This window comes from Corynebacterium sp. MSK047 (assembly GCF_030232285.1).
Taxonomy (GTDB): Bacteria; Actinomycetota; Actinomycetes; order Mycobacteriales; family Mycobacteriaceae; genus Corynebacterium; species Corynebacterium jeikeium_D.
Window position 1 is genome coordinate 1 of sequence record NZ_JASPJI010000012.1, and the last position, 84,228, is coordinate 84,228.

At 61.4% G+C, this 84,228-nt stretch carries 70 protein-coding genes, 2 tRNA genes, 3 pseudogenes and 1 riboswitch; of the genes and pseudogenes, 41 read left to right on the forward strand and 34 right to left on the reverse strand.

All coding sequences use genetic code 11. The features are described from left to right. Positions 1–563: 563 nt before the first annotated feature. From QP981_RS06115 to QP981_RS06125, 3 genes and pseudogenes are all read right to left on the reverse strand, one after another. Positions 564–905 (reverse strand): annotated as a pseudogene (locus QP981_RS06115) (sodium:glutamate symporter); the annotation flags it as partial. Between the two features lie 34 nt (positions 906–939). Then, the gene (locus tag QP981_RS06120) at positions 940–2,013 is read right to left on the reverse strand and encodes a trypsin-like serine protease (RefSeq protein ID WP_224433566.1); all 1,074 of its coding nucleotides are present in this window, start codon (positions 2,011–2,013) and stop codon (positions 940–942) included. Between the two features lie 2 nt (positions 2,014–2,015). After that, positions 2,016–2,972 (reverse strand): DUF418 domain-containing protein, encoded by a 957-nt coding sequence (locus QP981_RS06125; protein ID WP_284857644.1) that lies wholly within the window; start codon positions 2,970–2,972, stop codon positions 2,016–2,018. Between the two features lie 211 nt (positions 2,973–3,183). On the opposite strand from QP981_RS06125, the gene QP981_RS06130 reads away from it, so the two are divergent. Further along, the gene (locus tag QP981_RS06130; RefSeq protein WP_284857645.1) at positions 3,184–3,690 is read left to right on the forward strand and encodes a hypothetical protein; all 507 of its coding nucleotides are present in this window, start codon (positions 3,184–3,186) and stop codon (positions 3,688–3,690) included. On the opposite strand, the gene QP981_RS06135 is transcribed toward QP981_RS06130, so the two are convergent. Both QP981_RS06135 and arsB read right to left on the reverse strand, forming a co-directional pair. Then, the gene (locus tag QP981_RS06135) at positions 3,687–4,115 is read right to left on the reverse strand and encodes an arsenate-mycothiol transferase ArsC (RefSeq protein ID WP_284857646.1); all 429 of its coding nucleotides are present in this window, start codon (positions 4,113–4,115) and stop codon (positions 3,687–3,689) included. The two genes, QP981_RS06130 and QP981_RS06135, sit on opposite strands and share 4 nt — an antisense overlap. 15 nt (positions 4,116–4,130) lie before the next feature. Then, positions 4,131–5,198 (reverse strand): ACR3 family arsenite efflux transporter, encoded by a 1,068-nt coding sequence (gene arsB, locus QP981_RS06140; RefSeq protein ID WP_049172185.1) that lies wholly within the window; start codon positions 5,196–5,198, stop codon positions 4,131–4,133. 72 nt (positions 5,199–5,270) lie between these two features. Here arsB and QP981_RS06145 point away from each other — a divergent pair, with 72 nt between their 5' ends. Continuing rightward, positions 5,271–5,609, forward strand: coding sequence for an ArsR/SmtB family transcription factor (locus tag QP981_RS06145; RefSeq protein ID WP_016423238.1), 339 nt, complete (start codon positions 5,271–5,273; stop codon positions 5,607–5,609). 42 nt (positions 5,610–5,651) lie between these two features. Here QP981_RS06145 and hisN read toward each other — a convergent pair whose 3' ends face one another. After that, positions 5,652–6,452, reverse strand: a complete 801-nt coding sequence (gene hisN, locus QP981_RS06150) for a histidinol-phosphatase (RefSeq protein ID WP_070642152.1) — start codon at positions 6,450–6,452, stop codon at positions 5,652–5,654. 10 nt (positions 6,453–6,462) lie between these two features. Beyond that, positions 6,463–7,323, reverse strand: coding sequence for an inositol monophosphatase family protein (locus tag QP981_RS06155; protein WP_284857647.1), 861 nt, complete (start codon positions 7,321–7,323; stop codon positions 6,463–6,465). Positions 7,324–7,370: 47 nt separating this feature from the next. Between QP981_RS06155 and prfB the strand changes: the two genes are divergently transcribed. Next, positions 7,371–8,489, forward strand: coding sequence for a peptide chain release factor 2 (prfB, locus tag QP981_RS06160; RefSeq protein WP_049189559.1), 1,119 nt, complete (start codon positions 7,371–7,373; stop codon positions 8,487–8,489). Here the strand turns inward: prfB and QP981_RS06165 are convergent. Then, on the reverse strand, positions 8,486–9,868 hold the full coding sequence (locus tag QP981_RS06165; protein ID WP_284857648.1) for an HNH endonuclease signature motif containing protein: 1,383 nt from the start codon (positions 9,866–9,868) through the stop codon (positions 8,486–8,488). The genes prfB and QP981_RS06165 overlap by 4 nt on opposite strands. A gap of 423 nt (positions 9,869–10,291) precedes the next feature. Here QP981_RS06165 and ftsE point away from each other — a divergent pair, with 423 nt between their 5' ends. The 4 genes from ftsE to QP981_RS06185 all read left to right on the forward strand — a co-directional run bounded on the left by ftsE (position 10,292) and on the right by QP981_RS06185 (position 14,135). After that, complete coding sequence (gene ftsE, locus QP981_RS06170; RefSeq protein WP_016423233.1) at positions 10,292–10,981, forward strand: cell division ATP-binding protein FtsE; 690 nt, start codon at positions 10,292–10,294, stop codon at positions 10,979–10,981. Positions 10,982–11,029: 48 nt separating this feature from the next. Then, a complete protein-coding gene (gene ftsX / locus QP981_RS06175) occupies positions 11,030–11,932 on the forward strand; it encodes a permease-like cell division protein FtsX (RefSeq protein ID WP_070642144.1) in 903 nt (300 codons plus the stop codon). Between the two features lie 83 nt (positions 11,933–12,015). Continuing rightward, positions 12,016–12,921 (forward strand): polyphosphate kinase 2, encoded by a 906-nt coding sequence (gene ppk2 / locus QP981_RS06180; protein WP_048733906.1) that lies wholly within the window; start codon positions 12,016–12,018, stop codon positions 12,919–12,921. Positions 12,922–13,007: 86 nt separating this feature from the next. After that, entirely contained in the window at positions 13,008–14,135 is a 1,128-nt protein-coding gene (locus QP981_RS06185) for a 3-hydroxyisobutyryl-CoA hydrolase (protein WP_284857649.1), read from the forward strand. Here QP981_RS06185 and QP981_RS06190 read toward each other — a convergent pair. Beyond that, on the reverse strand, positions 14,132–15,088 hold the full coding sequence (locus tag QP981_RS06190) for a MinD/ParA family ATP-binding protein (RefSeq protein ID WP_016423229.1): 957 nt from the start codon (positions 15,086–15,088) through the stop codon (positions 14,132–14,134). The two genes, QP981_RS06185 and QP981_RS06190, sit on opposite strands and share 4 nt — an antisense overlap. A gap of 51 nt (positions 15,089–15,139) precedes the next feature. Beyond that, positions 15,140–15,934 carry a YwiC-like family protein gene (locus tag QP981_RS06195; protein ID WP_350309470.1) on the reverse strand — a complete coding sequence of 265 codons (795 nt, stop codon included), beginning with the start codon at positions 15,932–15,934 and terminating at the stop codon, positions 15,140–15,142. Between the two features lie 109 nt (positions 15,935–16,043). Then, positions 16,044–16,213, forward strand: a riboswitch (FMN riboswitch). A 10-nt stretch (positions 16,214–16,223) separates the two neighbouring features. Here QP981_RS06195 and pnuC point away from each other — a divergent pair. Then, positions 16,224–16,943 (forward strand): nicotinamide riboside transporter PnuC, encoded by a 720-nt coding sequence (gene pnuC, locus QP981_RS06200; RefSeq protein ID WP_070767202.1) that lies wholly within the window; start codon positions 16,224–16,226, stop codon positions 16,941–16,943. A gap of 10 nt (positions 16,944–16,953) precedes the next feature. Next, positions 16,954–17,613, forward strand: coding sequence for a hypothetical protein (locus tag QP981_RS06205; RefSeq protein WP_016423226.1), 660 nt, complete (start codon positions 16,954–16,956; stop codon positions 17,611–17,613). Here the strand turns inward: QP981_RS06205 and QP981_RS06210 are convergent. From QP981_RS06210 to QP981_RS06220, 3 genes are all read right to left on the reverse strand, one after another. Further along, entirely contained in the window at positions 17,610–19,310 is a 1,701-nt protein-coding gene (locus QP981_RS06210; RefSeq protein WP_284857651.1) for an FUSC family protein, read from the reverse strand. The two genes, QP981_RS06205 and QP981_RS06210, sit on opposite strands and share 4 nt — an antisense overlap. A 24-nt stretch (positions 19,311–19,334) precedes the next feature. Then, positions 19,335–20,981 carry a peptide chain release factor 3 gene (locus tag QP981_RS06215; RefSeq protein ID WP_284857652.1) on the reverse strand — a complete coding sequence of 549 codons (1,647 nt, stop codon included), beginning with the start codon at positions 20,979–20,981 and terminating at the stop codon, positions 19,335–19,337. 98 nt (positions 20,982–21,079) lie between these two features. After that, positions 21,080–21,973 (reverse strand): Cof-type HAD-IIB family hydrolase, encoded by an 894-nt coding sequence (locus tag QP981_RS06220; RefSeq protein ID WP_284857653.1) that lies wholly within the window; start codon positions 21,971–21,973, stop codon positions 21,080–21,082. Between the two features lie 183 nt (positions 21,974–22,156). On the opposite strand from QP981_RS06220, the gene QP981_RS06225 reads away from it, so the two are divergent. Both QP981_RS06225 and QP981_RS06230 read left to right on the forward strand, forming a co-directional pair. Next, entirely contained in the window at positions 22,157–23,608 is a 1,452-nt protein-coding gene (locus QP981_RS06225; protein WP_049172209.1) for a glyceraldehyde-3-phosphate dehydrogenase, read from the forward strand. A gap of 75 nt (positions 23,609–23,683) precedes the next feature. Further along, entirely contained in the window at positions 23,684–23,932 is a 249-nt protein-coding gene (locus QP981_RS06230; protein WP_016423221.1) for a hypothetical protein, read from the forward strand. Between the two features lie 185 nt (positions 23,933–24,117). Here the strand turns inward: QP981_RS06230 and QP981_RS06235 are convergent. Continuing rightward, positions 24,118–24,885 (reverse strand): annotated as a pseudogene (locus QP981_RS06235) (IS110 family transposase); the annotation flags it as partial. Between the two features lie 183 nt (positions 24,886–25,068). Here QP981_RS06235 and QP981_RS06240 point away from each other — a divergent pair. From QP981_RS06240 to QP981_RS06290, 11 genes are all read left to right on the forward strand, one after another. Next, entirely contained in the window at positions 25,069–25,650 is a 582-nt protein-coding gene (locus QP981_RS06240; RefSeq protein ID WP_187400548.1) for an ECF transporter S component, read from the forward strand. 107 nt (positions 25,651–25,757) lie between these two features. Further along, the gene (locus QP981_RS06245) at positions 25,758–27,959 is read left to right on the forward strand and encodes an ATP-binding cassette domain-containing protein (RefSeq protein ID WP_284857654.1); all 2,202 of its coding nucleotides are present in this window, start codon (positions 25,758–25,760) and stop codon (positions 27,957–27,959) included. Positions 27,960–28,122: 163 nt separating this feature from the next. Continuing rightward, positions 28,123–29,895, forward strand: coding sequence for an AMP-binding protein (locus QP981_RS06250; protein WP_016423217.1), 1,773 nt, complete (start codon positions 28,123–28,125; stop codon positions 29,893–29,895). Between the two features lie 10 nt (positions 29,896–29,905). After that, complete coding sequence (locus QP981_RS06255; protein WP_224433555.1) at positions 29,906–36,238, forward strand: non-ribosomal peptide synthetase; 6,333 nt, start codon at positions 29,906–29,908, stop codon at positions 36,236–36,238. Then, on the forward strand, positions 36,231–37,409 hold the full coding sequence (locus QP981_RS06260; protein WP_246815103.1) for a saccharopine dehydrogenase family protein: 1,179 nt from the start codon (positions 36,231–36,233) through the stop codon (positions 37,407–37,409). The genes QP981_RS06255 and QP981_RS06260 overlap by 8 nt, the downstream gene beginning before the upstream one ends. Further along, the gene (locus tag QP981_RS06265) at positions 37,406–38,449 is read left to right on the forward strand and encodes an ABC transporter ATP-binding protein (protein WP_284857656.1); all 1,044 of its coding nucleotides are present in this window, start codon (positions 37,406–37,408) and stop codon (positions 38,447–38,449) included. The genes QP981_RS06260 and QP981_RS06265 overlap by 4 nt, the downstream gene beginning before the upstream one ends. Beyond that, positions 38,446–39,198, forward strand: coding sequence for an ABC transporter permease (locus tag QP981_RS06270; RefSeq protein ID WP_284857657.1), 753 nt, complete (start codon positions 38,446–38,448; stop codon positions 39,196–39,198). Before QP981_RS06265 ends, QP981_RS06270 begins: the two co-directional genes overlap by 4 nt. Next, entirely contained in the window at positions 39,195–39,932 is a 738-nt protein-coding gene (locus QP981_RS06275; RefSeq protein WP_070602850.1) for an ABC transporter permease, read from the forward strand. Before QP981_RS06270 ends, QP981_RS06275 begins: the two co-directional genes overlap by 4 nt. A 106-nt stretch (positions 39,933–40,038) precedes the next feature. Beyond that, positions 40,039–40,722 (forward strand): class I SAM-dependent methyltransferase, encoded by a 684-nt coding sequence (locus tag QP981_RS06280; RefSeq protein WP_070602852.1) that lies wholly within the window; start codon positions 40,039–40,041, stop codon positions 40,720–40,722. Further along, the gene (locus QP981_RS06285) at positions 40,719–42,497 is read left to right on the forward strand and encodes an ABC transporter ATP-binding protein (RefSeq protein WP_284857658.1); all 1,779 of its coding nucleotides are present in this window, start codon (positions 40,719–40,721) and stop codon (positions 42,495–42,497) included. The genes QP981_RS06280 and QP981_RS06285 overlap by 4 nt, the downstream gene beginning before the upstream one ends. After that, entirely contained in the window at positions 42,494–44,227 is a 1,734-nt protein-coding gene (locus tag QP981_RS06290) for an ABC transporter ATP-binding protein (RefSeq protein ID WP_284857659.1), read from the forward strand. The genes QP981_RS06285 and QP981_RS06290 overlap by 4 nt, the downstream gene beginning before the upstream one ends. A 178-nt stretch (positions 44,228–44,405) precedes the next feature. On the opposite strand, the gene pth is transcribed toward QP981_RS06290, so the two are convergent. The 5 genes from pth to QP981_RS06315 all read right to left on the reverse strand — a co-directional run bounded on the left by pth (position 44,406) and on the right by QP981_RS06315 (position 48,687). Continuing rightward, positions 44,406–45,014 (reverse strand): aminoacyl-tRNA hydrolase, encoded by a 609-nt coding sequence (pth, locus tag QP981_RS06295; RefSeq protein WP_049172234.1) that lies wholly within the window; start codon positions 45,012–45,014, stop codon positions 44,406–44,408. A gap of 147 nt (positions 45,015–45,161) precedes the next feature. Next, on the reverse strand, positions 45,162–45,803 hold the full coding sequence (locus QP981_RS06300; protein WP_016423207.1) for a 50S ribosomal protein L25/general stress protein Ctc: 642 nt from the start codon (positions 45,801–45,803) through the stop codon (positions 45,162–45,164). Between the two features lie 250 nt (positions 45,804–46,053). Beyond that, complete coding sequence (locus QP981_RS06305; protein ID WP_016423206.1) at positions 46,054–47,031, reverse strand: ribose-phosphate diphosphokinase; 978 nt, start codon at positions 47,029–47,031, stop codon at positions 46,054–46,056. Positions 47,032–47,038: 7 nt separating this feature from the next. Next, positions 47,039–48,529, reverse strand: coding sequence for a bifunctional UDP-N-acetylglucosamine diphosphorylase/glucosamine-1-phosphate N-acetyltransferase GlmU (gene glmU, locus QP981_RS06310; protein WP_284857660.1), 1,491 nt, complete (start codon positions 48,527–48,529; stop codon positions 47,039–47,041). 87 nt (positions 48,530–48,616) lie between these two features. Further along, positions 48,617–48,687 (reverse strand) — tRNA-Gln (locus QP981_RS06315). Between the two features lie 110 nt (positions 48,688–48,797). Here QP981_RS06315 and QP981_RS06320 point away from each other — a divergent pair. The 5 genes from QP981_RS06320 (at position 48,798) to eno (ending at position 56,489) form a co-directional block, all read left to right on the forward strand. Next, positions 48,798–49,490, forward strand: coding sequence for a TetR/AcrR family transcriptional regulator (locus tag QP981_RS06320; RefSeq protein WP_141744756.1), 693 nt, complete (start codon positions 48,798–48,800; stop codon positions 49,488–49,490). Between the two features lie 44 nt (positions 49,491–49,534). Beyond that, a complete protein-coding gene (mfd, locus tag QP981_RS06325; RefSeq protein WP_284857661.1) occupies positions 49,535–53,161 on the forward strand; it encodes a transcription-repair coupling factor in 3,627 nt (1,208 codons plus the stop codon). Between the two features lie 7 nt (positions 53,162–53,168). Beyond that, on the forward strand, positions 53,169–54,197 hold the full coding sequence (locus tag QP981_RS06330) for a MazG nucleotide pyrophosphohydrolase domain-containing protein (RefSeq protein ID WP_284857662.1): 1,029 nt from the start codon (positions 53,169–53,171) through the stop codon (positions 54,195–54,197). 71 nt (positions 54,198–54,268) lie between these two features. Continuing rightward, positions 54,269–55,129, forward strand: coding sequence for a lytic transglycosylase domain-containing protein (locus QP981_RS06335; protein ID WP_284857663.1), 861 nt, complete (start codon positions 54,269–54,271; stop codon positions 55,127–55,129). Between the two features lie 85 nt (positions 55,130–55,214). Continuing rightward, positions 55,215–56,489: a phosphopyruvate hydratase gene (gene eno, locus QP981_RS06340; RefSeq protein WP_048733955.1), complete on the forward strand. Its 1,275-nt coding sequence runs from the start codon at positions 55,215–55,217 to the stop codon at positions 56,487–56,489. 110 nt (positions 56,490–56,599) lie between these two features. Here the strand turns inward: eno and QP981_RS06345 are convergent, their stop codons facing one another. Continuing rightward, entirely contained in the window at positions 56,600–57,778 is a 1,179-nt protein-coding gene (locus QP981_RS06345) for an IS256-like element ISCre1 family transposase (RefSeq protein ID WP_284857664.1), read from the reverse strand. Positions 57,779–57,939: 161 nt separating this feature from the next. Here QP981_RS06345 and QP981_RS06350 point away from each other — a divergent pair. Beyond that, positions 57,940–59,010: pseudogene (locus QP981_RS06350) on the forward strand (IS110 family RNA-guided transposase); the annotation flags it as partial. 162 nt (positions 59,011–59,172) lie between these two features. On the opposite strand, the gene QP981_RS06355 reads toward QP981_RS06350, so the two are convergent. Together QP981_RS06355 and QP981_RS06360 are read right to left on the reverse strand one after the other, a co-directional pair. Further along, complete coding sequence (locus QP981_RS06355; RefSeq protein WP_049147424.1) at positions 59,173–60,024, reverse strand: trypsin-like serine protease; 852 nt, start codon at positions 60,022–60,024, stop codon at positions 59,173–59,175. Then, the gene (locus QP981_RS06360) at positions 60,005–60,844 is read right to left on the reverse strand and encodes an acetyltransferase domain-containing protein (protein ID WP_049147422.1); all 840 of its coding nucleotides are present in this window, start codon (positions 60,842–60,844) and stop codon (positions 60,005–60,007) included. Before QP981_RS06360 ends, QP981_RS06355 begins: the two co-directional genes overlap by 20 nt. A 77-nt stretch (positions 60,845–60,921) precedes the next feature. Between QP981_RS06360 and QP981_RS06365 the strand changes: the two genes are divergently transcribed. After that, complete coding sequence (locus QP981_RS06365) at positions 60,922–61,596, forward strand: response regulator transcription factor (protein WP_049147420.1); 675 nt, start codon at positions 60,922–60,924, stop codon at positions 61,594–61,596. Then, on the forward strand, positions 61,593–62,624 hold the full coding sequence (locus QP981_RS06370) for a sensor histidine kinase (RefSeq protein ID WP_046095285.1): 1,032 nt from the start codon (positions 61,593–61,595) through the stop codon (positions 62,622–62,624). The genes QP981_RS06365 and QP981_RS06370 overlap by 4 nt, the downstream gene beginning before the upstream one ends. On the opposite strand, the gene aac(3)-XI is transcribed toward QP981_RS06370, so the two are convergent. Then, on the reverse strand, positions 62,621–63,067 hold the full coding sequence (aac(3)-XI, locus tag QP981_RS06375) for an aminoglycoside N-acetyltransferase AAC(3)-XI (protein ID WP_046095284.1): 447 nt from the start codon (positions 63,065–63,067) through the stop codon (positions 62,621–62,623). The genes QP981_RS06370 and aac(3)-XI overlap by 4 nt on opposite strands. Positions 63,068–63,128: 61 nt before the next feature. Then, entirely contained in the window at positions 63,129–64,307 is a 1,179-nt protein-coding gene (locus QP981_RS06380) for an IS256-like element ISCre1 family transposase (RefSeq protein ID WP_284857664.1), read from the reverse strand. Positions 64,308–64,523: 216 nt separating this feature from the next. On the opposite strand from QP981_RS06380, the gene QP981_RS06385 reads away from it, so the two are divergent. The 4 genes from QP981_RS06385 (at position 64,524) to QP981_RS06400 (ending at position 66,815) form a co-directional block, all read left to right on the forward strand. Continuing rightward, on the forward strand, positions 64,524–65,060 hold the full coding sequence (locus tag QP981_RS06385; RefSeq protein ID WP_048733957.1) for an FtsB family cell division protein: 537 nt from the start codon (positions 64,524–64,526) through the stop codon (positions 65,058–65,060). A gap of 139 nt (positions 65,061–65,199) precedes the next feature. Next, entirely contained in the window at positions 65,200–65,736 is a 537-nt protein-coding gene (locus tag QP981_RS06390) for a DUF501 domain-containing protein (RefSeq protein WP_049182367.1), read from the forward strand. Beyond that, a complete protein-coding gene (locus QP981_RS06395) occupies positions 65,737–66,726 on the forward strand; it encodes a Ppx/GppA phosphatase family protein (protein ID WP_284857665.1) in 990 nt (329 codons plus the stop codon). It abuts the gene before it with no gap. A 12-nt stretch (positions 66,727–66,738) separates the two neighbouring features. Further along, positions 66,739–66,815, forward strand: a tRNA-Leu gene (locus QP981_RS06400). A 62-nt stretch (positions 66,816–66,877) separates the two neighbouring features. On the opposite strand, the gene QP981_RS06405 is transcribed toward QP981_RS06400, so the two are convergent. Both QP981_RS06405 and QP981_RS06410 read right to left on the reverse strand, forming a co-directional pair. After that, a complete protein-coding gene (locus QP981_RS06405; protein WP_048733962.1) occupies positions 66,878–68,461 on the reverse strand; it encodes a succinic semialdehyde dehydrogenase in 1,584 nt (527 codons plus the stop codon). A gap of 71 nt (positions 68,462–68,532) precedes the next feature. Further along, positions 68,533–68,865 (reverse strand): hypothetical protein, encoded by a 333-nt coding sequence (locus QP981_RS06410; RefSeq protein WP_048733964.1) that lies wholly within the window; start codon positions 68,863–68,865, stop codon positions 68,533–68,535. Between the two features lie 235 nt (positions 68,866–69,100). Between QP981_RS06410 and QP981_RS06415 the strand changes: the two genes are divergently transcribed. Continuing rightward, positions 69,101–69,928 carry a Bax inhibitor-1/YccA family protein gene (locus tag QP981_RS06415; protein ID WP_048733966.1) on the forward strand — a complete coding sequence of 276 codons (828 nt, stop codon included), beginning with the start codon at positions 69,101–69,103 and terminating at the stop codon, positions 69,926–69,928. A 248-nt stretch (positions 69,929–70,176) separates the two neighbouring features. Here the strand turns inward: QP981_RS06415 and greA are convergent, their stop codons facing one another. Further along, positions 70,177–70,689 carry a transcription elongation factor GreA gene (gene greA / locus QP981_RS06420; protein WP_048733968.1) on the reverse strand — a complete coding sequence of 171 codons (513 nt, stop codon included), beginning with the start codon at positions 70,687–70,689 and terminating at the stop codon, positions 70,177–70,179. A gap of 174 nt (positions 70,690–70,863) precedes the next feature. Further along, complete coding sequence (locus QP981_RS06425) at positions 70,864–71,331, reverse strand: DUF4307 domain-containing protein (protein ID WP_048733970.1); 468 nt, start codon at positions 71,329–71,331, stop codon at positions 70,864–70,866. A gap of 261 nt (positions 71,332–71,592) precedes the next feature. On the opposite strand from QP981_RS06425, the gene mca reads away from it, so the two are divergent. The 4 genes from mca to QP981_RS06445 all read left to right on the forward strand — a co-directional run bounded on the left by mca (position 71,593) and on the right by QP981_RS06445 (position 74,987). Further along, complete coding sequence (gene mca, locus QP981_RS06430) at positions 71,593–72,447, forward strand: mycothiol conjugate amidase Mca (RefSeq protein WP_049190700.1); 855 nt, start codon at positions 71,593–71,595, stop codon at positions 72,445–72,447. Positions 72,448–72,474: 27 nt separating this feature from the next. Beyond that, positions 72,475–72,759 (forward strand): hypothetical protein, encoded by a 285-nt coding sequence (locus QP981_RS06435; RefSeq protein ID WP_048733974.1) that lies wholly within the window; start codon positions 72,475–72,477, stop codon positions 72,757–72,759. Positions 72,760–73,071: 312 nt separating this feature from the next. Next, positions 73,072–74,163, forward strand: a complete 1,092-nt coding sequence (locus QP981_RS06440; protein WP_101687446.1) for a 3-deoxy-7-phosphoheptulonate synthase — start codon at positions 73,072–73,074, stop codon at positions 74,161–74,163. Between the two features lie 38 nt (positions 74,164–74,201). Beyond that, positions 74,202–74,987: an isoprenyl transferase gene (locus tag QP981_RS06445; RefSeq protein ID WP_016423188.1), complete on the forward strand. Its 786-nt coding sequence runs from the start codon at positions 74,202–74,204 to the stop codon at positions 74,985–74,987. A gap of 30 nt (positions 74,988–75,017) precedes the next feature. Here the strand turns inward: QP981_RS06445 and coaA are convergent, their stop codons facing one another. After that, entirely contained in the window at positions 75,018–75,953 is a 936-nt protein-coding gene (gene coaA, locus QP981_RS06450; protein WP_042388837.1) for a type I pantothenate kinase, read from the reverse strand. 150 nt (positions 75,954–76,103) lie between these two features. Between coaA and glyA the strand changes: the two genes are divergently transcribed. After that, positions 76,104–77,405, forward strand: coding sequence for a serine hydroxymethyltransferase (glyA, locus tag QP981_RS06455; RefSeq protein WP_005510713.1), 1,302 nt, complete (start codon positions 76,104–76,106; stop codon positions 77,403–77,405). Positions 77,406–77,476: 71 nt separating this feature from the next. Here the strand turns inward: glyA and QP981_RS06460 are convergent, their stop codons facing one another. After that, a complete protein-coding gene (locus QP981_RS06460) occupies positions 77,477–78,694 on the reverse strand; it encodes an HNH endonuclease signature motif containing protein (protein WP_284857666.1) in 1,218 nt (405 codons plus the stop codon). A gap of 159 nt (positions 78,695–78,853) precedes the next feature. Then, positions 78,854–79,381 carry a GNAT family N-acetyltransferase gene (locus QP981_RS06465; protein WP_070859151.1) on the reverse strand — a complete coding sequence of 176 codons (528 nt, stop codon included), beginning with the start codon at positions 79,379–79,381 and terminating at the stop codon, positions 78,854–78,856. 80 nt (positions 79,382–79,461) lie between these two features. Between QP981_RS06465 and QP981_RS06470 the strand changes: the two genes are divergently transcribed. Continuing rightward, positions 79,462–80,220: an enoyl-CoA hydratase/isomerase family protein gene (locus tag QP981_RS06470; RefSeq protein WP_284857667.1), complete on the forward strand. Its 759-nt coding sequence runs from the start codon at positions 79,462–79,464 to the stop codon at positions 80,218–80,220. A gap of 42 nt (positions 80,221–80,262) precedes the next feature. Here the strand turns inward: QP981_RS06470 and metS are convergent, their stop codons facing one another. The 3 genes from metS to QP981_RS06485 form a co-directional block, all read right to left on the reverse strand. Then, the gene (gene metS, locus QP981_RS06475) at positions 80,263–80,430 is read right to left on the reverse strand and encodes a methionine/alanine import NSS transporter subunit MetS (RefSeq protein WP_048733989.1); all 168 of its coding nucleotides are present in this window, start codon (positions 80,428–80,430) and stop codon (positions 80,263–80,265) included. A 5-nt stretch (positions 80,431–80,435) separates the two neighbouring features. After that, positions 80,436–82,046, reverse strand: a complete 1,611-nt coding sequence (locus QP981_RS06480; RefSeq protein WP_284857668.1) for a sodium-dependent transporter — start codon at positions 82,044–82,046, stop codon at positions 80,436–80,438. Between the two features lie 296 nt (positions 82,047–82,342). Continuing rightward, on the reverse strand, positions 82,343–83,515 hold the full coding sequence (locus QP981_RS06485; protein WP_048759734.1) for an acyl-CoA dehydrogenase family protein: 1,173 nt from the start codon (positions 83,513–83,515) through the stop codon (positions 82,343–82,345). Positions 83,516–84,228: the final 713 nt, after the last annotated feature.

The following is an 84,228-nucleotide window of genomic DNA, read 5'->3' on the forward strand; positions in this document are numbered from 1 at the left end:
TGCTTATATCCGCCCGATTTACCCAGCCTAATCAGCAGTAATGCTGAAAGTCAGACACACTTTTTGCTACTTAACCCGTTTTTCACCGTTTTTTTGGGGGTAAGTCGTTGGGTAGCCGTTGGGTCTGACGAACTCGCGCACTGCACAACCGGGCATTAAAGGGGCGGTCATCAGAAATGCAGTGTGAGGCGCTGCTCGATTAGTCGGCCTGAAGGTACTTAGCTTGAGGGGGTGCTGGGTTGATTCCGGTCGATTCGCCTCAGCTCATGTACGCGCTGCTGGCTTTCGGTTTCACATATCGATGAGTTATTCACTTATGGATACGCTGGAGCGCATCGATAGGTGAATCATGCATCGATAGGTGAGCGCAGCGCTAGAAAATAGCTGGCAGACGGGCCTGGTCAGTCCACGGTGGGGTCGCAACAGTAGAGGGCGGGAGAAAACTTTTCCTGTCCCCGCCCTCTATAAAGAACTCTACGAAGCCCTGGCCTTCGATTTCTTCAGCATGATCATCGGCGGAATCAACAGGGCTAGCCCACCGATAAGCGCGACTCCACCGAATAGCCACACCAGTCCGGCGTATTGAACAGTGGGGCGAAAATTATCACGCCGAGTAGCGCGAAGAATCCCCACTGCGCCAGGTACATGCCTACGGAATAGGACCACATCGTTCGCGCGCGCTGGCGCACCTTGGCATCGAAATCCATTGTGAATGGCAGGGCACCGAAGACTGCCGCGATGAGAATGGTCGCGTAGTCGCCGAAATGCTCGCTGAACTGGATTATTCCCAAAGCGTTGGGGCCTAGCAGCAAGCCGAGCAAGCCCGCAGTAATCGGTGCGGGGATGAGAAGCTTTTGGAACCAGGGGATGAACCGTCGCATCAAAAAACCACCTACCCAGTTCATTCTGGGAGGTGGTTTTGGTTGAGGTCAGACGGTTTTACTGTCGCCCATTCCTAATGCGCGACCAAGCCGCCGCGATAACCACGCCAGCGCATGCGATGGCGAGGTAGGCCCACACGTGATCACCGCTGGTCTGAATGGTCTTTGGCGGAGCAGGAGTGTTCTCCGCAGTCAGCACACTTTCTGTGTCACGGCCGGAGGTGATGTCATCGATCCAGTCAGCAGTGCCAGCGAGGGTGGTGATAGCCGCGCTGGGGGAGGGCAGGTCAGGGTCGCCATTGGAGGTTCCGGCGGTAGCGAGACCAGCGAGCTTTCCGTCGACGAAGAATGGGCCGCCGGAGTCGCCTCCCTGCATACCCGCGCCAGAAACGGAATGTGCGTCCAGGATGGCGCTTTGAATCATTGGCATCATGGCAGCGTCGGCTGGGATACTTTCTGTCCCTGCCGGGATCGACTCGGTTTTGGAGTCATCTGGCATGGCAGCTCCTGGCTGCATCTCCATTGATTCCATAGCGTCACCCGGAACAGCGCCGCCCGGAATAGCCTCACCCGGAACAGCTTCGCCTGGAGTAGCGTCACCCGGAACAGCACCACCAGGCGCAGCCTCACCTGGAGTTCCTTCAGTCGGCCCGCCGCCCAGCAGCTCATTGACGACCATCTTGGTCATCGGAAGCTGCCCGGATCGTGCCATGGACGAGCTGCTGCTCCAGCCGTAGAGAGTTCCCGTCTGTCCAGGTGTGGGGATATCGCGGGAGACCTTCGCCGGGGTTGCGTCGGTGACCTTTTGGGTCAGGTGAAGCAATCCCGCATCAGACATTGGAGAAAGCGCCCAAGAATCGGCATCGTAGACCTTCCCGCCGATCCGGGCCTGGGTCCCTTCGTTGTTCACAGACTCCAGGCAGTGGCGTGCGGTGAGCACCCACTGATCGGCAACCAGCGTGCCGGTGCAGTCACCGAAATTACCGATTTTGCCAATCTTCAGCGCGGCCACAGAACTGCTTTCAGCATTGGCGGGCGCGGGTTCGCCGTTTTCCAATGCAATAGCTGGAGTCGCAGATAGAAGCAGGGTGCTGCTAACAATTGCTGCGATGGAAAAAGATGTTTTCTTCACGGTTATTTCCCTTTCCCAGAAGGAACAATGGCCTTGATTGCGGTGGCAACGAGTTTTTCGGCAGGGCCCTGTCCGACAAATTTCTTCCAGAGGCTAGCGATGACGAGGAAGAATACGATGAAACCTGCTGCAGACAATGTGGAATGCAATGCAACATTCTGCTGCCAATAAAATGCGGTGAGAACGTGCAGGATGTAGATGGTCAGCGACATTGTTCCCATAGCCGCGAATGGGTAAACCACAGCTGGGAAGCGATCGCCTACGAAAAGGCACAAGTGCAGCACAATGGCGGCAACTGCGACGGAGAGAATGATTTCTCCGAAGACGCCAGTGTGTCCGGTAAAACGGAGCCAGCCAGCAATCTCGGGATCAAATCGGAAGTACATGCCGACGGCCGTGATGACAGCACTGACAGCGGTGACAATCCAGCTCAACCGAGCATTAGCGCTGGTCTCGGAGGTGGAAGTGTCTTGCAGGCGACTGCGTAGGTAGACGTCGTAAAGCAGCATGCCGCCGATGAAATATGCGATCCACGCGAGTAGTGGATAGATCTGCGGCAGCGTCATAGGCGCGTACTTGATTGTGGCGGCGATGGTTGCGGCGATGAAGAAGCCGACTCGCCACCAGGTTCCGAGCGCTGGCATCCAGGAAACCAGCATCATGACCAGGCCCATGATGACGAGGACCACCTGAATTTCTCCACCCACCGGCAATAGCGCCAGGCCGATGAGAATGATCAGGGCACCGCGAGTGATCAGGCGCAAGAAGGTAGTGCTGCTGTAATTGCGGCCGATAATCATCATTGTGGCGCCGGCGATAATGGCGAACAGTGATGAGGGTAGGCCAGAGAGCACAACCTTTGTGCTCCAAAGTAGTGAGGCCATATGGACAATGATCATGCCGATGATGGCGAGTGAGCGCGCTATATCGAGCCCCACAATTCGGGTAGGTTTATTCACCCCGGATTTCTCCTTTACTACAACTTATAGGGAGGTGCTCTTTGGTAAAAAGCACTCTCTACAAACGGCGTATTGAAAACGACTTTCTAGTTGTAGCAACCGAACCTGACAATACATTAAGTGATTATGTGTAAATCATAGTGGTTCGTCTGTGTTTTTACTGGGAAACTAGCGCGCTCAAAAAGCTAAGAGGCAGGCGTAGCCTGGTGGCATGACATCGATGCTGACGAGCTTCACCTGGGCTGAGGTGCCAGGCGTCTTCCTCGCGTACCTAGTAATCATTGCCATCCCCACTGCCCTCGCATGGGTGGGCGCCGCGTGGTTGGCCAAAAAATACGGCGAGCGTATCGCATTTGGGCACACGATTTTCGTCTTTGTCGCAGCATTCCTAATCTGCTTTTGTACGCTCGCGTGGACACTTGAGGGCGAATACGACTACTCGCCGTGGCAGGTTTTCTGCAGCGGCTTTGCGATGGTCATCCTCACTGCCTCTGCCATGATGCGAGTGCCCGCCCCAACTCTGAACCTGCTGCCCACCTGGTGGGCTGCCGTCGCCGGCTACGCCCTGTGCTGGAGCATCATTGCCGGCACCGACGACACCACCGGGCTCTGGGCAGTCGGCCTGATGTTCCTGCTCCTCGGTCTCATCGCAGGCGTCGGCGCAGTCGTGTGGCTTACGCTGGCGAAAAGGCGGCTTTTGTTGGATTCTGCCGCTTAGGGATTCTTAGTGTAACGGAGTTCGACAGCTAACTCGTCGATACGGCGCTCGAGGTCATCGCGAATCAGGTCCATGCGTTCTTTTCCGTCGATGCCTCGTTTTGAGGGCTCGTCAGTAAGCCAACGCTCGAGTGAGCCTTGAGCGTCCGAGGGGAGCTCTACATGAGCGGCATCGCCGATGATGACAACATGATCTGCAGTCCGGAGAATCGTGGGGGCAATGGGCTTTGGTGATGCACTGTCCATAGAGGCGCCGATATCTGCAACTGATTTGGCTGCAAGCGCATTGGTAGTAGTTTTGGGGTTCGTTCCTGCTGAAAGGGCGATGAACTGCGTGGCATATTTTGCACGCGCAATGGCCTCGGCCATCTGGGATTTACCGGCATTTGCCACGCAGATGAAAAGTACCTTCGGGATTTCCTTCATTTCAGAATCCTTTTTCTATAGTTTGTCCGGTACGGAAAGGTCATTAGGGAAAAGGCGCGGCCCGAGCCAGCGGGTGACGTAGACAAGTGCAACGAGTACGGGTACTTCAATAAGTGGTCCAATCGTTCCCGCAAGTGCTTGCTGGGACAATGGGCCGAAGGTGCCAATCGCAACCGCAATTGCCAACTCGAAGTTATTTCCGGCGGCCGTAAAGGCAATCGATGCGGAGGTTGCGTAGTTCATGCCCGCGGCCTTGGCCGAAGTGAGAGCGATCGCGAACATGGCGAGGAAGTAGATCACTAGTGGTAGTGCCACTTTCGCAACGGTCCAGGGATTCTCAAGAATCTGCTGTGACTGAAGCGCAAAGAGCAACACGATTGTGTATAGAAGGCCGGCAAGTGCCAATGGTGAGATTTTGGGCAAGTACTCATTTTCATACCAGTCGCGACCACGGGTGCGTTCACCAATTATGCGTGATGCCGCGCCAGCCAGAAGCGGAATACCGAGGAATACCACTACAGATAGTGCGATTGCCCAAAAAGAAAAGGTGGCGGAAGTGGTTTCCAGTCCCAACCAGGAGGGCAGAATCTGCAGGTAGAACCACCCTAGAGCGCCGAACATGAAAATTTGAAATAGCGAGTTGACGGCCACCAATACGGCAGCGACTTCAGTATCGCCGCAAGATAGGTCGTTCCAGACCAAAACCATTGCAATGCAGCGGGCGAGACCGACGATGATCACGCCAGTGCGCAGTTCTGGACTATCACTGAGGAATATCCAGGCAAGGGTGAACATCAGTGCGGGGCCGAGAATCCAATTGAGGAAGACTGTGATGCCCATCAGCTTCCTTGATGTCAAAATTTTGCCCGTTTTGTCGTATCGAACCTTTGCGAGCGGTGGGTACATCATGACCAGCAATCCGATGGCGATTGGTACGGAAATTGTCGTAATTTTTGCCTCTGCCAGCCAGTTCACAAGTGACGGTGCAATTTTGCCCAGAATGAGGCCAATTGCCATTGCAGCTGCAATCCATAGCGGCAAGAAGCGGTCTAGGAAGCTGAGTGACTTTGTAGTCTGTGTCATAGTTTCCGGTGTAATCAATATATCGATGATTGTCAATATGTTTAGAGGGGAGGCCGTGTAGCCTCAACGGGTATGGACGAAATCTCAGAATGCTGTGCACTTGGCGGTCGGCCTCTCGACGCGGCGGAAGCGCAGGCTGCGGCAACGCTCTTCAAAGCGCTGGCGCAACCGGCGCGCCTGCAAATTTTGTCTCAGCTCGCTGCCGCTGGCTGTAGTCCGATGACCGTAGGGGAGCTGGCCGCTGTTTCTGGGCTTAGTCAGCCGACGGTGTCGCATCATTTAAAGACCATGGCGGATGCCGGGCTGCTAACTAGGTCTAAGAGTGGACGGGTGGTAACCCATGAGGTACGCCCTGAGGTATTTGCTGAGCTGCGACGTATCCTGGATATCGGTCACGCGGACGGGAGATAGTGAGCCGCTCGTCGCAAATTGCGATAGGTTGGAAAACCCTGTTTACCCGCCCAGGCGCTTGACGACGGCGTCGTGAAGCACCCCATTCGTCGCAACTGCGTCCCCGCCGTGCGGCCCGTCGACTCCCGCTAGGGAAGTGAAGTGGCCGCCAGCTTCCTCCACCAGGATCGCAAGCGCTGCCAGGTCCCACAGGGAAACCTCCGGCTCTGCGGCGACATCGACCGCACCCTCGGCTACCAGGCAGTAGGAGAAGAAGTCGCCATAGCCACGCAGGCGCCAGGCGTCATCGGTGAGACCGATGAAGTTATCGCGCAGGTCGCGCTCGGCCCAGCCGGTGAGCGAAGAGTTGGAAATTGAGCAGTCCGCGATGTCTGCCACCTTCGAGACCTCAATGCGGCGCTGAGCGGCTTCCCGGCCGCCGACGTGGGTGCGCTTGAATGCGCCGTTGCCCTTGGATGCCCACCAGCGACGGCCCAGTGCTGGGGCAGAGACTACGCCGACAACCGGCTTGCCGTCCTCCAGCAGGGCAATCAAGGTGGCCCAGACCGGGACATTGCGCACGAAGTTCTTAGTGCCGTCGATGGGGTCGATGACCCACTGGCGTCCCTCAAACACAGCTTCGCCACCGAATTCTTCGCCGAGAACTTCATCGCTCGGGCGCTTGTCCGACAGAATCTCGCGGAGCAGTTTTTCGCACGCGATATCGGCATCGGAGACCGGTGTCAGGTCGGGCTTGGACTCGACGATTAGATTGGCCGCCTCGAAGCGGGACATCGTGAGCTCGTCGGCTGCGTCGGCAAGCGAGAGTGCGAGGGCGAGATCTTCGGAGTAAGAGGTGGTCATGGCCGAAATTCTAGCGCAGAACCTCACGTAACTCTGCGACCTGGCCACTCGAGCCCGCGAGCTTCCAGCGCCCCACCGACGTGCATTCGCCGCCTGCGCCCGAGATAAGCGCATACCCAGGCAGCCAGTCCCAGGCTGCGACGTCGCGCTGGAACCACGCGCCGATGCGGCCGTCGGCCACGCCTGCCATATCTACCGACGCCGAGCCCAGCATGCGCCAGGTAGCGCTGCGGGACACCGCATCCAACCAGGACTTTGTGGCGGTGACCTCGGATTCCTCGCTCGAGCTCACCACCGTGGTGTGGAGGTAGGTCGCTGCGCAGACTTCCGAGAGGGGGCGGTCAGTGACCCGGAGGTCATCAACAGTGCCATCGAGGTTGATGCGAGTGGTCGGGAGATTGGGGCCACCAATCCAGCTCTCGCCCGTTGCCGGACGGTGCACCGCGCCGAGGACGACCTCATCCGGATTGTTCGCATCGCCCATAACCAGCGCCAATGCGCTGCACCAGTAGTCCGAACCAGTGGTGAAGTTGTAGGTGCCATCGACAGGATCGATCACCCACGTGCGACCAGACTGGGACTCCTTCGCTGACCCTTCCTCGCCAAGAATGCCGTCCTCCGGGCGGAGCGCGGCCAAAGCCTCGACGACGAATTTCTCCGCTGCGCGGTCGGCCGCGGTGACGACGTCGGAAATCGATGTCTTGTACTCCGTGACCAGGCCTTCGTCGCGCATACGAGCGGCAATGGTAGCGGCACGCTTCACGATGGCAACCGCAACACTGGTATCCGATGCCACAATCGACTCGGATACTTGGGAGAGGAAGAGTTCTAGGTCTTGACTGGAATCTTGGCTGGCGGTGGATTCAGACATACGTCCTATTGTGCACCGAAACAGGCGGTATAGCTAAGGTAGTACCCGTGAACCCGGATCTGAATGCTGACCTCAAAGAACTCGACGCGACGCTGACCACCATTGAGAAGGTGGTTGATGTCGACGAGCTTTCCGACCGGATCAGGGAGTTGGAAGCCCAGGCCGCCGACCCGTCGCTGTGGGATGACCCCGACCACGCGCAGCAGGTCACCAGCGCACTGTCACAGGCGCAGGCGAAGAAGAAAAAGATCGACTCGCTGCGCGGGCGCCTCGACGATCTCTCCGTGATGTACGAACTCGCGGAAGAGGAGGGCGACCCCGACGCCGTCGAGATGGCCGACGCCGAACGCGCTGAGCTTCGTGCGGACATCGAATCTCTCGAGGTCACCACCATGCTTTCGGGGCCTTACGACGAGCGTGAGGCGGTCATCAACATCCGCTCCGGTGCCGGTGGCGTGGATGCCGCTGACTGGGCCGAGATGCTCATGCGCATGTACCTGCGCTGGGCCGACAAGCATGGGCATAAGGTCGAGGTTTACGACACGTCCTACGCTGAAGAGGCCGGCATCAAGTCCGCTACTTTCGTCGTCCATGGCGAGTACATGTACGGCACCCTCTCGGTCGAGCAGGGTGCGCACCGTCTGGTTCGTATTAGTCCTTTCGACAACCAGGGGCGCCGCCAGACTTCCTTCGCTGAGGTCGAGGTGCTGCCAGTTGTGGAGGAAACGGATCACATCGACATCCCCGAGTCAGATTTGCGTATCGACGTCTACCGCTCCTCCGGCCCAGGTGGGCAGTCGGTGAACACCACGGACTCCGCGGTCCGACTTACGCACGTCCCAACCGGCATCGTGGTGACCTGTCAGAACGAGAAGTCGCAGCACCAGAACAAGGCATCTGCCATGCGTGTTCTGCAGGCGAAGTTGCTGGAGAAGAAGCGCCAGGAAGAGCGCGCGGAGCTGGACGCTCTCGGCGCAGGCGGCAATGCCTCGTGGGGTAACCAGATGCGCTCCTATGTGCTGCACCCGTACCAGATGGTGAAGGATCTGCGTACCGAATACGAAGTCAACAACCCACAGTCGGTCCTCGACGGTGACCTCGACGGTTTCATTGAGGCCGGTATTCGCTGGCGCATGGCTCAGCAGTCCGAAGGGGAGCAGCGCTAGAACGGCGGTTCGTCTTCGGGTGCTTCCGGTGTCTCGGGAGTTTCCGGTGCTTCCGGTGTGGTGGGCTCGTCGGCTTCTGATTTTCTCTCGTTTTTGTTCATTCCCAGTTCTTCGCGAGCCTGATTTGTCAGCTCCTGTGATTCGCGGAGGTTTTCCAACCTCTGCTCGTTGTACTCCTTGAGCGTCTGTGCTTTCTTTGTCTTGCGCAGATCGAAGGAGTAGCGACCGTGGCCGGAGAGCGGCCCTGATTCTGTGCTGATTAGGGCAGCTTTTTCAGCGCTCTGATCAGTGGCGGAGGTCCAGTACTCCACGCCGTCGATATCGCGCACGACATTCCAAAGACCGGCCGTTTTTAGATTGTGGTGGCGACGGCATAGGCAATGGAGGTTGGGCGTCTCGGTTTGGCCACCTTCGTCGGGATTCTCGTGGTTATACGGCTGAATGTGGTCGATGTCGCACTTCGTCGCATCGACATCACATCCGGGAAAGCGACAGGTGCCGTCTCTACCTTGGATGTAAGTACGCTGTCGCTCTGTTGGCGAGTACTTTTCCGTTTTCTCGTCCGCTAGTAGCCGGATGCTAGTGACCCGATCGAGCCAGGATTCAGTGGCGATTTTGTTGATCCACCCCAGGCCACCGATCCAGGCTTCCTGGGGCTTGTCTTGGGTTAGTGGGCAGTACAGATTCAGTGTGGCGGTGACCTGGGCAGTCCCGTGCAGAAGATGTGAAAAGGCCTCGACAAAGTCGCAGTCCTGATCAGCGGTGATTTCTTCCAAGACCTTCTGAAACTCAATTGCCCGCTCAGGCATTAGTTCCATGGTGACTTCAGTGAGGTTGTCCTTTAACTCGAACGTTATAGATTCGCCAGCTTTTTGCTCGATGCCTTTTTGAAACGAAGTGATCGGCGGGTCGTACTCATTCTTCGGGCGCAATAGCGGGCTGACTTCATCAACAAGTCGCTGAATATTCTGTTGAAGGCTCCGAACTCCGCGAAGAACTTCACCATTGACTCTCGGCGTGATCAGCTCAAGGAGATGGTCTTCGAAATATCTCACAGCCGAGGCGTCATCCAAGGGGAGGACGGCCGTGGCAATGACCCGCATGTGGGGAAGCGGTAGCTGTGCGCGTTTGAGCAGAAGCTCTTTTAACCGCGGGAGTCGCGCTAGTTGCATCCCGACATCGATGTACTGGAGTGTTCTCCCACGTGACATGCCAAGAGCTGGAGCGATTTTGGCGATGTAATCTTCGACATCTTTTGTTGAAGAAGAGGGAACACAAGCAAGGGCAAGCTTCAAGTCAGCTCGATTACGGTCAATTCCAAGACGTGCTGGTGCTGTTTGAGAAATCTCATGGTGAAAGCGTGGCGCTGTTGCTTCCATCGCCGCAGTGTAAGTGCGTTTCCGTGGTATGTGTTCCCCGCTGGCCATTGTTGAATCCCCCTGAAAGATAAGGCCTGGACGTTGAAATGTTGAAATAAGGAAGAGGTAGGGAAAGTATTTTCGACTAACTCTGGGTGTCAATTTTCCAAGCTTGAAGCAGCTCGGCGACGTTATTTGGTGCTTTCAATCCTCGTGTTTAATCTTTCATGACCCATTTTAATCGAACAGATAAGCGAAGTAAAGGGTGATTTAAAGATTTTTAGGGAAAATAATTTCGAATGCCGCTATGTCGTGAGCTTTCGTGCGGTCGCGCTCTGGGGTTAGCGTTCGACGCCGCCTGTTCCTGCAATCCCGCCATCCCAGCGTCTAGTTTCGCGCATTCCAGAGTGACTTGAGTGGCTTAAGTGATTAGAGTGTCTACTTATGATCACTTTCGACGGGGTTACCAAGTCCTACTCGACTTCTAGCCGACCAGCTCTCGACGACGTTTCAGTCCACATAGATAAAGGTGAGTTTGTCTTTCTCATTGGACCGTCGGGCTCTGGTAAGTCGACCTTCCTGCGCCTTATGGTGCGTGAAGAGAAAGTGGATTCAGGAAAACTGACAGTTGCAGACCAGGATCTAACCAAGATTTCTCGTCGCAACATCCCGAAATTGCGTCAAAAGGTGGGGTACGTCTTCCAGGACTTCCGCCTGCTGCCAAAGAAGACGGTGTACGAAAATGTCGCGTTCGCATTGCAGGTAATTGGCAAGCCGAAAGCGAAAATCGACAAGGCAGTTCCGGAAACGCTCGAAATGGTCGGGCTCTCGGGCAAGGAAAACCGCTACCCGCATGAGTTGTCGGGTGGTGAGCAGCAGCGCGTCGCCATTGCTCGTGCCTTCGTCAACCGCCCGCTCATCTTGCTTGCCGACGAGCCCACCGGCAACCTCGACCCAAGCACCTCCGGTGACATCATGCTCCTGCTTGACCGCATCAATCGCATGGGCACGACCGTTATTGTGTCGACTCACGACAACGATGCCGTGGACTCCATGCGTCGCCGCGTGCTGGAGCTGGAGCTGGGGCGTCTCGTGCGTGACGACGCCACGGGTGTTTACGGCCTGAACAACTAGCAGACAGTCCATCGGTAGAAGAACTCATTCGAAAGGTATTACTGACCTATGAAGACTCGCTTTGTCCTCGGTGAGGCTTTCTCCTCCTTGGGCCGAAACATCACGATGACCATCGCGATGATCATTACGACTGCGGTGTCGTTGGCGCTGCTGGCGACGGGCATCCTGGTTACTGAGCAGACCAGCCGCACGAAAGATCTTTATCTCGATCGCGTAGAAGTGCAGATCGAGCTGAATGAACAAATCTCCGCCGAGGATCAAACTTGCTCATCGCCGGAGTGTGCTGAGGTCGTCGGCAAGCTTGAAGAGGCTGACGGCATTGATTCGGTGACCTTCCGAAATCGTCAGCAAAACTTTGACCACTTCGTGGAGATGTTCAAGGACAGTGACCCCGTGCTCGTGGAAAATGCGACGCCGGAGTCGCTGCCGGCTGTCGTGATGGTGCGTCTGAGTGATCCGACCGATGTCAGCCCGCTCGATCCGATTCGGGAGCTACCACAGGTCGACCACGTTACTGATCAGCATGAAGAGATCGGTACTGCAGCTCAGAACCTGGACTCGGTTCGAAATGCGACCTTCCTGCTAGCGGCGGTGCAGGCCGTTGCCGCGGTGTTCCTGATTGCGAACATGGTGCAGATTGCGGCGTTTTCGCGTCGTAAGGAAGTTGAGATTATGCGCATGGTCGGTGCCAGCCGCTGGTTCACGCAGGCGCCGTTCGTCCTCGAGGCTGTGATTGCGTCGCTGATTGGTGGTGTGCTGGCTATCGGTGCGCTGTTCCTGGGCAAGGCGACGGTCATCGATCCGGCGCTGAGCAACCTGTACAAGGCACAGCTCCTGGCGCCGCTGACCAACGGCGATATTGGTGTAGTGGCGCCGATTGTGGTGCTTATCGGTATGGTCTTTGCTGGGCTTGTTGCACAGGTCACGCTGCGTCTTTACTCACGTGACTAGGGTTGCAAAAAGGTTAGCGATTAGGCCCCGCGGTTAAACCCGGCGAATAGGGTCGTCGCGCCCTGCCGGGTAAACTGTGGACTATGAATAATGACGACGTCCAGCGCCCACCGAAGCTCGACAAGAAGGCTTATGAGGCCGAGCTCAAAAAGCTCCAGGCAGAGCTCGTCGAAATGCAGCAGTGGGTGGTAGAAACCGGTGCCCGAATTGTCATCGTGATGGAGGGGCGTGACGCTGCCGGCAAGGGGTCGGCCATTAAGCGCATCACGCAGTACCTGAACCCTCGTACCTGTCGTATTGAGGCCCTGCCGGCTCCGACTAGCCGTGAGCAGGGTCAGTGGTACTTCCAGCGTTACGTCGAAAAGCTGCCGACTGCTGGTGAAATCGTGATTTTCGACCGCTCCTGGTACAACCGTGCCGGCGTTGAGCGTGTCATGGGCTTCTGCACTTCGCAGGAGTACCGTCGCTTCCTGCATCAAGCGCCGATTTTTGAGCGTCTGCTGGTCGAAGACGGCATTATCCTGCGTAAGTACTGGTTCTCTGTGTCGGACGAGGAGCAGGTTGCCCGCTTCAAGTCCCGTCGTGAGGATCCACTGCGCCGCTGGAAGCTCTCGCCGATGGATCTGGAGTCCATCACCCGCTGGGAGGATTACTCCCGTGCAAAGGATGAGATGTTCATCCACACCGATATCCCGTCCGCACCGTGGTTCACGGTTGAGTCTGAGGACAAGAAGCGTTCGCGTATCAATGTCATCAACCACCTGTTGACGACCATTCCGTACGAGCGCATTCAGCGCGATGTTCCGGAAATCCCGGAGCGTCCGGAGTCGGAGGGAAGCTACGAGCGTCCGCCGCGCACTGAGTTCCGCTATGTGCCGGACGTTGCTGCCAATCTCGAGGCTGACCGCGTGAAGGGCGCAGGCAAGTCCGATAAGAAGGGCAAGAAGCACAAGAAGGACAAAAAGGACAAGAAGAGCAAGAAGAAGTAGCTCCTTAGTCTCAGTGAGGTTCTGGTCGTCAGAACCTTCCTGTCAGAACCTTTCCCTGGTTAGTTATCTGTGTCACACTGGGTGGCATGACTGCTACTGATAATGGTTCTGGCACTGCACGCACCGAGGTCGATGAGCCGAAGGTGCTGCGGAAAGTCCACGGGCGATCTGGTCACCTTCGACTGAATAGGCCGAAGGCACTTAATTCGCTCGATTTGGATATGGTCACCGAGGTCGTCGAGGGGCTCCGCGCATGGCGTGACGACGACTCGGTGGACCACATTGTTGTTTCATCCGGTCACCCCAAGGCGTTTTGTGCCGGTGGTGACGTGCGCGCAGTTCGGCAGGCTGTGCTCGATGGCGTTCCGGAGCAGGGGGAGGAGTTTTTCCGGGATGAGTACGAGATGAACGCGATGATTGCGGAATTCGCGCAGTCCAAGCCATACATCGCGATTATTGACGGCATCGCTATGGGTGGTGGCCTGGGCGTTTCCATGCACGGCTCCCACCGAATCGTGACCGAGCGTGCCAGCGCTTCCATGCCAGAAATGGCAATCGGCTTTATTCCCGACGTTGGCATTACCCACTTTTCGCAGCATGTGAACACGCGGTTGGGAGGGCCCTCGTCGGCAATCGCGCGGTTTACGGGGCTGACCGGTTACCGCCTAACTGCGGCGGACATGCTGTGGGCTGGATGGGCGACGCATGCGGTCCCATCCGCGCAGCTGGACGAGTTTGTTGCGGCTCTGGACCGCGATGGAATTGATTCGGCGCTCGCGGAGTACGCGCTCGATGTGGACTCAGCTGAGGCTCGTGATCTGCTCGGGGATCCGCAGTTGGCCGAGTGGAGCGACTGCATTGAGGCTTGCTTTGGGGCTGATACCTGGGCGGAGATTGAGCGAGCTCTCAACGAAGCCGCTGAGGCGGGCTCTTGTGCATCGTCAACAGTGGAGACTTTTCGCGACCTGCTGGCACCCGCCAACCCGGAAAGTCTCGTAGCGGCCGTGGAACTCTATGCGGCTAACTCGGCCCACGAGGTCACCTTGCAGGAGGCGCTAGACCGGGAAATGAAGCTTGGCGCTTACATGCGTCAGCACCCCAATTTTGCCGAGGGCGTGCGGGCGGTGTTGGTGGATAAGGACCGCGACGCCGCCTTTAAGCCCGCTACCGTGCAGGAAGTTGACGTCGAGGAGATTCGACAGCACCTTCGTTAGACAAAACTGTGGCGGCCAGTCGTCGGCGCGAAATCATCGGCAATCATGGCCGCCAATTCGAGATAGCTCTGGGTGGTGGCGGGCTGGAGATTGTCCAGCTCGATATTGGCACCATTCGCGATATGCGGATCATAGGGGATGACCTGTACTGCGCGGCAGCGCTGGGCAAATAACTCGTGCACGGTCTCTGTGGACAGTCCCTGTTTATTTAGCTCGTTGACCACCACGACAGTGGTAGAAACCAGCCGTTCGAAGCCGTGCGCTGAAAGCCAGTCCAATGTCGTCCAGGCGCTTTTCACGCCGTCCAGTGCAGGCGTGGTGACCAGCACCAGGCAATTGGCGGCAGACAGAATCGAAGCGGAGATGGGCTGCGTCAGGCCGGTACCGCAGTCAGTCAGACTCACGTTGTAATGCCGCCGAAGGATGTCGAGGGCCGCGCAGTATTCGCCGTCGGAAAGCGCGATCGTCGATGTCGGATTTTGGTCGCTGCCGACAACCTCCAGCCGTGACGGCGTGTGTGATGTATATGCGCGGACCTGCGCGTATTTGTCCGTATCCGGGGCTCGGAGCAGATCGCGAATAGATGCGGGATTGGCTGCGGTGACGCGTGCGCCGAGGGTGCCAAAGTCCGGATTTGCGTCGATTGCGACGATCCGGTCACTGCGCAGGCTTGCAAGCGTGGCGCCCAGGCACATGGTTGTCGACGTCTTGCCAACGCCGCCCTTCACGCTGATAACAGCGATGTTGTAGTCACCGTAGATAGGCTGTCGCACCCGCTCTATCAGCTCGCGTTGCTTGCGTGCCGACGATGATTCCCGCGGTGAAATTGCGCCCCAGGTGGCCTTATGAACCCAGCTGCGCCAGCCCGACTGTGGTGCCTGCCGCGAGTTCAGGCTAGCGGCCAAGTCTGAGACGGAAACTGCGTGATTGACTGCGTGTTTGGTGGAAGTCATAGACTTCATCCCCTCCCCAAAAATCCCCAAAGTATGTCCCCGCCGTCGTTTTTACCACGCAGCCAGAACGACGGCGACTCCAAAGAAGGCATCGAGAATTCCGACCTGTTTCGGAGTCCACGGCCGAGCGCGGCGAGCGCCGGAGATTGGCATGGCAAAAGACCTGATGAGAAGCCCAATTGCGACGATGGGCACACCGATGCTGATGAGGTTCCGGTCGTGGAGGAGGAGCCACCCGATGATGGCCACGGCGGTAATGAGAACGTGATACGTGACCGAGCCAATGAGCCACTGGCGGTTGCCGCGCTTGCGAATCATAGTTTTTACATAGGGCACGGTGCCGACGAAATATCCAGCGTAGATAGCCGCAATTGCCCAAGCTTTCGGGGTTGGTCCGGCGATGATAGGCACCATGAGGCTAGCGGCCAGAACGGTGGAGACACCAGAGAGAAGTGAGCGCGGTCGGCGGCGGTAGGTCTCCCAAATAGCGATAGCGGCAAGAGGGGCAATGAGGGCGACCCAGGTGAGGAGGGAAACGTCGGCAAGCAGTGTGATGCAGCCGGCGACGGCAGTGAGCGCGGTGTATGTGGCGGCGGGTGCGAGGTGGCGGCGTTGGCGACGAGAGCGGAGCCAGACGCTCACGGCGAAGAATGCGAAGTAGCCGAGCAGCCAGGTCGCGGTGACGGCAAGGCCTGTCCATGTGGGGGTGAGGGCGAGAGCGGTCAGCGGGGGAATGGTGACCATGAACCAGGCGCCGTGCTGGTCCGGAACCCAGCCAGCGGAGCGCTTGTGGTGGGAGCGGCTGGCGGGGCGGGGAGGACGTGGTTGGCGGGGCTTTTGGCTCATACTACGCATTGTAGATGCGTAATTATGTCGGGGCTGTATTAGAACCTCATATTGAAACCTCATTGAATAAAATGCACATGCGCGCAAGGCGACAGTGCTAACGTTGAACTCGCATTCTCAGGGCGAGGTGAAATTCCTCACCGGTGGTGATGCTGCGGATGACGCAGACAAGTCCACGAGCGCCCTACCTGTGGCCAGAAGGGTCGTCAGGTAGGGGACAAGCAGATTTCGGTTGGAATCCGAAACCGACGGTCATAGTCCGGATGAAAGAGAAGGAGTTGAATAATTCGTGGAATACGTGTCGGATTTTTTGGTGGGTTTCCTCACTGCACAGCTCAGTGTGGCGGGAGCGCCAATCTTGATTCGAGAAATTGTCGGTAACCTCTTTGGCCTGGCGTGTGCCTTCCTAGGCATGAAACGGAAGGTATGGGCTTGGCCGGTCGGCATTATCGGAAATGCCTTGCTGTTTACCGTCTTCCTCGGCGGAGTTTTCCACACGCCGCAAAATCTTGATCTCTATGGCCAGGCGGGGCGTCAGGTCATGTTTATCGTCGTCAGTCTCTACGGATGGTTCAGCTGGGTCAAGAGCCGCAATCAGAGCGGTGACGAGGTCGCAATTGAGCCGCGGTGGGCGACGGCATCGGAACGCATTGGGATGATTACCGTGGCTATCTTCGCCACTGTGATCTGTGCCAATGTCTTTGAGATGCTGGGCTCGTGGGGGCCATGGGCCGATGCCTGGATTTTCGTCGGTTCGATGTTGGCGACCTGGGGTATGGCCCGCGGGTGGAACGAATTCTGGCTAATTTGGATTGCCGTTGACGCCGTGGGAGTGCCGTTGCTGCTCAAGGGTGGCTACTACCCGTCGGCGGCGCTGTACCTCTTCTACGGATGCTTCGTTATTTGGGGCTTTGTCTCCTGGGTTCGCCTCGAGCACCAGAGCGACAATGACCAGCAGAAGAGCTCCGAGACCGACCAAGTACCGGCTTTGGCAGCAGCCGAGCGGTAGGATAGTCCAGGTGAGCTTCCGACCAGATAACTCCCGTACCAACCGCGCCCATCAAGCCGAAGAGCGTGCCCGCAGTCTCGTGCAGGACGTCCTCGACCGCGAGGAGCGGGTACGCAACAATCTGGCCAGCGCTGACGTCGACCCGTGGACGATGCGCTTCGTCGTCGATGAGTCGATTTCTGAGGGCGCAATCATCACCTGGCGCAATGAGGCCACTCGTGCCCGCCGCATCATGCGCCGCTATGACATTCAGCGGGGCTACCGCGAGAAGTTGCGCGAAGTTGAAAAGCGCATCGATGCCATGTTGCACCTCGCGGAATCGCTGGAGGAGTCGTGGGACGCCGCGGCACACGCCTCGAAGAGGCTTTCCGACGCGGAGGCCCGCGATGTCGCAGCCTTTGAACGCGAGCGCGAGCGGCAAAATGACGCGGCAGAGACTAAGCGGCAGCGTGAGGAGAAGGTCCGCAAGTTCCGTCGGAAAGCGGAGAATATTGCTACCGACGCGTGGGACGCGGGCCGTGACGCGCTGGAGAAGCTGCCGCCGCTGTCGTCTTCGCTGAAGGACATCGCGGCTAAGTTCCGTTCGCGGGGCTCGGAGGAGGAACCGCGCGAGGTACGGCGGGCAACAGCCCGCGACCTGCGCAAGGAGCCCCCGCTGCCGGAAGACTAGCGCTCCTCAGCTTTAGCTGCCTGGACTACCTCGGCGAGCTTGGAAATCTCCTCGTGAGAGGGGCGGATATCCGGATGCGTGCGACAGTAGTCCAGCAACAAATAGCCAGCTGTGCGAATGCGACGATGCCCATCCCAGTGTGGAGTGGCGATTTCGGGGTCGTTGGTGGCCAAAGACGAGATGGCCTGGCGCTCACTGAGCAGCTCGTACTGGAGATCTCGACGAATATCGAGCGCCTGATTCGGAGTACCGGTTAGCAGCGCGCCGAGAAGAGCGCCCATCTGTCGATAGCAGCGCGGAATATGACGCAGGTAGTGCTTTTCAATGCTCTCGGTTGGCCAGAAGTGCAGGACAGCGAGAGCCAGCGCGCAGGCGATACCGACTTCCAAGACACGATCGGTCACAATCGGTGCGAGTTCGCCAGCGACGTTTCCGCCCAGCAGCAGCGCCAATGGAGTGGTGACGATTGTCGTCAGCGCATAGTTCTTCACCACGAGAATCTCCGCGCCGAATTGGCAGGCTGCAAGCGCGATAAGTAGCGTCCAGCTGTCCAGGCCAAAGGAAAAGAGCAGCGCATAGAGGAAAATGCCGATAATCGAGCCGACCATGCGGTGAATCCCTCGGATCGAACCAGCGGTGCGGTCGGGACCCCACTGCAGAGTCATCAATGCGCTGACCACCGCCCAGTCAGGCCGGTCGAGACCGACAAGCACGCTGATGAGACCAGCTAAGCCACCGGTAATAGCAACCTTTGCCGCAGTCATCGACGCATGGGAATAGCGATCGAAAGAGCGGAAGATTCGGTAACTCACGCTTGGTCGCGCGAGTGGAATGGTTGTCTGCGTCTCGTCGAAGAGGTTAGGCGTGTCCACGATGTCCACAGCGCTGCCGTGCACGCCCAAGCGTGTGCGGATAGCAATCAGACGCTGATGAGCAGCAATGACACGGTTGACAAGTTCCGTGTGGGAGGGCTTGACGATTCTGCTGCCGCGGATGATGCCTGCGTCGGCAAGCGATTCCCATGCGTCGGTCAGTGCAGTTTGCGCCTGGTGATGAACGGCGAACGATGTCGAGTCTGACTTTTCCATCGCATCGATGGCTGATTCAAGGGATTCGACAGCTGCCATCTCGGGGCCATGCGGATTCCACAACCGCGGTGCCATGCCGATGACTATCGCGGAAAGCACGCCAACGGTAGCCCACATGGCGGTTTCCACCGGGTTGAAGCCAAGGCGGGCGACCATTGTTGTGCCGCCGGAGACCATCACAATAAAAAATGAACCCGGCGGTGGCAGGCGCAGTGCGTTTTGAATAAAAGCGCCGATGGTGGCCAGTATCGTCGTAAAAAGCGCAATGAGCAGCAGCCATAGATTGCTGCCGCCGGAAGCGATCTCACTGTGGACCACCGAGCCGACAAAACTGCCGGACATAACGCCGGCGATTAGGCATAGCCCGGCGATGGCCATCACGCGCAGACGACTGCGGTAGGGGTGGCCTTCGCCATAGATGACCACGCAACCACCAGCGGCGATAAGGAGCATTTCCGAGCCATGTCCGGTGAGAAGTGCCACGGCACCCGGCAGGAATAGCGCGAGTGCTGCGCGGAGGGCGCCTGGCCATCTCTGTGCACGGGAGTGGAAGGCAGTAAAAAGCTGCCATGCACTTGGTTGTGGAGGAAGCTCAACCGTTTGGCTCAATGTTGGTGAAATCTCCTTAAAACTCTAGTCAGCGACCAGCGTCTCGAGCGTGAACTCCGGGTGCTCCTTCTCAATGAAGGACAGCTTCCACTTGTCCCCGAAGAGCGCGATGAGGGCGCCGTCGGAACGCGTGAAGATCTCCACGCCGTGCTGCTTTGCCAGCTCAGGCGCGGTCTCTTCGTCCGTGCGGCGGGCGACGGAGTAGGGGATGGGCTCGGCGATGGTCTCGACGTTGTACTCGTTTTCCATGCGTGCCATCATGACCTCGAACTGCATCGGGCCGACCGCGGCCATCACCGGGGCGGCATCGCCGCGGGCATCGTTGCGCAGAATCTGCACCACGCCCTCGGCATCGAGCTGATCGACAGCCTTACGGAACTGCTTGTACTTGCCCAGGCTCTTGGCGCGCAGAGTGCGGAAGTGCTCGGGCGCGAACTGCGGCATCGGCTTGAATTGAACCTTGCGGCCCTCGTAGATCGTGTCACCCGGTGCCAGTGAACCCGCATTGACCAGGCCGACAATGTCGCCCGGGTAAGCCGTCTCCACAGTCGAACGTGTCCGGCCGAAAACGGTCAAAGCATACTTTGTGGAGAAACTACGTCCCGACTGCGCATGCGTGACCTGCATGCCGCGGTCAAACTCGCCAGAGACAACGCGCATGAATGCCAGCTTGTCGCGGTGGTGCGTATCCATACCCGCCTGCACCTTGAACACGACGCCCGAAAAATCATCCGTCGGTTCGCGCTTTTCGACGATAGCCCCCTGGCCGCCAGCCGCTGCAGCGGCAACGGCAGCCGGGTCGGACTCGCGGGCACCAGGTGCCGGAGCCAGCTCGCAGAGAGTGTCCAGGATCTGGTGGACACCCCAGTTCAGCATGGCGGAGGCGAAAATCACCGGAGAGGTGTCGCCAGCGAGGTACATCTCCTGGTCGTGGTCAGCGCTATCGGCGGAGAGTAGCTCGGACTCCTCGGCTGCCGTCTCCCAGGCGTCGCCCTGCTCTGCGGAGGCCTCATCTGGGGTGAGGTGACGCTCAGCGGCGATAGTGGCGCCACCGGCAGTGCGCTCGAAGCCAATGAACTGCTTGGCCTGGCCGTCCTCACCACGCTCCAACAGACCGCGGAAGTCGCCGGCCTCACCAACTGGCCAGTACAGCGGAGTCGGTTGCAGACCAATCTCCGCGACAATCTCATCCATCAACTCCAGGGGAGCCTTACCCGGGCGGTCCCACTTGTTGATGACGGTGACGATGGGAATTCCGTTGGACTTACAAACCCGGAACAGTTTCAACGTCTGAGGCTCGAGACCCTTGGCACCGTCGACAAGCATGACAGCGGCGTCGACAGCGGTGAGCACACGGTAGGTGTCCTCGGAGAAGTCAGCGTGACCAGGCGTATCGACGAGATTGATCATGTACGGCTCGCCGTCGTGCCCCTCTGGCTGGTACTCGAACTGCAGCGCGGAAGAGGCAATCGAGATGCCGCGATCCTTCTCCATGTCCATCCAGTCGGACACAGTCGACTTACGGCCGGCCTTGCCGTGGACAGCACCGGCTTCGTTAATGACATGAGCATGCAGCGCCAGCGCCTCGGTGAGCGTGGACTTACCGGCATCCGGGTGTGCGATGACGGCGAATGTGCGGCGGCGTGCGGCTTCTTCGGCGAGAGTGGTCACAGGGAAACTACGCTTTCCTTAAAAAGAAAATCGGAATAAGGGAATCGGGTTCAACCTTTCTAACTTACCGCTCCAGTGGGGTAAGGGGTCAATTGCAGTTAGAGGTTGAACAGCTCGCGTAGCGTCGTGATGACGCCTTCCTCCGCGTTCGACGGTGCGATGTCGGTGGCGCGGCGTTTGATTTCCGGGTGACCGTTGGACATGGCAAACGAACGGCCTGCGTGGTCGATGAGCTCGAGATCATTCAGGTAGTCAACGAAGCAGACAGTTTCGGCAGGAGAGACACCGATGGCCTCCTGCAGGGCGGCGAGTGCCGTGCCCTTGTTGGTATTGGCATCGATGAGGTCGACCCAATGCGCACCGGAGACCACCGCGCGCAGGTGCGAGCTCTGGGAACGCAGGTAATCGGCCGATTCCTCTTCGACGGAGTAAGGATCAAAGGCGGCAATTTTGACGATGCCGTCCTCGGCGGCAGCGGCGATGACATCATCGACCTTCTGCAGCTTCAGGTAGTACTTGGCGGCCTCGTTGAACTGCAGCTGCTGAACTTCCTCCGGAATATTGAAATGCGGCGGGAAAAACTCCACGTATGCGCTGGCAGCGCCGCAGATAATAACCGACAGAGGAGTGCGACCCGCGGCCACACGGTTGTCGTTGAACTGGCGGATCGCGTGCACCAACTGGGTGACGATGTCGTGGTCGATACTGGTAACCGAGACCACCTCGCCCGCATCCGCGACGTAGTTGCCGTTTTCCGCAATGATTGGGATGCGGTGTGCAATGGGGGCGAACTGGTCGGCCAGAGTTGCGTACTGGCGGCCCGACGCGGGAGTGAAGTGGACACCGCGGTCGAGCAGCTCGGTGACTACCGGCCAAAAGGACTCCGGGATTTCCTTGTCTTCATTTAATAGAGTCCCGTCCATATCTGTGACTACAAGGCGGTATGGCGGCTGGGCGGGAGATTGCTGCTGGATATCCAGGGGTTCCGTCATGGCTCTTATTCTAACGGGTAAGTAGGGTTCATTTTTCTTCCTTGAGGTGTCTCCCAGGGGCTCCCCCGATTGGGTGAAAGCTGGGCCACAATACGGGGTACCCAGTTGAGGGCGATAGCCGTTGAATAGCGTGTGCGGGGTATTTTGAGGGGGAACTCATACTCATTTAAGCCAGGAGGATTTATGTCGGATTCGGCCCCCATCAAGCGCAATGACTGGAATGAGCGCATCAGCCTTGCAGAGCAGATGATCCCCCTCCTGGGACAACTGCGTCGCAACAACGATGTCGTGACTTCAATCTTCGGCCGCCGACTGGAAAACGTTACCGAGACCGGCATCATTAAGTCGCACCGCTACGCCCGTCGCATCACCTCGCAGGAGCTGCCGCTGAGTCAGACCCTGCCGATTCTGCAGGAACTGGTGAAGATGGATCTCGGCACCGCCTCCATCGACCTGGGCGCCCTGGCTACCAGCTTCGAAGAGGAAGGCGGCGACTTGCGCGCATTCCTCGAGCGTGAGCTTGCCGACGTCATCGGTGCCGGGACACAGACCCCGAAGACCGACATTGTCCTCTACGGTTTCGGCCGCATCGGCCGCCTGCTGGCTCGCATTCTGCTGGCTCGGGAGGCACTGTTCAACGGCCCGCGCCTGCGCGCAATTGTGGTTCGCCAGAATGGTGAGGACGACATCGTCAAGCGTGCTTCGCTGCTGCGCCGTGACTCCGTCCACGGAGCATTCGACGGCACCATCTCGGTTGACCGCGAAAACAACATTATTTGGGCAAATGGCACCCCGATTCAGGTCATTTACTCCAATGACCCGGCAACTGTTGACTACACCGCCTACGACATTAACGATGCGATTGTCATTGACAACACCGGTCGTTGGCGCGACCGCGAGGGACTGTCGCAGCACCTTCAGTCCAAGGGCGTTTCCAAGGTTCTTCTTACCGCGCCAGGCAAGGGCGATGTGAAGAACATCGTCTACGGAATCAACCACAACATCATCGAGGAATCTGACAACATTTTGTCGGCAGCTTCCTGTACTACCAACGGCATCACCCCGGTGCTGAAGGTCGTCAATGACAAGTGGGGTGTCGAGTTCGGTCACGTCGAGACTGTTCACTCCTTCACCAACGACCAGAACTTGATCGACAACTTCCACAAGGGTTCTCGCCGTGGCCGCGCAGCCACCCTGAACATGGTTCTCACTGAGACCGGTGCCGCAAAGGCCGTCGCCAAGGCTCTGCCGGAGTTCGAGGGCAAGCTGACCGGTAACGCCATCCGCGTTCCCACCCCGGACGTTTCCATGGCGGTGCTGAACCTGACCCTGGACACTGAGGTCGACCGCGACGAAGTCAACAACTACCTGCGTGAGGTTTCCCTCAAGTCCGTCCTGCGCCAGCAGATTGACTACATCCACTCCCCAGAAGTGGTTTCCACCGACTTCGTCGGCTCCACCCATGCTGGCATCGTTGATGGTCTGGCTACCATTGCCAACGGTAAGCACCTGGTGCTCTACGTCTGGTACGACAACGAGTTCGGTTACTCCAACCAGGTCATCCGCATTGCTGAGGAGATCGCAGGCGCTCGCCCGCGCGTCTACCCGAAGCGCAAGCACATCGACGAGCTGTAAGTCGGCGGTCCTGGGCTTGAGCTGCTGAGCCCTCGAAGGCCCTCTTCCCCCTCCTAAACCACGGGGGTTGCGGCGATGGGGAGGGCAGGGGAGGGGGACGGGGAGATTTTCCTGTCCATCGACGACGACCTGGATTCCGCGTATGAGCCGTTCGAGTTGGTGAGGATTGTGATCCTGCCGGAACTGAGCGACGAGGATCTGGTTTTCGGCCTCCAATTCCGGGCCTCCGGCGACATCGAGCACGGGCGGGGGATGAAGATTCGGGAAAGTGATTTCGGGATCGTCGAATACGGCTCGGCGGAAGTGGCCCTGTTCGGCGCCTAGGTGGCGGCGTCCGGCCGCGGGGGGGGGGCGAGAGGTCGGCCGCCACTCGGTTCCAATCCGCGTGGGGGCCCTATGTGGATTGTCAATAGTCAGGCGAGACTTTCACGTACATCGTATGGGAGGGGGGTAGCCATGACTGATCGCCGGGCCGCATCGTGCGGGCCGGCGGTGATCAGCGCAGCGGCCTACGCAGCCGTGGCGATGGTTCTAGCAGGGATTTCTCGGAAGAACTCACGCCGAGTCAACAGGGCATAGATGACGTTGCAGCGGCTTCGGGCAAGCCACATCACCGCGGCATTGTGCTTCTGTCCTTCAGCCCGTTTACGCAGGTAGTAGTCGCGCGATGCGGGATGGCAGTGCGACGCGATCCACGCCGATCGAAACAGCGCGTTTTTCAACTGTTTATTGCCGGCCCTGGTGGGAAACTCGCCGCGGACCGACGTACCCGACTGCCGGGTGGTCGGCGTGATGCCGGCGTAAGCGGCTAAGTGTGCGGCGTCGGCGAAGTCCTGGCAATCGCCGATGGACAACACGATGTTAGAGGCGGTCTTGATGCCTACGCCGGGCATCGACATCAAGACCTGGGCAAGAGGGAACGATTCGAGCATCTCCTCGACTTGTCCGGCAATCGTGTCGCGCTGTGCTTGAAGCGCTTTGATGTTCGCCGCCAGCTGGGGAATGACCAATTCTGCTGCCGCAGTGCCGGGTACCGTGACGATTCGCTCGGCAAGGGCGGCGAAAATTGCGTCAACCAGGGCAGCAGGGTCCTTCTTGGCGCGGTTGCGCATCCACTTCAGGCCCCGGCCTCGACCTGCGGCGGCCAGTTTTGTCGGACCTTCGTAGTGGATGAGCGAGTCCAGCACCAGCGTGCGGGAGAGAATCTCGCCTGCAAAGACGCGCTCGAGTACGGGGCGAATCTCTGTGAGCACGCTGGGAAGGCGGTTTTTCGTTCGGGGGGGGGCGGGGGTAATTTCAGTAAATTGAGCCTGGCGTAATCCGATAAGCATTGCCTAACCTAATACTGTTTCAGGTGGTGTTCCCGATCGGGAATCGGCAACGGAAGCGAGGCGGCGACGATGAACGGAAAACGTGGATCGACCGGAGAACCCCTCTCCGGAGGGGGAGCCGGGGACGCGGTGGCGTCGCAGACGGATGACGGGCGGTTGGTGCACGTCGCACCGGTCGCAGCTGGTGGCCGACCATCCACCCGCGACATGCTCGTCGCCGCCGCGATCGGCGTCGCGGGGTCTCTCATCATCGTGCCCCTGACCTACCTGCAGGTGTTCGCCGGCATCGCCCACGTTTATCTCGTCGCGGCGACGCTCGGGTTGTGGTTCCTGCAGTGCGTTGTTCCCCTCATCGTCGTCCGCAAGCCTGGCGCGAGCCTTATCGCGTGCCTTGCCATGGGCGTCGTGTCCGCGGCGACCACCCCGTTCGGCGTCGCCGCAATCGGGGCGCTGACTATGGAAGGATTGCTCATCGAGCTTCCGTTCATGGTCACCCTGTACCGGCGGTGGACGCGTCCGCAGTTCGTGGCGTCGGCGATGTTGTTCTCCGCGCTGATGGGAACGATGGCCCCGCGCGCAGTCGGCGTCGACTCGCCGACCACGCCCATGACCCTGATTAGCTTCGCCGTAGCCTTGGCATCGAGCCTGGTGTTTTTGGTCCTGGGCTTTGCCGTCGCAAAGGGGCTTCGCAGCCGCGGAGTCACCCGGTGACCGGCGGAGCACCCGCGTGCGCCGGTGCGACACGCGGGACGGCCCCGGCCCGGTTACGGGTTAGTGGCGCGGGCGTCCGGCACGCCGATGGGCGATGGGCACCCGACATGGTGGATCTCTCCTTCGATTTCGGCACGATTAACGCCATCACGGGACCCGTGGGATGCGGAAAGACGAGCCTGGCCCACCTCATCGCTGGACTGATCCCCTCGCACATCCCCATCGACCATGCCGGATTCGTGCACATCGTCGATGCCGACGGCACCGAACGCCCCGTGGACGGGGACCGGGTCACCTTCGTCGGGCAAGACCCGTCGACGCAGGTGCTCACGCTCCGAGTCGTCGATGACGTGTCGATGGCCCTCGAGTTTTCCCTCGTGGAAGCCGGCATCGTCGCCAAGCAATCAGCCGAGGCCCTATCGGAGCTCGGGCTGTCAGAGCTCGCGGAGAAGGATCCGTGGGCTTTGTCGGGTGGGCAACGCCAGCGGATGGCCATCGCCGGTGCTGTGGCCAGGGCGCCGGAGGTCATGATCTTCGACGAGCCCGCGGCCCACGTTGACGAGGACGGTCGTCGGTCGCTGTTCGCCGCCATCCGTGATTTGCGGGCCCCGGGGCGCGTTATCCTGCTCATCGAGCACGACCTCCGCCCGTTCGACGGGTGGGTCGACACGGTGACAATCCTCGATGCGGACGGGAGCGTCGCCGCGCACGGAGCACCGGAGGGCATCGCGGTGAAGGGCATTGCGACGTCGGCCGCGCCCGCCGGAGCGCCGGACGCCAGTACGCCGGGCACGGGGGCACCGGACCGTCCCGATTTGGAATCGGAGGCGGATGCCGTTCCACTGCTGGCCTTGACCGGAACCCACGTGGCCCGAGGCGGGGAGAGGATTCTGGACGGGGCCGATCTGACACTGGAACGGGGCGAGATTCATGCCCTAGTCGGCGCCAACGGAGCCGGTAAGTCCACCTTGCTGGCGGTGCTGTCAGGCCAGATGAAGGCGGGAGCGAACTTCCGGATCGACGGCGCGTCCGCCCGGCGCGTCCCCGACGCCTTCGCGTCGTGGGCGTTCCAGAACCCCGAGCACCAGTTCACCCGCGCGACCGTCGCCGCGGAAATCGACTCCGCGCTGGCCGGCACGGACCCGCACGGACCACTCGGCGCCGATGAGCTGCGGAAACTGCGGGAAGCCCTGTGCCCCAGGGCACTTGACCCCGTCTCGCCGTTCGTCCTGTCGGGCGGACAGAAAAGACGGTTGGGCATCTTCCTGGCGGTGGCGGCCAATCGCCGTTTGCTGCTTCTCGACGAGCCGTTGGCGCACCTGGATTCGCCGAGCTCGCGCATCGTACTGGATGCGCTAGCGGAATACGCCGGGGCCGGCGGAACCGTTGTGTTCACGTGCCACGACCGCCGTGTCGCGCGAACGTGGGCAGATAGGGCGAGCATCGTCGCCGAAGGGAAGGTCGCCTGGTCCGGTCCCGCAGCCGACCTGCCGGCTTCCCCGGAGTCGTCCCGGCGGGATCGCCCACTGCCCGCGGCCGGCGCACGGACGTCCTTGGACGAAAGCCCCTGGACCAGTGAATCCGCCGCTCGAAGGCGCGCGGGGTTGAACGCCATCACGATTGTCGCGGCGGTGATGTTCGTCCTCGTCGCCGGGCTGCTCTCCGGCGGAGACGCCGTTCTCGCCCTGACGGTGGTCGGGTTCCTCGCACTCGCTGCGATCGCGGAACGCGACGTTCGGGCGACGGCGGGGAAGGTCCTTCTTGTCCTGTTAATCGGGGTGTTCTTCGGCCTGCTCGGGTGGCGCTCCGAGTTCTACGGAGGTGGGGATGCGTCGGAAGCCGTCCGCCACGGCATCCATCACGGACTGCTGTTGATGGCCGTGTTCGCGGGGACGGTCCTGGTCTCCGCGTGCATGCGCGTCGAGGAGCTTTTCGACGCCATGGTGCAACGCCTCCGGGTGCCCTACACATGGTGCACCATAGCGATTTCCGGGGTGAGCATCGCAGCGTTCCTGCGCAGTGAAATCCCCCAGCTGACATGGGCGATTAGATTGCGCTCGATGCGACCGGAGCAGTCTTTCCGCTCCGGTTTCATTCGCGCGACGACGCCCGCGCGCATCGCTTTCCCGTTGTTCGTCAGCGCCGTGCGCTGCGCCGAAAAGCTGTCCCTGACCCTGGCGATGCGCAACTTCGGCCTCTATCCGCGGCGTACCTTCCGCACCGATCACCCCTGGCGAGTGCGTGACGGGTTCGCGGCCGCAGCGTCCGCCGCGGTCTTCGTCGCCGCCCTGGTGTCTGCAGTGACTTGACGGGCGCCTGGAACCGGCGGGTGAGCATTTCCGGGCTTGTGCGGAGACGCGCCCCACCCAGTTGCTTCACCCTTTCAACCCTTCAGACACATCCTCCGGGTCACGCCATGCGGGCCCGGTCCGCCCGGCACCGGCATGGCGCCGACAACCGAAAGAGGTACCAATGAACACGATCCGGACCATCAGCGACGTGCTACGGGACAAGGCCGATGAGACGAAAAAGGGGATCACCTTCGTCGAGAATCGGCGGGACGTCTTCGTCCCGTATGGCCGGGTCCATGCGGAGGCGGTGGCGGCTGCGACTCGGTTGGCCGAAGCCGGCATCGGCCCCGGCGATCGCGTGATCTTCCAGGTTTCAGAGAACCGTGGGCTCATCCGGGCGTTCTGGGGCTGCGTCTATGCCGGCGCGGTTCCGGCGCTTGCGCCGCCGGTGTCGGGCCCGGTTGACGTCGACAGGGTGCGGACGCTCTCGGACATGATGCCCGGGGCCCCGATCCTGGTCGACGAACGCAGTTACACGCTGCTCACCGGCGCAAACGGTGCCGTGGTCGTGGGCGAGGACCGGCTGCTCGACGTGTCCATCGTCAATGACGCTGCCGCGGAACCGGATGCGGCGATGCCGGGTGATGCTGAATCGGACTTCTCTCAGGCGGGTGACGTGGATTCCGGGGATGGCGCCGGGGCGGTCCCCGCGTTCCCGGTGCGAGGTGGGACGGCAGGCGAAGCCCTCATCCAGTTTTCGTCCGGCTCCACGGGATCGCCAAAGGGCGTCATCGTAACCAACGAGTCCGTGCTGAACGGTCTGCGCGCGACGATCCCACGCCACGCGCACCGGTACGAGAACAAGATGCTCACGTGGCTGCCTTTGACCCACAACCTTTCGCTGATCGGCTTCCACGTCTACGCCCTTTTTCGTGGGTACGACCAGGTGTTGCTGCCGGTTTCCGAGGTGGTCGCCGATCCCCCGAGGTGGTTCGAGGCCGTGACCAGGCACCGGCCGACGGTGACAGTGTGCCCGAACTTCGCGTTCAAGCATTTCCTGCGCCATCTCGAGCGCCGGCCCCTCGGGGATGACCACGGTTACGACTTCTCCAACGTCCAGAAGCTGATGAGCGGTTCTGAGCCCATCGACGCTCCATTGGCCCGGAAGTTCCTTGCGGCGATGTCCGCCATGGGCCTCCGGGAGGATGCCCTGACCTCCGCCTACGGAATGTCCGAAGCTTGCCTGCTGGTCACGACCCGGGACATCTACTCGGGTCTGTCCACGGTGCGACTTGACCGGACGGGCATCGCCACGGGGCAGCGTTTCGAGGACATCGAGAGCGAGTCCGGAGCTGAGTTCGTCGCCTTGGGCAAGGCCGTCCCGGGGATTTCCTTGACCATCCGCGATGACGGGGGCGGGGTCCTCGGCGACGGCACCGTCGGTGAAATCCACATCGCCGGCGCTCCGATGACCCGCGCCGCGATCACAGCAGAGGGGATCGTGGAGCACGAGCTCACCGATGATGGGGCGTTCGCAACGGGGGACATGGGCATTCTCCGCGACGGCGAGTTGTTCGTCCTCGGCCGGAAGAAGGACATCATCTTCGTCAACGGCCGGAATTACTATTCGGCTGATTTGGAAGCCGTGCTGGAGAATGTGCTTGACCGCGATGTTGCCGTTCTCGGCCGGAGCAACCCAGCCACGGGCGAAGAGGAGATCGCCGTGTTCTTGGCCAGGCGGACCCCGACCGATCGTAAGGCCGACGATGCGACCGGTGCCGGGCAATCGGACGGGGATGAACCTCCGATCGATGAACAGGCGGTGGCCCGGTCCGCGACGACCGAGCTGATGCGCGTCGCCGGGGTGCCCGTCTCCAGGGTTCTGTGGGTCGACGAGCTGCCCGTCGCGTCGAACGGCAAGAAGCTCCGCCGCAAGCTCGAGGCTCTGCTCTGAGGCGATGACGATGACCAATGAAACGATCGCGCCGGCCGTCGCATCTACCGCCGTGGGAAGAGCCCGCACCGGGGCTCGAGTCGCCCCCGAACGGCTGTCGGAGTCCATCGCCGACGCCATCGGCGTGCACCTGGATTCGGCGGACGTGAAACTCCGCGACCACATCCCGAACTCCCTGACTTTCCTCCAGATGCTGCTGGCGCTGGAGGACGAGTACGGGGTCACCATCGATTACGCGGCGATGGACCCCGGGGTCACGGTCGCTGATTTGGCGGCCGTCATCGACGCCGCCCGGGGTGGCGCTGATGCCGGATCTGCCGCAGGCGCCGCTGCCGGGGCCGATCCCGCTGTAGCGACGGGTGAGTCGGATGACGGCTGTGCCGGCAAAAATGGGGCTGGTCCCGCGGATGCGGTCCCGCTCAATCCAATCCAGACCGCCTACCTGCTCGGCGCGGACGAGGACATCGAGCTTGGTGGCCAAGCGACGTACATCTACGCGGAATCCCGGCACGACTATTCGTTGCCGCAGGTGGAGGAGGCCGTGCGGGCGGTCTTCGGGCGTCACGACGTGCTGTTCCATCGGCTCGACGTCGATGCCGGGGTCTTGAGCCCGACCGGCGTGTGCCTCGCCACCGTCGAGGTAGTCGGGTCCGGCGACGATATCGACGCGGCGGTGGGGGAGATCCGTCGGGACATGCGAACCGCGGCGCGATCGTCGAACGAGGACGGCCCCATGGTCGCCGCGAGGCTGCTCGCAGATGCGGGCGGGTGCAGGATGTTCATCTACTTCAACATGATCGTCATGGATGCGGGTTCGGTGTACCTGTTCTTCGACGAGCTCGAATCCCTGCTGGCCGGGGAGCCGCCGGCTCCGGCTTCCAGATATGGGGATGCCCTGGCGGCAATCTCTGCGCGCCGGCGCGACGGGAAACGGGCCGAGGACCTCGCCTACTGGGAGAAGAAGGCCGCAGATCTGCCGCGGCGTCCGGAGTTCCCGGCGGCCGTGGGGGGTGGCGACGATTGGTCGACCCGGCGCTTGGGCACGGTGCTCGACGCGGAGGTCACCGCCAAGCTCAGCGAACGTGCCCGCCGCATTGGAGTTACCCTGTCGTCGCTGGTGATGGCCGTCAACGCCGCCGTCGTCTGCAGGTGGCTGCCCGAATCCGCGTTGACGGTCAACGTGACTGTCAGCGAACGCAGCGGCCTCGCCGCGGGCACGAGGGTGATGGGAGATTTCACTTCATCGATGCTTGTCGGCGTCGACGCCGGGAGAGCCGCGACCATCGACGGGTTGGCGGAGGCGATCGACCTGGACATCCGCGAAGGGCTGTCCCACCGCTGCGTTTCCGGTGTGGAGGTGCTACAGCGATTCCTCCGGGACGCGGCCAATCAGTCCCAGGCCACCGCTCCGGTGGTGTTCACCAGCTACCTCGGCGGCGAGCGGGGAAGCGGGCGCAGCCCGGTCATCGAACGCGTCTACACGCAAACCGCGCAGGTGTGCCTCGACATCCAGGTGATGCCGGCATCGGGCGGGATGGCGTTGTCGTGGGACGTGGTCGACGATTACTTCCCTGCGGTAGATGCGATGTTCGGAGCCGTTGCGGAGGCCCTGGACGTGGTGGCGGAGGGGGGAGAGGCTCTGCCCATCCGTCATGCGGAGACGGAGAGGGCCGTCGCCCGCTACAACGATGCTGCGGGCCCGATCCACGATGACACCCTGGTTTCGCTTGTCGAAGCCGCATGCGCGGCGACTCCGGATGCGCCGGCCGTGCGCCTCGCCGCCCGTGGCATCTCGTACACCTACGCCGAGGTCTGGGCCAGGGCCGGACGCATCGCCCGCCAACTCTCGGATTCCGGCGTCGGGGCGGGGGATGCGGTGATCGTGCGCTACACCAAGCATCCCGACGACATCGTCAACATGGTCGGCGCATTGCGTGCGGGAGCCGCATTCGTGCCTGTCGACGCGGGCATGCCGGCCCAGCGACAAGAATACGTAGTGGAAGCCTCAGGTGCGGCGGGCCCGATTCTGGACACCGGCGTGATCGATGAACTGGACCAAAGCGGAGTAGCGGGCGTCGGCAAGCCCGCAGCCGCGGAAGTCTGCGACCGCGCGAGCAGCGCGGGTGCGCACTCTTCGCCCGGCACTGCCCCTGACGACCTTGCCTACGTCATCTTCACCTCGGGGACCACGGGCCGGCCAAAGGGTGTGCGGATCAGTCATCGCAACTGTATCAACACCATCCTCGACGTGAACCGGCAGTATGGGGTCACCTCCGCCGATTGCATCATCGGATTGTCGTCGCTGGGCTTCGACCTGTCGGTCTACGACGTGTTCGGTGCGTTCGCGGCAGGCGCGACGGTGACGATGGTCGGAGACGAACGCGACGCCGATGAAATCCTCAACGTCTTGCGGGAAGAGCGGGTCACGCTGTGGAACTCCGCGCCCGCCCTGTTGGAACTCGCCCTGGTCCGGGCGGCGGACGACGACGTGTTCCCGGATGTGCGCACCGTATTGCTCAGCGGCGATCGCATCGCAGCGGGGCTTCCGGCTCGCGCCATGTCCATGTTCCCGAACGCGTCGATCAATAGCCTGGGCGGTGCGACCGAAGGAAGCATTTGGTCCATCCACTACCCGTTGCAACGCGATAGCCTGGAAAACCGCATTCCCTACGGGTACCCGCTGGCGAACCAGGGCATCCACGTGCTCGCGCCCGACGGGGTGCATTGCCCTGTCGGGGTGCCGGGGGAAATCCACATCAGCGGTCTCGGCGTCGCGCAGGGGTATGCGGCCGATCCGGAGCGGACCGCTGCCGCCTTCGGGTATGTCCCAGGCATCGGTCGCTGCTACCGGACCGGAGACGTGGGCGTGTTCAACGCGGAGGGTTTTGTGGAATTTCTCGGCCGCCGCGATCGACAGGTGAAAATCGCGGGCTTCCGCGTCGAACTCGGAGAAATCGAATCGGTCCTCGAGCGGTCCGGCCTGGTGACCGCGTCGATGGCGGCGGTCGTCGAATCGGGCGATCGGGGACTACTGGCGTGCCTCTACGTTCCGGTGGACGATATGACCGGCTCGCGGGATGCCGTCCGGGCCGAGCTTGCCCGATGCTTGCCAGCGTACATGGTACCGACGGTCCTGCTGCCGGTGGCGCACCTGCCCGTTACCGTCAACGGGAAACTGGACCAGGAGGAAATTCGTAGGCACGTCGGCGCCGCGGGCGGCGGGGCAACGGCCGATGGCGAGGTCGCCGGGGCGGGGGCCGGAGCCGTGGGCTCGGCTGGTTCCGTCGCCGACCCCGGGGCGATCGAGTTGGTGTCCGGAATCTTCGACGAGATTCTCGGGGAAGCCCCGTCGACGGGTGCCGCGGATTCGGCGTGCGGCGCGGGAGAGTCCTTCTTCCGCCGCGGCGGCGATTCCCTGCAATTCCAGGTTATGATTCGCGCAATCCGGCAGAAGACGGGAGTCCGGCTCCGTTTCCGCGACGTCATCGTCGACCCGACCATCGCGCACATCGCCGGCCTTGTATCGGAGGCCATGCGGGAGTCCGGGGCCGAGTCTGAAGCCGTCGCCGAGGCAGTGCCTTCCCCCGATTGTGCCGTCGGTGCCGGTTCAGCCGCAGGAGGCGCCCGAGAATGCTCCGCGAGTGCCCACGGAAAGGATCCGGTGGAACAATTCGGGGATGACCCCCACGCGCCGTTCCCCTTGACTGACATGCAGAAGGCCTACTACGTTGGCCGGAACTCTGGGTTCGAGCTGGGCGGCGTCACCGAGCACTACTACATCGAATCCGTCACCGAACCCGGTACCGACATCGATCGCCTGGAAGACGCCCTCGACAAGCTAATCCGCAGGCATCCGATGCTGCGCGTCGTGTTCACCGCACAAGCCACGCAGCGGATCCTGCCGGAGGTTCCGCGCTACCGTATTGATGTCGCCGACTACCGGACCGCCGATGAGGCGACCGTGGTCGAGGCGGTGCGGCGCAAGCGCGATGAGCTGAGCCACCAGGTATTCGATCTGGGCAGCTGGCCCTTGTTCCATCTGTCGGCGTTCGCGCTCCCGGACGGGCGGCACCGCCTGTTCTTCAGCGTGGACATGATCATCGGAGACGGGGCGAGCCAGCGGATTTTCATCGACGACCTGGACAAGCTGTACCGAGGAACGGAGCTTCCGCCCGTCACTGGCGACTACCGCACGTACGTCTTGGAGATGAAGCGTCGGGAAGCTTCGGCGGTCGGGCGGGGCGAAGAGACGTTGACTCGGACGGTGGTCGAGGAATTCCCGCCCGGCAACACCCTTCCATCAAGCGGTGCGGCCGCGGACGTGGATGTGCCGCGGATGCGTCGCCTGTCGTACACGTTCACCGCTGAGGAAACCGCACTGTTGCGGGAAAGGGCCAGCGCCGCCGACGGCAGCGTGTCCGCACTGCTTCTCGCCTGCTATGCGACGAGCCTGTCGCTGTGGTCGAAGGGGGATTCGGTCGGCATCAACATCACCACGTACAACCGTGATTCCGAAATCGCCGACGTCGCCGGCGTCTTCGGTGATTTCACCGGCGTCATTCTGATGCCTGTAAAAGCGGCCGCCGACCATGATCTCCGTTGGTGGACGGCGGAACTGCGCAACCGGCTGCTCGGGCACATGGCGGCCGGGTACTCCGGGGTGTCGTTGCTCGGCACCATCGCGCGCCACCGGGGTCTGCCCGTCGGACAGGCCATAGCGCCGTTCGTGTACACCTCGTTGCTGTTCGGCGAGGGGGCCGCGGCAGGCGATGGCTCGGGCAAGGATGCCCACGTCCTGGGAGACGTCGATTACGCCATCTCCCAGACTCCGCAGGTGCTGTTGGACAACCAGGTGATGGAGGTCGACGGGCGTATCAACGTCGCCTGGGATTTCGTCGAGCAGATCCTGAAACCGGAACTGGTGGAGGACATCTTCGACCATTACATCAGGTCGGTGTCGGGCTTCGCCGGGGGCTGCTCCGAAGCGGCGCCGCTGAGCGTCGGCCAGGTTCGGCACCTGCGCCTGGCGGTCGGGGGCACTTCTTCCGGCGGTGGGGTGATCGACGACGGCGTCGCGGGCGTGTTATCGGCAGAGCGCGACAGGGCGGGCGCGATCTCGAGGATCGCATCCGGGGACCTGATGGGCCGAGTTCGCGGATACCTGACGGTCATCACTGGGATAGTCCGGGCCGACCTCGGCGGCGCCGAAGCCGGCGCGGACGACGACCTGTTCCTCCTCGGCTACGACTCCCTGGGATTCGTGAAACTGATGCAGCGGATCCAGGACATCACCGGGGCGTCGGTGCCGCTCGCGGAAGCGCTGGCCAAGCCGACGCCACGTGGCGTGGCAGAGCTCGTCGGCCAGTCGACGACCACGCCGACCGACCGGCGGGACGCGGATGATCCCGGCGCGTCGGCCGCGGACCGTTCGCTGGTCCTATTGCGCAGCGGTGATGAGGCGCGCCCGATCTTCCTCGTCCACGGCGGATTCGGCACCGTCGACATCTACCGAGACCTGGCACTCGCGATCCCCGGTGGCGGGCAGGTGTGGGGCGTCGGCTTCGCGGAGTTCGAGAGACCATTCCCCCACGCTATCGGCATCGGCGATATCGCGGCCCACTATTCGGGCCGGGTCCGCGAGGTGCTCGTCGACGGTGCCGCCCCTGCGATCGTTGGATGGAGCCTCGGCGGCACCATCGCGGCCGAGATGGCGCTCCGTTTGGCCGATCTCGATCCTGCGCTGGTGTTTCTCGACAGCCTGGCTCCGGGGATCGCGGTCGACGTCGGGGATTTCGACGCGGAATCCGAAAAGGGGCTGCTGTCCCGGGTGATGCCCTCGATCGCCGATCTCCCGCACGGAACGCCGGTTGCCCGCCTCTGGGCGGAGTTCGGCGGGGTCGACGAGACCGATGAGGAACGAGGGGCCCGCCTGCGTGCCCTGGCCGCAGCGGTCGCACCGACGCTCCTGGAGGACCTTGGGCTTTCCGGCGACCGGGTGACAGCGACGGAGTTCAACTCGCTGCGCTCGCTCATCGATGCCCGCACCCGGTACCGGCCCGAGGGGCGGGTGAGGGAGGCGCTGTTCGTTTTCCCCGATGACGGCGAGGCTCACAACCACGACCAGTGGCGGGACCACCTCGTCGATGACCTCTGCGTCGCCGGCGTCGCGGGAAACCACTATTCGTTCGTCCTCGGAGAGGATGCCGCGCTGACTGGGGCTCTCATCGGGGAGTACATCGAACACCGGCGCCGGGCGCCGGAAACGGACGACAGGGCAGTGGACCCGTCGTCCGATGGAATCGACCGGTCGCGGGACCGGGGAAACGAGATGGAAAGTGACTGATCGACGAAACGGCGGGGAAGCACGGGACCGCGACGCGGGCGAACCTGTGAAAGTGCTGGTGGCCGGAGGTACCGGCGTCACCGGACGGCTCGTCCGGGGGATGCTCGGCGCCGTCGACGGGATCGAGCTGGCCTACACTTCCCGAAAGAAACCGGACGATGGCCCGGGGCGGCACTTCCCGCTGAGGATCGCCGCCGGCCACAACGAGATCTGCAGGGTATTCCGCAAACACGATTGGGTGGTCAACTGCACCGGCCCGTTCGAGGTGCACGCAGACTCACTCGCCCGTGCTTGCATTGACTCAGGCACCGGATACATCGACGTCAACGATTCGATCGACGCCCGCCGCGCAATCATGGCCCTCGACGGGGATGCCCGGCGGGAGGGGGTTCCCGTGCTCACCGGGTTCGGCCTGTGCCCGGGCTTGTCGACGGCACTGTTGATTCTCGGGGCCCGCGCTGCGGGGGTCGAAGAGGTCCGCGATGTGCGGGTCGATCTGAGAATCGGCGCCGACCAGGAATCCGGGGCCGCGTCGGTCGAGTCGATGTTCCGGACCATTCGCGGCGGATACCGCGCGATGCTCGGCGGCGCCATTGTCGAAGTGCGGCGCAACCCGGTGTCGTCGCAAAGCGGAATCGGCTACGAATGCCCGGACGTCGACGTCGTACGCGAGGTGTGCCCCTCGATCCGTGGATATTCCTACCACGTCGCCTTCGATGCCCTCCCCGATGCGTTGGTGGAGAAGATCTGCACGTCGAGACTGTACGCGATGCCCGTTGTCTCCGGTCTGCTCGCCCGTCTCGGGGCGGCCGTGACATCGCGGAAGGCGCGGGCGAAGGGCACTCCGCAACCCGCCGAGCTGGTCGTCGCACTGTCGTCCGCCGGCGCGGGCGATGCGGGGCCGTCGGCCGAGACGACCGTCGTCCGGGCGACCGGCCCAGGTTCCTACAAAATGACCGCGGCGATTGCTGCCGCCACCGTTGTGGCGGTGGCGGGGAAGCCGGTCACGCCGGGGTGCCGGGATCTCGTCGGCCACCCCCGGCTCCTCGAACCGGTCCTCGCCTTCGCCCGCGATGCGGGCATCCATATCGAGGTGCCGCATGACAACCCGACCACGGGGCCGCTGCCGACAGCGGCCCACTGCGATTCCAAAGAAAAGGGGAAACGATGACGGATCAAGCTGAACGAGGTGCGGCGATCGTCGTCCGCAACCTCACGAAGAGCTACCCGATTGCGGGCAAAGCGGGCACCGCGCCCGAAGGCGGGGCAGGTGCCCCGCCGGACGGCGGGCGCAAGGGAAAGCGCGGTGCCCGGATGCGCAAGCATGTGCTCGACGGCGTGAGTTTCACCGTGCCCGCCGGGGCGATCGTGTCGTTCCTCGGCCACAACGGCGCAGGCAAGACCACTCTCATCCGAATCCTGTCGACGCTCATCACCGCAGACTCCGGCGAGGTGAGCATCTTCTCGCGCGATGTGAAAGAGGATCCGGCGGGCGTGCGCGCCGACATTGCCACCACCGGCCAATTCGCGGCGATCGACGAGAACCTCACCGGCCGGGAGAACCTGGAGTTCTTCGGGCGGCTGCGCGGACTCGACCGCGCCGACGCGGCCGCCCGCGCGACGGAACTACTCGCGCAATTCTCGCTCGCAGACAGTGCCTCGACGTTGGTGTCGGCCTATTCGGGTGGCATGCGGCGGCGCCTCGACATCGCCGCGTCGCTGTGCGTCGTGCCCAGGCTGCTGTTCCTCGACGAACCCACGACGGGGTTGGACCCGGTCAGCCGCGAAGAGCTGTGGGGCTTCATCCGGCAGCTGCGGGACGACGGAATGACCCTGGTGCTGACCACCCAGTACCTGGAAGAGGCGGAGGCGCTGGCAGACCACGTCCATCTGCTCAAGGACCGACGCATCGTCGCCAGCGGAACGCCGGAGGAATTGCGCCGCGACTTCGGGTCGCACGTGCTCCGCGTGTCCTTCGCCACCGCCGCCGGGGCGGAGGCGTTCGCCCGCTGCCTCGGGGGAACGTGCCTGGACCGCGCCCGCGTCGCGGGGAAGTCGGTGTCCCTCGACGTCGACCCCGGGCCGCGGATCCTCGAGGCGGTGGCGCGGGCGATGGAGGCCTCGGAAGCGTTGCCGGATTCGCTGAGCGTGTCGCCGCCCACCCTCAACGAGGTGTTCATATCGATGAACGCAGGGGGTGCGGCACGATGAGTGCGACGTCGGTCGCGGCGTTTCTCCGTCGGGATCTGCTGCTGTTGCGACGCAACACCGCGTCGCTGATCTCCATGTTCGTAGTTCCGCCCCTCTTCCTGCTGTGCCTGTACGCGGTGTTTGGGTACTCGGCGGGGCAATCCGGCTTCGGGTACCTGCGTTTCGTGCTCGGCGGCTGCCTGTTCCAGGCGGCGATGTTCACCGCCGCGGCGTCGGCGATGGCGGTGGGACAGGACGTCGAATCCGGGCTTGTTGACCGCGTGCGCGTGTTGCCCGGGGCCACAGGCGGCTATGTCGCCGGCAGGCTCGCCACCGATTTGCTGCGGATGTCCGCGTCGATCGCGGCGCTGCTGGTCGTCGCGTGGGCCTGTGGCCTCGACATGGCTGTCGGTGACGTCGCGTGGACTGTCCTGTGGTCACTGCTCGCCGCAGCGGTTCTGTCCCTGGTCACGGACGGGGTGATCCTGATGGTGCCCGCCCCGGTGTCGACGGCCTCATCGATCCAGGCGCTGGAAATGCTGCTGCTTATGTTCTCCACCGCGTTCATTCCGGAGACCGCTTTGGACGGCTCCCTGCGCGACGTCGTACGTCACATGCCGTTTTCGCCGATGATCGAGGTGATCAGGGCGGCGTCCCCGGACGCCTTCCCGGATAGCGCCGGGGAAGAGGCAGCCCTGTGGCTCGGCGTCGCGGTGGTCGCCGGAATCGTCCTGTTCATCCGCCGGTTCACCTCGAGGAGCGAATCATGATCGACGCCATCTTCGTGCATTTGCGGCGCATCGCCCACATTTGGCTGCGGCGCCCCGACTTCTGGTTCATGACGTTCATTGCTCCGCTCGTGTACCTGTTCATCGTCAACCGCATGTTCGGTGGCCTGGTCAGGCAGCTCACCGGAGAGTTCGAACTCCGGAACGCGGTCATCCTGGTCGTGACGGCGTGGGCGTTCATCCTGGCCATCACGGGATCGTCCACCGTGTTCGTTGAACGCAGCAATGGCTTCCACGAGCGGTTAATCACCATGCCGTCACCGTACGCGGCCGTGCCGGCCGCACGGATTATTGCCGAGTTCATCCGGATCATGGCGATGACGGTCGTTGTCGCGGCGGTGGCCGCCTTGCTTTCCGACGGCCCCCCGGAGGTGTCCTGGTGGTGGAGGATCGCGGTGACCGGCGCGATGGTTGCCGCGGCGGCCGCATGCACCGGCACGTACATCGCGTTCTCCATCACCAGCCCCCAGGGTTCCGTGGCCCTCATCCCGTTAATCATCGTTGCGATGTTCGTCAACACGGTGCTCATGCCCGCCGACCACTTCCGTCCTCTCCTGCGCGGAATCGCCGGGCACACCCCCGTATCCGCGGCCGGCGAGGCCGTCAACGGCACCGGGGCTGCGGGTCTGGTGGTCTGCGCGGCCTGGTTCTTAGGCATCGCCGTGCTCGCGGCGTGGGGCATCGCCGTGAAAACGAGGCCGGGGGAGGCTGCATGACGGGCACGTCCACGGGGGCGGCGCCGCCGATGACGGCCCGCGAACCCGAGCACCTAACCCGAAACCGCCGCGTGGACGCGGCCCACACACCCGGAGACAGAACCAGATGAAGTCGATTGCCCAGATCGTCCAGAACAACCGCAGACTCCTCGCGGCCTACGAGGACAAGGTCCAGCCGAGGTTCCTCAGCCGCTATGCGCGTGAACCGATGGACGCCGCCGCCGTGTATCGGAAGCTCCGTGCGCTGGATCCCGGGCCGGATGCGCCAGCCCGGGTTCTCGACCTCGGTTGCGGAACCGGGTGGCTCGCCCGCATGCTTGCCGCCGAGCCTCGCTATCGCAGGGCGAACATCGTCGGCTACGACCTGTCGCCCAATGCGATCCGCATCGCCCGCGAACGCGCCGCCGTCGAAGGGCTCGGGGCTCGGACGGAATTCCACGTCGCCGACGTCCTCGCGCCGCTCGCGGGAGAGCCCGGCGGGACCGATGAAATCTGGGTGTGCGGCGCGCTCCACCAAATGAAGGATGCGGGTGCTGCGCTCGGCAGGGTCGCCGGGCTGCTCGCCGACGGCGGCATCGCTTACGTGCAGACGTTCGCCGAGGATCCCGACGTGAACGAGCGGGTCGACATGGCCGTCATGGCGAAGATGGGCCACCGGGTGTTCCGGGGCAGCGAGCTCGAGGACCTCGCCGAAGCCAACGGGCTGAAGCTGGGCGGAGCCTCACGCGCCGGCATGGTGTACTTCTGCACTCTCACGAAGAAAAGCACGATCGGGGAGGCGGGCAAGTGAGCGCCGTGGACGGGACTGTAGGCCCGTGGTCACTGCTCGCCCCGATCCGGACACGGATGCGTGCGGTGGTCGCGTTATCCGTCCTGTCGTCGGTGGCTACCGTCGCTTCTCTGGTCGGCATCATCGACATCGCGATGACGTACCCGGAGGCCCCGGAGCATCGGACGTGGTTGGCCGTGGCTGTCATCGTCGTCGCCGCAACGGTGCGCATGGCCGCGGACGGCGCCGCCGGCATGCTCTCGCACCGGGCGGATAACGACCTGCAGCTCCACCTTCGGCGCCGGCTGGTCGCCCAAATCCGGAAGTTGCCGCTGGGCTGGCTGGACGCCCGGCGCTCGTCGGGAATCATCGGGTCGGTTGAGAAGGACGTCGCGGCTATCCACCAGCTCATGGGCCACACCGTCGGTGAGACCGTGGTGGCGGTGCTGGTTCCTATGCTTTCCCTCATCGCGCTCGTTGCGGTGGATTGGCGGATTGCGGCGGTGGCGGTCGTCCCGGTGCTGGTCACCTTCGCCCTGATGGGCGTGATGATTTCACGCGGAGCCGGTCTTCAGCGCGACTACGAGCGAGCCTCCGAAGGAGTGACGGCCGCGGTCATCGAGTTGGTGCGCGGTATCCCAGTGATGAAGTCCTTCGGACGCGCCAACCAGGGCGCGGGTCGCTACGATGCCGCGGCGCTGTCGTTCGTCCGCGCGTGGTCTGCCTGGTCCCGGCAGTCGAACATCTATCTCGGGGTCATCGACGTGGTGACGTCCCCGATCACAGTCCTCGCAGTGGTGTGCGGGGCCGGCCTCGCTCTGAGGGACGCCGCGGGAGGTCTACCGGAGGGGCTCGTTGCCGGGCTGGTTCTCGGCCTTGGACTCTCCGCGGCGATCGTGCGGGTGGCCATGAACTCCGAACCCATCATCGCGGGGATCGCTGCCCTGAAGTCCATCGCGGAGGTGCTGGGCACGCCGCCGATCGTCGAGCCCGCCGATCCGGTGCCCGTGCGCGGAGGCGCGCTCGAGGCTCGGAACCTGGTCTTCGCCTACGGCGATGGGCCGCGGGTCCTCGACGGGATGTCCGCGACGTTCGAACCGGGGACCCTCACTGCGCTGGTGGGGTCCTCCGGTTCCGGAAAGTCCACCGTCGCCCGGCTGTTGGCGCGTTTCTACGACCCCGTTGAAGGCTCGGTGCTGCTGGGCGGCGCCGATCTTCGCGACATCGCCGTGCGCGACGTGCACCGCTCGGTGTCGGTGGTGTTCCAAGATCCGCAGTTGCTCACGCTGCCGTTGCGGGAGAACATCCGGCTGGCCAGGAGAGACGCCACCGACGGCGAAATCATGGCGGCCGCGAAGCTCGCGAACCTCGATGCGGTCATCGCGGCGCTGCCGAAGGGCCTGGATTCGGTGGTCAACGTCGACGTGACCTTTTCCGGTGGTGAGGCGCAGCGCGTGGCCATCGCGAGGTCGATCGTCACGGACGCGCCGGTGCTCATCTTCGACGAGGCAACCGCTTACGCGGATCCGGCTTCCGAGGCCCTCATCCAGTCCGCAATCGAGCGTTTGGCCCGTTCACGGACGGTGATTGTGATCGCGCACAGGTTGAGCACGATCCGAAACGCCGACCGCATCCTCGTTCTCGATGGGGGAGCGGTCGCGGAGGCGGGTACCCACGACGAGTTGCTTGCGCGCGGTGGCCGCTACCGGGATTTGTGGCGCGCGTTCGCACTCGACGACGAACCATCCGCCCCGCGGGGCACTGAATTAGACGATGAAAAGGCGGGGAACCGATGATTCGGGACTTGTGGTCGATGACGGATCGGCGCTCGAGAATGACGCTGGCGTGGCTCATTGCGTTGGCCGCGCTTGCCGCGCTGGCTCAGGGAGCGGCGTTCGTCGCGCTGCTGCCGCTGCTGTCGGCTCTGGCCGAGGGAGATGATGCGACGGCGTGGCGTTTCACCGGCGTCATCGCCGGCCTCGCGGCCGCCCATGCGGTGCTGTCTCTCGCCGCGGGGACGGTCGGCAGGGCGAATTCCGCAGCGGTGCTGTCGTCCCTGCTGCGTTCCCTGGGCGAACGCGTGCTGACGTTGCCACTCGGGTACGTCACCAAGTCCACGGCCGGCCGCTTTTCGGAGATGGCATCGTCGGGTATCGCGTTCGCGGCGTCCGTGCCGCACGTGATCCTGCGGCCTGTCATCGCGGCGGCGGTTGCGCCGACCGTCATCGCCTTCGGAATTCTGGCGGTGGATTGGCGCGTCGGTTTGGTTCTCGTCGCGTCGGCGCCGGTGATCTTCTTCGCCTACCGGGCCATTGGTCGGGTCGGCGGGGAGTCGGACGAAGCGCATGCTGACGCCGTCGCTGCCGTCTCCGGCAGGCTGATCGAGTTCACCCGCTGCCAGCAGGCGATTCGCGCCGCGGGCGACGGTTCGGCGGCGGACGCGATGGTGGATGAGGCAATCCGGGCCCAACACGATGCGTTCGCGAAGGCGACGTCGACGCAGGGGGCGGTCATCGGACGGCTGGGTTCGGTCGTCCATGCGGTGTTCACGGCGGCGGTGATAGTCGCCGTGGCAGTCGCCGCGACGGGCGGGATGGCGCCGGCGCATTTGGCGCCGATGCTCATCGTGGTCGTCCAGTTCACCGGACCGATCACCACGGCGGGAGCGTTGTCCGGCGGTTTCGGTGCGGGCCGCAACACGTTGGCTGCGTTGCGTGACCTGCGGGCAATCCCCGCCCTTCCCGAACCTGCCGCACCGGAGCTGCCCGACGGGCATGACGTGGAGTTCCGCGACGTGAGCTTCGGGTACGGGGATAAGAAGGTTCTCGACGGCGTCAGCTTCCGTGCACCTCAGGGAGCGCTGGTTGCCGTAGTGGGACCGTCGGGGGCGGGCAAGACGACGGTCATGCGGCTGCTGTCGCGTTTTCATGATCCGGACTCGGGGGAGGTCCTCATCGGCGGGGTACCCTTGCCTCGGATTGGCACCGACGGCGTGAACTCGCTGGTGACCCCGGTGTTCCAAGAGACGTTCCTTTTCGACGCGTCCGTGCGGGACAACGTGGTCTTCGCCGATCCCGGATTCGGTTCCGAGCCCGGTGACGGGGACCGCTTGCGCGAGGCCGCCCGGCGTTCCGGGGTGGACCGCATCGTGGAGCTGCTGCCTTCCGGGTGGGATACCCCGGTGGGGGAGGAGGGGACGCTGCTGTCGGGAGGCGAGCGGCAGCGCCTCGCCATCGCCCGGGCGCTTCTGAAGGATTCCCCGGTGGTGCTTCTCGACGAGCCGACGTCCTCGCTGGATGCGGCCACTGAGCGGGCGATCGTCGGCACGATGGAGGCGTTGCGCGGCGATCGCACCGTGATTGTCGTCGCCCATCGCCTGCACACCGTTCGCGATGCCGACCTCATCGTCGTGCTTTCGGAGGACGGGACGGTCGCAGAACGGGGCACGCACGATGAATTGCTGGCGAAGGGCGGCCGCTACGCCGAGTCGTGGGCGTGCCGGACGGGGAGCTCCTCGGGCGCCTGATCCTCATCACCTGGTCGATGCCCTCACGGGCGCCCTGCCGCAGCTTCCCGAATCCCACCGCCAGGCGCTCGGTGGACAGAGCGAAAACGCGGACGAAAACGCCGAGCAGCACGAACACCGACGAGCTGTAAAGACTGAAGCTCCCGGGAACGTGAAAATAGCCCCCTTCCCGCTACTGCTACCGCCCGTGAATCTGGTTCTGCGCAATCTCCAGCCCGTGGCTGGCGATTAACTCCACCGCCTCCGCAGCAGTGGGCAGAGTGAAAGCGAGCTCCTCGCGTTCCTTAGCATTGAAATTACGCAGCACGTAGTCCGCCGGATCTTGGCGGCCCGGAGGACGGCCAATGCCAATACGCACCCGCATGTAGTCCTTCGTGCCCAACGACTTCGTGGTCGAGCGCAGGCCATTGTGGCCATTCTCGCCCCCGCCGCGCTTAAGCCGTACCACGCCTGGGTCCAGGTCCAGCTCATCGTGGACTACCACGACGTCGGTAGGTGCGACGTTGAAGAACTTTGTCAGCGCCGCGACCGGTCCACCCGACAGGTTCATGTACGTCCGGGGCTTAGCCAGAATCACCTGCCGCTCGCCACCGTCGGAAGTCTTGAACCGAGTCTGGACTATCTCAGCATTCGACTTCTTGTGCACGCTAAACGACGACGGCATCGGAGAAGTGCGGCTGGCTAGTTCATCTAGCACCAGATGCCCGACGTTATGGCGGGTGAGTTCATATTTGGGCCCAGGGTTGCCGAGCCCCACGACAAGCAGAGGTGTGGTGGAGGCGTTCATGAATTCAATCTTGGCACACGGTGCGCGGTCTGTTGGCTTCGGGGAGTTTCAAGAACAAAAAAGGGACGGACCAGAGTGTCCGTCCCTTTTTAGCTAAACGTGAAAGCCTGTACTGGTTCAGTCAGATAGAGCCATTCAGCGTTTGAATTACTCAGCCTCTTCCTCAGCCGGCTCATCCGGGGTCTCAGCCTCGCCCATGCCCTCGATGTCGGCATCGACGTCACCAGCCGGCTCTTCCTCCGGCTCGACAATGTTGAAGATGAGCAGGTCAGCGTCGTCGGTGAGGACCAGGCCCTCCGGCAGGGTAACGTCGCCGGCGTGAACCATGGTGCCGACCTCTGCACCCTCGACGGAGACCTCGATCTCTTCCGGAATAGCCAGAACCGGTGCGTTGACCAGAATGGTTTCGGCATCCTGCATGAGCAGGGCGCCCGGAGCGAGCTCGCCAGTCGGAACGACCGGAACCTCAACCTCAACCTTCTCGTCACGGTGAATGGCGAGCAGGTCAGCGTGGTCGATGTCGAGGGTCAGCGGGTTCTGGTCAACAGCCTTGACCATGGACAGCTGGGACTCGCCCTCGATGTTGACGTCCAGAACAGCGTTGACACCGTGGTTACGGATGACAGCGTGGAAATCCAGAGTGTCAACGAGGATGTGCTTCGGGGCATCCAGGTCAGCGCCGTAGATGACAACCGGGATGTCGCCAGCAACGCGGGCACGGCGAGCGGCACCCTTGCCGAACTCGGTGCGGTTACGAGCATCAATCTTGATGATGTTGGGCTTTGCCATGAAAATGGACTCCTAAACGATTCGATACTGAGTCGTCGAGTCGAGCACGTGCCGCATCCATGCCACCGTGGGCGCAAAAGTTGGGCTGCGAGCGTCGCGTCGATAACGGCAACCACCTACTGTGGCCGCCCTCGCCGAGACTTACCGGAGAAATTGTAGTGGACTAACAGGTCAAACAGCAAACCCCGCCACCACCAGCAAAACTAGGTTGCTGGTCGCGGCGGGGTGCCCGTCGGCAAGCGGAAAGAACTTATGCCTGACCCTCGAAGAGGGTGGTGACGGAACCGTTTTCGAAGATCTCGTGGATCGTCTTAGCCAGCAGTGGTGCGATTGGCAGGACGGTCAGGTTGTCCCAGCCCTCGGTGGACTGCGGCAAGGTATCGGTGGTGATGACCTCGCGGGCACCGCACTTCGACAGGCGCTCGCGAGCTGGGTCGGAGAAGACGCCGTGCGTGGTAGCGATGATGACATCCTCAGCGCCAGCCTCACGCAGCACCTTGACAGCGCCGGCGATGGTGCCGCCGGTGTCAATCATGTCGTCGATGAGCAGACAGGTCTTACCGGAGACCTCGCCGACCACGCGGTTGGCGACAACCTGGTTTGCGACATCGACGGAACGGGTCTTGTGAATGAAGGCCAGCGGGGCGTCGCCCAGGGTGTTGGCCCACTTCTCGGAAACCTTCACACGGCCGGCGTCAGGGGAGACCACGACCAGGTTGTCCAGGGAGTAGTTCTTCTTGATGTACTCCGACAGAATCGGCATGGCGTGCATGTGATCGACCGGGCCGTCGAAGAAGCCCTGAATCTGGTCGGTGTGGAGATCCACGGAGACGATGCGGTCAGCGCCTGCGGTCTTGAGCAGATCAGCGACCAGGCGAGCGGAAATCGGCTCACGGCCACGGTGCTTCTTGTCCTGGCGGGCGTATGGGAAGAACGGCAGGATAGCGGTGATGCGCTTGGCCGAACCGCGCTTGAGCGCGTCAATCATAATCAGCTGCTCGATGAGCCACTTGTTCAGCGGTGCCGGGTGCGCCTGCAGTACGAAGGCATCGGAACCGCGGACGGATTCCTCGTAGCGCACGAAGATTTCACCGTTGGCAAAATCACGAGCGGTCATCGGAGTCAGCTCTGTGCCGAGCTCCTTGGCAACTGCCTCGCCCAATTCCGGGTGTGCCCTTCCGGAGAAGAGCATGAGGTTCTTTTGGTTATCGATCCACTGGCCGGTCATCTGCCGTCTAGCCTTCCTGGTCTTCCTTGTTGTTGTCAGCGTTGTCAGCTACCTGCGCCGCCTGCGCTGCCTCAGCAGCAGCGGTACCTGGACGCTTCCGCTCGACCCATCCCTCGATGTTGCGCTGACGGCCACCACTGACCGCCAATGCTCCCGGAGGAACGTCGTCCTTAATAACAGTACCTGCACCTGAGTACGCACCATCACCCACGGTCACCGGAGCGATGAACATGGTGTCGGAGCCGGTGCGAACATGCGAGCCGATAACAGTGCGGTGCTTGTTGACGCCGTCGTAGTTCACGAACACGCTGGAGGCACCAATGTTGGAGTGCTCGCCAATCTCCGCATCGCCGACGTAGGTCAGGTGCGGAACCTTCGAACCGTTTCCGATCTGCGCGTTCTTCGCCTCTACGAAGCCGCCGAGCTTCGCGCCGACACCGAGTTTGGTGTTTGGGCGAATGTAGGTGAACGGTCCGACCGTCGCATCCTCGCCGATCTCCGAATCGGAACCGTGTGTACGTACGACGCTGGCGCGCTTGCCGACGACCATGTTGGTCAGTGTCGTGTCCGGTCCCACGGCGGCCCCGTCGCCAATCACGGTCTTGCCGTGCAGCTGCGTGCCCGGCAGAATCGTGACGTCGCGGCCGACTTCCACCTCAACGTCAATCCACGTGGTGTCCGGGTCGACGATAGTGGCGCCCCCGCGCATAGCTGCCTCGCAGGTGCGACGGTTGAGTTCGCGGCCAAGGGTAGCCAGCTGGACGCGGTCATTGACACCGGCGACGACGGTGGCATCGGCGAGGCGGTGGCCTCGCACTGAGCGGTCGGCCTCACGGGCGATGCCGATGACATCGGTGAGGTAGAGCTCGCCCTGGGCATTGTTGGTGTCCAGCTGCTTGAGAGCGTTTGCCAGGGTCTCGGCATCAAATGCGTAGACACCGGAGTTGACCTCGGTGATCTCGCGTTCCTCGTCGGAGGCGTCCTTTTCCTCCACGATGCGCAGAACTTCGCCGTCGGCGTTGCGAACGATGCGGCCGTAGCCGTGCGGGTTGTCAGCAGTGGAGGTCAGCACAGTCACAGCAGCGCGTGGCTTGCGGTTGTGCTCTTCGAGCAGTGCCTGGAGCGCTTCGGAATCCAGCAGCGGAACATCGGAAGTGGTCACCAGGATGGTGCCATCGAAGTTCTGCAGCTCGGGGTGCTCCAGCGCGCACTGAACAGCGTGGCCGGTACCGTTTTGCTCGTCCTGGTGGGCAATGACGACACCGCCGGAGTGCTCGGTGTCCAAGACCCAAGCTCCAATCGCGTCAATTACCTTTTCGCGCTGGTGGCCAACGACAACAGCAATCTCATCCGGATTAATGCCCTTGGCGGCATAGAGCGCGTGCTCCAACATGGTACGACCGCCGATAGCGTGCAGCATTTTCGGCGTATCGGATTTCATTCGGGTGCCTTGACCCGCGGCGAGAATGACCACAGCGGTGGCCGAACCGTTTGACATGAAACTTGCTACTCCTCGGTCAGGGTGCATCACGGTCACGGCGGGGCGAAAAGTCACTTCTTAATTAAGGGGCCGGCCCCCCGCTTGCTCTCCCACCAGGACTCGAACCTAGAATGCCGGTACCAAAAACCGGAGTGTTGCCATTACACCATGGGAGAATGGGGCAAACGCGAAAAATTGCATGGCTGATTCGACGCTGATTCGACTCAGCCAACTCGCTTGCGCCTGCGATATACGATAGCAAGACTTTAGCCACTAATCTAAAAGCATGGCCTCCAATTCTCCGAGACGACGTATGACCGGTCCACAGCGCAAAGCTCAGCTGACAGAAGTCAGCCGTGGAATCTTTGCCGCCAAGGGGCTTGATGCCGCCTCAATGGAGGAGATCGCTGCCGCAGCCGGGGTCTCAAAGCCGGTTGTCTACGAGCATTTCGGCACCAAAGAGCGGCTCTACCAGGCAGTTGTCGACCAGGAGATGAAGACCCTGGAGGCCACGATTAGGGAAGCGTTGTCCCTGGGGCGCTCGCGTTACCGCATCGAACAGGCGGTGTTGGCACTGCTGACTTATGTGGAGGAAAACCCGGAGGGATTCTCCATTATTTCTCGCGACCCCGGCGTGGCGGGTGGCTATGAGACGCTGCTGAATAATGCCACTGAGTCGGTTACGCCTATCCTCGCCGAGGCTTTCAAACGCGCCGGCTTCGACCCGGCCATGTCGGTGCTCTACGGAAACTGCATGGTCGGTATGGTTTCGCAGACCGCTCGCTGGTGGATGGAGAAGCGCAGTCCGGATAAGGAGACGGTGGCGGCGCACATCGTGAACCTGTGTTGGAACGGGCTGGCCGGCATGGAGGGTTCTCCGACTCTGCATGGTTCCGCTGATGTGCCAGCGGCCGCTGAGGGCGCGAAGTTTGGAGCAGGTGCTGCAGCGGACCCGATGCAGGTGGCGGAGAACGGCTAACCAGCACGCAGGGTGGATCCGGGGTGCATGGTTATATTGGGGCTATGCCAACTTCTGCGTCTTCCTCGGCGAAAGCCACACCCAGCATTCTGCCGAACCCGCTGTCGGGGCTGGAAAGCCTCGTTGTCACGGATCCTCAATTTGTCGGCGTGCTCGGGCGCATCGGCGAAGACGAGCTGGCGCTCACGGGTGCGGACGCGGTGCGTTCGCACCTTATTTACGCCATGTCTACGAAGGTGCCGGTGCTGGTCGTCACGGCTACCGGCCGTGAGGCGGAGGACCTGACCGCCGAGGTCAAGTCGATGATTGGCGACCGTGTAGCTATGTTCCCCTCGTGGGAGACGCTCCCGCATGAGAAGCTTTCGCCAGCGGTGGATACCGTGGCGCAGCGTCGTAAGGCGCTTTACGACGTTCGCCGGGGCAAAGTCGACGTTCTGATTGCGGCGGTGCGCTCGTTGGTGCAGCCGATTGTGGACGACCTCGAGGCTGAAGCCAGCGCCCCCATTCACGTCCAACTGGACCGGGACTGCGAGAACCTGGTTGAGCGGCTGGTGCATCACGGCTATTCGCATGTGGACATGGTCGGCAGGCGTGGCCAGTTTGCCGTGCGTGGCGGCATCGTCGATGTTTTCCCTGCGACCGAAGAGCTGCCGGTACGTATCGAGCTCTGGGGTGACGAGGTCACCGACCTGCGCGCTTTTTCCGTCGCTGACCAGCGCACGATCTCTGAGGTAGAGGTCGACCAGCTGGATATCTTCCCGTGTCGTGCACTGCTTATCGACGACGATGTGAAGGCCGCCGCGGAGAAACTCGCCACCACGCGCTCTGGCCAGGTCCAAGAAATGCTCACCCGCATCGGCGATGGCCAGTGGGTGGAGGGCATGGAATCGCTGATCCCACTGATTAGTCAGCATCCGATGAAGATGCTCACTGAGGTCATGCCGGAGAAAACGCATGTGCTCATGTGCGGGCCGGAGCGCATTCGCTCCCGCGCACAGGACCTTATCAGTGCAGGCGAGGAGTTTATGGCCGCAGCGTGGGAAACTGCTGCGATGGGCGGCTCGGCGCCAATCGCCACCGATGGGTTGGAGCCCAGCGCGTACCGCAGCTTGGCCTCTATCCCGATGCCCACTTCGTGGCATATTTCCCCGCCCGGCATGTTGGAGGCGGGAGTCACCGAAGATGATGTGCTGCCACTGACCTTTGAGCCTGGGCCCGCGCCACGCGGCGACTTAAAGGAAATTGGTCACCTGATGAAGCAGCTGCGCGATGCCACGGTCGCGGGGGAGCGAGTGGCGTACGTGGCGGCGACGCCCGCGGGGGCGCGTCGGCAAGCGGAAAAGTTTAGGGAAGCCGGAATTGCGACGCGCATGGCGGCGGGCCCGGAGTATCCCGAGTCCGGAAGAATTACGGTCTACCAGGGTGTTTTGCACGGTGGCCTGGTGTTCCCGCGAATCCCCGGTGGCGCGCTGACTCTAATTACCGAGCAGGACATCACAGGTAACCGCATCGCGGAAGGCGCGCTTGGTGGGCGCCGCAAGCCGGCGAAGCGCCGTGGTCGCGTGGATCCGCTGGCGCTGAAGGCCGGTGACTATGTCGTACACGACACGCATGGCATCGGTCGGTTTGTGAAGCTCACTGAGCGCACCATCGGCACGGGCGAGGATCAGGCTCGCCGCGAGTACGTGGTGCTCGAGTACGCACCGAGCAAGCGCGGAGGCCCCTCGGACCAGCTCTACGTGCCGATGGAGAGCCTGGATCTGCTGTCGCGCTATGTCGGCGGCGAAAAGCCCGCGCTGTCGAAGATGGGTGGCTCGGACTGGAAGTCCACCAAGCGCAAGGCCCGTGGTGCTGTCCGCGAGATTGCGGAAGAGCTGGTCAAGCTCTACGCCGAGCGCCAAGCCGCGCCGGGCCACGCGTTCGCGCCGGATACGCCATGGCAGCAGGAGATGGAGGATAACTTCCCCTTCACAGAGACTGAGGACCAGCTTCAGGCCATCGACGAAATCAAGTCCGACATGGAAAAGCCGGTGCCGATGGATCGCGTGCTCATCGGCGATGTCGGCTACGGCAAGACCGAGGTGGCACTGCGTGCTGCCTTCAAGGCAGTTCAAGATGGCCGTCAGGTGGCAGTGTTGGTGCCGACCACGCTTCTGGCGCAGCAGCATTTGACCACTTTCACTCAGCGTATGGAGGGCTTCCCGGTCACCATCCGTGGACTGTCCCGCTTCACCTCGCCGAAGGACTCCAGGGAGGTCCTCGAAGGGTTGAAGAACGGGACGGTCGACATTGTTATCGGCACGCATCGTCTCCTGCAGACCGGCGTGCAGTGGAAAGAACTCGGCCTGGTCATCGTTGACGAGGAGCAGCGTTTCGGCGTCGAACACAAGGAACACATCAAGGCGCTACGGCACCACGTCGACGTGCTCACCATGTCCGCAACACCAATTCCGCGCACGCTCGAAATGTCGATTGCCGGCATCCGCGAGATGAGTCAGATTCTCACCCCGCCGCAGGACCGCCACCCGGTGCTGACATACGTCGGCGCGCAGTCCGACAAGCAGGTCGCCGCTGCTATCAGGCGAGAGCTGCTTCGCGACGGACAGGTGTTCTACCTGCATAATAAGGTGGAAACCATTGACAAGGTCGCCCAGAATATCCGCAATTTGGTGCCCGAGGCCCGCGTGGTAGTGGCCCACGGTCAGATGGGGGAGGAGCAGCTGGAGCGCACGGTCGATGGCTTCTGGCAGCGCGAGTACGACGTGCTGGTGTGTACCACCATCGTGGAGACCGGCCTGGATATTGCCAACGCCAATACGTTGATTGTGGAAAACGCCCACCATATGGGTCTTTCCCAGCTGCACCAGCTGCGTGGTCGTGTGGGCCGTTCCCGTGAGCGCGCCTATGCCTACTTCCTCTACCCGGAAAATCAGACGCTGACGGAGACTTCCTACGACCGTCTGTCCACGATCGCGCAGAACAATGACTTGGGTGCCGGTATGGCTGTGGCCATGAAGGACCTGGAAATGCGCGGTGCCGGAAATATCCTCGGTGCGGAGCAGTCCGGTCACATTGCCGGTGTCGGCTTCGATATGTACGTCCGACTGGTTGGCGAGGCCGTGGCCGCGCTGAAGGCAGTGGCCGATGGTGAAACTCCGGATGCTTCCGATAACGAACCGAAGGAAGTGCGGATCGATTTGCCGGTCGATGCGAATATTCCGGCCGAATATGTGTCGTCGGAACGCCTACGTCTAGAGGCGTACCGCAAATTTGCTGCCGCCAGTGCGCTGGACGATATCGACGTAGTGCTCGAAGAGCTTGTTGACCGTTACGGAACCCCACCCATTGAGGTGGAGAGACTGGCGGTTATTTCACGACTTCGAATTATTTGCCGGGAATTCGGCGTGCATGAAGTTCAAGCCATGGGTGCGCACATTAGAATAACCCCTATGGAGCTTGCTGACTCCAAGCAGGTGCGTCTCAAGCGCCTGTATCCACAGGCGACCTATCGTGCGGCAACGCGCACGGTTTCCGTCGGAATGCCGAAGGAAGGGCGAGGGTTGCGGGCAAAACCTGTCCGCGATATTGCATTGGTGCAGTGGGTAGCAGACTTCTTGACATCGATGGCGGGAATTCCACGTATGGATATCTCGCACATGGGAAAGGACTAGAAACCGTATGACTATCATCAAGCTCGATAGCCGCTTTCCAACTGCGATTCCGCTGGAAGCCGCTAGCCTGCTGACCGGTGAAGTCAGCTACACCGAAGAAGTCCCGATCCGTGTGCGCTGGGCAATCGCCGACGCCGGTGGGCACTCGGTGTCCCAGGCGGAGATTCTGGTCACCACCGATATGGAAAACGACGAGGTACTCGATCGCCTCGATGCGGGCGAGAAGGTCTACTCGGTCGAGCTGGATGATGCACCGGACCCAGCAGCTCCGGCAGCTCAGGTTGCGGCGGCTCCCCAGCAGGACTCGGTGCAAGAACCTGAGCCAGAACCGGTTGCAGAGCCTGTTGCAGAACCGCTGACTCCGCAGGAACAGCTTGCCGCAGCTCGTCTGCCCCACGTCGTCGAGGCCGTGGACATCATGGCGGCCGCACGGCGCACGGGGCAGTGGGAAGCTCGCCAGACGCACAAGAGCCTGCTGCCGTATCTCATTGAAGAGACCTACGAGTTTGTCGACGCAGTCGACGAGGGCGGTGACATTCGTAGCGAGCTGTCAGATCTGCTGCTGCAGATCCTCTTCCACGCTGAAATCGCGGAGGACTTCGACTTCGACGATGTGGCGACCGACTTTATTTTAAAAATGCGCGCTCGTCAGCCGTACCTCTTCGACGGCACTGTGGCCGAGGGAGAGATGGTGTCGGAGGAAGAACAGGAGCGACTGTGGGCTTACGGCCGCGGACGTCCGCGCTCGAACCCAGCTACGCAGTTGCCAGCTCTGACTTTGGCTGAGGAGGCCATCCGCCGCGCACGTGCGCTGGGACTTTCCGATGCAGACATTCCTGTGGAGATTCTGGTTCCGACCCCGGGGCTGGAGACTGAGTCCGGTGCGGAAGAGCGGACCCGACAGGCTTCACGCGCATTCCTGGCTGAGCTGGCTCAGATGGAGAATCAGCAGGCCGGCAGAGCTGAGCAGTGGGCAGCGGGCAGCGAAGATAACGAAGAGGCTGAGGACCTCGGCCCGTCGGAAAGCGACAGCTAGTTTCCAGCAAAAGTGATTTCTGTCCTCGAGTTTGAGTGATTTTTACGGTTTACCCCGTAGAGTAATTCCCCATGCCTTCTAATTCTCCCTTTGATGAATACGCGCACCCCGCACCCCGCGGGGCGAAGTCGCGTGGCCGCAGTAAGGGGAAAAAGAAGTCCTCGAGAGGCTGTGGCTGCCTCGGTCTAACCTCCCTGGCGGTGCTGATTATCATTGGCACGGTTGGGGCGTTGGCGATGTTCACTGGCCCCGTTATCCCGTCGTTGACCAAGAAGCCGATTCCGGAAAATGTGCCGCCTGCTGCGGCTGAGCCACCGCCGATGATTGATGTCAACGCGCCCGGGCGCACCTCGGAGCAGCTCCGACAGTGGGCGCAGCAGATTTCCCCGAAGACTGGTATTTCTGAGGACGCTCTCCGCGCCTACGGCAACGCATATGTGATTGCAGCCGAACAGTTCCCGAACTGCCACCTGGAGTGGAACACGCTTGCGGGACTGGGCAAAGTGGAGACTAATCACGGCACGTACTCGGGCAATTGGCTCAAGCCGGCGCATATCGGTGCCGATGGGGTAGTGCGCCCGACGATTATCGGTCCGCCGTTGGACGGCACGAGCGGGTTTGCTGAGGTTCTTGATACTGACAACGGCGAACTCGACGGTGACACAGAGTATGACCGCGCTGTGGGGCCGATGCAGTTTATTCCTGAGACCTGGCATCGCTTTGCGATGGATGCCTCTGGTGATGGTGTCGCCGACCCCAACAACATCGACGACGCAACTGCGACCACGGCACGGATGCTCTGCAGTGGGGAACGCGACCTCGCCACCCCGGAAGGGTGGGCATCTGCAATTCGCTCGTATAACCAGTCTGAGCAGTATCTTCGCGATGTTCGGGATGCTGCGGCGAACTATGCGCTGAATCAGCCCGCATAGGGTGAAAAGGATTTAAGGCGAAGGTTGGCAAACCGTGCCACAATTGGAGTCATGTGCCGGAACGGTTCCGGCGGAAAGGTGACCTATGGCTGCAATCATCGAGTTGAACGCACGCGAAATTCTGGACTCCCGTGGTAACCCGACCGTTGAGGTTGAGGTGCTGTTGGAAGACGGCGCTGTGGGCCGCGCTGCGGTTCCGTCCGGTGCCTCCACCGGCGTTCATGAGGCACACGAGCTCCGCGATGGCGGAGACCGTTACCTGGGCAAGGGGGTCGAGAAGGCTGTCCGCGCTGTGCTCGAGGAGATTGAGGACGCAATTATTGGCCTCGAGGCTGAGGACCAGCGTCTGGTTGACAAGACCATGATTGAGCTGGACGGCACCGACAACAAGTCCCGCCTGGGTGCTAACGCAATCCTGGGTGTTTCCATGGCTGTTGCCAAGGCTGCTGCTGAGTCCGCTGGCCTGGATCTGTTCCGCTACGTCGGCGGCCCGAACGGTCACGTTCTGCCGGTTCCGATGATGAACATCCTCAACGGTGGCGCACACGCTGACTCCGGCGTTGACGTCCAGGAGTTCATGATTGCTCCGATTGGCGCCCCGACCTTCAAGGAAGCACTGCGCGTCGGTGCTGAGGTCTACCACGCACTCAAGAAGGTCATTAAGGACAAGGGCCTGTCCACTGGCCTCGGTGATGAGGGCGGCTTCGCTCCGTCGGTTGACTCCACCAAGGCTGCTCTTGACCTGATTGTTGAGGCAATTGAGGCTGCAGGCTACAAGCTGGGCGACGATGTCGCTCTGGCTCTCGACGTTGCTTCTTCCGAGTTCTTCAAGGACGGCAAGTACCACTTCGAGGGCGGCGAGCACACCGCTGAGGAGATGGCAGCTGTCTACGCTGACCTGGTTGAGAACTACGCCATCGTCTCCATCGAGGATCCGCTGCAGGAGGATGACTGGGAGGGCTACACCACCCTGACTGCTCAGCTTGGTGACAAGGTCCAGATCGTCGGCGACGACTTCTTCGTCACCAACCCGAAGCGTCTGGCAGAGGGCATTGAGAAGAAGGCCGCTAACGCTCTGCTGGTCAAGGTCAACCAGATCGGTACCCTGTCCGAGACCTTCGAGGCCGTCGCAATGGCTCACAACGCCGGCTACAAGTCCATGATGTCCCACCGCTCCGGTGAGACTGAGGACACCACCATCGCTGACCTGGCCGTCGGCCTGAACTGTGGCCAGATCAAGACCGGTGCTCCGGCTCGCTCCGAGCGCGTTGCTAAGTACAACCAGCTGCTGCGCATCGAAGAGTACCTCGGCGATGCCGCAGTCTACGCTGGCCGCAGCGCTTTCCCGCGCTTCAAGTAAAGAGCTGAGGCGCTGCGAAAGCTGCGTCTAGCACTGCCCGTCCGCACCACGCACGTGGTTGTGGGGGGTTAAGCGACAAAATGTGTGTCTGCTATCGGCGTGTCGCGGGGTTAGATGTGGCCTTTTTGGATGCCGATTGAGTGTGTGTACTCGGTATCGATACCGTTGTCGTAGAGGGCTGGTTGTCCTGTTTCATAGTCGGCTTGGTTCTCGTTTCGGGTCAGGGTTGTAACTTTGGCGAGTTGGTTCTGGCCCCAGTTGGACTGTCTGGCGATTTCTATTGGATCGCCAGGCAGTTCCGTTTTCAGATACAGCCACCAATCCAGCATTTTGCGTTGGTGCTCACCGCGTCTGCCGCGATGAGTTCTTGCAAGGAGCTTCAGCTGGGCGTTGATGCCGCCTTCAAGACTGTTGGTGGTGGATTTGATCCGGTGCGGCTCGAGCACACCTTTCGGGGGCTTGAGGTAGACAAACAGCAGGTCATTGCGCCACAGGTGGTTGAGACTGTTGTAGGCCTTGCGCACGTTGACATGGGTCCACACGAGTGTGTCTTTTGCTGTTTTCGGGTCTTTGACCTGTGTCTTTTCGTTGAGCCAATCCTTGTAGAGCGTGTGAAACTCTTGCAGTTGTGCACCCCATTGTGCAGCCTCGTCCAGGGTGGTGATGCGGGTGAGTTTCAGCGGGAGTCGGTAGATGGTGCGGCCAGCATCAGTGCGTGGTCGTGAGGTGGTGTAGCGGCGTACTCTGCGTTGGGCGTGCACGAGGCAGCGTTGGATTTTGGTGTTTGGCCAGCACGTTTTAATTGCGCTTGTGGCTCCTCGGCCACCGTCGATCACAGCGATCAACGGTGCTTCGATGCGCTCGAGCAGGCGCTTGTAGTCGTGTGTGGTTTCTTGTTTGCACCAGTGCCAGGCGATGACGTGGTCGAGCGTTGCCGCCACGATCAGACAGCCACCTGCGGTGTAGGTGCCGTCGATGAAGATCTGGTCGTAGACCCTGCCTGTATGGCCGATGGTCGGGTCAGGCACGTCAACCAGCCAAAAGGCATCGAATTTGCGCTGCAGCGTACGTGTCGAGCAGCTCATGTTGCCGGCGATCGCCGCAAGACTGGTCCCGGCGGTCAGGTGCTGGATGAACGCACGAAATAGGGCTGCGTTGGTGATATCGCTGCGCTGCTTGGTCAGTGAAGCACCGCAGATTTTGCACCGCCACCGGGTCGTCCCGTTGCTGGTGGTGCCGTTTCGTTTCATATCGCCGCCACAATGGCAGCGTGGTCGGTTCTTTGGCATTGGGCAACCGAACCACCGCTCCGTAGCACACCATGGCAGCCACACCGGGGATTTTCGCAAGAGAGGGCCAATATATGCTTTTGGAGCATATATTTTCCGCAAACGCGGAGTTCAGAGCATGAAAATCAACGATTCCGGACACACATTTTGTCGCTTAACCCTTTCTCGCCGATGACGCTTCGGTTCTTGTCATTGTCGATCAACCCAACAACATCGGCCGGTTAACCGTCGCAGTCGCCCAAGACATGGGGGCCGACGTTCGCTATCTACCGGGGCTTGCGATGCGGCAGCTCTCTCGCATCCACGTCGGCAACTCCAAGACCGATGTGCGCGACGCCTACGTCATCGCCCATGCCGGTCTTAAACTTCCGGATGCCTTGCGCAGCGTCGACCGCGTTGAGGAAGTCTTTATCCAGCTGAAAGTGCTCAACGGTATTGACGAAGATCTCGCCCGGGCCTACACACGCCTGATTAACCAGATGCGATCCGCGCTCGTGGGAACCTATCCTGCATTCGAACATGTTCTGCGCGGACAGGTGATTCATCGCAAGTGGATCCTCCACCTACTTGCGAAATACGGTGGCCCCACCAAGATTCGACGCGTCGGTAGAGCACGTCTGGCAGCCTTTGCGCGCAGTCACAGGGCGCGCAATCCTGAGCCTGTCATCGATGCCATGCTTGCTGCCATCCACGGGCAGACCGTGTCCATTGCCGGGGCAGAATACGCCGAACTTGGCGTAGCAATGTCCGCCAAAGATGCATTGGCCAAACTCGAGCATCGTAAAGAAATCGAGGCACAGGTACTCAAGCTCATCCAGGACATTCCTCACACCGAGATTCTTTTATCCATGCCCGGCATCGGTCCGCGTAGCGCCGCGCAGATCCTCATGACCGTTGGCGATATGTCCGACTTCCCCGATGCAGCGCACCTAGCGTCCTATGCAGGCCTATCACCGCGGACGAATCAGTCGGGAACGTCCATCATGTCGAATTCGCCCAACCGGGCTGGCAACAAAAAATTAAAGAACGCCCTATGGCAATCGTCTTTTGCATCGATCAGATTCCACGAGCGTTCCCGACAATTCTATGAACGAAAACGCAAAGAAGGCAAAAGACACAACGCCGCAGTTGTCGCACTCGCACGCCGACGCCTAAACGTTCTCTTCGCCATGATGCGTAGCGGCGAGCTCTACCGAGACATCTCCACAGTCCAAGAGGTCACAGCAGCTTAGAACCAACAGCTCCCATCCAAGCCGATTGAGCAGCAAGCCCAATCGGCTCCTCGAGATGCCCGAAAACAACATTCACACGGCGAAGCAGAAGCCCTTCATACCCCCAACAACCTCACCCACGGAGTTGACAACCTATATAGGAACACCCCCTCAACACAAAGCCTAGTTGGAGCGGCGGCGCAGCAGCACCAGGAACCCAGCAACGACGAGGGCCAAAACGCCCAGGCCGATCGCGACGTTGCGCCAGGAAGCCGATGGCTCAGCCTCAGCTTCCGGAGAAGCGTCCGCGGAAGAATCCGCACCCTCACCACCGACGACGCCTCGGATCCACTCGGCCTGCTCGGCAACCGGCGCCACCGCGACGGCGGCATTAGAGGTCATTTCCTCCTCCGTCGGGTTGTCCGGGTCCTCGAAGAGTCCAGCCGACATGATGCCGGCGACCTTGCCGTCGGCGAAGATAGCGCCGCCGGAGTCGCCCGGCTGGATACGGGCGCCGTTCTTGAGGGCGACCTCGAGGGCGGTTGGGGCGTCGAAAAGGGCGAGCGGGGAATCGCCGCGGACCTCGGCCTCGGCGGAGGGCAGCTCGGTGGAGCCTCCCGAGCCGTCGGAGGACCAGCCGTAGATGTTCACAGCGCCGGCGGGGACCTCGTCTGCAACCTCGGCGAACGTATCTAGCTGCATTTCCTCTTCGGTGTGGAGCAGGGCGATGTCGCCGCGCGGGGCAACCTCGTGGCGGTCCACCTTGTAGACGCGCTGGTCGTCTCCCTGGCCGGTGCGCACCGAGCCGCCCGGCTTGGCGGCGGCCTCGACGCAGTGGCGGGCGGTGATGACCCAGTGGGGGTCGATGGCGGTGCCGGTGCAGACGCCGTCGTCGGGATCGGAGTCGTCGACACGCACGGAGACCACGGGCTTGGCTTCGTCGACGTCGCCGGCGAAGGTGGTGCTTTCCATCGCCCATGCGGGCTGGGCGACGAGGGCGCCTGCGACGGCGAGGCTAGCTGCGAGCTTTTTCACGATTGTTCTCCTTCACTACCGCGGTGATGCGGCGAATTACAGTTTCAAGCGGCCCGCGCTGAAATATCGCGAGCCATACGTAAGCGATCACGATGGCGCCGCCCACGGTCACCCAAACGTTGAGCCACTCGGCGGTGAGCACGTGGATGCAGTACAGAGTCAGCGGCATCCGGCCCAGCGGGGCGAGCCATCCGAGCCAGCGTTGCGCCAGGCAGCACAGGGCGCAGATGCTTATCGACGCCCCCACGCTGCCCACAACGTCCATGAGTCCTCCGGTGTGGCCGGTGGCGTCGAGAAGCGGTGGCAACGGTGTGGTCCAGCGCAGCGCCACATCCAGGGCGAACAGCGCCCCGCCGACCACGAGGCCGGGCCACAACGGCATGTAGCGTTTGAACAGGATGCCGGCGATCATGAGCGTGGCCCACATCATGGGCGGGTACGGCCAGGACGACGGCGCGAGCACCGCCGAGCCAAAAGTGAGGGCGCACGCGAGCCACAGCAACAGTGGTGTGTCCCAGCGTGGCGCCCAGGCGAGCAGCGCCATGCAGACCCCGATGGTGCCGAGCACCACCACGATCGACCCCGAAAATGGGGCGAGCGCGAAGTGCAGGGCGATCAGAAGGATGCCGCGCACGATGAACTCGGCGGGCTGGGCGCGCATGTACCCCATTGAGACACCGGCGATGAAGGCGAACAGTGCGGCCGGGAAGCCGAACAGCACCTGTGCAGTGATGCCCTCTTGGACGGTGAGGTGCGCGACCATCATGGCGACGAGTGCCACCGCGCGGGCGGCGTCGATTCCTACGTTTCGGGTCTGCATGGCTGTGGAAGTTACGCAGCCAGATGTTGCGGTGACGTTAACGTGGGCGCAACACCCCCGCCGATACGATCGGGCTCATGACAATTCGGGTACTTGTGATCGACGACGAAGCCTATCTCGCCGACGCCATCGCCACCGCACTCAACAACGCAAACATGCAGGCTAGTGCCGTGTATGACGGCTTGGAGGCGCGTTCGCGTATCGACGACACCCGCCCCGACGTCGTCGTGCTCGACCGGGACCTGCCGGGGTTGCATGGTGATGAGGTGTGCAGGTGGGTCGTCGATACGCATCCCGCGACCCGGGTGATCATGCTGACCGCGTCCGGCTCCCTGGACGACAGGCTGGAAGGCTTCGGGCTCGGCGCCGACGATTATCTGCCCAAACCGTTCGAGGTGCCGGAGTTAATCGCGCGGGTTAATGCGTTGGCGAAGCGCAACGCCCCGGCGCGCGGCGAGGTGTATCGCTGCGGGGATGTGCGCCTAGACACCTTTCGGCGCGAGGTCACCCGTGGTGGCGAGACGGTGCCACTGAGCCCGAAGGAGTTCGCTGTGCTCGAGGTACTCATGGAGGCCGACGGCGGGGTGATCTCTGCCGAGGACCTGCTCGCGGAGGCGTGGGACGAAAACGCGGACCCGTTCACCAACTCCCCGCGCGTGACGGTGTCGCACCTGCGCAAGAAGCTAGGCGAACCGCGCATCGTGCACACCGTGGCCGGCGCCGGCTACTACGTGGCGGAGGAGGAACGATGAGGCTGAGTTTGCGGGCCCGCATTACGGTGATGTTCGTGGCCACGGTGCTTGGGATGGGGTTGGCTCTGATCGGGCTGGTGTATGCCTACCTGAAGCTCACCCCGGTGCCGGTAACGGCCACCTTCCCCACGGTGGAGGACGGTGTCATCATCGACGGTGCCGTGCCGATCACCAGCGAGATCCTGCGCCGCGTCCTCCTCGCCTCCCTGTCGGTACTTGCCCTGTTGACCCTGCTTGCGGGTGTGATCGGCTGGTTCGTGGCAGGCCTGGTGATCAAACCTCTTCGCGACATTGCCGACGACGCCGCCTCCGTCACCCGCGGCGACCTCTCAGCCCGCATCACCCACCATGGTCCCGACGACGAGGTCGGCGAACTCGCAGACGCGCTCAACGTCATGCTCGACGAATTGGCGGGCGCAGTGGAGCGCCAGCGCCGGTTCGCCTCCAACGCCTCCCATGAGTTGAAGACTCCGATCGCAACCATCCAGACCATGGCAGACGTGGCCCTGACCGGCGACGACGGCGGGCTGCGTCCCACGCTAACCCGCGTGCGCGAGGTCAACGCCCGCAGCGCCGACACCGTCGCCGCCCTACTCCAGCTGGCCAACGTGGACGTGCGCGACCGGCAGCGCCTCGACCTGGCAGAACTGTGCCGCGAGGTGTGCGCCGACCGCAACGTCCCCGCCGACGCCGTGCCCGTGACCGTGGACGCCTCCCCCACCCTGACCCGCCAGGCGGTGGACAACCTGGTGCGCAACGCACTCACCCACGGCAACAACCCCGCGCTCACCCTGCGCAAGGTGGGCAACTTCGCTGAGGTCACCGTGGAATCCGGCGGCGAGACCTACTCCGCGGCCGAGGTTGCAACCTGGACCGAACCATTCGCGCGCGCCGAACGCACCGCAGGTGCCGGCCACGGGCTCGGGCTGGCACTCGTCGATGCGATCGCGAACGCCCATGGCGGATCCCTGGTGCTTGCGCCGCGGGCCGGTGGTGGGCTCGTCGCAAAGCTATCGCTTCCGGCCTAAAGCTCCCGGATGTAGAGCAGCATGCGGGAGCCTTGCTCGATGTTGGTCAGGCCGTGGCGTTCGTAAAAGCGGCGCGCATCGGTGTCTACCTCGTCGACGTTGATTTGTAATTCGCCGGCGCTGTGCTTGCGGATCTCCTCGAAGACCCGCTGCAGCAGCGCCGTGCCGACCCCGCGATTGCGGTGGGCAGGTGCGACGTAGAGCTCGTCGAGCATCGCCACCGGCCCGTCGTAATACGGGCTCGGGCGCAGGGTGACGTAGGCGAAACCAATATCGCCGGCGAGGAGAACGAAGGCGTCGTCGTGTGCGATGATCTGCGCAAACCGCTCCTCAAGGCCTTCGGGAACCGGGGTATCAAACTCTGTGTTGAAATCGCGCAATAGCTTTGCGACGACCCCCGCGTCCGCTACCTCCGCGACCCTGATCTCGTTGGTTGTAGTCATATGCGCACACCTTAACGGGTTAAGCGACAAAATGTGTGTCTGCTATCGGCGTGTCGCGGGGTTAGATGTGGCCTTTTTGGATGCCGATTGAGTGTGTGTACTCGGTATCGATACCGTTGTCGTAGAGGGCTGGTTGTCCTGTTTCATAGTCGGCTTGGTTCTCGTTTCGGGTCAGGGTTGTAACTTTGGCGAGTTGGTTCTGGCCCCAGTTGGACTGTCTGGCGATTTCTATTGGATCGCCAGGCAGTTCCGTTTTCAGATACAGCCACCAATCCAGCATTTTGCGTTGGTGCTCACCGCGTCTGCCGCGATGAGTTCTTGCAAGGAGCTTCAGCTGGGCGTTGATGCCGCCTTCAAGACTGTTGGTGGTGGATTTGATCCGGTGCGGCTCGAGCACACCTTTCGGGGGCTTGAGGTAGACAAACAGCAGGTCATTGCGCCACAGGTGGTTGAGACTGTTGTAGGCCTTGCGCACGTTGACATGGGTCCACACGAGTGTGTCTTTTGCTGTTTTCGGGTCTTTGACCTGTGTCTTTTCGTTGAGCCAATCCTTGTAGAGCGTGTGAAACTCTTGCAGTTGTGCACCCCATTGTGCAGCCTCGTCCAGGGTGGTGATGCGGGTGAGTTTCAGCGGGAGTCGGTAGATGGTGCGGCCAGCATCAGTGCGTGGTCGTGAGGTGGTGTAGCGGCGTACTCTGCGTTGGGCGTGCACGAGGCAGCGTTGGATTTTGGTGTTTGGCCAGCACGTTTTAATTGCGCTTGTGGCTCCTCGGCCACCGTCGATCACAGCGATCAACGGTGCTTCGATGCGCTCGAGCAGGCGCTTGTAGTCGTGTGTGGTTTCTTGTTTGCACCAGTGCCAGGCGATGACGTGGTCGAGCGTTGCCGCCACGATCAGACAGCCACCTGCGGTGTAGGTGCCGTCGATGAAGATCTGGTCGTAGACCCTGCCTGTATGGCCGATGGTCGGGTCAGGCACGTCAACCAGCCAAAAGGCATCGAATTTGCGCTGCAGCGTACGTGTCGAGCAGCTCATGTTGCCGGCGATCGCCGCAAGACTGGTCCCGGCGGTCAGGTGCTGGATGAACGCACGAAATAGGGCTGCGTTGGTGATATCGCTGCGCTGCTTGGTCAGTGAAGCACCGCAGATTTTGCACCGCCACCGGGTCGTCCCGTTGCTGGTGGTGCCGTTTCGTTTCATATCGCCGCCACAATGGCAGCGTGGTCGGTTCTTTGGCATTGGGCAACCGAACCACCGCTCCGTAGCACACCATGGCAGCCACACCGGGGATTTTCGCAAGAGAGGGCCAATATATGCTTTTGGAGCATATATTTTCCGCAAACGCGGAGTTCAGAGCATGAAAATCAACGATTCCGGACACACATTTTGTCGCTTAACCCGTTGTGGGCGGGTTTTTGTTATTTCATCGGCTGGCGGTCGGGTAGAGTGTGGGGCATGAGTGCATCGGACCGATCTCGCCGCGGAACACAGTCGCGCCCTGCAGGGGCGGGGCAGCGTTCGGCAGCGGCAATCGCATCGGGAATGCGCTCGCTGAGCACGGCACAGAAGATCGGCATTGGTCTGCTGGTGCTTTTCTTAGTATCTGTTCTCGCAATTCCGCTGCGGACTTTTGCACAACAGCAGGCGGATGTAGCCGCAACGCAGGACAATATTGCTCGCATGGAACAGCGAATTAAGCAGTTAGAGGATGAAAAGGAGCTTTACTCCAACCCTGCCTATGTTAAGGAGCAGGCACGTCTGCGCCTGGGGCTGGTAGAGCCGGGGGAGACCCCATTCCGTATCCTCGATCCGGCCGTGGGCGAACAGCCTGTGACGCAGCCGGAGGAAATTCCGCAGCACCAGGCTAAGAAGTGGTACGAGACTCTGTGGGATTCCATTTCCATCCCGCCCGAACCCGAAGAGACTCGCCCTAATCCGGGGCGCGATCAGGCAACGAGGCCAGAGAGCTTGCCGACGGTACCGGAGTCCTAAACCTCCGTAGGGCTACCTGGGGCCTCTCGGCGAGGTTGCATGCGCGGCGGAGTGTGCCGTCGTAAAGCGAAACAACGCGCTTGTAAGGCGACTGTGAGATTATGTGTCAGTAAAAACGGAAGCAAAAGGAGTGTGACCGATGTCTGTGGATACCGCAGATTTGGAAGTGATAGCGGAGCAGCTCGGACGTGAACCGCGCGGTGTAGTGGACATCTCTTACCGCAGCCCCGACGGCACTCCTGGTGTGGTTAAGACGAAGCCGCGCTTGGACGATGGCACTCCGTTTCCCACGCTCTTTTACCTAACTGATCCGCGACTCACCGCCGAGGCCTCTCGGTTGGAGACGACCGGCGTGATGAAGGAAATGACCGCGCGTCTGGAAAGCGACGAAGAGCTCGCCGCCGATTACCAGCGTGCACACGAGGCGTTTCTGGCGGAGCGCAATGAGATGGAAGACCTGGGCACGGACTTCTCCGGTGGCGGCATGCCGACGCGCGTGAAGTGCCTACACGTTCTTATTGCCTACGCCCTGGCCAAGGGGCCGGATCACTTCCGACTGGGTACTGAGTCGGTGGCGCTGGCGGCGGAGAACGAGAAGCTGCGCGGCACCGCGATTCCCGCAGATTGGCCCACGATTGCCGAGCTCGGTATTGCGTATCCGGGGGTGGAGGGATAAATGACGACGCTCGCTGCCGTCGACTGCGGCACTAACTCGCTTCGCCTGCTCATCAGCCGGGTCGAGGTCATCGATGGAGTTCTCGAAATCACAGAACTGCACCGACTGATGGAAATCGTCCGCCTTGGCCAGGGCGTGGACGCCACTGGCATGCTGGCCCCAGAGGCGCTGGAGCGCGTGCGGGAGGCTCTGACGAAGTATGCGGAGCTTATGCAGGTCGAGAAAGTGCAAGCAGTCCGAATGGTGGCGACATCGGCGACGCGCGACGCAAGCAACCGCGACGATTTCTTCGCCATGACCCGCGAGATTCTCGCTCCGTGGGGTGCAGAGGCCGAGGTTATTTCCGGCGACGAGGAAGCCGCGCTGTCCTTCCGCGGGGCGGTAGATGACTTGGAGCCCGAGCTCGGTCCGTATTGCGTCATTGACGTCGGCGGTGGCTCCACCGAGGTTATTGTCGGTGACCACGATGGTACGGTAGCCGGTTCTGATTCCGTGGCTATGGGCAGTGTGCGCTTGACCGAACGGTTCCTGCAGGCCTCGCCACCGACGGCGGAACAGGTCCAGGAGGCGCGTTCGTATGTTGCGGAGCTGGCCGACGAGATTGTTGCGAAGGTGCCTGTCGACAAGGCTCGCACCATCGTCGGCTGCGCCGGGACCTTCACCACGCTGTCGGCGCTGGCACAGGGTCTAGAAACCTACGACCCGGAGGCAATCCACCTGTCGCAGCTGCGCTTTGCGGCGTTGCGTGCGCTGACCGCGTCCGTGATTGAGACCGACGCGGAGTCCCTCGCTGCCAATCCCGTGATGCATCCGAAGCGCGCGGATGTCTTCGCCGGCGGTTCCATCATTGTTGACGGTCTGATGGACATGTTTGAGGCGCTGCCGCTTTCCGAGGCAGCGAAGGAAGAGCAGCGCTTTTTCTACATCAGCGAGAAGGATATCCTCGACGGAATTGTGGCGAGTTTGGTAGACACCCATATTGCCCATTAATCTTTCTTAGGGGCCCCTATAGCCCAATTGGCAGAGGCAGAGGACTTAAAATCCTTTCAGTGTGGGTTCGAGTCCCACTGGGGGCACCAAAAGGCCAGGTCAGAGAGTTTTCTGACCTGGCCTTTTGCTATCTGTGTGCGCTACATGCGGATTACGGCAAGACGTTGAACTTCTTGCCGAGGACAAGTGCCGTGTTGAACACCTTCGAGTACAGCTCACGCGGCATCTGCGGCATCGATACCGGGGAAAGACGCTGCACGGTCACCGTCTGCTCATCGGTGTACTTCAGCAGGCCGCCCGCTGCTTGACGACGGCCCACACCCGAATCCTTGAAACCACCCATCGGGGCATCGACAGACGCGAAGGCCGCAGCAAAACCATCGTTGACATTGACAGTGCCGGCCTCAAGCTGTGGAGCCAGCTCCTTTGCGCGACGCGGGGAGGTCCACAGCGAAGCGTTGAGGCCATAACGGGAATCGTTGGACTTGGCGATAGCCTCGTGGACATCCGAGACGCGCTGGAGGACTACCACCGGTCCGAATACCTCTTCGGTCAGCAGGGCGACGCCCTCCGGGACGTCGGTAAGCACGGTCGGCTCGTAGAACAGCGGTCCCAGATCCGGGCGAGGACGACCACCGGTCAGCACGGTGGCGCCGGCCTCGATGGCCTCGTCGACCATGGACTTGACGATGTCGAACTGGCCCTGCGACTGCAGACAGCCCATCTCGGTTTCCCACTCGTAGCCAGCGCCGATGGACATTGCCTTCACGCGGTCGGTGAATGCCGGGACGAACTCGTCCCAGACGGAGTCCACGACATAAATTCGCTCAATGGATACACACAGGTGACCGGAGTTGGTGAAGCAGCCGATGCGTGCGCCCTCGACCGCGCGGTTGATGTTGGCATCTTCAGCGACAATCAGCGGGTTCTTGCCGCCGAGCTCCGCGGAGAAACTGATCAGGCGCTCGCCGCACTGCTGTGCCAGCGAGCGGCCGGTCTCGGAGGAGCCGGTGAACATCAGGAAGTCACACTGGCCGACAATGCCCTGGCCGACAACGCGACCGGGACCTGGAATGACCTGGAAGAGATCCTCCGGAAGGCCAGCGCGGTAGAGCAAATCGACAGCGAAGAGAGCGGTAAACGGAGTGGTGCTGTCCGGCTTGAGCACGATGGCGTTACCGGCCATCAGTGCAGCCAGCGCATCGGAAACCGCGAGGGTCAGTGGGTAGTTCCACGGAGCAATAACACCGACGACGCCCTTTGGGTGGTGGTAGACGGTGGTCTTGGAAAGTACCGGGACAGCGCCGTGTGCTCGCTTCGGCTCAAGCAGTTTCGGGCCCTGATTGCCGTAGTAGCGGGCGGTGATAGCTGTGTGTACGAGCTCCTCGTGGGCACTGGCGCGGTTTTTACCGGTCTCGGCCTGCAGCAGGTCCAGCACCTGGTCGCAGTGGGTAAAGAGCAGGTCGTGGAAGTGGTGCAGCACTTCGCCGCGCTTTTCCGGCGCCATGCGGGCCCACTTCTTCTGCGCGGCACGGGCACGCTTGAAGGCCTCGTCGACATCGGCCTGGGTACCGACAGGAATCTGCGCCAGCTCCTGGCCGGTAAATGGTGCCGAGATAGTGGCGGTCTTCGACTTATCAGCTACCGTGACGCGCTGAAGAAGGCGGGCAACGAGCTCGTCGTTAAGCGGATTGCGGATGGTAGTTCGGTTTGTCGTAGCAGTAGATGCTGTCATGGCACAGATACTACTGTTGCGCGGCGCCCCGAGATAGTAAATTTGGCAAAACTACAAAAACTTAGAAAACTTTAGTAAGTAGTCCAGCCCATCCGACGGTTGCGGTCCGGGTCGCGCGGGCCATCGTTGCCGAACTCGAACGGTTCGTGGCCGTCGACATCGCCGTAACGCATCTCCGGGTCATCATCCAGATCGTCGTCGACGTCGATGTCCGGCTTTTCCTCGGCCAACCGCTTGCCGAGAGTGTCATGCGGAGAAGCGCCCCGCCAGCGGTCCGGCGGATCCATTACATAATTCTCGCCATCACCGGTGAGGAAGTCGCCATCGAGTCCCTCTGAGCCATCGAGCGTGGTCTCGTCGAAATCACCAGTGGTATCCGGATCGTAGTCAAGGCCATCAGACATCTTGACCAACCTCCTGTTTCATAATCACTCATGTGGTGCCCACGCCTGGCGACTGTGAGTTTTTCCGCGATTACAAAATCACCGCCAGCAGGCGAGGAATTACCTTGATACTAACTGTTTTTCAGGGTTGGGAACAATACCTTTACATCGCCCGTTGTAGAAAGTGTAGGCAAACGTAAGCGCGTGTGCCTGAATACAAAACGTAAGAAAAACTGAGAAAAGAAAGAAGGACGACGTGCGCGAAAGCAGCAATCCTGCATTCAGTTCACTTACTAAGACCGTCGCCCGCGGACAGGCGGGCGCACATCACTACGGCCAAGGTCAGATGGGCGCTGGCTACGGGGATAACCCGTACCAGTCGCAGGTTGCCGCCGACTACCGTCCGATGACGGTCGACGATGTCGTTTCCAAGACCGGCATCACGCTGGCAACCATCATCGTTTTGGCTGCGGTCAATTTCTTCATTGCCGTCAGTGTCTCCACCAGCCTGGCCATGATTCTGACCATTGTCGGCGCCATCGGTGGTCTGATTACTGTTTTGGTTTCCACCTTCGGCAAGAAGTACGGCTCCGCGCCGGTTACCCTCACCTACGCGGCCTTCGAGGGCCTCTTCGTCGGTGGCATCAGCTTCATGTTCACCGCTCCAATTCAGGGCGTTGCCGCTGGTGCGCTGATTATGCAGGCAGTGCTGGCCACCCTGGGTGTCTTCATCGGTATGCTCTTCGTCTACAAGTCGGGCGCTATCCGCGTGACCCCGAAGTTCACCCGTTTTATGAGTGCGGCTCTGATCGGTGTGCTGGTCCTCATGCTGGGCAACCTGGTGCTCTCCCTGTTCGGCCTGGGCTTCCCGCTGCGTGACGGCGGCATGCTGTCGATCATCTTCTCGCTGGTCTGCATCGGCCTGGCAGCCTTCAGCTTCCTGATTGACTTCGATCAGGCTGATCGCCTGGTTCGCGCTGGCGCTCCGGCTCAGTACGCCTGGGGTGTCGCCCTCGGCCTGGCTGTGACCCTGGTCTGGCTCTACACCGAGATTCTGCGTCTGCTGTCCTACTTCAGGGACTAAACGCTAGAAAACTAACTAACGCACAAGCGCCGGTTAGCCCGTTATTACGGGTGGCCGGCGCTTTGTTGTTGGAAGTCGACATATTGACCGATCAGGCTGTTCAGTGTGACGTCGTAAAGCGCGTTATTGAAGCGGGAGAGGGCACAAAAAATGGACCGATAGGCCATATGGGCTTCTATCGGTCCAAGAATCGGGCACTGTGGCCCGAAGTTGCCGCCTGGGTTGAGGTGGTCTAACGCCGGGAGCGCTTAGGCGTCCATCTCCGGGTCGTACGGCTCAGCCTTGACCACAGTGACAGACACTTCGTCGCCACTCGGGGAAGCGTAAGTGCGGGTCTCGCCCTCCTTAGCGCCGACCAGAGCCTTGCCCAGCGGGGAATCGGTGGAGTAGGTCTCCAGGTTCGGGTTGGAGGAGTCAGCGCCACGGGTACCGATGAGGAAGGTCTCGGTGTCGTCTTCGTCGCCGTCGTAGTAGACGTGGACCACGGTGCCGACCAGAGCCACACCGGACTCCTGCGGGATCTCGCCGACGGTGGCGCGCTGCAGCAGGTCTTCGAGGTAGCGGATGCGCGCCTCTTCCTGTCCCTGCTGCTCACGAGCGGCATCGTAGCCGGCGTTTTCCTTCAAGTCGCCCTCTTCGCGGCGCTCGTTAATCTCGGCGGCGATGACCGGGCGGTTTTCGTATAGCGCCTCAAGCTCGGCCTTGAGCTTGTCGTAGGACTCCTGGGTGAGCCATGGGCTATTGTTCTTTGCCTCAGTCATGGTTCCTCCTGTGTTTTTGGCTATTTAATACAAAAGCGGCCCCGCGTGGGGCCGTCGGCTGCGTCACAGGATAGCACTGTCACGCCACATGGCAATAACAGGCGCGTCGGAGTGTTGTTGCGCACGCTTTACGACGTGCCGTGAAAGCGCATAATCCTCAGTTGCGAAAGGCGGTTACTTAGCAGGTGCGAGGAACTCCGGAATGTCGGTGGAGCAGCCGTAGACATCGCCTGCGACGGCCAACTCGCGGGTGGCAATGGGGACGTCCATACGCACCGTAGCGGGGCCGCCGCCCGGAATGAATACGTCGCGACGGCCGACCTCTGCCACGTCATAGTTCAGCGCGTAGATAATGCAGTAGCTATCCAGCTCCGGCTTTTCGCGGGTGACGTCCAGGGTGAAGATGAACTGCTCATCTTCCTTACCTGGAGTGCGGCTCCAGCCCGCTTGCGTTGCAGAGACATCCGGGGCGGAGACGCGGTTCATCTGAACGAAGATGTATGCGCCGGCGATGACGAGCATGCCAACAATAGCGATGACAACCAATTTTGCGGGGAGAGTGCGACTGTTGTCCCCATAGCGCTCGCGCTGCCCGTTAGGCGCTGCGGTATTTCGGGTGTTTCGCTCCGAACTTTCAGCCATGCTTTTTAGCCTATCGGAGTTCTTGGTCGACGTGGTAAAATGTTGACAGTTAAACAATCTTTCTGGTGTGGCGCAGTGTCCTGCTGCTATGTTGTTCCACCGAGTAGCGATGCTGCGTGGTCATATGATGGTGCAGCGCTATAGTGGGGCGGTATTGAAACGGTGCTGTAGTAGCATCGTTGCGGTCGAAGGGCCCCGGCCTCGGCCAGAAAACATGGACTGAGATAGTAGCGGGAGTGACTTCAATTGGCACTTCGTCTGATGGCAATTCACGCTCATCCTGATGACGAATCGAGCAAGGGCGCCGCAACAATGGCCCGATATGCGGCGGAAGGGCATCGCGTCAAAGTGGTGACCTGCACCGGCGGTGAGGCCGGTAGCATTCTCAACCCGGCGATGGATCGGCCGGAGGTGCGGGAGAATATCGCCGCGGTGCGCGTTCACGAAATGGCTGCAGCCGCTGAGATTCTCGGCGTTGAACATGAGTGGCTCGGCTTTACCGACTCCGGTCTGCCTGCGGGCAACCCGGTGCCGGTGCTGTCGCACGGTGTGTTTGCTCGCCAATCGGTCGAGGATGCGACCAAGCCTCTCATCCGGGCAATCCGCGAGTTCCGTCCGCACGTCGTCATTACTTACGACGAAAACGGTGGCTACCCGCACCCGGACCACATCATGACCCATATCGTGTCCATGCGCGCCTGGTTGGAGTCCGGAACGGATAAGTACCCCGAGCTCGGTGAACCATGGGAGATTTCCAAGCTCTACTACACCCACGGTTTCATCAAGGCGCGCCTCATCGCGCTGGATAACTACTACCGTGACAACGGCTTGGAAAGCCCGCTGGCCGAGTCCTTCCGTCGTTGGACTAAGACTCCCGGCGACATCATGACCCGCGTGACCACGCAGGTCGAGTGCGGCGATTACTTCCAGCAGCGGGATCAGGCGCTGCTGGCGCACGCCACGCAGATCGATCCGAACGGGCCATTCTTCGCCGTGCCGGTAGACATTCAGCAGCGCGTTTGGCCGACCGAAGAGTTTGAACTCGCCCGCACTCGCGTGCAGACCGAGCTGCCAGAGACCGATCTCTTCGCTGGTATCGACCCCGACGCGGAATAGTCCGGAATTAACGCTAAGCTGGAACTCATGATTGAAAGCTTCGATGCCTTGGCGGCTCGCACGACAATTTTCCTGGCGCAGAACCCCACTGGTCCGCGGGGTGCTGACTTCGGTAAGGCCTCTCCTATTGGCCTGCTCATCATTGTCGTTTTGCTCATCGTCATCCTGGCTCTCGGCTGGGATCTCTCGCGGCGCGCGAAGCGCATGGCCGCCCGCCGGAAGTTTGCCGAGGCACACGGTATGGATCCCTTTGATTCCGAGGCCGTGGATAAAGCGATGGCTGCAGCAGAGCAGCGTCGTGAAGCGGAGTAGTTAGCGTCAAGGCATGTGCTCGCCGCTTGACGACGGGCGATGTGTGCACCCCTGATTGCGTCCCATGTGGCGGGATTTGGAGTTCGACTTGCGGGATTCTAGGCAGTGCGCTACAGTCAAGCGCATGCGTATGTGGCGATTTTATTTTTCGAAGGCTCCGGAGGCAGTGACGACATAGTCACAGCCGGCGGCTAATCGTCACGTCGCCACCAACCGGAGCCAAAGGCAGCAGCCCCAACCAATCGGGGCGCTGCCTTTTGTCGTATCTACAGCCAAAATGCGCAACTAATCACCAGAGAAAAGAGACCTCAGATGACCCCTCCAACTTCCCTCGAAGCCCCCGCCTCGACCGCGAACCGCCGCGTCGTAGCCTTCCACGACCTGCCCTCCCCAGAAGAGGTCATGGCCAAACAGCCACTGACCCCAAACCTGGTTAACGAGGTAGAGCAGTCGCGACTCGACGTCGCCCGCGTCATCGCCCGTGAGGACGATCGTCTGCTGGTCGTTGTCGGCCCGTGCTCCATTCACGACCCTGAGGCCGCCATCGACTACGCCCGCCGCCTGAAGGCCACCGCCGATGAGCTCGACGAGGACCTGCTGGTCGTCATGCGCGTCTACTTCGAAAAGCCGCGCACCACCGTCGGCTGGAAGGGACTCATCAACGACCCCGACCTGGATAGCTCCTTCAAAATCAACAAGGGCCTGCACATGGCCCGCGAGGTGTTGATTGAAGTCCTGCGTACCGGCCTGCCCGCCGGCGCCGAATTCCTCGAGCCCAACAGCCCGCAGTACATTTCCGACGCCGTCTCCTGGGGTGCGATCGGTGCGCGTACCACGGAGTCGCAGGTCCACCGTCAGCTCGCTTCCGGACTTTCCGTGCCCATCGGCTTCAAGAACGGCACCGACGGCAACGTCCAGGTCGCCGTGGACTCGCTGGTCTCCGCAGCAAACCCGCACTTCTTCTTCGGCATGAACGACCAAGGCCGCGCCGCCGTCGTCGAAACCGCCGGCAACCACAACTGCCACATCATCCTCCGCGGTGGCACCTCCGGCCCGAACTGGGACGAGGCATCGCTTAACGACGCCGAAGCCCGCCTGAACAAGGCCGAGCAAACCGTCAGCATTATGGTGGACGCCTCCCACGCCAATTCCGGAAAATCCGAGGTGCGCCAGGCCGAGGTCGTTGAGGAACTCGGCAAGCTCATCGGGGGCGGCGACGAGCGCATCACCGGCATCATGATGGAGTCCTTCCTCGAAGCCGGCGCGCAAAAAATTACCGATGGTCGTAAGGGCCTCGTATACGGCAAGTCCGTCACCGATGCGTGCATGGATTGGGAAACCACCGACCGGCTGCTGCGTACGCTTGCGGCAGAAGTCCGGAAGCGTCGGCAGGCACGCGACTAAGCACAAAGTGGCCGTGCCCATTGGGTAGGGTTACATATGTGAAAGAAAACCAGCCGTCCTCACTCCGGCGGATCGCCTATCCGCTCTACGAGCGCAAACTAGCCCAAGAGCTAGAAGGAAAACCTCGCCCCAAGCACGTTGCCATCATGGCCGATGGCAACCGCCGCTGGGCGAGGGAGGCTGGATTCACCGACGTCAGCCACGGCCACCGCGTCGGCTCCCGCAAAATCGCAGAATTCGTCGGCTGGTGCGCCGAGCAGGAAATCGAGCTGGTCACCATCTACCTGCTCTCCACCGAAAACCTCGGGCGAGACCCCGAAGAGCTGGAATTACTGTTCGACATCATCGCCGACGTCGTCGACGAATTGGCGCAATCGCCTAACGACGTGCGCCTGCGCATGGTCGGCCACCTCGAGCTCCTTCCGGAAAGAATGACCGCCCGGCTGCGTCACGACGAAGAAGTCACCGCGAACAACACCGGCATCCAGGTCAACATCGCCGTTGGCTACGGCGGCCGGCAGGAAATCGTCGACGCAGTACGCAGAATCATCCGGGAATCAGTCGCCGAGGGAATCGATGCTTCCGAGCTTGAGGAGCGCATCACAACCGACGCCATTTCTCGCCGCCTCTACACATCCGGACAACCGGACCCCGATCTAGTCATCCGCACTTCCGGAGAACAGCGGCTCAGTGGCTTCCTACTCTGGCAAACTGCCTACTCCGAGATTTGGTTCACCGATACCTACTGGCCCGAATTCCGCCGCATCGACTTCCTCCGTGCACTTCGAGACTTTTCGCAGCGCTCGCGCCGCTTCGGCAAATAACCTCCCTACATCCGGAAAAATTTCCGGATGTTAGAGTTTGCGCATCCGCACCCTCGAAACCTTGTGGTCCCGAGACTTCGTCAGAACTAATGACGCACGCACTCGAGTGGGCAAAATATTTTCCGTAAGGTTCGGCAAGTTCACCTGCTGCCAAATGCGTCGGGCCACCTCGGCCGCAGCTTCGTCGTCAAGCGTGGCGTAATCCGCGAAGTGCGCGCCCGGAGCGCGAAACGCTGTCTGGCGGAGACGGAGGAAACGGCTGATGTACCAACGCTCGATGTCCGCGCGCGGGGCATCGACGTAGACACTGAAATCGAAAAGATCGGAAATCATCAGCGTCGGGCCCGTCTGCAAAACGTTGAGCCCCTCGAGAATGAGAATGTCCGGACGGTCAACATCGACGAACTCATCCGGCACCCGGTCATAGAGCGTGTGTGAATACACCGGCGCCTTCACATGCCGCGCCCCCGACTTCACCGCCGTGACAAACCGCATCAACGCACGCTGATCATACGACTCCGGATACCCCTTGCGCTGCATAATCCCACGGCGATTCAATTCCTCAGAAGGGTAGAGGAAGCCATCAGTAGTAACCAAGTCCACCCGCGGATTAGTCTCCCAGCGCTCGAGCAGCACCTGCAGCAAACGCGCTGTCGTTGACTTGCCGACCGCCACCGAACCCGCGACGCCGATAATAAACGGCACCGACGCCCCCTTCGAAGGATTTTCCCCAAGGAAGTTTGACGTTACGGCGTTCAGCTCCCGATGCGCCGCCACACGCATGTGAATCAGACGAGAAAGCGGAAGATAGACCTCGGCGACTTCGTCCAGGTCGATGTTTTCACCGATACCGGAAAGTCGTTCAGCTTCCTCTTCCGTCAGCACCAGAGGCATATTCTTGCGCATTTCGCGCCACTGCTCGCGTTTGAACTCGACGTACGGGCTGGGGGATGTTGCGCGCGTCATACTTCCAATTGTGCCAAGGGGGTGCCGAAAACCGGAAAACGAGTCAATAAAGGGGGCATACCTGAATGGTGCTGCTTTCGTGGTTTGCCCCATAAAGGGCTAGCATGGCCTGTGGCATTGAAGTTTCATTGAAAGGTCGAAAACCTACTCATGACCGGGTCTAACAATAACGATGTCCGCTACCAATCGCTGCGTGAACTCGATCCCGACCTCGCAGAGGCAATGGCAGGGGAGCTCTCTCGTCAGCGTGACATGCTCGAAATGATTGCCAGTGAGAACTTTGTTCCACGTGCAGTGCTGCAAGCTCAGGGCTCGGTTCTGACCAACAAGTACGCCGAAGGCTACCCGGGCCGTCGTTACTACGGCGGCTGCGAATACGTCGACGTCGTCGAGGACATGGCACGCAACCGCGCCAAGGAGCTCTTCGGCGCTGAGTTCGCCAACGTTCAGCCACACGCAGGTGCGCAGGCCAACGCTGCCGTTCTGCATGCGCTAATCAACGCCGGTGACAAGATTATGGGCCTCGACCTGGCACACGGCGGTCACCTGACCCACGGCATGAAGCTGAACTTCTCCGGCAAGCTCTACCACGTCGCCGCATACGGTGTGGACAAGGACACCATGCGGATCGATATGGACAAAGTGCGTGAGCAGGCGCTCGCAGAAAAGCCGGATGTTCTCATCGCAGGTTGGTCGGCGTACCCGCGCCACCTCGACTTCGAAGCTTTCCGTTCCATCGCCGATGAGGTCGGTGCGAAGCTGTGGACGGACATGGCGCACTTCGCAGGCCTGGTTGCCGCCGGTCTGCACCCGTCGCCGGTTCCGCATTCTGACGTTGTGTCGACCACCGTTCACAAAACCCTCGGTGGTCCACGTTCGGGCATGATTTTGGCCAAGCAGGAGTACGCCAAGAAGCTGAACTCCGCTGTTTTCCCGGGGCAGCAGGGTGGCCCGCTGATGCACGCCATCGCCGGCAAGGCCGTGGCGCTGAAGATTGCTGGTACCGAGGAGTTCAAGGAGCGCCAGGAGCGCACTCTCGCTGGTGCCCGCATTCTGGCTGAGCGTCTCACCGCTTCCGACTGCGCCGAGGCTGGCGTCGATGTTCTCACTGGCGGCACCGATGTCCACCTGGTTCTGGCGGATCTGCGCAATTCTGAGATGAACGGCCAGGAGGCCGAGGATCTGCTCCACGCTGTTGGCATTACCGTCAACCGCAATGCTGTTCCGTTTGACCCGCGTCCTCCGATGGTTACATCCGGACTTCGTATCGGTACTCCGGCGCTGGCCACCCGTGGTCTCGACGAGAAGGCCTTCACCGAGGTCGCCGATGTCATCGGTACTGCTCTCGCCGCCGGCAAGAATGCGGATGTTGACTCCCTGCGTGCTCGTGTTTCGAAGATTGCTCAGGAATTCCCGCTTTACGACGGTATCGAGGACTGGAACCTCATCTAAATCTGCGTTTTTGCAGCGCAAGTACCCGTTCTAGCAGTGCGCTAGGACGGGTTTTCCCGTACATCCGGGTTTTAGTCCGGAGGTGGTGGCTCCGGCCCGAGCTGTTTCGTCGTGCCCGCCCGGTATCCGGCGTAGGACCTCCCGGACATTGATGTCACAAATGAGTTGCTAAACAGCGGCGGCCGAGTCTTGTCAGGTGGGCGCCATCGAATATGTCCGGATGTGGGGATGCGTTCGAGGTGGCCGTTGCGTCCTTCCCGGTCGTCGTCGTTAAGCCCGTTGTGTTCGCGGCAGACCATGGTGAGGTTGTCTAGCGTGGTTGTGCCGCCGTGTTTGTGGGCGACTAGGTGGTGCGCTTGTCCGCTATAGGCGGGGCGTTCACAGCCGGGCCAGGCGCAGATGGGGTTGTCGATGAGCATCGCGATGCGCTGCTCTTCAGTCGCCAGGCGGGGGTTGCCGATGGGAAATAAGTCCGTAATGGCGCTGTGTTCGTCGTAAAGCACGGCCCACCCGGTGTCGGCGAGTAGGGCGTTAAGGAAGACGTCGGGGGCGAGCGCGGAGCCGTTGGTGGTGGCGGCGAATCGCGGGCTGTAGTCGATGAGGTCTTGCGCGGTGATGATGATGGCGGGTTGGTAGCGCATTTCATCGAGCTTGTCGACGGGCGTTGCGGCATCGGCATGCTCGAGGCGCTCGGCAAGCGCTTGGCCGACGCAGCGGTCGTGGGAAAACTCCGGATGGGACTTCCGGATTTCTGCGGCACGGATGGTAAGCGGCGACAGGAGATTGTCGAGCATATCCGAGGGGCCGGAGATGTGGAAGTGCTTCATTCCCCGGATGTCTACCTTCCGGGAAAATCGGGCGCGCAGATGCTGGGGTGGCTCGTCTTCGGTGTTGAGCTCGGTGAGAGTTTCCCGCATGTAGAGATCGAGTTCTTCGAAGCCGAGGCGTTCGGCGGCAGCGACGAATGTGAGGCGGAGGTTGTCGTGGAGTTCGGCGTTGTTGGCTTGGCGGCTGCGCTTGTCGATAAGCACGCAGGTGTCCAGGCTGAGGCCGAGCTGGCGCGCAAGGGCGGTGGCGTCTTCGCGGGCTTTGGTGTTTTCCTCGGTGTCAGCGGGTTGGAGATAGTGGGCGGCGACGCGTAGCAAAAGCCGGAGGCGCGCCGGGTCAAGGCCGAGGGTTGCCGCCAGGTGGGAGGTGGCGTCGCGGCCGTCGGGACGCACGGCGTGGAGTTCCGTCAGCGTGTCCATTCCGCGCGAAGCCAGTGCGGCGAGCGTCCCAAGAACTGTCATGCCTTTGAAGGTAAAAGTCCGGATGTAGGGGGACAACGCCTATGGGGGCAGGCTGTGGATAAGTCAGCCGGTTTAGCAGTTATCCACATCCGGACTTTTCACCGCGCAAAACGCAGCGCAGCTGCACCGCCGTACCGCCGCACCACGCGCTGCCGTCTGTTACGCCCCGAAGTCACGCAGGGCGCTGCCGGTGAGGCGGAAGGTGTCCCATTCGTCCATGGGGAAGGCGCCGAGGGAGCGGTAGAAATCGATGGAGGGTTGATTCCACTTCAGGACGCACCACTCGACACGTGAGTAGCCTCGCTCCACGGCAATTCGCGCGAGGTTCTGCAGCAGTGCTTTGCCCTTGCCGGTGCCGCGTGCCTCGGGGCGGACGTAGAGGTCTTCGAGGTAGATGCCGTGGGTGCCTTCCCAGGTGGAGTAGTTGAGGAACCACAGTGCAATGCCGTCGAGGCGCGGGCTGCCTTCAACACCGCCATCACCGCCACCGGCGCCGTCGTCCAAATTTCCGGATGTGGAGTCGACGACGTGGCAGAAAATCGCAGGGTTGTCCCCGAAGAGCTGTTCGCGCAGGCGCTCGGGGGTCAGTCGGACGGCATCGGGTTCTTTTTCGTAGGCCGCCAGGTCTTTGATGAGGTCGACGATCTCGTGGACGTCGTCAGGCGTGGCGGGGCGTGGAAGTGTCATGTGTCCCTTGTTACTCGCGGCGGGTGATTTGGTGCAAAAGTGCGTCCGAGGCGGGGGAGATTGCGATAACCTGCGAGGTTATGAGCAACGTTACTCAAGACTTTTCCGACGGCATTTTAGCCATCACCATCGACCGCCCGGATGCCTATAACTCCCTGGATAAGAATCTCCGCTTGGAGCTGAAAGCCGCTTTTGAGCGTGCGCAGGAGCCGGATGTGCGCGCTGTTATCCTGCTCGGCGGGCCGAAGGCGTTTTGTACGGGCCAGGATTTGAAGGAGCACATTTCTGACCTGCAGTCCGGCGCCGGCATGGGCAAGGTTGTCGAGGAGTACAACCCGATGGTCGCGGAGCTGACCGCGATTAACGTTCCGGTTATTGCAGCTATCGAAGGTGCTGTGGCGGGTGCCGGCTGGTCGTTGGCGCTGCACTGTGATTTCCGTATCGCGGGCCCGAAGGCGTCGTTCAAGGCGGCGTTCCCGTCGATTGGCCTGGCCACGGACTGTGGCATGTCGGCGCTGCTGCCGCGCATGGTCAGTGACGCGAAGGCGCGTGAGCTGTTGTTCTTCGATAAGAAGGTGCTTGCCGACGAAGCCCTGAGCCTCGGCCTGGTCACTGAAGTGGTGGATAATCCAGCGACTCGGGCACGCGAGTTGGCTGCCCAGTTTGCGGCGGGGCCGACGGCCGCGCTGAAGGAGATTAAGGCTCTGCTGCGCCGGGATACCTTGGCTGCAGCTGCGGCGGAGGCGGACGCGCAGGCTCGTTTGGCGGTCTCGGCCGACCATAAGGAAGCGGTGGCCGCGTTCTTGGAGAAGCGACCACCGCATTTCGTAGGTGAGTAAGTCAGATACCTGGAGTGGCAGGGAAGAGATAGTAGTGAAGAACTACTGCTCTTCCTGCGCTCCTAGTACTTCGCTGGTGAGTTCTGGGTGATCGCCCAGCTCACCGGAAACCTCGTCAGGGTGCTTGGATAGGCTGACCAGCGAGACTGCCAGACCGCCCCAGATGACGATGATGAACAGTGCCATCATGACAATTGCGATACCGGACATTTGGCTTAAACCTCCTCAGTTTCCGGAGTGTGCTTGCGTGGCAGGTGTGAGGACCGCTTGAAATCTGGCGTCACACCGAAGTCCGAGCCCGGAGGGCCATCGAGACGGTGTTGGCCGCGCCAAGGCAGGATGGCCATAATCAGAGCGCCGATGAGAATCACGCCGATGACACCCCAGCCAAAGATGTCGATTTGGGTGTCGGAGTAGCCTTCGTAGTTTTCCCGGAAAAGTCCAATGAGCTCCTGGAACAGGATGACGGCGAGAATGACCGGCGTGATGTTTCCGACGAAGATCTGCCACATGGTGCCGACCTTGAACGAGGACACGGCGTTGAGGTGCATGGCGAACTCGTTGGTGCGGCGCAGGATCCAGTCGATTGCGATGATGGTCAGCAGTGCAACCAGGACGATACCGACGTTGTTGGTGAACTTATCGACGATGTCGAGGGTTACCAGACCTGAGGTGGTCGGGAAGGCCAGCAGCGAGATGACGGCCATGGCGCCACCGACGGTGAGGGTGGCCTGGACGCGGCCGAGGTTCAGCTTGTCCTTTACTGCGGAGACAACGACCTCGAGCAGCGACATCAGGGAGGTCACACCGGCGATTGCCAGGGAGAGGAAGAACAGTAGCCCGAAGACCGAACCGATGACCTTTGGCATCTCAGAGATGACCGTCGGGAATGCGATGAAGGCAAGACCAATACCGGAGGTTGCGACCTCGTCAACGGCCTGACCCGACTGCGCTGCCATGAAGCCCAGGGTGGCGAAGACACCGATACCGGCGAGAACCTCGAAGGAGGAGTTTGCGAACGCGGTGACCAGGCCGGAACCGGTGAGGTTCGTGCGTGGCTTCAGGTAGGAGGCGTAGGTCAGCATAATGCCGAAGGCCACGGACAGGGAGAAGAAGATCTGGCCGTAGGCGGCAATCCATACGCTGGAGTCAGTGAGTGCGGACCAGTCTGGGGTGAAGAATGCGTCCAGGCCCTTTGCAGCGCCGTCGAGCGTCAGGGAGTAGATGACCACTGCGACGAAGAGGATGGTCAACAGTGGGATGAAGATAATCGAGACCTTGCCGATGCCCTTGTCCACACCAGCGGCCAGAATGCCGATGACGAGTACCCAGACAATGAGCAGGACGATGGAAATCGAGGGGACGAAGTCCAGAGAGAAGACGCTCTCGGTGTCTACTTGGAGGAAGTCCTTCATGAAGTGGGTCTCGGCATCTGGGCCCCAGCTCTTGCGGATGGACTTCCAGGCGTAGATGAAGGACCACGCGATAATAACGGCGTAGTAGACGGTAATGAAGAAGGCGATACCGACCTGGATCCAACCGATTGGCTCAGCCCAGGGCTTGATGCGACGCATCGACTTCGGTGCGGACCCGCGGAAGCGGTGTCCGATGGCGAAGTCGAGGAAGAGCAGTGGGATACCTGCGGTCAGAAGTGCGACCAGGTAGGGGATAAGGAAAGCGCCACCGCCGGAGTCATACGCGACATAGGGGAAACGCCAGATGTTTCCAAGCCCGACTGCCGAGCCGATGGCGGCGAAAATGAAGGCTGCTCGGGTGGAAAACACCTCCCTTCGCTGAGGGGTAGCGGTCGAGTTGGTTGTGCTCATACCTCTGGAACTCCAATCCTTCATCTTCGGTCACGCGCCCGCGTGGCCGAGGGGAAAATTGGTGAAGTGCATCACCATTACCTAACGAAATCTTAGTATATGAGATGGGTATCTCATTGTATAGTTTCAGTTTTGTAGGGGGTAATGGTTTTGGTGAGGACTGTGGCACAGGGGGGGGGGCAGCTCCAATCAAGCCTCGTAAATAATCACCAGCCATCCACTTTGAGGTATGCAAAAACCCCGCCAGGAAAACCTGACGGGGTTTGTGTCGAATCAGCTAGGCCGACGTGCGCTATTTACTCTGCGCCGCCCTTGGCGATGCGACGGAAGATGATTTCCTTCATGATCTCGTTGGTGCCACCGTAAATGGTCTGGACCTTGGAGTCGAGGTAGTGAGTGGAGATTGGGTACTCGAGCATGAAGCCGTAGCCACCGAACATCTGCAGGCAGCGGGTAACGATGTCCTGCTGCTCCTCGGTGGTCCAGTACTTGGCCATGGAAGCGCCGGTCTCGTCCAGCTGGCCTGCGTTGTGAGCCATAACGGCCTGGTCAACGAAAGCCTGCAGGGCGGTGACGCGGGTGGCGATGTCGGCCAGGTAGTGGCCGTGGACCTGGTGCTGGATGATCGGGCGGCCGAATGCCTCGCGCTCCTGAGCGTATTTGTAAGCCAGGGTCCAGGCGCGGCGGGAAGTTGCGACAGAGCCGCAAGCCAGGGTCAAGCGCTCGTGAGCGAGGTTGGTGCGCAGGTAGCCGAAGGCAGCGCCCTCTTCGCCGAGCAGGTTCTCAGCCGGAACGCGGACGTTGTCGAAGTTGAGCTCAGCGGTGTCCTGAGCCTTCAGGCCGACCTTCTGTAGCGGGCCAGCCTTGGTGAAGCCCTCGAGGTCGGCGTCGACGATGAACATGGAGACACCAGCGCGGCCCTTGGATGGGTCGGTGATAGCTGCGACGAGAGCGAAGTCGGCCATCATGCCGTTGGAGATGAAGATCTTGGTGCCGTTGAGGACGTAGTGGTCGCCGTCCTTCTTGGCGAAGGTGCGCATACCTGCCAGGTCGGAACCTGCGCCCGGTTCGGTCATGGCGAGGCAGCCGATGGTATCGCCGGCGTTCATGGAAGCCAGGTACTTCTGCTTCTGCTCTTCGTTGCCGAACTTAGCCAGGTACGGAGCGACCAGGTCGTTGAGAACGCCGAAGGAAACGACGATGGAGCCACAGTCAGCGTTGGAAAGCTCCTCGTTCAGGACCTGGTTGTAGCGGAAGTCCATCTCTCCGCCGCCGCCGTATGCCTCCGGAGTGGACATACCAATCAGACCGAGCTCGCCGGCCTTCTTGAAGACCTCGCGATCCGGCTGGCCTTCCTTGTGCCAGCGCTCTACGTTCGGGGTGATTTCCTTCTCGACGAAGCCGCGAACCATGTCGCGGAACATGTTGTGCTCTTCTTCGAAGTGAGTACGGGGCAGAAAGTCCTTCATGACATGCTCCTAGAAATATTGTCGTGGAATTTTTGTCTTAAGGCCTTTTCGTACGTCGCAGATAAACGCTGCAGATAAACGCGATGGCCTCGGTTCATCGTCATAGTGACTATGACTGTTGTACCCCATTATGCATGAGTGTGATGAGAGACACTTGTTTTTTTAAAAGTTTTTTCCCGATTGGTGATGTGGAATCGCTTGACGACGGATATTGCGCCCAGCCTTCCCGGAAAACTACCCCCGTTGCGGTTGGGGGTTGCTATTGAATTCGGACTATCGCCGACGGTCGGCAATATTAGGTAATGCTAACCTACAAAGCCAGGTGGATGGCTATTTTTGTCATGTCTGCCAGTCGGGCCGCTGGGACTTTGGGTGGAGAGTGTAAGCGTTTGAGATGGCCGTCATGGGGGTGATTAACGAAACATTCTCGTTTTCTTATTTCCATTAGTGCTGGTGGTCGTTAGTATGAGCATCAGGTGGAGACCGGTTCCCTTGATTATCCGAGCTTCTTCCACTGCAGTCATAGCAACCTCCAATTGCACTCGAAAAAATGACGCGACCCGTGCGCCGTCCCTGTGGAATGGACAGCGAGCAGGTCGCGTCATTTTTTTATTGCTGCGATTAGGCGCTAGTCGGGGGTTAAGTAAAGAAAAGTGTGTCTTTTCCGGGCGTGTTGCGGTTATTTGATCCAGCCTTTTTGGATGCCGAGGTTG

Coding starts and splice junctions, on each gene's coding strand:
- mca (WP_049190700.1), top strand. CDS start 71,593: ATGGCAATTCACGCTCATCCTGATGACGAATCGAGCAAGGGCGCCGCA.
- QP981_RS06425 (WP_048733970.1), bottom strand. CDS start 71,331: ATGGCTGAAAGTTCGGAGCGAAACACCCGAAATACCGCAGCGCCTAAC.
- QP981_RS06190 (WP_016423229.1), bottom strand. CDS start 15,088: ATGACTTCCACCAAACACGCAGTCAATCACGCAGTTTCCGTCTCAGAC.
- QP981_RS06485 (WP_048759734.1), bottom strand. CDS start 83,515: ATGAAGGACTTTCTGCCCCGTACTCACTTCGAAGAAGAGCACAACATG.
- QP981_RS06335 (WP_284857663.1), top strand. CDS start 54,269: ATGCCTTCTAATTCTCCCTTTGATGAATACGCGCACCCCGCACCCCGC.
- QP981_RS06275 (WP_070602850.1), top strand. CDS start 39,195: ATGATCGACGCCATCTTCGTGCATTTGCGGCGCATCGCCCACATTTGG.
- QP981_RS06360 (WP_049147422.1), bottom strand. CDS start 60,844: ATGCAGACCCGAAACGTAGGAATCGACGCCGCCCGCGCGGTGGCACTC.
- QP981_RS06320 (WP_141744756.1), top strand. CDS start 48,798: ATGGCCTCCAATTCTCCGAGACGACGTATGACCGGTCCACAGCGCAAA.
- QP981_RS06390 (WP_049182367.1), top strand. CDS start 65,200: ATGTCTGTGGATACCGCAGATTTGGAAGTGATAGCGGAGCAGCTCGGA.
- QP981_RS06410 (WP_048733964.1), bottom strand. CDS start 68,865: ATGTCTGATGGCCTTGACTACGATCCGGATACCACTGGTGATTTCGAC.
- QP981_RS06185 (WP_284857649.1), top strand. CDS start 13,008: ATGACTGCTACTGATAATGGTTCTGGCACTGCACGCACCGAGGTCGAT.
- QP981_RS06250 (WP_016423217.1), top strand. CDS start 28,123: ATGAACACGATCCGGACCATCAGCGACGTGCTACGGGACAAGGCCGAT.
- QP981_RS06365 (WP_049147420.1), top strand. CDS start 60,922: ATGACAATTCGGGTACTTGTGATCGACGACGAAGCCTATCTCGCCGAC.
- QP981_RS06305 (WP_016423206.1), bottom strand. CDS start 47,031: ATGACCGGCCAGTGGATCGATAACCAAAAGAACCTCATGCTCTTCTCC.
- QP981_RS06385 (WP_048733957.1), top strand. CDS start 64,524: ATGAGTGCATCGGACCGATCTCGCCGCGGAACACAGTCGCGCCCTGCA.
- QP981_RS06270 (WP_284857657.1), top strand. CDS start 38,446: ATGAGTGCGACGTCGGTCGCGGCGTTTCTCCGTCGGGATCTGCTGCTG.
- coaA (WP_042388837.1), bottom strand. CDS start 75,953: ATGACGCGCGCAACATCCCCCAGCCCGTACGTCGAGTTCAAACGCGAG.
- ftsX (WP_070642144.1), top strand. CDS start 11,030: ATGAAGACTCGCTTTGTCCTCGGTGAGGCTTTCTCCTCCTTGGGCCGA.
- QP981_RS06465 (WP_070859151.1), bottom strand. CDS start 79,381: ATGACACTTCCACGCCCCGCCACGCCTGACGACGTCCACGAGATCGTC.
- QP981_RS06405 (WP_048733962.1), bottom strand. CDS start 68,461: ATGACAGCATCTACTGCTACGACAAACCGAACTACCATCCGCAATCCG.
- QP981_RS06480 (WP_284857668.1), bottom strand. CDS start 82,046: ATGAGCACAACCAACTCGACCGCTACCCCTCAGCGAAGGGAGGTGTTT.
- ppk2 (WP_048733906.1), top strand. CDS start 12,016: ATGAATAATGACGACGTCCAGCGCCCACCGAAGCTCGACAAGAAGGCT.
- QP981_RS06135 (WP_284857646.1), bottom strand. CDS start 4,115: ATGAAGGAAATCCCGAAGGTACTTTTCATCTGCGTGGCAAATGCCGGT.
- QP981_RS06330 (WP_284857662.1), top strand. CDS start 53,169: ATGACTATCATCAAGCTCGATAGCCGCTTTCCAACTGCGATTCCGCTG.
- QP981_RS06245 (WP_284857654.1), top strand. CDS start 25,758: ATGGTGGATCTCTCCTTCGATTTCGGCACGATTAACGCCATCACGGGA.
- QP981_RS06225 (WP_049172209.1), top strand. CDS start 22,157: ATGTCGGATTCGGCCCCCATCAAGCGCAATGACTGGAATGAGCGCATC.
- QP981_RS06220 (WP_284857653.1), bottom strand. CDS start 21,973: ATGACGGAACCCCTGGATATCCAGCAGCAATCTCCCGCCCAGCCGCCA.
- eno (WP_048733955.1), top strand. CDS start 55,215: ATGGCTGCAATCATCGAGTTGAACGCACGCGAAATTCTGGACTCCCGT.
- QP981_RS06255 (WP_224433555.1), top strand. CDS start 29,906: ATGACCAATGAAACGATCGCGCCGGCCGTCGCATCTACCGCCGTGGGA.
- QP981_RS06130 (WP_284857645.1), top strand. CDS start 3,184: ATGACATCGATGCTGACGAGCTTCACCTGGGCTGAGGTGCCAGGCGTC.
- QP981_RS06155 (WP_284857647.1), bottom strand. CDS start 7,323: ATGTCTGAATCCACCGCCAGCCAAGATTCCAGTCAAGACCTAGAACTC.
- QP981_RS06370 (WP_046095285.1), top strand. CDS start 61,593: ATGAGGCTGAGTTTGCGGGCCCGCATTACGGTGATGTTCGTGGCCACG.
- metS (WP_048733989.1), bottom strand. CDS start 80,430: ATGTCCGGTATCGCAATTGTCATGATGGCACTGTTCATCATCGTCATC.
- pth (WP_049172234.1), bottom strand. CDS start 45,014: ATGAACGCCTCCACCACACCTCTGCTTGTCGTGGGGCTCGGCAACCCT.
- QP981_RS06460 (WP_284857666.1), bottom strand. CDS start 78,694: ATGACAGTTCTTGGGACGCTCGCCGCACTGGCTTCGCGCGGAATGGAC.
- glmU (WP_284857660.1), bottom strand. CDS start 48,529: ATGTCAAACGGTTCGGCCACCGCTGTGGTCATTCTCGCCGCGGGTCAA.
- QP981_RS06435 (WP_048733974.1), top strand. CDS start 72,475: ATGATTGAAAGCTTCGATGCCTTGGCGGCTCGCACGACAATTTTCCTG.
- QP981_RS06395 (WP_284857665.1), top strand. CDS start 65,737: ATGACGACGCTCGCTGCCGTCGACTGCGGCACTAACTCGCTTCGCCTG.
- greA (WP_048733968.1), bottom strand. CDS start 70,689: ATGACTGAGGCAAAGAACAATAGCCCATGGCTCACCCAGGAGTCCTAC.
- QP981_RS06230 (WP_016423221.1), top strand. CDS start 23,684: ATGGGGAGGGCAGGGGAGGGGGACGGGGAGATTTTCCTGTCCATCGAC.
- QP981_RS06345 (WP_284857664.1), bottom strand. CDS start 57,778: ATGCCAAAGAACCGACCACGCTGCCATTGTGGCGGCGATATGAAACGA.
- QP981_RS06380 (WP_284857664.1), bottom strand. CDS start 64,307: ATGCCAAAGAACCGACCACGCTGCCATTGTGGCGGCGATATGAAACGA.
- arsB (WP_049172185.1), bottom strand. CDS start 5,198: ATGACACAGACTACAAAGTCACTCAGCTTCCTAGACCGCTTCTTGCCG.
- QP981_RS06195 (WP_350309470.1), bottom strand. CDS start 15,934: ATGAGCCAAAAGCCCCGCCAACCACGTCCTCCCCGCCCCGCCAGCCGC.
- mfd (WP_284857661.1), top strand. CDS start 49,535: ATGCCAACTTCTGCGTCTTCCTCGGCGAAAGCCACACCCAGCATTCTG.
- ftsE (WP_016423233.1), top strand. CDS start 10,292: ATGATCACTTTCGACGGGGTTACCAAGTCCTACTCGACTTCTAGCCGA.
- QP981_RS06280 (WP_070602852.1), top strand. CDS start 40,039: ATGAAGTCGATTGCCCAGATCGTCCAGAACAACCGCAGACTCCTCGCG.
- QP981_RS06265 (WP_284857656.1), top strand. CDS start 37,406: ATGACGGATCAAGCTGAACGAGGTGCGGCGATCGTCGTCCGCAACCTC.
- QP981_RS06290 (WP_284857659.1), top strand. CDS start 42,494: ATGATTCGGGACTTGTGGTCGATGACGGATCGGCGCTCGAGAATGACG.
- glyA (WP_005510713.1), top strand. CDS start 76,104: ATGACCGGGTCTAACAATAACGATGTCCGCTACCAATCGCTGCGTGAA.
- hisN (WP_070642152.1), bottom strand. CDS start 6,452: ATGACCACCTCTTACTCCGAAGATCTCGCCCTCGCACTCTCGCTTGCC.
- QP981_RS06440 (WP_101687446.1), top strand. CDS start 73,072: ATGACCCCTCCAACTTCCCTCGAAGCCCCCGCCTCGACCGCGAACCGC.
- QP981_RS06165 (WP_284857648.1), bottom strand. CDS start 9,868: ATGGAAGCAACAGCGCCACGCTTTCACCATGAGATTTCTCAAACAGCA.
- QP981_RS06145 (WP_016423238.1), top strand. CDS start 5,271: ATGGACGAAATCTCAGAATGCTGTGCACTTGGCGGTCGGCCTCTCGAC.
- QP981_RS06470 (WP_284857667.1), top strand. CDS start 79,462: ATGAGCAACGTTACTCAAGACTTTTCCGACGGCATTTTAGCCATCACC.
- QP981_RS06300 (WP_016423207.1), bottom strand. CDS start 45,803: ATGGCAAAGCCCAACATCATCAAGATTGATGCTCGTAACCGCACCGAG.